A 115,343-nucleotide genomic window follows, 5' to 3' on the forward strand; every position below is an offset into this window, starting at 1 on the left:
GCCAACGGCCTGGTGCCCATGAACGTCGTCGACCTGACCGCCGCCACCATCCCCTACTGGGAACTGCGCGCCCAGTCCTCGCTGGCCACCGGCGTCGAGGACCCGTTCCTGACGGCCTACAAGGAAGGCAGCTTCCACTACCTCCTCATCGCCGCCGACCGCATCTGATGCTCCAGCCGTAGCCCGGCGATCTCCTGCGCGCCCGGCGTGCCGCCGTCCGTCAGCAGCAGGGCGGTGACGGCGTCCGCCGGGCCCTCGGCGAAGTGCACGTGGGCGCCGGGCAGCGGGACCACCGGTGCCGTGGCATCGCCGCCGGCGCGAAGGCCGGTGAGCCGGGCGAGCCAGGCCGCGGCGGCGGCCGGGTCCGGGGTCTCGATCACGAACCCGGCCAGGTCGTGCGGGCCGCGCCTGGTCGTGGCGGCCCGGTAGGTGCGGAAGAGCGTCTCGCGGTCCGGTGTGTAGGTGATGAAGAACGGCGCCCACGGCGGGGTGTCCGGGCCCGTGAGCACGGCCTCGGCGAAGGAGACGGGGGCGCCTTGCGAGGTGAAGGTGTGCAGGTCCACGGCGTACCCCTGGCGCCGCAGGCGCTCCGTCGTCGCCGTCACGTCCGCCACGTGGACCGCGAAGTTCAGCGCCCCGCCGCCCGCGGCGAGCAGGGCGTCGATGCGGGGCATCCAGGGGACCATCGCCTCGCCGTAGGGCGAGGCCTCGAACGCGGCGCGGTCCTCGACGGTGAGGATCTCCACGTACCGCGCGTCCGGGCGCCAGGCGCCGTTGCGGAAGCCGCGGTGGGGCGGGTTGGCGTGGGCGGGCAGGCCGGCGCGGGTGTAGGCGGCCACCGCGCCCTCCACGTCGGGGACACAGTGCAGAAGGTGGTCGAACTGCGGTAACTCAAGAGCGTGTTCCATGCTCCCGAGTATCACCCGCCTCGTCTCCCCCGACCCGTGTCAGCCGCGGCCCTTGGGCTTGGCCCGGACGTGCATGCGCTCGCCCTGGCGGCCGAAGAGGCTCAGCACCTCGACGGGGCCCTCGCCCGTGCTGCCGAACCAGTGGGGCAGCCGGGTGTCGAACTCGGCGGCCTCGCCGGGGCCCAGGGTCAGGTCGTGGTCGGCCATGATCAGCCGCAGCCGGCCGGAGAGGACGTAGAGCCACTCGTAGCCCTCGTGGGTGCACATCTCCGGGGTCTTGTGGGTGGCCGGGATGACCATCTTGTATGTCTGCAGGGGGCCCGGCTGGCGGGTCAGGGGCAGCACGGTGTTGCCGTTGACGCGCTTGGGCGTCAGACGGATGCGGGGGTCGCCGACCTCGGGGGCGCCGACGAGCTCGTCCAGGGGCACCTGGTGGGCCTGGGAGATCGGCAGCAGCAGCTCCAGGCTGGGCCGGCGCTGCCCGGACTCCAGGCGCGAGAGGGTGCTCTTGGAGATGCCGGTGGCCTCCGAGAGCGCGGCCAGCGTCACCCCGCGCTGGACGCGCAGGCGCTTGAGGCGGGGGCCGACCTCGGCGAGGGCTTCGTTGATCGCTTCTGAGGGGTGCACGGGGGCATTGCACCGCACCCGTTCCTAAAACGGCAACAAATGTTGCCGCAACCGGATGGCGGTCGCACGCTGTGCGCGGAGGTGATCGCCGTGAGCGATATGAACAACCAGGCAGCCGACGGCTCCGTGTACGACGTCGTGGTGGTCGGAGGCGGCGCGGCCGGGCTGAACGCCGCCCTGCTGCTGGGCCGGTCCCGCCGCAGGGTGGCGGTGGTGGACTCCGGCAGTCCGCGCAATGCCCCGGCCTCCCACATGATGGGCTTCCTCTCCCGTGACGGGATGCCGCCCGAGGCACTGCTGGGCGTGGGCCGCACCGAGGTGGAGAGCTACGGCGTGGAGCTGATCGACGCCCAGGTCGACCACATCGCCCCCGGCTTCTACGTCCACCTGGCCGGCGGCCCGGTGCTCAAGGCGCGCCGCATCGTCGTGGCGACCGGGCTGCGCGACGAGCTGCCCGACATCCCCGGGGTGCGCGAGCGCTGGGGCCGGGACCTGCTGCACTGCCCGTACTGCCACGGCTACGAGGTGCGCGACCAGCCCATCGGCGTGCTCGGCACCCACCCGAACGCGGTGAACCACGCCCTGCTGCTGCGCCAGTGGTCGGACGACGTCGTCTTCTTCCCGCACACGATGGAGCTGACGGAGGAGGACCGCGAGCGGCTGGCCGCCCGCGACATCCGCCTGGCCGAGGGCACCGTGAAGTGGCTGGTGGTGGACGACGACAAGCTGCGCGGCGTGGAGCTGGCCGAGGGCAGCGTGGTGCCCCGCAGCGCGGTGTTCGTCTTCCCGCGCATGATGCCCCGGGACGGCCTGCTGACCGACCTGGGCTGCGAGAAGGACGCGGGCGGCTGGGTGGTCACCGACGCCACCGGCCGGACCAGCGTCTTCGGTGTCTGGGCGGTGGGCAACGTCGCCGACCCACGGGCCCAGGTGGTGACGGCGGCCGGTCAGGGTTCCGCGGCCGGCTTCGCCCTGAACCACGACCTGCTCGACGAGGACGTGGCCCGTGCCGTCGAGGAGCGCCGCGCCATGGCGGCCGCCGAGCCGTCCTTCCGGCTCTGACCGGACCCCTTGCTCACCCGAAACGCGTTCTTGTTCCCTTCCCTCGCCTAGGAGATCGCCCTCATGCGCCCGTCCCCCGTCGACGCCCTCACGGAGGAGATGTTCCCCTCCCGTGTGCTGCAGTCCGACAAGCCCGTCCTCATCCAGTTCTGGGCCCCCTGGTGCGGCCCGTGCCGCATGGTGAGCCCGATCGTGGAGCAGATCGCGGCCGAGAACGCCGACAAGCTCGACGTGGTCAAGGTCAACGTGGACGACGAGACCGCCCTGGCCATCGAGCACGGCGTCTCCTCCATCCCGGCCTTCATCGTCTACGAGGACGGCAAGCGCAAGGAGCAGTGGGTGGGCGCCGCCCCCAAGGCCGTCCTGGAGCGGACGCTCGCCCCTTACCTCGGCTGAGGGCGGCGCGCCGCCCCGGCACGTCCCCCGCACTCCGCCCTCTCCCGGAAGCAGGTAAGCCCCATGAATCCACATCAGGCCGGGGACATCGACCGGGATGCCCTGGCTGACGCACTGGAGCGCGAAGCCCGACTGCACCTGCCCTACCTCGAAGAGGCGGTGGGCTGGCTGCGGGGGCTGCTGTGCGGCGGGGACGAGGTGGCCGCCGCCGCGGCGGTGGGCCGCGTCCTCGACGTGGGCAGCGGGCCGGGGGTGGTGGCCTGCCTGCTCGCCCGGTACTTCCCGTGCGCGCAGATCGTCGCGGTCGACCGGGACCCCGGCCTGCTGGAGCGGGCCCGCTCGCGGGCGGAGGGGGCCGATCTGACCGGCCGCGTCATCACCCAGCACGCCGATCTGCCGGGCGACTTCGGGGAGCTGGGCGACGCGGACGTGATCTGGGCCAGCAAGGCCGTCCACCACCTCGGCGACCAGCAGGCCGCGCTGGACGCCCTCGCCGCGTCCCTGCGCCCGGGCGGCGTGCTGGCCGTGGCCGAGCGCGGGCTGCCTCCCCGGTTCCTGCCCCGCGACATCGGCATCGGCCGGCCGGGCCTGCAGGCCCGCCTGGACGCCGTTCTGGAGGACGAGTTCAGCAGCCTGCGGGCCCGGCTGCCCGGCCACGAGCGCACGGTGGAGGACTGGCCGGCGATGCTGGCCCGCGCCGGGCTGGTGCCCACCGGGAGCCGTACGTTCCTGGTCGACCACCCGGCGCCGCTGGACCTGCCGGCCCGCGAGCACCTCTACCGGCTGCTGGAGCACTGGCAGGAGCGGATCGGCGACCGGCTCGACGCGGAGGACCGCCGCACCCTGGAGTGCCTGGTGGACGGCGACGCCTGCACCGGCATCCTCTGGCGGCCCGACGCCTTCTACCTCACGGCTGTCACCGTGCACACCGCCCGGGCCTGCACCAGGCGCTGATCCGCCCGGGTTCCCGAACGAAGGTGCCCGGCCCGCCGCGAGGACGGCGGGCCGGGCACCTTCACGGCGTTGCTCAGGGCATGCCGGGCGGGGCCTCGCCCCAGCCCCAGATCGGCACGGTCTCCCGGCGCGAGGGCGGCGCGTCCGGCTGGGAGTTGGCCATCGCCCGGCGCGAGCCCCACTCGATGTAGGACATGAACGCCGAGCGGAACTCCGGGTCCGAGGGCAGCCCCACGATGTCGGCGGCCTCGGTCATCAGCTGCACCCAGCGCGTGCGCTGCTCGGGCCGGATGGACCGGCCGCGATGGCTGCGGATCATGCGCTTGAACCCGCCGAGCTGCTCGGTGTACACGGCCGGGCCGCCGAAGACCTCGGCCAGCCAGGCCGCGACGTGCTGGGGGTGGTCGTCGGTCATGTACTGGAAGAGCGGGGCGAGCAGCTCGTCCTTGCGTACGTGCTTGTAGAACTCCTCGGTGAGCCGTTCCAGCGCCTCTATGCCGCCGGCCCATTCGTAGAGGGTGGGGGTCTTCTCTGCCACGGGGGCACCTCCCTTGTCCTGTGGTGGGTTATCCGAGTTCGAGCGTGGTGGTGGCGAAGGCCTGCTCCGCCAGGTTGGCCGGCACCGGCCCGCTGTACATGCGCACGGTGTGGAACTCCGCCGCCAGCCCCCGGTCGATGGCCAGGGCGCCCGCCTCCTTCTGCGGCGCCGGTATGTCGAGGGAGACCTCCTCCGCGGGGCCGAGGTGGGCGGTGAGGGCGTCGAAGAGGGCCTCGGCGTCGTCGCGGGTCCCGGCGAAGAGGGGGCCGATGCGGTGGGCGCCGCTGGCCGGGCGGATCACGCCGTAGCCGGTGAGCCGCCCGTCGGTCAGCCGCGCGTACGCCACGTGCCCGGGGGCGGTGAGCCAGCGGCGGACGAAATCGCTCCGGTCGGCGGGGAAGTACTGCCGGTCGTAGGCGAGCACGGCGGCCAGGTGCTCGCCGGTGACGGGCACGGCGCCGGGCCCCGGCGCGCCCGCCCGCTGCGGGCGCCCGGTGTGGCGCACGGTGTCGTAGTAGGACACGAAGCCGGACTTGGCGTAGTCGTCCTGCCGGGCCGGTGTCGCGTCCAGGCCGAGCGAGCGGCCGCGTGCGTGGGGCACGGCGGCCTGCCAGGTGGCCAGGCCCAGGCCGCGCCCGCGGAAGGCGGGGTCGACGAGGTAGTGGCCGAGGAAGGCATAGCGGGCGGAGTAGTTGACGACCGACATGGCCGAGACCGGCCGGCCCTCCATGCGGCCGACGAAGAAGCCGCCCGGGTCGGTGGGCAGGAACAGGTCCGCGTCGCCGCGGCCGACGTTCCAGCGTTCACCGTCGGCCCAGGCGACCACATGGTTCCAGTCCTCCTCCGTGGCGACCGAGACGGTCAGTCCGTCCGGCGTGGCCGGCAGACCGGGCTCCGGGCCGCGGCGGGGGGTTGTGCCCTTCCCCGCCGCGCCGGTGGGGGGATTCACCTCGTCGAGAGGATCCATCTGGTTGTCCGTCCTTTCCTGCCGTGCGCGGGCACGGCGCGCTGCTCACAGGCCGAGCGAGCGACCGATGAGTTCCTTCATGATTTCCGTGGTCCCCCCGTAGATGGTCTGCACCCTGCTGTTGGCCCATTCGCGGGAAATGGGGCTCTCCTTGAGGTACCCGTAGCCGCCGTACAACTGCAGGCACTTGTTGGCCACTTCCACCTGCAGTTCGGTGGTCCACCACTTGGCCTTGGCCGCGTCGGCGACGGTGAGCCGGCCGGCGCCCAGCTCGGCGATGCAGTGGTTCAGGAAGACGCGGGCGATGGTGATCTCGGTGTCCAGCGTGGCGAGCAGGAAGCGGTTGTGCTGGAAGCTGCCGATGGGCTGGCCGAACGCCTTGCGGCTGCGGGCGTACTCCAGCGCGTCGGCCAGGATCCGTTCGGCCGCGGCGACCGCCACCACGGCGATGCTCAGGCGTTCGCGGGGCAGCCCGGCCATCAGGTAGGCCATGCCCGCGTTCTCCTTGCCGACCAGGTTGGCCACCGGCACCCGGCAGTCGGAGAAGAAGAGCTCGCAGGTGTCGGAGGCCTGCCAGCCGAGCTTGGCCATCCGCCGGCCGCGGCTGAAGCCGGGGGTGTCCCGTTCGACGACCAGCAGGCTGATGCCCTGGCCGCCGCGGTCGGGGGCGGTCTTGACCGCCACGAGCACCACGTCGGCGTTCTCGCCGTTGGTGATGAACGTCTTCTGCCCGTTGAGGACGTAGTGGTCGCCGTCGCGCACGGCGGTGGTGCGGATGTCGGCGACGTTGGAGCCCGCGTCCGGCTCGCTCATGGCGATCGCCGCGATCAGCTCGCCCGAGCACAGGCCCGGCAGCCAGCGCCCCCGCTGCTCCTTGGTGGTGCGGGTGGCCAGGTAGGAGGCGACGACGTCGTTGTGGGCGACGAACCCGGGGGCGGTGACCCGGGCCCGGATGAGCTCCTCGGAGAACACGGCGGGGTAGCGGAAGTCCTCCTCCCCTCCCCCGCCGTACTCGACGGGGACGCCGATGCCCAGCAGCCCGGCCTTGCCCGCCTTGCGCCACACCGCACGGTCGACGATGCCCTCCTGCTCCCACCGCTCGTGGTGCGGTACGGCCTCGCGGGCGAGGAACTCGCGGCACAGCGCGCGGAACTCCTCGTGCTGCGCCTCGTACAGGTGGTGCTTCATCCCTGCTCCTCCCCCGCACCGAGGAGGTCCTCGGTGACGATGGCGACGATCTCCTTCGGGTCCTGGACGGCCGCGAAGTGACCGCCGGGGATCTCCACCCGGCGGCAGGCGGCGGTGGTGTGCTCGGCCCACTGCCACATCTGCGCGGGCGTGACGTAGGCGTCGTCGCGGGCGGCGACCAGCGTGAGCGGGAAGTCGACGCGCAGCGCGGCGTGGCGGGGGAACTGGCGCCGGATCACGTAGTCCTCGCGCATGAGGCGCACCAGATAGGCCCTCATGGCGCTGTTGGACAGCAGTCCGGCGGGGGTGCCGCCGTCCGCGGCGATCTTCTCCAGGAGCTCGTCGTCGGTGAGGTCGTCGGTGGTGTCGGGCTGCTGCAGCCGCGGCGGCAGGGCCGCGGAGAGGACGGCCCGCAGCGGTGGCCGCCCCGCCAGGCGGGCGGCGGCGTCCGCCACGGCCAGGCTGGTCATGGCGCCGAAGCTGTGGCCGAAGGTGGCCCAGCGCAGGCCGGGGTCCTCGTCGAGGGCGCGGGCCAGGTCGTCGGCCAGGTGCTCGGCCATGGCATTGACCAGGGCGGGGAAGTCCGCCGGGCGCTCCTCGCGGCTGCGGGTGCCGCGCCCGGGCGCATCCACGCCCACGATCTGCAGGTGGGGGGCGGCGAGCGGGCCCCACGGCCGGTGGACGGAGGAGGTGGCGCCGGCGTGGGGGAAGCAGTAGAGCCGTACGGGGCCCGGGGCGGGCCGCGCGGGGCTCATTCCTTCACCCCGGCGGCGATCTTCTCGGCCAGCATGAGGGTGGTGAGGTTGGTCGGCGCGCTGGGGATGGTGGGGAAGACGGAGGCGTCGACGACGCGGAGGTTCTCGGTGCCGTGGACGCGGCCGTCCTGGTCGACGACGGCCGCCGGGTCGTCGGCCGGGCCCATGCGGGCCGAACCGGTGGCGTGCCAGCCGGGGTTCATGATGTTGCGGACGCCGCTGTGCAGCACCCGGTCGTTCGCGACCATGGCGTCGGTCCAGAACTGGGTGCGGGCGAGCCGTCCGGCAAGTCCCGGCGAGCGCAGGATGCCCCAGGCCCGGCGCACGCCGCATTTCAGCCGCTCGACGTCCTCGGGGTCCGAGCCCATGCCGAGCTCGATCACGGGCCGGCCGAGGGGGCCGGCGTCCTCCAGGAAGACCCGGCCGCGGGAGGCGGGGCGCATCAGCATCACCGAGATGCCCACGACCATGGGCCAGCCGAGGCGGTCGACGAAGCCGGGGATGGTGGAGCTCTCGACGTTGTTCAGCAGCCCCACCTGGATGTCGGTGTCGTCGTCGAAGCCGCTGGACATCCGGGCGGCGACCTGGCGCCAGGGCAGGCCCGGGGTGCACACGCCCTCCTCGGGCTGCGACCAGACGACCACCGAGGGGTGGTCGCTGAGGTTCTCGCCGACGCCCGGCAGGTCGGCGACGCAGGTCAGGCCGAGGGCGCGGACGACGTCGGCGCGCCCGACGCCCGAGCGCAGCAGGATCACGGGGGTGCCGATCGCGCCTGCGCTCAGGACGACGTTGGCGGCCCGTACGGTGACGGGCCGGTCGCCCTCCAGCAGTTCGACCCCGACGGCGCGGGTGCCCTCGAACAGGACGCGGGTGACGTGGCGGCCGGTGCGTATGCGGAGGTTGGGCAGGTCGCGGGCCCGGGCGAGGTAGGCGGTCGCGGCGTCGATGCGCACGCCGTCGATCGCGTTGGACGGTACGGGGCCCACGCCGCGCTCCTGCCCGGCGTTGAGGTCGGGCAGGTCGGGCAGGCCCTGGTGGCTGCACTCGTCCCAGAAGGCCGCGTCGAGCTCGTGCAGGTGCGCGCGCTGCGGGCGGCGGATGGGCAGCGGGCCGTCGTCGCCGTGCAGGGGGCCGGGGAAGCCGGGGTCGTCCTCGATCTCCTTGTAGTAGGGCAGGACGTGCTCCCAGGACCACTCGGGGTTGCCGGCGGCGACCCAGGCGTCGAAGTCCCGGGGCAGGGCGCGCAGGGCGATGGCGCCGTTGACGGCGGAGGAGCCGCCGACGACCTTGCCGAGCTGGTAGGGGAAGCGCGACCACAGGGCCCGGGTGCGCCGGCCCTCCGCGTCGGCCGGGGCCGTGCGGGGGGCGCCGGTGCGCAGCAGGTCGTCGAGGCGGTCGCTGCCGCGCAGGTTGGCCCGGTAGTCCCAGTTGAAGCCGTCGAGGACGAGCTTGCTGGCGTCGCGCAGCGGGTTGTCGGCGCCGGGGGCCGGCTGGTCGCCGCCGGCCTCCAGCAGCAGCACCCGGGCGCCGCTGCGGGCGAGGTGGGTGGCGGTGACGATGCCGGCGGAGCCGGCGCCGACCACCACGTGGTCCCACGCGTCGGTGTCCTGGGCGTCGGTGTCGTGTGCGTCGAGGGGGTGGGTCATGCTCCGGCCTCCTTGATCGACCGGATGATGTCGGCGAAGGCCGAGACGGTCGCGTTCATGAACAGGCCCTCGATCACTTCCTGTTCGGCGTCGGGGCCGATGCCGAACTCGGCGCGCAGCTGGCCGATGATGCCGACCGCGTGCAGCGAGTCGCCGCCGACGTCGAAGAAGCCGTCCTCGGTGCCGAAGTCTTCGTGGCCGAGCTGTTCGGACCACAGGGCGAGCAGCCGTTCCTCGATCGCGTCGCGCGGCGCGGTGCGGCTGTCGGCCTCGCCGTCGCTCCAGGGGGCGGGCAGCGCCGAGCGGTCGATCTTGCCGTTGGCGGTCAGGGGCAGCGCGTCGATGGTGATGTAGTGGCTGGGCACCATGTAGCCGGGCAGTGCGCCGGTCGCCGCCTCGCGCAGGGCCGCCGCCTCCGGCAGGCTGCCGGGCGCCTCGGGGACGAGGTACGCGGCGAGCTGGCGCTGTCCGGTGCGCGGGTGGGCGGGGGCGGTGACCACGGCGTGCCGGACGCCGGCCTGGCGGTCGAGGACGGCCTCGATCTCGCCGAGTTCGACCCGGTAGCCGTTGATCTTCACCTGGAAGTCCTCGCGGCCGAGGATCTCGATGTCGCCGCCGGGCAGGTAGCGGCCCAGGTCGCCGGTCTTGTACAGGCGCTCGCCGGTTGCCGGGTGGACGATGAAGCGTTCCGCCGTGCGGGTCGCATCGCCCCAGTAGCCCAGGGCCACGCCCGTGCCACCGATGTGGATCTCACCGGTGACCCACGTCGGGCAGGGTTCGAGCCGGTCGTTGAGGACGTGCATGGTCTGGTTGGCGAGCGGCTTGCCGTAGGGGATGGACCTCCAGTGCTGCGGCACCTCGCCGATCGGGTAGTGGATGGACCAGATCGAGCCCTCGGTGGCGCCGCCGAGGCTGATGACCTCCATGGCCGGGAAGTGCTTGCGGATCGCGTCCGGCAGATCGGTGGGGATCCAGTCGCCGCTGAGCAGGGCCAGGCGCAGGCTGTTGCCGCGCGGGGAGCCGGCGTCGCCGAGCGCGTCGGCCCACATCCGCATGGGCGCGGGCACGCTGTTCCACAGGGTGACCGCGTGCCGGTCGACCAGCTCCGACCAGTGGGTGACGTCGTTGGCGCGGCGCGGGTCGGGCACGACCACGGCGCCGCCGGCGCCCAGGACGCCGAAGATGTCGTAGACGGACAGGTCGAAGTTCGTCGGTGCGAGGGCCAGGACGCGGTCCTCCTCGCCCACGCCGAAGCGCCGGTTGATGTCCTGGACGGTGTTGGCGGCGCTGCGGTGCGAGATCATCACGCCCTTGGGCTCACCGGTGGAGCCCGAGGTGAAGATGACGTACGCCAGGTCGTCGTGGCCCTGGACGCTGTCGGGCCGCTCGGCGCTGCGGCTGCGGGTCTCCTCGTCGTCGAGGGTGACGACGGTCAGCTGCTCGGGCCATGCCACACCCTCGCGCAGGGCGGGCTCGGTGACCAGCACCTCGGCCCCGCTCTGGCGCAACAGCTTCAGCCGCCGCTGCTCGGGCAGTTCGGGATCGATGGCGACGTAGGCCGCGCCGGAGTGCAGCACGCCGAGGATCGCGGAGATCTGGGCGGCGCCCGGCCGCATCGAGACGGCGACGATCCGGTTCGGCTCGGCGCCACAGGACTCGCGCAGCCGCCGGCCCAGCCGGTGGGCGTCCTCGGTCAGGTGCCGGTAGGTGACCTCCTCGCCGTCGGCGAGGACGGCCACCGCGTCGGGGCGGCGGGCCGCGGCCTCGCCGACGAGCTCGTGCAGCAGGCGCGGCGGGATGTCGGCGGCGGTGTCGTTGGCGCGCCGGCGCTCCTCGGCCTGGGCGGCGGGCAGGGGGACGAGGCCGCCGGTGCGCTCCCACACCGCGTCGTCGCCGGCCAGCCGGCCGAGCAGGTCCCGGTAGGCGTCGAACATCGCCTCCAGGACGCCGGGCGGGAAGAGGCCCTCGACGGCGTTCCAGGTGACGACGAGGTTGCCGGCCTCCTCGGAGATCTGGTTCTCCAGCCACAGCTGGGGGGTCTGGCTGGCACTGTGCACCAGCTCGCCGAAGGCCGTCAGGCCCTCGCCGTCGGCAACCGGGTGGGCGTCCAGGGTGTTGGAGAAGACGACGGGCAGCGAGGCGCTGCGCCCGTCGGCCTGCAGCTTGGTCAGCTCGCGCAGTACCCGGATGCCGCCGAACGCCGTGTGGGCCAGGTCCTCGCGCAGCCGCTGCTGCAGCGCGGTGGCGCGCTCGGCGAACGTCTGCCCGGCGCCGCCGGTGACGGCCAGCAGGCTGGGTGCGAGGAAGTCGCCGATGATGCGGTCGGTCTGCGGGTGCAGCGGCGGGCGGTGCAGCAGGGTGGTGGTGAGGGTGAAGTCCTGCCGCTTGGACCAGCCGCGCAGCACCTCGGTGTACGCGGTGAGCAGCAGGGCCGACAGGGTCAGGCCGCGGCTGCGGGCGGCGTCCTGCAAGCGGGCCCGCAGCGCGCGGTCGAGGACGGCGCGGTGGCGGACGAAGGAGGGCCGGCCGATCTCCTCGGGGGTCGCGGCCAGGGGCAGGTCGGGTGCCGGGGGCAGCTCGGGCAGGCGCTTGCGCCAGTACGCGGCGGCCTTCTCGCCGGCCGGTCCCTCCTGCAGCGCCCGCTCGGCGAGGGTGTGGTCGCGGAAGGTGAGCTCCAGCGGCTCGGGCGCGTAGGCGGGGTCGTCGTAGTGGCGCCGCCATTCGGTGAGCATGAGCGAGAGGCTGCGCACGTCGGTGAAGAGCAGGTCCGCGCTGAGGTGCAGCAGGGTGCGGCCGCCGTCGAGCAGGGTGACGCGGATGTCGAACAGCGGCCACCGGTCGGTGGGCAGGACCTGCTCGGCCAGTTCCGCGCGGATCCGCTCCAGGGCGGCGGACCGCTCCCCGGGGGAGGCGCCGCGCAGGTCGGTGGTGGCGATCTCGTACGGCGGCACGTGCTCCAGCACGCGTTGGCGGCCCTCGGAGTCGGTGACGGCGCGCAGCATGTCGTGCCGGCCTATGACCTTGCGCAGGGCCTCGGTCAGCCGGGGCACGTCCAGCCCGGGGGCGTCGAACTCGTAATAGAAGTGGCTGGAGACGCCGCCGAGTTCGAGGCCGCGGTGGCGTCCGATCACATAGGCCTGCTGAATGTCCGTCAGCGGGAAGGGCTCGTGGCGCTCGGCCGGCCGGGGCTCGGTGCGGGGCAGCACACCGGTCTCCATTGCGGCGAAAATGTCTTCCATAAAAATCTCCGTGCCTCTCGTGCGTGCTTATTTCGACGACTTACGACGACAACGTCACGTGCCGCACAACGCAATTCACAGGCGAAAGGGCATGAGCATGGATTACCGAGGCGACTGCCGCGGCCCGGGCATGCGCACCGGGCGCCGACCGGCCGCACCGCGATCCGGCTAGATCACCTCATCGGCACACATCGTATGCACACGATCAGAGCAAAGACAAGATCGTCCAACACGGTTTGTTTTCCAGGCCGGTTGACCTCGCAGGAAGCGACCTTCCACTTCCTTGAACAGATCATTTTCCACGACTTATGCAAAGCGCTTATGAGGGCCGAAGAACCGCTAATAGCAGACCGCGCATGCCCCTTACATCCATGACTTCCCGCCGCTCTTGTCGCGCCATTGACGGCCCCGACCAGCACGGTTTGCCGCGGGCCCGGGAGCGGACCGGGCGCCGCACCCGTACGGCCGTGAAGCGCCCTTGTCCGACCCGGAGTTGGCATGCATCATCGGCCCTATGACTGAACACAGGACACCTGGGTCACAGGGGCCGCGCATACTCGTCGGCGCCACCGGTTCGATCGCCGTGACGATGCTGCCGCAGTACCTGAGCACCCTCCGCAGCGAGCTCGGCGGCACCTACACCGTATTGATGACGCACACGGCGACCCAATTCCTGCCGGCGCACACCGTGCAGCTTTCCGCCGAGCGCGTCATCAGCGGGGAATCCCCGGCGGACTGGCCGACCGACAAACCCTCCCGACTGGTCGGCGACCACGACATCCTCGTCGTTCTCCCGGCCACCGCGAACATTCTCTCCAATGCGGCCACCGGTGCCGCCACGAACCGCCTTTCGACGGTCATTCTGGGCGCCAATTTCCCGGTCGTGTTCTTCCCGCACATGGGCACCGAGATGTGGAACAAGCCATCGGTCAAACGCAACATCGCCCAGATCCGCGAGGACGGCCAGCACGTGGCCGAGCCCGACTGGCAGGACAGCTACGACGTGGTCTCGGGGACCTTCAACAACCACCCCACCCTGCCCCCGCCCGCGAAGGTGGCCCGGATCGTCGGCGAGCTGCTGGCCGGGCGGCAGCCGTCCTGAAAGCGCGGCGCCACCTCTTGGGCTTCCCTTCCCGCGGCGGCAACCTGAGCGCCACCGGGTGCTAACGGCAACTGGTGGGATGTGCCGGGCCGTTGCCACGACGGCCCGCGCACCCTCCACCGCCCACCCCCTCAGGGAGCAGCCGTGCCGCTCGCCCGCACCGTCCGATCCGCCGCCCTGGTCGCCGCCGCGACCGCCCTGACCGCCGCGCTCACCACCGGCCAGGCCCACGCCACCGGCGCCGGCACCACGGCCGGCGCCACGGCCGGTATCCCGCAGCTGAAGGTGCTCACCTACAACACCTTCCTGATGAGCACCCGTCTCTACCCCAACTGGGGCCAGCAGCACCGGGCACAGGAGATAGCCGCGGCAGACTTCTTCCAGGGCAACGACGTGGTGGTGCTGCAGGAGGCGTTCGACAACGCCGCCTCCGACGAGCTGAAGTCCCGCGCCGCCGACCGCTACCCGTACCAGACGCCGGTGGTCGGGCGGAGCAAGGACGGCTGGGACGCCACCGGCGGCAACTACTCCGCCACCACCCCGGAGGACGGCGGCGTCACCGTGCTCAGCAGATGGCCGGTCCTGCGCAAGGAGCAGGTGATCTACAAGGACGCGTGCGGCGCCGACTGGTGGTCCAACAAGGGCTTCGCCTACGTCGTGCTGGACGTGAACGGCAGCAGGGTCCACGTCGTGGGCACGCACCTGCAGTCCACCGACAGCGGGTGCGCCGCGGGCGAGGCGGCCGCCGACCGCTCGCGGCAGCTGAAGCAGATCGACGCGTTCCTGGACGCCAAGAACATCCCGGCCGGGGAGCAGGTCCTGCTCGCCGGCGACCTGAACGTGGACTTCCGCAGCGCCGAGTACCGCTCGATGCTGGCCGACGGCGACCTCGCCCCGGCCGACGAGCGCGCCGGGCACCCCTACTCCTTCGACACCAAGGAGAACTCGATCGCCGCCTACCGCTACCCCACCGACCCGCGCGAGGACCTCGACTACGTGCTGCACCGCAACGGCCACGCCCGCCCGGCCGGCTGGCGCAACACGGTGATCAAGGAGCAGTCGGCGCCCTGGACGGTCTCCAGCTGGGGCAAGCCGTACACCTACACCAACCTCTCCGACCACTACCCCGTGATCGCCGGGACCACCGATCGCTAGCGGTCGCAACGATCTTCGTCAAGATCCGGCCGGAGTTGCACAGATCGCCTCCGGCCGGACTGCTCGCGCGCGACGGACCGTGCTTCAATAGGGGCATGGCCAGCTACCGGAACAGCGCGACGGGTCGCAGCGACCTCGAGCCCTTCTGGCCTTCCCGCCAGCACCACGACTTCGACCGAGTGTGTTGTCGCGCATCCTTCGCGCAGGCCCACTCCTCCCGCTGACCCCTTCCGTCGAAGTCAGCCGCCGGCCCCGGGTGCCGGCCAAGCGGCCCGCGCATGCACGTCCTCTCGACGGCCTCCGCGCGAAAGAGCCCGCCTCATGACTCACGTCCGCACCCTGGCCCCCTCCGCCCCGCAGGGCACCCACGTCCCCCGCACCGCCGGCCGTCACCGGCTGCGCGCCGTGGCCCCCGACGAGCTGCCACCCGTCGCCGACCTGCTGCACGCCGGGGCCACCTGGCTGCCGGCACCCCAGCACGCCCTGCCGGTGCTGCCGGGCCGCCCGCCGATGGTCGGCTACCTCGTGCTGGTGCCCGCCGACGAGCCCCTGCTGCGGGCCGCCGGCCCGCAGGAGCCCGCACCGGACGCCGCACCGGCCGTCCACGGCGACCACCTGGTCGCCATCGACCCCGAGCAGCGGACGGCGAGCGTGGCCGGCCGGCGGCTGGACCTGACCTACCTGGAGTTCGAGCTGCTGGCCCACCTGGTCGCCCACCCGCACCGGGTGCACACCCGCGACCAGCTGGTGACGACCGTGTGGGGCTACGGGCACGTGGGCGACGGCCGGACCGTCGACGTCCACGTGGCCCGGCTGCGCCGCAAGATGGGCCCCCAGTACCGCTCGTCGATCGTCACCGTGCGCCGGGTCGGCTACAAGTACGCTCCCCCGGCCGACTTCTAGAGGACGGTTTCCAGAGGACGGTCTCCGGAGGACGGCCCTGTGGAGGACGGCCCTGTGGAGGACGATCTCCGGTAAAGACCATGGCGTACCCGGGCGCCCGCGGTGGAGCATGGGCCGGTGCACACCACCACCCCGGGCGCCCGGGCACCCCGTCTCGCCCCCGCCTACGTCGGGGGCGTCCAGCTCGGCGCGTACGCCGTGCGGCACCTGCTCACGCCCGACGCGCGCCGGCACCTGCTGCTGCGCTGCTCCACCAACGTCGACAACCTCGCCGCCGGCCGCTGGGACACCCTCGTCACCAGCGCCCTGCTGGTCGAGGCGCCCATGGACCTGTCGTACGCGCTGCTGCTCCTGGCCGTGCTCGGCTACGCCGAGTACGCCTACGGCGCGTGGTGGGCGGCGGCCGCCTTCCTCTGGGGCCACGCGGGCGCGTCCCTGATCGTGTACGGCGCCCTGCGCGCCCGGCACGCCGGGCCGGCCACCCGCTCCGCCACGGACGTGGGCGTGAGCTACGGCCTGAACGCCGTCGCGGGCGCCCTCGCCACCACCGTGCCGCACCGCCCGGCGCGCACCGCCGCCTGCACCGCCCTGCTCGCCCTGGGCGTGCGGCCCCTGCTGCGCGGGCGCGGCCGCGTCACCTTCACCGACGCCGGGCACCTCCTCGCCCTGCTCCTGGGCGCGGCCCTGGGACCGGCGCTCGCCCGGGGGCGGCGTCGCGGACTCGGCCGCCGTTCTTCACAATAAAAGGCGGAAAATGCGATAGATCACGGCAGCCCCAGGGAGACCGGCCCATGCCGCAGCAGCTCGACGCCTCGACGATCACCAACCTCCGCGACCTCGGCGGCATCGCCCTCGCCGGCAACTCCGCCGTCCGCCCGGGTCTGCTGCTGCGCTCCGGCCAGCTCGACCGCCTGGACATCGCGACCGACCCGGTCGTGGCCCAACTGGGCATCAAGACCGTGATCGACCTGCGCACCGAGCACGAGCGCCTCGCCCACCCCGACCGGCTGCCCGACGGCTCCCGGCTGATCGTCGCCGACGTCCTGGCGGGCGTGCACCGCACCCGCGGCGAGGGCGCCGTACCCGCCGCCCGGTTGGAGGACGTCCTCGGCAGCCCCACCCTGGCCGAGGCGCACCTGGGCGGCGGCAGGGCCGAGAAGCTGATGTGCGACCTGTACCGCTCCTTCGTGACCTCCGAGTCCGCCTGCCAGGCCTACCGGCTGCTGCTGACCACCCTCGCCGAGCCGGACTGCGGCCCCCTGCTCTTCCACTGCACGGCGGGCAAGGACCGCACCGGCTGGGCGGCGAGCGTGCTGCTGATGCTGCTCGGCGCGGACGCGGCGGCGGTGGAGGCCGAGTACCTGGGGGTCGCGCCGGCGGTGCGGGAGGCGTTCGCGGGGGCGATCGCCCGCTTCACGGGCGCCGGCGGGGACCCGGACATCGTGGAGGCGCTGCTCGGGGTGCGGACGGCGTACCTGGCGGCTGCGCTGGAGGCCATGCACCAGACGTACGGCACGGTGGCCGCGTACGTCCGCGAGGGCCTCGGCGTCCCCGACGCCCTGGTGGACCGCATCCGCGCCCGCTACGTCGCCTAGAGGCTGTCCGGCGGATCTTCGCCCCGTCGGGGCGCGGCCTGTCCGGCGGGTCCTCCGCGCAGCCGGGCCCGCAGGGCGTCACGGGCGGCGGGCCACTCGGAGTCGATCAGCGAGTAGACGACCGTGTCGCGGTACGTCCCGTCGGGCATGATCCGGTGCCGGCGCAGCACTCCGTCCCGCCGCGCGCCCAGCCGTTCGATGGCCCGCAGCGTCTGCTGGTTCTCCGGGTGGGCCGTCCAGCTCACCCGGATCGCCCCGAGGACGTCGAACGCGCGCTCCAGCAGCATCAGCTTGGCCTCGGTGTTGATGCCCGTGCGCTGCCAGCGTGCCCCGAGCCAGGTGTGTCCGATGTGCAGCCCGCGGTCCCCGGGCGCCAGGTCGCGGAAGGCGGTGACGCCGGCGACCCGGCCCGTACGGACGTCGATCTGCGCCCACGGCACGGCCAGGCCGTCGCGGTGGCGGCCCAGCAGCTCCGCCACGTACGCGCGCATCGCCACGGGGTCGCCGGGGCGGCGTACCGGCAGCCACCGCCACACCTGCGGGTCGTCGCCCGCCTCCAGCAGGCCTTCGGCGTGCACCGGCGACAGTGGTTCGAGGCGGACGCGGAGGCCGGCGAGGACGGGCCGGTCGAACCATCCGGCGCACCGGCTCCCGACGGGCGCCGCCTCGGCCGTCATGGTGGGGTTCATGCTGCTCCAGGCGAAATTTCACGGCCGGCCGGGAAGGGAGGTGCCGACGGCTGCACGGTCACAGCCGCCGGCGGCGGGGAGGTGGCCGTGAGGTGGCCGTGGGATGACTGCGATGCGACCGGCGGAGTGCGGGCGCACCGTGGGTCGCGCGGCGTCCTCCCACCCCCACACGAGTGACCTCCGCACCACTCACTCGTTCTACGAATGTGGAGCAGCAAGCAACACTGGCCCCTGTCCCCGTCGACGTCGAGCACGCCGAAGCGGCCCTGCTCGAGCACTATCCGCGCCTGGTCCGGCTCGCCTACCTCGTACTGCCGCCCGCGCTGGGCCGCAGCCGCCGGGTGCTGGCCGCGCACGCGCTCGTGCAGCGGGCGCTGCCGCGCGGCCGGGCCGGCGGCGGGGGCACGGCGCCCGCCGTGCCGCCGCCCCGCGGCGGCAGGGCGGCGCCCGGCGACGACCCCGGCTACGCCTACCTGCGTCAGCGCGTGCTCACCGCCGCCCTCGCCCCCCGCCCGCGCCGGCTGCAGCAGCTGCCGCCGCTGCTTCCCCAGGTGTGGGGCCTGCGCTTGTTCCCCCGCTCGGGCGGGGCCGACGAGCTGGCGCTCGACCAGGCGCTCGCGTCCCTGTCCGCGCCCGGCCGCGCCGCCTACGTGCTGCGCGCCCTGGAGGTGCCCGCCGACCGCGACGTCCGCCGGCTGCTGTCGGCGGCCGGCGTGCCCGACCCGGCGGCGGCGCTGATGGAGGCGGACGGCGTGCGCGTCCCGCCCGGCAGCCGGGACGCGCCGCTGCTGGAGTCCGTGGAGTTCGACCCGTGCACCCTGCAGGCCCGGCCGACGGACCTGATGCGCCGCCGCCAGCATGTGCGCGCGGCGCTGGGGGCCGCGGCGGCGCTGGTCGTGTGCGGCACGCTGGTGGCGCTGCCCGACGGCGGCTGGAGCCGGGACGGGGCGGCCGCACCGCCGTACGCGCAGAACGCGGCGGCCGAGCAGGCCCTGGACCCCGCCCGGCTGACCACGGCCGCCCCCACCGCCTGGCAGAGCGCCGACCACCGCGGCTTCGCCGTCTGGCCCGCCCGCGGCAACCGCACCGGCGACCGCGAGCTGCTGCGCCGGGCACTTGCGGTATGGGCCCGGCCCGGCGGCACGGTGCAGGTCACCGCCACGCCGGGCACGCCCACGGGCCCGGCCGCCGGCCCGCCGCAGCTGCTGTACGCCGGCGAGGTGGACGCGGCGGTCGTCGTGCTCTTCTTCGACGGCCTGCGCGTCGTGCGCTACGCCGAGGCCCGCAGCGGCGACACCACCTCCGCGGCCCTGGACTTCGGCCGTGCGGACGCCGCCGATACCGGCACCGCGACCGCCCTGGTCGTCGGCCGCACCGACGGCAACGTCCGCTATCTGACGGCCCCGTGGGTGACGACGGCGGCCGTGCGTGATCTGCTCGATCCGAAGGCCGCCCCGCAGCCGCTGCACCGCGACGCCACCGGTGTCGTCGACGCCGTGCCCAGCCCCGCCGGCAGCAGCGCCCCCAACGGCAACTCCGGCAACGACTGCCACAGCTGGACCGCGCTGCAGCTCGGCGACCATTTGGTCACCGACCTCGGGGAGCTGCTCCCGGCCCGGCTGACCTCCGGCGCCCCCGCAGCGCCGCACGACGTGGCCGACGGCAAGGAGCGCGCCCAGTGGGCGCACACCGCCTGCCACCTGTCCAACGTGCGCGGCCAGGGCGTGCGCTCGGTCAACGCCTGGGAGTACGCCACCCAGGTCCTGCCCGGCGGGGCCGGCACCGCGCAGTGGTCCTGCACCCGGGCCGAGACCTGGCGGGGCACCGGCAGCCGGGTCCTCGTCCAGTTCCAGGCGCCGCAGACCCGCCCGGGCGCGCCGGGCGCGCTCGTCGCCCGTACCGAGGACTCCCCCGCGTGCGGAGCCCGGCAGCCGCACGTCCTGGCGGGTGCGCTGTGGAAGGCGCCGGGCGGCACCTGGTACGCCCTCGCCGCCGGAGGCGGCGGCGTCGCCTCGGTCTCCGCGACGGGCGCGGTGCGCGGCAGCGCCCAGGGGCCGCTGCTGGCCGTGCCCGCCCGGGAGGGCGCCGAGGTCGAGGTGAGCGGCCGCCTCGCGGACGGCACACGGATCGCACCGCTGCGCTAGGGCGTGTCCGGCGGATCTTCGTCACGCGCCACCACGGCGCCCCGCCGGGGGCGCGGGGTGGTGCCGATCTGCGGCGGCCGCCGCGTGGCGCGATCGGCCACCGGCGGCCCGCAGTCGAGGCACCGCCCCGAGGCCCGGTCGCTCAGCCCCGGCGGAAGACCGCGACCGTACGCCCCGGCACGGCGAACGTGCCGGACGCGGCCTCGTAGGAGGCGCCCTTGACCACCGGATCGGCGCCGTGCGCCTGCACCGGGTGCAGGGCGTACGGCGTGCCGGCGAGGGCGGCGACCTGCTGACGCTGCGGCTGCGGGGCCGCGTTGAGGACGACGACGAGATCGCCCAGGCGCATGGTGATCACGCCCGGCGTCTCGTTGCCGCCGGACAGCGGGAAGGACAGCGCCTCCTGCACGGCCGCGGCCGTGGGCAGGGCGAAGGCCTTCTCGGTCGTCCGGATCCGCAGCAGGTCCCGGTAGGCGGCGGAGGCGGAGGTGACCGGGCCGCAGCCGGGACGCAGGGCCGCGTCGGCCAGCAGGGGCCGGGCGTAGGGCCACTTGGCGGCGTTGTCGGCGGCGGGCGGCAGGCCGCGCCCGAAGCCGTTGCCGGCCGCGCAGTCCCAGTGGATCGCGTTGAACCAGTCGCCGCTGTCGTAGGAGTTGCGGTCCAGGGACTTCGAGCGCAGCAGGTCCGTGCCGGCCTGGCTCAGGGCCGGGCCCTGGGACAGCGCGGCGGTGGCCATGGCCACGACCTGGGCGCGGGCCCGCTCGGCGGCGGGGGTGGCCTGCGGCAGCTTGTAGGCGAGGGCGTCGAAGAGGCTCTCGTTGTCGTGGGCGTCGGCGTACGCCAGGGCGTCGCCCGGCGCGGCGGCGTAGCCGGCGGGCGAGCCGTTGTAGTCGACGTCCGCGCCGCGCACGTCGCGGCCCGAGGAGTCGGTGAAGCGGTAGCCGGCGAGGTTGCCGGTCAGCCCGACCTTGATCAGGTCCTGGTCGTGCAGCAGCCGGGCCCGCTGTTCGTCCGGGGTTCCGTTGCCGGGCGCGCCGTTGGGCGCGGTGAACAGCCCGGAGGCGAAGCCCTGCAGGCGCGGGTCGGCGTCGAAGGGGCCGCCGCCGCGGATCGCGTCGCGCGAGCGGTCGGAGAAGGTGGCGATGCCGGTGCCGGCCATGTTCTTCTGCGTGGCCTGGACGAAGCGGGCGTCGTTCGCGACCTCGCCGAAGTTCCAGCCCTCGCCGTACAGCACGATCGCCTTGCCGTCGACGCCGTCCTTCGCCACGGTCAGGGCGTCGAGGGCGCGGCGCACGGCCAGGATGTTGGCCTTGGGGTGGTGCCCCATGAGGTCGAAGCGGAAGCCGTCGACCTTGTACTGCCGGGCCCAGGTGACGACCGAGTCGACGACGAGCTTGCCCATCATCGTGTGCTCGGGCGCGGTGTTGGCGCAGCACGTGGAGTTCGCCACCGAGCCGTCGTCGAGCAGCCGGTGGTAGTAGCCGGGCACGATCCGGTCGAGCACGGACTTCGGGTCCTGGCCGGAGGCGGCCGTGTGGTTGTAGACGACGTCCATCACGGTGCGCAGGCCGGCCTGCGACAGGCCCTGCACCATCTGCCGGAACTCCAGCGTCCGGCGGGGGCCGTCGGGGTCGGAGGCGTACCCGCCCTCGGGCACGGTGTAGTGCAGCGGGTCGTAGCCCCAGTTGTAGGCGTCCCGGGCGGCGGTCCTCGCGACGCACTCCTGCTGCCGCTCGGAGTCGGCCGGCAGCGCGCCGAGATCGCACCCGGGCACCTGCCGGTCGGCCGACCGCTCCGGCACGGTGGCGAAGTCGAAGACGGGCAACAGGTGGACGTACGACGTCCCGGCGTCGGCCAGCTCCTTCAGATGCCGCATGCCGGCAGAAGCGCGATCGGTGAACGCGAGGTACTGGCCCGGGTGGGCGGAGGTGCGGTCCGCGACGGAGAAGTCGCGCACGTGCAGCTCCTGGATCTGCGCCGCCCGCCACGGCACGGCTGCCGGCTTGCGCAGCTGCTGCCAACCGGGCGGCGCGAGGGCCGGATCGGCCAGATCGGCGACCACACTGCGGGCCGAATCGGCCGTCAGGGCGGTGGAGTACGGGTCCGTGACCAGGTTGGTGACGACCTCGCGGGCGGCGGGGGCGTGGACGGTGACCGCGTAGCGGTAGCGCTTGCCCTTCCAGGAGGCGGGACCGCTCACGCTCCACACGCCGGTGGCGGCGTCACGGTGCATGGGGATGCGCCGCGTGCCGTCCCCCAGCTCCAGTTCCAGCGCCACGCGGCGGGCGGTGGGCGCCCACACGGCCAGCGACGGCCGGCCCTTGCGGAAGGCGGGCCCCAGCTGCGCCTTCGCGGCGGCGGCGCCGTAGAGGTCGTCGAGGACGCCGGGTATCTGGACGCCGGTGACGACGCCGCCACCGGCCTCGGCACGCAGCGCGCCGGTGAGCGCGGAGCGCTCGGCGGCGACGGGTGCGTCGAGGCGGTACGCGTCGTAGCCGGGACGGTCGAGAACCCTCTTTGTGTCGCGGGTGAGGGGGAACGACCCGCGGTCGTGGACGAGCCGATGCGGGCTCGCGGGATCACCGAGGCCCTTGGGCCAGGCGACGGTGTGCCGGTCGAGCCACAGCACGCGGGCGTCGGCGGGGGCCGCGTCGGCCTGCGCCCGGCCGGGCCCGGCGAGGGTCAGAGCGACGCCCAGGGCTGCCGCGACGGCAGCAAGTCTTCTCACGAACGGTCTCCTTCGGCTGAGCTCGGAACGGGGAAAACTCAACCGCGCGCCCCCACGTGCAGCGCCAGTGCCGTGTTCGGCGCCACCGTCGCCGTGAACGTGCCGTCCGCCCCCACCGTCACCCGGCGTCCGCTCTGCACGTCGACGTACGTGCCCGCGGCCAGCGACGTCCGGAACGTCCGGGTCACCGCGAACCCCTCGTGGTTGATCACCACGTATCCCTTGTCCCCCCGCCCGAAGGCGATCGCCTGGTAGCCGTTGTCCCACCAGTCCCGCACCGTCTCGCCGCGCACCGTGTTGCGGAAGGCGACCATGCTGCGGATCTCGGGCCAGGCGTGCTGGCACTTCCAGCCGTCCTGCCAGCACGCGGCGACCGCGCCGCCCCGCGGCGGTCCCGCGTCCCGGTCGGTGAACTCGTAGCCGGAGTGGACGTCGGGCGCGCCGTACGGCCAGGCGAGCATGAACACCGACGCGAGCGTGTAGTTCGCACCGTCCTTGTAGCTGAGCGTGTCGCCGCCCCGCTCGGTGTCGTGGTTGTCGACGAAGACGGACGCCTGGGCGCCGGGCAGGTAGCCCCACCCCTCGCCGTAGGTACGCACGTACGCGAGCCGCTCGCTCAAGAACACCCGTCGCAGGTCCCGCGCGTAGCGGAATTCCTGGGCGTCGCCCGTGCCGAGGTACTCCTGCGGCTGTACGGCCTCCCCGGCGCCGTAGATGGTCTCCTGTTTCCAGTAGACGTCCGGCCGGCTCAACCGCCCTTTGATCGCGGCGAGGTCGGCGGCCGGGATGTGCTTGGCGGCGTCGATGCGGAAGCCGTCGACGCCCAGCCGGAGGAGGTCGTCGAGGTAGCCGGCGATGCGGGTGCGGACGCGTTCCTCGCCGGTGTCGAGGTCGGCGAGGCCGACGAGTTCGCAGTCCTGGACGTTGTGCCGGTCGCGGTAGTCGCTGACGACGGTGCGGCAGTCGTCCATGTCCTGGCCCTCGTACAGGCCGGGGTAGGCGTACTTCGTATACGGGGTGCCGCCCGTGCCCGTGCCCGCGCCGGCCGCCATGTGGTTGACGACGGCATCGACGACGACCTTCACGCCGGCGGCGTGACAGGTGTTGATCATGTCTGCGAAGGCGGTGCGGTCGCCGAGCCGGCCGGCGATGCGGTAGCTGACGGGCTGGTAGGAGGTCCACCACTGGGGGCCCTGGGCGTGCTCCTGGGGCGGGGAGACCTGGACGGCGCCGTAGCCGGCGGGGCCGAGGGTGTTCCTGCACTCGCGGGCGACGGAGGGGAAGTCCCATTCGAAGAGGACGGCGGTGACGTCCTTGCCGCCGGGAGCGGCGGCGGCCGCCGGCTGTGGTGGCACCGCGGCGACGGCCGTGCCGGCCACCAGCGCCAGCACCGATGAAACGATTCTTCGGGGCACGAGGCCTCCAGGTGGGGGGTGGCTCACTTGCAGGTTCTTTCAGCAAGGCGTGCCCGCACGATGCAACCGCTTGCCGCCGCAGACCGTACGAGCCCCTCCCGCCCCGGTCAACCCTCCGGACACGGAACGGTTACAGCCCCGAAATCTCGCGATTCCCTCCTTGCAAACTCTTTCGCAAGAGATTTCAGCCTGTTAACTTCCTCCTCAGCTCTGGCCGCCCACCCTCAGGCGGCCATCTGAAAGAGGAGCATCCATATGCGAAGAGGCATATCGGTCGCCGCCCTTGTCGGCGCCCTGGCCCTGACCGCGACCGCGTGCGGCGGTGGCGGCGGCGACAAGAGCGACGGGGCCCAGGCGGCGAGCGACCCGGGCAGCGTGAGCGGCACCATCACCTGGTGGGACACCTCGGACGCCACCAACGAGGCGCCCGCGTTCAAGAAGCTGGTCGCCGACTTCGAGGCCAAGTACCCGAAGATCAAGGTCGAGTACGTCAACGTGCCCTTCGACCAGGCCCAGCAGAAGTTCAAGACCGCCGCCGCGACCGGCAAGGGCGCCCCCGACGTGCTGCGCTCCGACGTGGGCTGGACCCCCGGCTTCGCCCAGCTCGGCTACCTCAAGGACCTCACCGGCACCCCCGCCCTGGACAACTCCGGCGACTTCCTCGAAGGCCCGCTGAAGAACGCCGCGTACCAGGGCAAGACGTACGGCGTCCCGCAGGTCACCGACACCCTGGGTCTCCTCTACAACAAGGAGCTCTTCCAGAAGGCGGGCGTCGAGAAGGCCCCGACCACCTGGCAGGAGGTGAAGGAGGCCGCGGCGAAGATCAAGGACAGGGCCGGCGCCGAGGGCATCGGCCTGAGCCCGGACAGCTACTACTCGCTGCCCTTCCTCTACGGCGAGAAGTCCGACATGGTCGACGCCGCCGCCAAGAAGATCACTATCTCCTCCGCGGCGTCCCTCAAGGGCATCGAGACCGCCGTCGACCTCGTGAAGTCCGGGGCCGCGCCCAAGCCGGCCGGCACCGACGGGTACAACGCGCTCAAGACGGACTTCAAAAACGGCAAGCTGGCCATGCTCGTCGACGGTCCCTGGGCGACCAAGGAGATCTTCGGCGGCGACGCCTACAAGTCCCGCGAGAACCTGGGCATCGCCCCCGTCCCGGCCGGTTCCACCGGCACCGCCGGCGCCCCGGTGGGCGGGCACAACCTCGTGGTCTACGCGGGCTCGAAGAACTTCGACGCCTCCTACCTCTTCACCAAGTTCATGACCGAGGCCGCGCAGGAGGAGAGCGTCTCCAACGCCATCGGCGTGCTGCCGACCCGCAAGTCGGCCTACAGCAAGACGGTTCTGGCCGACCCGGTCCGCAGCGCCTACTACCAGGCCCTGGCCAAGGCCCACCCGCGGCCGCCGATCCCGCAGGGCGGCGACCTGTTCACCGAGTGGCTGCAGCACTACACCAAGATCCTGACCTTGAAGGAGGAGCCCAAGGCCGGGCTCGCCGCCACGGCGAAGGCCTGGCAGTCCACGCTCCTCAAGGACTACGGCATCCAGGAGTAGTCCTCTCATGGCCACACTCGTCACCCGGGTCAGGCGTTCCTTCTCCACCCACTGGTACGCGTGGGCGATGGTGCTGCCGGTCGTCGTCGTGCTCGGCGTCCTCGTCGGGTATCCGCTGGGCAGGGGCATCTACCTGTCCTTCACGGATGCCAACGAGGCGAACGTCGCCCGCACCATCGGCGTCAACGACATCCCCGCCACGTACCAGTTCGTCGGGCTCGACAACTACTGGAAGGTGCTCTCCGGCCAGGAGGGGCACTTCTACTCCCGCCTGACCTGGACCGTCGTGTGGACCGCGTCCTGCGTCCTGCTGCACTACGCCATCGGCCTCGGGCTGGCCCTGCTGCTCAACCGCAAGGTGCGCTTCAGGACCCTGTACCGGGTGCTGCTGATGCTGCCGTGGGCGGTGCCGGCGTTCGTCGCCACCTTCGCCTGGCGGCTGATGTTCAACGAGAAGTACGGCGTGCTGAACAGCTTCCTGTCCGCCATGGGGTTCGGCCCCGTGGACTGGCTGGGCGACAGCACGCTGCAGAAGGTCTCGGCGGTCGCCGTCAACGTGTGGCTGGGCGTGCCCTTCATGATGATGGCCGTCCTCGGCGGCCTGCAGTCCATCCCGAGCGAGCTGCACGAGGCCGCCGAGATGGACGGCGCGAGCCCCTGGCAGCGCTTCCGCCACGTGACCCTGCCGGGGCTGCGGACGGTGAGCGGCACGGTGATCCTGCTGGGCGTCATCTGGACGTTCAACATGTTCCAGGTCATCTACCTGCTGATCGGGCAGGGGGCGAGCTCGGACAGCGAGATCCTCGTGACGTACGCCTACCGGATGGCCTTCCAGGGCGTGCGCGACTACGCCGGCTCGGCGACGTACGGGATCCTCATCCTCTCGCTGCTGCTGGTCTTCGCCGTCTTCTACCGCCGGATGCTCGCCAGGCAGGAGGCCGCGACGCGATGAGCACCACGATCCCCACCCGCCGGCGGCAGCGCGGGCAGCGCTCGCGCGGCGCCTCGGCGGCGCTGCACGCCGCGCTGATCACGGCCTCGGCGATCGCCGTCTTCCCCGTCCTGTTCGTCGTCTACGTCTCGCTGCGCGGGCGCGACGGCTGGCAGGAGCCGACCCGGGCGAGCGGCTTCGACCTGTCGAACTACACGCATGTGCTGGGCGAGACGAAGTTCCTGACCTGGTTCGGCAACTCGCTGATCGTGGCCCTGGGCGCCACCGTCCTGGGCGTGCTGGTGGCGGCGAGCGCGGGGTACGCGGTCTCGCGGATGCGCTTCCCCGGCCACCGGCCGCTGATGTGGACGTTCCTGGTGGTGCAGATGTTCCCGATGGCGGTGCTGATCGTGCCGCTGTACACGCTCCTGGGACAGCTGGGACTGCTGGACTCCTACTTCGGCCTGATCCTCACGTACTGCACGGTCTCGGTGCCGTTCTGCGCGTGGATGCTCAAGGGCTACTTCGACTCCATACCGGCCGAGATCGACGAGGCCGGCCGGGTCGACGGACTCACCCCGTTCGGCACGTTCTGGCGGCTGATCCTGCCGCTGGCCCGGCCGGGGCTGGCGGTCACCGGCTTCTACTCCTTCATCACCGCCTGGGGCGAGGTGGCCTTCGCCAGCCAGTTCATGAGCAGCGAGGAGCACTACACGCTCGCCGTCGGCCTGCAGACCTTCGTCGGCCAGCAGAAGGCCGAGTGGGGGCTGATGACGGCGGCCGCCGTGCTCATCGCGCTGCCCGCCGGGCTGGTCTTCTTCTTCGCCCAGCGGCATCTGGTCGCCGGGCTCACCGCGGGCGGGACGAAGGGCTGACCCGCGGGCCCCGCCCGTCGTTGAGCCGTGCGCACCGCCCGCTCCGCCATACGACACCACGAACCGATAGGACGTACATGACCCCGGACCTCGCGCCCTCCGTCCGCCCGTTCGCCGACGACTCCGCCGCCGCCTCCACCGAGCAGGCCGGCTGGTGGCGCAGCGCCGTCATCTACCAGGTGTACGTGCGCTCGTTCGCCGACAGCGACGGGGACGGCGTCGGCGACCTGCGCGGGATCCGCGAGCGGCTGCCGTACCTGGCCGGCCTCGGGGTGGACGCCCTGTGGCTGACCCCGTTCTACGCCTCGCCGCAGGCGGACGGGGGCTACGACGTGGCCGACTACCGGGCCGTCGACCCGCTGTTCGGGCAGCTGTCGGACGCGGACGACCTGGTACGCGAGGCCCACCGGCTGGGCCTGCGGATCATTGTGGACATCGTGCCCAACCACACCTCCGACCGGCACGTCTGGTTCCAGGAGGCGCTCGCGGACCGTCCGGGGGGGACGGCCCGCGCGCGCTACCACTTCCGGCCGGGCCGGGGCGAGGGCGGCGAACTGCCGCCGAACGACTGGGAGTCGGTCTTCGGCGGCCCGGCCTGGACGCGGACGACGGACGCGGACGGCCGTCCCGGCGAGTGGTACCTGCACCTGTTCGCACCCGAGCAGCCGGACCTGAACTGGGACTGCCCCGAGGTGCGCGAGGAGTTCGACTCCGTCCTGCGGTTCTGGCTGGACCTGGGCGTCGACGGCTTCCGCATCGACGTCGCGCACGGCATGGTCAAGGCGCCGGGCCTGCCCGACATCGGCCGCACCGAGCAGGCCAAGCTGATCGGGGCGCAGGTGCTGCCGTTCTTCGACCAGGACGGGGTGCACGAGATCCACCGCGCCTGGCGGCGGCTGCTGGAGTCCTACCCGGGCGAGCGGGTGGGCGTGGCGGAGGCGTGGGCGCCGACCTCGGAGCGCCTGGCGCTGTACGTGCGTCCGGACGAACTGCACCAGGCGTTCAACTTCCAGTTCCTGACCTGCGACTGGGACGCCGACGCCATGCGGGAGGTGATCGACCGGTCGCTGGCGGCGACCGCCTCGGTGGGCGCGCCCACGACGTGGGTGCTCTCCAACCACGACGTGGTGCGCCACGTGACCCGCTACGGCGCCGGCGACGGGGAGCTGGGGCTGGCCCGGGCCCGGGCGGCGGCGCTGCTGATGCTGGCGCTTCCCGGCTCGGCGTACGTCTACCAGGGCGAGGAGCTGGGCCTGCCGGAGGTCGTGGACCTGCCCGACGAGGTGCGCCAGGACCCGGCGTTCTTCCGCGGCGACGGCCAGGACGGCCTGCGCGACGGCTGCCGGGTGCCGCTGCCGTGGTCGGGCGAGGCGGCCCCGTACGGCTTCGGGCCGGGCGGCAGCTGGCTGCCGCAGCCCGAGCAGTGGGCGGGGCTGTCGGTCGAGGCGCAGTCCGGCGATCCGCGCTCGATGCTGGAGCTGTACCGCTCGGCGCTCGCGCTGCGCCGGCAGCTGCCGGGTCTGGGCGACGGCGACATGGGCTGGCTGGAGGCGCCCGAGGGTGTGCTGGCGTTCACCCGCCCCGGTTTCGTGTGCACCCTGAACACTCTCGGTGCCGAGGTGACGCTTCCGGTGCCGGGCCGTCCGGTGCTGGCGAGCGTTGACGAGGCAGACCTGGAATTCGCGGGCGGTACGGTAAGGATTCCTTCGAATTCTTGTGTGTGGTGGGCAGTCTGAGATGCGACCGGTATCGTCACCTCCTGTGACCGCACGGCTGGCCGACATCGCCGCCCAGGCGGGTGTCAGCGAAGCGACCGTCAGCCGTGTCCTCAACGGGAAGCCGGGGGTGGCCGCCTCCACCCGTCAGTCGGTGCTGGCCGCGCTCGACGTGCTGGGCTACGAGCGGCCCGTACGGCTGCGACAGCGCAGCGCCGGGCTGGTCGGGCTGATCACCCCGGAGCTGGACAACCCCATCTTTCCGGCGTTCGCCCAGGTGATCGGCCAGGCGCTCACCCGGCAGGGATACACACCGGTGCTGGCCACGCAGACGCCGGGCGGCTCCACCGAGGACGAGCTGACGGAGATGCTCGTCGAGCGCGGCGTCGCCGGCATCCTCTTCGTCTCCGGGCTGCACGCGGACACCTCGGCGGACATGCAGCGCTATGAGCGGCTGCGGGCGCAGGGGGTGCCGTTCGTGCTGATCAACGGCTTTTCGCCGCAGGTACGCGCGCCTTTCGTCTCCCCCGACGACCGGGCGGCGATGCGGCTGGCCGTCACCCATTTGGCGGCATTGGGGCACCGGCGCATAGGGCTCGCGGTGGGGCCGCGGCGGTATGTGCCGGTGCAGCGCAAGATCGAGGGCTTCGTGGCGAGCATGCGTGAGCAGCTCGGCCTGCCCGAGCCGGAGGCGGAGGCACTGATACAGCATTCGCTGTTCACCCTTGAGGGTGGTCAGGCGGCGGCCGCCGCACTGATCGACCGGGGGTGCACGGCGGTGGTGTGCGCGAGCGACATGATGGCGCTCGGGGTCGTCCGGGCGGCCCGCCAGCGGGGCCTCGAAGTGCCGCGCGACGTCTCGGTGGTGGGCTTCGACGACTCGCCGCTGATCGCCTTCACCGATCCGCCCCTGACGACCATTCGCCAACCGGTGCAGTCGATGGGACAGGCCGCGGTGCGGGCGTTGCTGGAGGAGGTCGGGGGGACACCGGCGCCGCACAGCGAGTTCGTCTTCCTGCCCGAACTGGTCGTGCGGGGCTCGACGGCCTCGGCGCCCGGCGGGCGTTCCTGACGACGCGCGCGGGCCCTCACGGGGGCCGTCGGACGGGGGTGGCGGGCGGCCGGTAACGATCGCTCGGGCGATCTGGCGCGGGGCGCTTTCTGGCAGACTGTTGGCCTATGGGTGAAGCGACAGTGAGGACTGTGCAAGGCCGGACGGCCGCTCCGCCACCCACCGACGAGCGCGCGGAGGGGCCGTCGGCGGGCCGCCTCCGGGCGCACGTCCTGCGCAGAGCGCGCACGCCGCGGCGCCCACGCCTGTGGTTCGAGGTGCTGCTGATCGCGGTGAGTTACTGGATGTATTCGCTCATCCGCAACGCCGTGCCGGAGCAGCGCGCCGCGGCACTGCGCAACGCCGACTGGATCTGGCAGACCGAACAGGGCCTGCACATCGCCGTCGAGCACACGATCAACAAGGCCGTGAATTCGGTGACGTGGCTGGTCGTGGGCATGAACTACTACTACGCGACGTTGCATTTCGTGCTGACGATCGCGGTGCTGGTCTGGCTCTACCGCCGGCACCCCGGGCGGTACTCGGCAGGCCGCCTGGCGTTGTTCGCCACCACCGGTGTGGCACTGCTCGGCTACTACCTGTATCCGCTCGCGCCGCCCCGGCTCATGCAGGGCCCGGGCTTCGTCGACACCGTCGTGGTGCACCACACCTGGGGCTCGATGGCCTCGGGCAACCTCGCGGACATGTCCAACCAGTACGCGGCCATGCCCTCCATGCACATCGGCTGGTCGGCCTGGTGCGGCGTCATGGTCGCCACCCTCGCCCGGGCCGTGTGGGTCCGCGTCCTGGCCACGGCCTACCCGCTGGCGACGCTGGTGGTCATCGTCTCCACCGCCAACCACTTCTGGCTGGACGCGGTGGGCGGGCTGCTGTGCCTGGGGGTCGGTTTCGGCCTGTCCTACGCGTGGTTCGGGGCGTTCCCGCTGCGCCTGGCCCGCCGGGTGGCGAGCGGGCGCGCCTAGCGGGATCCTTGGTTCACCGGCCGCCCCGCGCGCCGTTGTGCGGGCCGCCCCGGGAACCGTTCGCCGATCCGTAGAACAACTCCTCGACCACGGCGCGGGCCCGGCGCGTGGTGCGCCGGTAGTCGTCCAGCATCTCCCCCACGTGGCCCGGCTCGTAGCCCAGGTAGCGGCCGACGGCGGCCAGCTCCCGGGCGTCGCCCGGGAAGGTGTCGCCGGGCCGGCCGCGCACCAGCATCACCGCGTTGCGCACGCTGGTGGCCAGCACCCAGGCCTCGTCCAGGACGCGGGCCTGCTCGGCCGGGACGAGCCCCGCCGCGCAGGCCGCCGCGAGCGCCTCGCGGGTCCGGGTGGTGCGCAGCGCCGGCACGGACCAGCCGTGCCGCATCTGCAGCAGCTGCACCGTCCACTCCACGTCCGACAGGCCGCCGCGGCCCAGTTTGGTGTGGGTGGTGGGGTCGGCGCCGCGCGGCAGCCGCTCGGACTCCATGCGGGCCTTCAGCCGGCGGATCTCGCGCACGGCCTCCTCGCCCAGGCCCTCGGCGGGGTAGCGCAGCGGGTCGATCAGTTCGACGAAGCGCCGCCCGAGGTCGGCGTCGCCCGCCACCGGTTCGGCGCGCAGCAGGGCCTGGCTCTCCCACACCAGCGACCAGCGCCGGTAGTAGGCGGCGTACGAGGCGAGGCTGCGCACGATCGGGCCGGAGCGGCCCTCGGGGCGCAGGTCGGCGTCGACGATCAGCGGCGGATCGGTGGTGGGCAGCTGCAGGAGCCGGCGCATCTCGCCGGCCACGGCCTGGGCCGCCTTGGCGGCCTCCTCCTCGGGGACGCCCTCGCGGGGCTCGTGGACGAACAGCACGTCGGCGTCGGAGCCGTAGCCCTGCTCGTGGCCGCCGAAGCGGCCCATGCCGATGACGGCGAACCGGGTGGGCAGGGTCTCGCCCCACTCGGCCCGGACGGCGGCGCGCAGGGCGCCGGCGAGGGTGGCGGCGTTGATGTCGGTCACGGCGTCGCCGACGATGCCGGCGCGGGCGGCGTGGTCGGCGCCGGCGGTCTCGGCCGCCCCGCGGGAGCCGGTGCCGTGCGCGCCGGAGGCGTGTGCCTCGGAGGGCGTTCCGGCCCGACCGTAGGCGCCGATGATGTCGGCCGCGGCGGTGCGGAAGAGCTCACGCCGGCGCACGCCGCGCACCGCGACGATGGCGGCCTCGGCGTCCTCGGCCCGGCCGACGGCGGCCAGCACCTCCTGCTCCAGCGCCTCGCGGGTGCGGGGCCGCAGGCCGCCGGGGTCGCCGAGCAGGGCGACGGCCTCGGGGGCGCGCAGCAGCAGGTCGGGGGCGAGGCGGCCGGCGGAGAGCACCCGGGCGAGGTTCTCGGCGGCGGCGCCCTCGTCGCGCAGCAGCCGCAGGTACCAGGGGGTACGGCCGAGGGCGTCGGAGACCTTGTGGAAGTTCAGCAGGCCCGCGTCGGGGTCGGCGGAGTCGGCGAACCAGCCCAGCAGCACCGGCAGCAGCGTGCGCTGGATGGCCGCCTTGCGGGTCACCCCGGAGGCGAGCGCCTCCAGGTGGCGCAGGGCGCCGACGGGATCGGCGTACCCCAGGGCCTCCAGGCGCTGGCCGGCGGCCTTGGGGCTGAGCCGGATCTCGCCGGGTTCGAGCTGGGCGACGGCGTCCAGCAGCGGCCGGTAGAACAGCTTCTCGTGCAGCCGGCGCACCTCGCGGGTGTGCTGGCGCCACTGCGCGCCGAGCTCGGCGACCGGCTCGGTGCCCTGGGGCCAGCCGTGGGTGCGGGCCAGCGAGCGGCCCAGGCGCCGCAGGTCGGCCTCGGCCTCGGGCACGAGGTGGGTGCGGCGCAGCCGGTAGAGCTGGATGTGGTGCTCCATGGACCGCAGGAACCGGTAGGCGGCGTCCAGTGCCTTCGCGTCCGCGCGGCCGACGTAGCCGCCGGCGGCGAGGGCGGCCAGCGCGTCCAGGGTGCCGGGCACGCGCAGGGTGGCGTCGCTGCGCCCGTGCACCAACTGCAGCAGCTGCACGGCGAATTCGACGTCGCGCAGGCCCCCGGGACCCAGCTTCAGCTCGCGCTCCAGCTGGCCGGCGGGGATGGAGGCGACCACGCGCCGGCGCATCTGCTGCACGTCGGCGACGAAGTTCTCCCGCTCGGCGGCCTGCCACACCAGCTGCGAGACGGCCTCGGCGTACGCGCCTCCCAGCGCCGTGTCGCCCGCCACCGGACGGGCCTTGAGCAGGGCCTGGAACTCCCAGGTCTTGGCCCACCGCTGATAGTAGGCGAGGTGGCTGCTCAGGGTGCGCACGAGGGGCCCGTTGCGGCCCTCGGGGCGCAGGTTGGCGTCCACGGGCCAGATGGTGCCCTCGGGGGTGACGTCGGAGCACACCCGCATCATGCGCGAGGCGATCCGGGTGGCGGCCTGCAGGGCGCGGTCCTCCGGTGTCTGCCCCCGCGGCTCGGCCACGAAGATGACGTCGACGTCGGAGACGTAGTTCAGCTCCCTGCCGCCGCACTTGCCCATGCCGATGACGGCCAGCCGGCAGGCGGCGGCGTCGGCCGGCTGCTCCTCCTCGGCCACGGCCAGCGCGGCGCGCAGGGTGGCGGTGGCCAGGTCGGCGAGCTCGGCGGCGGTCGTGGACAGGTCGGTGCTGCCGCTGACGTCGCGGGCGGCGATGCCCAGCAGGGCCCGCCGGTAGGCGGCGCGCAGCGCGTCCGGTGCCGCGAGGCCGCGCTCGCGGCCGCCGCGCATGCCCTCGGCCAGGGACCGCTCGAACTGCGCCACGTCCGGGCGCAGATCGGCCGGTTCGAAGTCGTGCAGGACGTGCCAGTCACCGGGGTGGCGGGCCAGGTGGTCGCCGAGCGCCTCGGAGGCGCCGAGCACCCCCAGCAGCCGGTCGCGCAGCGGCTTGGCGGCCACCAGCGTCTCCAGCAGCGCCCGGCGCTCGCCGGCGTCCCGCTCGGCCTCCTCCAGCCGCACCAGCCCGCGCAGCGCCAGGTCGGGGTCGGCGGCCGCGCCGAGCGCGTCGAGCAGCACCGGGTCGGCGCCCACGGAGGCCAGCCCCGGCCCTTCGAGCAGCCGTTCGGCGGCCGCGGGATCCGTGAAGCCATACCTCAGCAACCGGGTGTACGTACTGCTCCGCCGCCCCTGCGGCACGGTCATCGTCTGCCTCCCGCTCCGGTGCCCGCCGATCAGACCACGCACGAGCCTAGTCGCCCCGGCGGCCGGGGGCACCGTCGTGATCGGTCGGCGCCGAGCGCAGAAGTGCCGCCGCGGACTCGGGCGTCCAGTGCTCGTCGGCTCCCGGGCAGCCGGCCAGGTAGGCGGCCGCGCGCTCGGCGCCCCAGCCGTGCGCCTCGGCCAGGCCGGCGGCGATGTGCCGCAGGTACGCCGCCGAGGGCGGGTTGCCGGGCACCTCGCGGTGGCCCCAGGGAGCGGTGAAGGTCAGCACCGGGTGCCCGTCGAGCGTGCCGGGGCACACCAGCGTCTCGTAGCGCCCCGGCCCCAGGACGACGCGGGAGCCGGCCCGGACGCCGGTGAGGTCCAGGTCCCGGCCCGGCTCGCGGTACATCTCCTGCGCGGCGACGTCGGAGAACTGCGCGGCGGTGAGCAGGTAGCCGCGGGCGGCCGTCGTGCCCGCGCCGTCGGGGTCGTAGAACGCCCGTCCGCCGCTCCACACGGGCGAGACGGTGGCGAAGTACAGCACTCCGGGCAGCATCAGCGGCACCGACCGCTCCGGCGGACGCGGATCCCGGCAGCTGGGGTACGTCCGCCGCGCCCCGGCAGGCCTGCCCCCGGTGAGGTAGCAGCGCAGGCGCCGGGCGTGCATGTTCGACCCGAAGGCCGCGTACCAGACGCGGCCGGGGCCGCTCACAGCACCGGCAGCATCTTGCGCAGCTCGAAGGCGGTGACTTCGGAGCGGTACTCCTCCCACTCCTGCTTCTTGTTGCGCAGGAAGAAGTCGAAGACGTGCTCGCCGAGGGTCTCGGCGACGAGCTCGCTGCGCTCCATGAGCTCGATGGCCTCGCCGAGGTTCTGCGGCAGCGGCTCGATGCCCATCGCGCTGCGCTCGGCGTCCGACAGCGCCCACACGTCGTCGTCCGCGCCGGGCGGCAGTTCGTACCCCTCCTCGATGCCCTTCAGGCCCGCGGCCAGCAGGACCGCGTAGGTCAGGTAGGGGTTGGCGCCGGAGTCGATGGAGCGCACCTCGACGCGCGTGGAGCCGGTCTTTCCCGGCTTGTACATGGGCACCCGGATCAGGGCCGAGCGGTTGTTGTGGCCCCAGCAGATGTACGACGGCGCCTCGCCGCCGGCACCGGCGGTGCGCTTGGAGCCGCCCCAGATGCGCTTGTAGGAGTTGACCCACTGGTTGGTGACGGCCGAGGTCTCCCCCGCGTGCCGCAGCAGACCGGCGATGAACGAGCGGCCCACCTTCGACAACTGGTACTCGGCGCCCGACTCGTAGAAGGCGTTGCGGTCGCCCTCGAAGAGGGACAGGTGGGTGTGCATGCCCGACCCCGGGTACTCCGAGAAGGGCTTCGGCATGAACGTGGCGTGCACGCCCTGCTCCAGTGCCACCTGCTTCATCACCAGGCGGAAGGTCATGATGTTGTCGGCCGTCGACAGTGCATCGGCGTACCGCAGGTCGATCTCCTGCTGCCCCGGCGCGCCCTCGTGGTGGCTGAACTCCACCGAGATGCCCATCGATTCGAGCATGGTGATGGCCTGGCGGCGGAAGTCCATGCCGACGTTCTGCGGGGTGTGGTCGAAGTAGCCGGAGTTGTCGGCGGGCACCGGCCGGCTGCCGTCGACCGGCTTGTCCTTCAGCAGGAAGAACTCGATCTCGGGGTGGGTGTAGAAGGTGAACCCGAGGTCGGAGGTCTTGGCCAGGATGCGCTTGAGCACGTAGCGCGGGTCGGCGTAGGACGGCGAGCCGTCCGGCATCAGGATGTCGCAGAACATCCGCGCCGTGCCGGGGGCCTCCGCGCGCCAGGGCAGGATCTGGAAGGTGCCCGGATCCGGCTTGGCGATCATGTCGGACTCGTAGACGCGGGCGAAGCCCTCGATCGCGGACCCGTCGAAGCCGATGCCCTCGTCGAACGCCTGCTCAAGCTCGGCCGGCGCCACCGCCACGGACTTCAGGTACCCCAGGACGTCGGTGAACCACAGCCGGACGAACCGGATGTCGCGCTCTTCGAGCGTGCGGAGCACGAACTCCTGCTGCTTATCCATAGCTACCTATCCTTGCAGGTCAGACGGCTCGTTTCACCCGGCGTCGAGCTGGCGGCCGGCACGGGCCGGACCTTGAGTATCACGCCCCCGGGTTACCGGCGGGTTTCCATGCGGATCCGGCCTTGCGGCCTCTGGGTGCATCGTACTGACGCGCGGACGAAATCCACTGCCCAGCGCCTGCCCCCCGCATGCGGTCGGCGGCCCGCTCAGCCCCGCAGGCGGTGGACGTACGGCGTCGCCAGGACCGCCGCCGCGACGGACTGGGGGCGGTCGTGCATCAGCAGGTGGCCGGCCGGGGCCACGGCCTCGAAGCGGGCGTCGAGGCGGGCGGCCAGGGCGCGCTGGCGGTGCAGCCAGCGGCGTTCGGGGGCGGAGTCGCTGCCGGTGGAGGCGGCCAGGAAGGTGATGGGGACGGGCGGCAGGCCGTGGTGGGCGCGCAGGTCCTCCAGTTCGGCGGCGACGTCGCGGTAGCGGGCGTTCTCCATGACGACGGCGCGGGCGACGCGGCTGCTGCCGTAGACGCGGCGCACCAGGTCGGCGGGGACGGGGTCGCGGCGGCGCACGGAGGCGGAGCGGGCGGTCAGCCGGCGCAGGGCCGGGCCGAGGGCGTGCGGCAGGCCGGCGGCGGCGATGGCAAGGCCCCGCAGGCGGGCGGCGGCGGTGCGCAGTTCGCGGGCGGCGAGGGGGCGGGCGTCCTCCTCGACGCTGGAGTCGACGAGGACGAGGCCGGCCGTGCGCTCGGGGTACAGCCGGGCGAACGCCTCGGCGTGCAGGCCCGCCAGCGAGTGGCCGACAACGGTGGCGGGGGTGGCCAGGCCCAGGGCGTCGAGGACGCCGGCGATGCGGGCGGCCTCGCCGGCGGCGGTGGGCGGTTCGGCGGCGGGGGCGCTGAAGCCCAGGCCGGGGCGGTCGAAGCGGACGACCGTGCGGTAGGGGGCGAGGAGGGGTACGACGGGGTCCCAGTCGAACCAGGCCATGCCGAGCCCCGGGCTGAGCACGCAGACCGGGCCCGAGCCCTCGCACAGCACGTGCAGGGGGATCCCGCCGACGCGCAGCATCCGCCCCGGTGGCCGTGCCGTACCGCTCATGGGACCCCCCTCGGTCCGTGCGTCGCCGTGTGCGTGCCCCGTGGCGCGGACGGGGCACGCACAAGCTACTCGACGGCGCCGTCGCGCCGGTGCTCGGCCGCCACCCAGTGCGGCTTGCGCAGGGCGAGGAAGGCCAGCGGGGCGAGGAAGCCGAGGGTGAGCAGGCCACCGCCGACGATGAGCAGGTAGCGCCACAGCGGCTGGCCGCCGAACTGCTCCGGCGGGACGAAGCCGATGCACATCGCGGCGGCGGAGGCGGCGAAGCCGACGCCGGCGACCAGGTGCAGGGCCGGGACGCGGAAGCCGCGGGGCGCGTCGGGGCGGGTGCGGCGCAGCCGGATGGCGGCGGCGAACATCAGCAGGTAGACGACGAGGTAGATCTGCGTGGTGACGACCGAGAAGATCCAGTAGGCGCTGGAGACGTCGGGGATGAAGGCGTACAGCAGCGCGATGACGGTGGTCAGGGCGCCCTGGGCGACCATGATGGTGGTCGGCACGCCGTGCCGGTTGAGCTTCTGCAGGGCCGGCGGCAGGTAGCCCTCCTGCCGGGAGACCATCAGCAGGCCCTTGGCGGGCCCGGCGAGCCAGGTGAGCATGCCGCCGAGCGCCGCGGCCACGAGCAGCACGCCGACGACCTTGGTCAGCCAGCCCACGCCGAAGTGGTCGAAGAAGCCCTGGAAGGCCTGCATGACGCCGGCCGTCAGGCTCAGGTCCTTGCCCGGCATGACCCAGCTGATGGCCAGGGCGGGCAGGATGAAGATCAGCAGGACGAGGCCGGTGGCGGCGAACATCGCGCGCGGGTAGTCCTTGCCGGGCTCGCGCAGGGCCGCGACGTGCACGCCGTTCATCTCCATGCCCGCGTAGGACAGGAAGTTGTTGACGATCAGCACGAGGCTGGCCAGGCCGGCCCACGGCGGCAGCACGTGCGAGGAGTCCATGGGCGCGGCTGAGGGGTTGCCCTGGGCGAGGAAGACCATGCCGAGCACGACGAGGACGACGCCGGGGATCAGCGTTCCGACGACCAGCCCGGCGCTGGAGAGGCCGGCCACGGCCTTGGTGCCGCGCGAGGAGATCAGCACGCCGGCCCAGTAGATGACGACGATGACGATGGCGATGTACAGGCCGTTGTCCGCCAGCGACGGGTCGACGATGTAGGCGAAGGTGCTCGCGACGTAGGCCAGCAGGCTGGGGTAGTACGCGATGGTCATCGCGAACTGGCACCACACGGCGAGGAAGCCGAGCGGCTTGGACAGCCCCTCGCTCACCCACCGGTAGACGCCGCCGGGCCAGCCGGAGGCCAGTTCGGCCGAGACCAGGGCGGTCGGCAGCAGGAAGACGACGGCGGGCAGCAGGTAGAGGAAGACGGCGGCCAGGCCGAAGAGGGCCATCGAGGGCGAAGGGCGCAGGTTGGCCACGGAGGCGGTGGTCATCATCGCGAGCGTGGCCCACGAGATGAACTGCGTCTGCGGGGCTCCCGGCGCGGGAGCGGCGACGGGCGCAGCGGTGGGGGGACGTTCGTCCCGAACCTGGTCCGTGAGGGTCATGGGGGAAGAGCGTCCTTCGGGCCGTGCGTCAAAACTTTTCGCCCAATGATCGGGCCTTCGCACCACTGCGCGCACATCCGTCCCGGGCGCACGCCTGGCGTCCGATACCCCGCGGGGGTAAGGTGCCCGGCAAGATCCAGGGGCTCGGGAGGCAGGCGGTGCAAGGACGGCGCGGGATCGCCGCCCGGTGCGGGCGGCCGCTGCTGCTCGCCGCGCTCCTGCTCGGAATCGTGACCATGCACACACTCGGGCACCCCGGCGGTCACGCCGAGGGGTCCCGCGCGGGGGCGGTCACGGCGGCAGCGGGGGAACACGCGCCCGACCGCGCCGGCGCGCACGGCGGGGAGCGGCACCACGAGGGCGGCGGGACCCCCGCCATGGACCCGTCGTCCGTGTGCCTGGCCGTCCTCGCCGTCGGCTGGACCCTTCTCGCCCTGCTCGCCCTGGCCGGCCTGTGCCGCCCCGGCGCCCGGCCGGCGCCCGCGGCCCGGCCCTGGTTCTCCCGTGCCCTGTGGCCCCACCCACCCCCGCCCCGGCACAAGTCCCTCGCCCGGTTGTCGGTGCTGCGCGTATAGGCGGCGGCGCGCGCTCGCTGCTGCCCGTACACACCACCGATCACCGACGAGGTATCCCTCATGACTCCCCTGTCCGCCTCTCGCCGCGCCGTGCTCGGCGCGGGACTCGGCCTGGCCGGAACCGGCCTGCTCGCCGCCTGCTCGACCGGCTCCGCCACGCCCGACCGCGACCCCGCCTACGTCTCCCCCGGCGACAAGGAGGTCGCCGCCGCGGAGGCGCGGCGCCCCTCCGGAACGTTGCGCTCCTTCTCCCTCACCGCGACCCCCGCACGCCTGGAGCTGGGCGCCGGCCGCACGGTCGCGTCGTGGGCCTACGGCGACGCACTGCCCGGCAAGGAGATCCGCCTGACCGCGGGCGAGACGCTCGCGCTGTCCCTGGCCAACCACCTGCCCGTCCCCACCTCCGTGCACTGGCACGGCCTCGCCCTGCGCAACGACATGGACGGCGTCCCGGGCCTGACCCAGCGCCCCGTCCAAGCGGGCGCCTCCTTCGACTACCGCTTCGCGGTGCCGCGCCCGGGCACGTACTGGCTGCACCCGCACACCGGCGTGCAGCAGGACCGCGGGCTGTACGCGCCGCTGATCGTGGCGGATCCCAAGGAGCCGCTGGCGTACGACAAGGAGTGGGTCGTCGTCCTCGACGACTGGGTCGACGGGGTCGACGGCAGCACGCCGGACGCGGTGCTCGCGGAGCTCCGCAAGGGCATGGGCGGCATGGACCACGGCTCCACGAGCAACGGCTCCACGAACAACGGCTCGATGAACCACGGCGGCATGAGCCACGGCGGGATGGATCACGGCGGCATGGATCACGGGTCCGCCTCACCCGCGCCCGGTGGCCCGCCGCGCATGCTGATGGGCGCCACCAGCGCGTACCTCGGCGGGGACGCCGGCGACGTGGCGTACCCGTCCTACCTGGTCAACGGCCGCGTCCCGGAGGATCCGCAGACGTTCGCCGCCCGGCCGGGCGACCGGATCAGGATCCGCCTCATCAATGCCGGCGGGGACACCGCCTTCCGCGTGGCCCTGGGCGACCACCGGATGACCGTCACCCACACGGACGGCTTCCCCGTCGAGCACGTACAGACGGACGCGCTGCTGCTGGGCATGGGCGAGCGGTACGACGTCCTGGTCGAGGCCAAGGACGGCGTCTTCCCGCTGACGGCCCTGGCCGAGGGCAAGGACCGCACGGCGCTGGCCGTGCTGCGCACGGGCGGCGGCGCGGCGCCGGGCGCGGACGTACGTCCCCGGGAGCTGTCCGGCGCGCCGCTGACCGCCTCCCGCCTGCGGGCGGCCGCGGGCGCGGCACTGCCGGAGCGCCGGCCGGACCGGATGCTGACGCTGCGGCTGACGGGGTCGATGGCGAGGTACGACTGGGCGATCAACGGGAAGCCGTACGACCCGGAGCGGCGCCTTCCGGTGCGGGTGGGCGAACGCGTACGGCTCGTATTCGTCAACGACACCACGATGTGGCACCCGATGCACCTGCACGGTCACACGTTCGCGCTGCCGGGCGGCGGGCCGCGCAAGGACACCGCGATCGTGCTGCCGGGCAGGCGGCTGGAGGCCGACTTCGACGCGGACAACCCGGGGCTGTGGATGATCCACTGTCACAACGTCTACCACGCGGAGTCGGGGATGATGACGGTCCTCGGCTACCGGAAGTAGCCCCCCTGCGTCGAACGCCGCCGCACGACCCGTGCGGCGGCGTCCACCCCCCATTGCGTCAGTCAGACGATTACACTGGCGGCGTGGCTCACCTTCGTCTCGCCCTGAACCAGATCGACTCCACCGTCGGGGACATCGCCGGCAACGCGGAGGCGATCGTCCGCTGGACCCGCCACGCGGCCGAGCACGGCGCCCACCTGGCCGCGTTCCCCGAAATGGCCCTGACGGGCTACCCCGTCGAGGACCTGGCGCTGCGCCGCTCCTTCGTCACCGCCAGCCGCCGGGCACTGCACGACCTCGCAGCCCGCCTGCAGCAGGAGGGCCTCGGCGAACTGCCGGTCGTCGTCGGCTACCTCGACCACAGCGAGGAGGGCCGCCCCAGGCTGGGCCGCCCCGCCGGCGCCCCGCGCAACGCCGCCGCCGTCCTGCACCGCGGCGCGGCCGTGCTCACCTTCGCCAAGCACCACCTGCCCAACTACGGCGTCTTCGACGAGTTCCGCTACTTCGTGCCCGGCGAGACCCTGCCGGTGGTGCGGGTGCACGGCGTGGACGTGGCCCTGGCCATCTGCGAGGACCTCTGGCAGGAGGGCGGCCGCGTACCGGCCGCGCGCACCGCCGGCGCCGGGCTGCTGCTGTCCATCAACGCCTCCCCCTACGAGCGGGAGAAGGACGACACCCGCCTGGAGCTGGTGCGCAAGCGCGCCCAGGAGGCCGGCTGCACGCTCGCCTACGTCGCCACCACCGGCGGCCAGGACGAGCTGGTCTTCGACGGCGACTCCATCGTCGTCGGCCCCGACGGCGAGGTCGTCGCCCGCGCCCCGCAGTTCGAGGAGACCTGCCTCCTCCTCGACCTCGACCTGCCCGCGGCCCCGGCCAAGGCCCCCTCGGGCGTCGTCGACGACGGGCTGCGCATCGAGCACGTCACGCTCTCCACCGACGTCCTGCCCGCCCGCGAGGTGGAGTTCACCGGCGGCCGGGCCCGGCACCTCGGCGACGACGAGGAGGTCTACACCGCCCTGGTGACGGGCCTGCGCGCGTACGTCCGCAAGAACGGCTTCCGCAGCGTCCTGATCGGCCTGTCCGGCGGTATCGATTCCGCCCTCGTCGCCGCCATCGCCTGCGACGCGCTCGGCGCGGCGGACGTGTACGGCGTGGCCATGCCCTCGCGCTACTCCTCCGAGCACTCCCTGGCCGACGCCGAGGAACTCGCCCGGCGCACCGGCCTGAACTTCCGCACCGTCCCCATCGCCCCCATGTTCGACGCGTACATGGGCGCGCTCGGCCTGACCGGCCTGGCCGAGGAGAACCTCCAGTCGCGGCTGCGCGGCACGATGCTGATGGCCGTCTCCAACCAGGAGGGCCACATCGTCCTCGCCCCCGGCAACAAGTCCGAGCTCGCGTGCGGCTACTCCACGCTCTACGGCGACTCGGTCGGCGCGTACGGCCCCATCAAGGACGTCTACAAGACCGCCATCTTCCGCCTGGCCCGCTGGCGCAACCAGGCCGCCGCCGAACGCGGCGAGACCCCGCCGATCCCGGAGAACTCCATCACCAAGCCCCCGAGCGCCGAACTGCGCCCCGGCCAGGTCGACACGGACTCCCTGCCGGACTACGAGGTCCTCGACCGCATCCTGGAGCTCTACGTCGACCGCGACCGCGGCCGGGCCGAGATCGTGGCGGAGGGACACGACCCGGAGCTGGTGGCGAAGGTGCTGCGCCTGGTGGACACGGCGGAGTACAAGCGCCGCCAGTACCCCCCGGGCACGAAGATCTCTCCCAAGGGCTTCGGCAAGGACCGCCGCCTGCCGATCACGAACGCGTGGCGCGAGACGGTGTGAGGACCAGCGGGATCACTTCGCCCCGCGTACCACCAGCCCCGCCAGGAGGCGCTGCGTCGCCTCCGTCACCGCCTCCACCGCCTCGTCGAAGACCGCTTGGTTGTGCGCGGCCGGGGTGTGGAAGCCGGAGACCTTGCGGACGTACTGCAGGGCGGCGGCCCTGACGTCCTCCGTGCTGACCTCAGGCGTGACCGGCGGTCTCAGCGTCTTGATGCTGCGGCACATGCTCCAAGTGTGCACCCGCGACCACGCGCGACCCACTGTCGCGGTCCAGCGCGCCCGCCGTCACCGCGATGGCCAGGCCGACGACCGCCAGGGCCGCGCCCACCAGCGTGGGGGACGTCCATCCCCATCCCGCCGCGATGGCCGCGCCGCCGAGCCAGGCGCCGCCCGCGTTGGCGAGGTTGAACGCCGAGTGGTTGGAGGCCGCGGCCAGGGTCGGCGCGTGCCGTGCCTTGTGCATGACGAGCATCTGCAGCGGTGTGGTGGTCATGAAGCCGACCGCGCCGAGCAGCACCACCGTCACGAGCGCCGCCCACTTCACATGGACCGCGAAGTCGAAGAGCACGAGCACGACCGCCAGCGCGCCCAGCGACCCGTACAGCGTGGCGCGGGGGGCGCGGTCGGTGAGGCGGCCGGCGGCGAGGGCGCCGAGGGTCATGCCGGTGCCGAAGAGGGCGAGCACGAGCGTGACGGACGTCTCGGAGAAGCCGGTGACCTCGGTGCTCATGGAGGCGAGGTAGCTGTAGACGGCGAAGACGCCGGCGAAGCCGAAGACGGCGGTGAGCAGGGCGAGCAGCACCTGCGGGGCGCCCAGGGCGCGTACCTCGTGGGCGAGGCCTGCGCCCTCCTCGCGCGCAATGGGTGGGACGAGCAGGGCGAGCGCGCCGACGGCGAGGACGCCGATCCCGGCGACGACCAGGAACGTGGCGCGCCAGCCCAGGTGCTGGCCGAGCAGCGTGGCGGTGGGGACGCCGACGACGTTGGCGACGGTCAGGCCGAGGAACATCGTGGCGACGGCCCGTGCCTGGCGCCCGCGGGCCGCCAGCTGTGCGGCGACGACGGAGCCGACGCCGAAGAACGCGCCGTGCGGCAGCCCGGCCAGGACGCGGGCGGCGACGAGCAGCCCGAAGGTGGGGGCGAGCGCGGAGGCGAGGTTGCCGATGGTGAAGAGCACCATGAGCAGGACGAGCATGAGCTTGCGCGGGAGGCGGGCGCCGAGTGCGGCCAGCAGCGGGGCGCCGACGACCACGCCGAGGGCGTAGGCGGAGACGAGGTACCCGGCGGTGGGCACGGAGGTGTGGAGGTCGCCGGCGACGTTGGGCAGCAGGCCCATCATCACGAACTCGGTGGTTCCGATGCCGAAGGCCGAGACTGCGAGGGCGAGCAGCGCCAAGGGCATGGGGGTGCTGCCTTTCGGGTGGGGCGTGGTGAGGCGTGGTGGGACGTGCGGAGCACGCGGGGCACGCGGGGCAAGCCCTCCACCCTAGAGGAGCACGGCTCAGATCTTCATCCGGGCGGCGATGGGCAGGTGGTCGCTGGGGGTGGCGGGCAGCGTCCAGGCGGAGACGGGGTCCATGCCGCGGACCATGATCTGGTCGATGCGCGCCATGGGGAAGCCGGCCGGCCAGCTGAAGCCGAAGCCGTTGCCGGCGGCGCCCTGGGCGGAGCGCAGCTGGGAGGTGATGGGGGCCAGGGAGCGGTCGTTCATGGTGCCGTTGAGGTCGCCGAGGAGGACGACCTTCCGGACGGGCTCCCGGGCGATCTCCCGGCCGAGTGCCTCGGCGCTGTTGTCGCGCTGGCCGGCGGTGAAGCCGGCGTTGAACTTCACGCGCACCGAGGGCAGGTGGGCGACGTAGACGGCGACGGGTCCCTGGGGGGATTCGACGGTGGCGCGCAGGGCGCGGGTCCAGCCCATCTTGATGTCGACGGGGCGGGCGTCGCGCAGCGGGTACTTGCTCCAGATGCCGACGGTGCCCTGCACGGAGTGGTACTTGTACGTGCCCGCGAGCGCCTTCTCGTAGCGGGAGGCGTCGCTGAACTCCTCCAGGGCGACGACGTCCGCGCCGGAGGCGGCGACGGCGCGGGCGGTGCCGGCCGGGTCGGGGTTGCCGGCGTTGACGTTGTGGGTGGCGACGGTGAAGTCGCCGCCCTTGCCGGACTTGTCGGTCAGCAGTCCGCCGAAGAGGTTGACCCAGGCGACGGCCGGCAGCAGGAGGGCGATGAGCGCGGAGACCGAGCGGCGCAGGACGGCGGCCACCAGGAGCACCGGGATCAGCAGGCCCAGCCAGGGCAGAAAGGTTTCGGTGAGGCTGCCGAGGTTGCCGACCCGGTTGGGGATCTCGGCGTGCAGGACCATCAGCAGGACCAGGACGACGGCGAGCGCGGCCAGGACGAGGCCGCGCCGCCATATGCCCGGTCCCCGCCAGCCGTCGGGGCCCGTCAGGCGCTCGCGCCACCGCTCCAGGAGGCCCCGGGCTCCGGCACCGGTCCGCGGACCCGTCTCCTGAAGGCCCGTCTGCTCCATGTACGCCTGCGGCATCGGTCGTCCTCACTGCTTGCGTCTGCTGCTCCCGGCCCACGACGATAGGTGATCTTCGTGCCCGGTCCTGCCGTGCGGCCCCTGGGCGGGGCGTCGGGGAGGAGGACGACCGTCCGCCGCACCCGGGTTCCTGCCGGCCGGCCGCAGCGGGCCCCTGTGACAGAACGGGCACATTCGGACCACGCGGCCGTCATACGCGTCGCACGGGCCGGGGCCGTACACCCTCCAGGACGGTGTCGACGATCGTCTCGGCCAGGCCCTCGGGCAGCTCCTGCCAGTCGTGCAGGACCGCCCGGGCGAGCATGGGCCCGGTGAACAGGTCGGTCAGCAGGCCCACGTCCACCCCCGGGCGGACCTCGCCGGTGGCCACCCCGCGCCGCAGCACCTCGGCGAAGGCCCGGCGCCGGGCGGCGACGACCGTCTCGTGGTACTCCCGCCACAGCCCGGGGTGCGCCCGCACCTGGGCGATCACCGTGCGCAGGACGACGGAGGAGCGCCCCGCCAGACCGCGCCGGCGCAGGTGCTCCAGCAGGGCGACGAGGTCGTCGCGCACGCAGTCGCCCTGCAGCACGGGGGCGGTGTCGTCGTCGAGGGAGCGCAGGACGTCCAGCAGGAGCTCCTCCTTGCCCGCCCAGCGCCGGTAGACAGCGGCCTTGCCCACCCCCGCCTCGCGGGCCGTGCGCTCGATCGACAGCTCGCCGATGCCCACACCCTCCTCCAGCTGCCGCAGCACGGCCTCGACGACGGCGCGGTCGACGGCGGCGCTGCGCGGCCGGCCGGGCCGCGCCGCCGCTGCCTCGGTCACTGTCCGGCCCCCGCCTGCTCCCCTGCCCCCGCCTGCTCCTTCTCCGCGCCCGGCCGGGCCGTGCGGGCCCCGGCGCGGGCCGCGTCGCGGGCCGGCAGGAACAGGAAGGCGACGGCCGCGCCCGCCAGCGCGACCGCGGCGCCGCACAGCACGGTGACGTGCATGGCGTGGACGAACGCCTCGTGGGCGGCGCCGACGAGGTGCCGGCCCTGCGGGCCGAGGCGGTCGGCGGCATTGAGGGTGGCCTCGATGGACTCGCCGGCGGTGCGCCGGGCCTCGTCCGTCAGGCCGGGTACGGCGTCGAGGTCGCCGGCGATGCCGCGGCGGTAGGTGGTGGAGAGCAGGGAGCCCAGGACGGCCACCCCCAGCGCCCCGCCGACCTGCCGGAAGGTGTTGTTCACGGCGGAGCCGGAGCCGGCCTTCTCGCGCGGCAGCGACTGCATGATCGAGACGGTGGCGGGCGGGGTGATGTGGGCCATGGCGGTGCCCTGGAAGAGGAAGAGCACCTCCAGGCCCCAGATGGGCGTGTCGGTGTTCATCAGGGAGTAGCCGGCCATGGTCGCGGCCATCACGACCATGCCGGTGGTGCACACCGCGCGGGCGCCGAAGCGTTCGACGGCCAGCCGGGCGCGGGGGGCGAAGATCATCTGGGCGGCGGCCAGCGGCAGCATCAGCAGGCCGCTCTGCAGCGGGGTGAAGCCGCGGGCGCTCTGGGTGTAGAAGACCATGAAGAAGGTCACGCCCATCAGCCCGAAGAAGACCAGTCCCAGCGAGGTGACGGCGGCGGAGAAGGCGGGGTTGCGGAAGTAGCGCACGTCGAGTGCGGGGTGGGTGCTGCGCCGCTCGTGCAGGACGAAGGCGGTGAGCACCAGCAGGCCGCCGCCGACGGTGCCGTAGACCTCGGGGACGGTGAAGTCGGCGAGCTGACCGCCCTTGATGATGCCGTAGACCAGCAGGACCAGTCCGACGACGGACAGCAGCACGCCGACGGGGTCGAGCCGGCCCGGGCGGGGGTCCTTGGAGTCGGGCACGAGCACGGTCATGGCGATCAGGGCGGCGGCGACGATCGGCAGGTTGATCAGGAACACCGAGCCCCACCAGAACCGGCTGAGCAGCAGCCCGCCGGTCACCGGCCCTATGGCGATGGCGAGCCCGACCGCCCCGGCCCAGATGCCGATCGCCTTGGGCTGCTCCTCGCGCTCGAAGACGTTCATGATGATCGCGAGGGTGGCGGGCATCACGAAGGCCCCGCCGAAGCCCATCAGGGCGCGGTAGGCGATCAGCTCCTCGGGCGAGCCGGCCATGGAGGCGAGCGCGGAGCCGACGGCGAAGACCGTCATGCCGCACAGCAGCACCTTCTTGCGGCCCAGCCGGTCGCCCAGCAGGCCGGCGGTGAACAGCATCCCGGCGAAGACGAGCGTGTAGGCGTTGATCGCCCACTCCAGCTGGCTCTGGGTGGCTCCCAGCCCGGTGGGCGCGGGCGCGGAGATCTTCTTCATCGCCACGTTGAGGACGGAGTTGCCGAGGACGACGACGAGCAGGCTGCACAGCAGGACGGCCAGGATCGCCCAGCGTCTGCGGTGGACGGTGTCGTGGGGTGCCATGGACACACCCTAGGTGCGTTTCGATACGAACCCGTTCCGTATCGCAGGGGTGTGCCCCGGATGGCCCGGTGCGTGCACCCGGCTTCCCCGGCCGCGGAGGGCGTGTCAGCATGGAGGGGATCCGGGGACGCCGTGAGGGCGCCTCGAGACGACAACACAGGAGACCAAGGTCATGACGACGCATGCCCTGAAGACCCCCGACAGCAGCCGGCGCGATGCCAAGGCGCTGTACGGCGGGACGTCCACCCGGCGCATCACCGTCCGCGACATCGCCGCCGCCAAGGACCGCGGCGAGAAGTGGCCCATGCTCACCGCCTACGATGCGATGACCGCCTCCGTCTTCGACGAGGCCGGCATCCCCGTCCTGCTCGTGGGCGACTCCATGGGCAACTGTCACCTCGGCTACGACTCCACGGTGCCGGTCACCATGGAGCAGATGACCCTGCTGTCGGCCGCCGTCGTACGGGGCACCAAGCGCGCCCTGATCGTCGGCGACCTGCCCTTCGGCTCGTACCAGGAAGGCGCCACCCAGGCGCTGCGCAGCGCCACCCGGCTGGTGAAGGAGGCCGGCGTCGGCGCGGTCAAGCTGGAGGGCGGGGAGCGCTCGGCCGAGCAGATCGACCTCCTGGTGCGCTCCGGCATCCCGGTCATGGCCCACGTGGGCCTGACCCCCCAGTCCGTCAACGCCTACGGCGGCTATCCGGTGCAGGGCCGCGGCGAGGAGGCGGCCGCCCAGCTGCTGCGCGACGCCAAGGCCGTGCAGGACGCGGGCGCCTTCGCGGTCGTGCTGGAGCTGGTGCCGGCCGAGCTGTCCGCCGAGGTCACCCGCACCCTGCACATCCCCACCATCGGCATCGGCGCCGGGCCCGACTGCGACGCGCAGGTCCTGGTGTGGACGGACATGGCCGGCATGACCTCCGGTCGCCTGCCGCGCTTCGTCAAGCAGTACGCCGCGCTGCGCGAGAGCCTCGGAGGCGCCGCCCGGGCGTTCGCCGAGGACGTCACGGCCGGCGCCTACCCGGCGGAGGAGCACTCCTTCCACTAGGCACCGCCCACCGGCACGCCGCCCCGTCGGGGGCGTGCCGGTGATCTGTCGGTGATCTGTCGGTGATCCGTCGGCGGGCCCTGCCGGCCGCCGGCGGACTGTCGGCCCGATGTCGGTGGGCACTGGCAGGGTTGTCGGCATGAAGCGAACCGACATCCCCAACGGCACCGAGAACGCCGTCGAAGTCCGGGGCCTGGTCAAGCACTTCGGCGAGACCAAGGCCCTGGACGGGGTGGACCTCGACGTCCGCCGGGGCACCGTCCTCGGTGTCCTCGGCCCCAACGGCGCCGGCAAGACGACGCTCGTGCGCTGCCTGTCCACCCTGCTGCGCCCCGACGCGGGCACCGCCCGCGTCGCCGGGTACGACGTGCTCACCCAGCCCCGCCAGCTGCGCCGCGTCATCGGCCTGACCGGGCAGTACGCCTCGGTCGACGAAAAGCTCTCCGGCCGCGAGAACCTCTACATGATCGGCCGGCTGCTGGACCTCTCCCGCAAGGACGCCCGCCGGCGCGCGGACGAGATGCTGGAGCGGTTCTCGCTGACCGAGGCGGCCAAGCGGCCCGCCGGCCAGTACTCGGGCGGCATGCGCCGCCGGCTGGACCTGGCCGCCTCCATGATCGGCCACCCGGCCGTGCTCTACCTGGACGAGCCCACCACCGGCCTGGACCCGCGCACCCGCAACGAGGTGTGGGCCGAGGTGCAGCGCATGGTCACCGAGGGCAGCACCGTCCTGCTGACCACGCAGTACATGGAGGAGGCCGAGCAGCTCGCCCACGAGCTGACCGTCGTCGACCGCGGCCGGGTGATCGCCGAGGGGCGCGTCGACGAGCTGAAGGCCAAGGTCGGCGGGCGCACCCTGCAGATCCGCCCGGCCGAGGCGGCCGACCTGGTCCGCGTGGTCGACGCCATCGGCCGGGCCGGGCTCGACGGCATCGTCGGCGCGACCGCCGACCCGGCGGAGGGCGTGGTCAACGTCCCGATCGTCAGCGACGAGCAACTGACCGCCGTCGTCGCCCTGCTGTCCTCGCGCGGAATCACCCTCGCGGGGATCAGCACCCACCTTCCCAGCCTCGACGAGGTCTTCCTCGCCGTCACCGGCCAGAAGACCTCCGCCGCCCCGGCGGCGCAGGCGACCACCGACGCACTCCAGGAGGTAGCGGCATGAGCGCCGCCACGCTCGACGCGCATGTGACGGCGCCCACCGGCGAGGGCCGGATCGGCCTGCGCGCCAACCTGCGGCACATCGGCGCACTCGCGCGGCGCAACCTGCTGCAGATCAAGCAGGACCCGGAGTCGATGTTCGACGCCGTGCTGATGCCGATCATCTTCATCCTGCTGTTCGTGTACGTCTTCGGCGGCTCGATCGCCGGCAAGGGCAACGAGCAGGTCTACGTCAACTACCTCGTGCCCGGCCTGATGGCGATGATGGGCATGAACATCGCCATGGCCGTCGGCTCGGGCGTCAACGAGGACTTCAAGAAGGGGGTGATGGACCGCTTCCGCACGATGCCGATAGCCCGGTCCTCCGTCCTCCTCGCGAAGATCGTCGTGGAGTTGGGCCGGATGCTCATCGCCACCGGCATCCTGCTGGCCATGGGCTTCGCCCTCGGCCTGACCGTCAAGACCTCCGTGCTGCACCTGCTGGCCGCGGTCGGGCTCTCCATGGTCTTCGGCGCCTCGCTCATGTGGATCTTCATCCTGCTCGGACTGACCATGAAGACCCCCCAGGCGATCCAGGGAGTGGCCATGCTCGTGCTGATGCCACTGCAGTTCGGCAGCTCCATCTTCGCGCCGACCCAGAAGATGCCCGGCTGGCTGGAGGCCTTCACCGACTACAACCCGCTGTCCAACCTCGCGGACGCCGCCCGCAACCTGGTCAACGGCGGCGCGGTCGCCCACTCGGTGTGGATGACGCTGGCCTGGTCGGCGGGGATCACGCTGGTGACGGCACCGCTGGCGGTCTCCCGGTTCCGCAGCAAGACCTGAAGCCGGTCACACGAGGGCGGCCGCCTCCGCGGGGGAGAGACGGGCGCCCTCGGCGTACGCCTGTGCGTACACCGCCGCGCCGAGCACATCCGTCGCCCGCCCGGCGGTCTGCTCGCGCATCTCCCGCTCGTGCGCGACGACGAAGTGCCCGTACGGCCGCAGGGCCACGGAGGCGCCCAGCAGCCGGGCCGCCCGCAGGGCGTGCCCGGGCCCGCCGATCGCGGCGTGGGCCTGCGCCGCCACCATCAGGTGCACCGACGGCAGGTGGGCGGCGACCAGCTCCACCAGAGGATCGCCGTCGACCTTCACGAGCGCCTCGCGCACCTTGGGCAGCGCCTGCCGCGGCTTGTCCTCCAGCACGTCCAGCCAGGCCGTCAGGCCCAGGATCATGCCCTCGAACAGCACCAGGGCCCGCTGCCCGAACTCACCGACCATGTGGTCGAAGTGCTGCCGGGCCTCGGCGGTGCGGCCCATGCGGGCCAGCAGGATGCCCAGCTGGACGTGGATGAAGGCCGCCGCGTCGGGATGGTCCTTCTCCAGCGCCTCCAGGGCCTCGCGGAACCGTCTCTCGCCCTCCTCCAGCGAGATCTCCCCGCCCTCCAGGAGCACATCGGCCAGCCGGGAGCTCAAATGCGGCACCTGGCCCTCGGAGCCCAGGGCACGCACGCACTCGATCGCCGCCCGGTAGTCGTCGGCCGCCTGGGCGAAGCGGCCCTCCCGCTGGTACGCCTCCGCGCGGCTGGAGAGCGCCTCGGCGACGCCCCAGGAGTCGCCGAGCCGGGTGAAGATCTCCAGGCTCTCGTCGGCGTCCCGCGAGCCCAGCAGCGCCCGCTCGGGCTGCTCGTTGAGCAGCTTGGCCCGCAGTTGCAGGGCGTTGGCCAGCTCCCAGGTGTACCCCAGCTCGCGGCAGCGCTCCACGAGCCCGTCCATGACCGTGCACAGGTCCTCGATCCCACCGGTCAGCAGCAGCGCGAAGAACCACATCATCCCCGGCACCCGGCAGTTCTGCGGCTGCCCCTCGCCGTACGCGGCGACGATGCCGCGCAACTGCGCCTGCGTCTGCGGTGTTCCCAAGGCATGCATATCCGACTCCGCGTTGGCCAGAGCCAGCAGCCGCACCCCGCGCCGGGCCTCCACCAGCAGCTCGTGCGGCATCGGCGGCGGCTCGGCGATGCTCGACATCAGCAGCGGCGGGGCCGGCTCGACGGGCTCCGCGAACGGATCCGGGCCCAGCGCGGCCGCCGCCTGCGCCCAGTGCCGGGCGTCCGCCCGGTGGTCGCGCAGCTGCCAGAACCAGCCCAGCGACAGCACCAGGCACAGCGCCTCCTGCTCGTCCCCCGTGGCGACGGCACGGCGCAGCGCGGTGCGCAGGTTGTCGTGCTCCAGCTCCAGGCGCTCCAGCCACGCGTACTGCTGCGGCCCGCGCAGCAAGGGGTCCGCGTTGCGGGCCAGTTCGCGGTAGGCCACCAGGTGGCGGCGCTCGGTCGGCTCCCGCTCCCCCGCCTCCGCCAGGCGCTCCGCGGCGTACTCCCCCACGGTCTCCAGCAGGCGGTAGCGCATCTCGCCGTCCGCCGCGGGGGCGGCGACCACCAGCGACTTGTCCACCAGCGACCCGAGCAGCACGGCCACCTCCGGGACGGTGACCTCCCGGCCGTCCGCGCACACCTCCTCCGCCAGCGCCAGGCCGCACCCGCCGGAGAACACCGACAACCGGCGCAGCACCGCCCGCTCCGGCGCGTCCAGCAGGTCCCACGACCAGTCGACGACCGCGCGCAGGGTCTGCTGCCGCGGCAGCACGGTACGGCTGCCGGAGGTCAGCAAGCGGAACCGGTCGTCCAGACGGTCGGCGAGCATCCGCGGGGTGAGCATCCGCAGCCGCGCGGCAGCGAGCTCGATCGCCAGCGGCAGACCGTCCAGGCGCCGGCAGATCTCGGCACACGCCTCCGGATCCTGCTCCGGCCGGAAACCCGGCCGCGCCGCAGCCCCCCGCTCGGCGAGCAGCCGCAGCGCCACCGGATCGGGCAGCGGCTCGACGGGACGTACGGCCTCGCCGGGCACGGCGAGCGGTTCCCGGCTGGTGGCCAGCACGGTGACGCCGGGGCAGTGCGCGAGCAGCGTCTCGGCGAGGCGGGCCGCGGCGTCGATCACGTGCTCGCAGTTGTCGAGCAGGAGCAGCATGCGGCGCCGCTCGCAGTGCTCGGTGAGCCGCACGAGCGGATCGAGCGCGGAGGCCTCGGTGGCCGCCCGCAACCCCTCCGCTGTACTGCCCCGCACCACGGTCTCCCGCGCCCCGAGCGCGGTGAGCACGGCTTCCGGCACGGTGGCGGGATCATCGACGGGAGCAAGCTCGGCGAACCACACCCCGTCGGGCCATGCACTGCCCTGCACGGCGACGGCGGCCTCGGCGGCCTCCTGCGACAACCGCGTCTTCCCGGCTCCACCGGGCCCGAGCAACGTGACGAGCCGATGCCGGCTCAAATCCTCCCGGATCCGCAAAAGGTCGCCCCTGCGCCCGACGAAGGAGGTGAGCCGAGGCCGCAAGTTGCCCTTGGGCCGCCCGGCACCGGGCGCGGCGGCGCCCACGCCCTCGGACCCGAGGCCGCCACCTCCGGGCACGCCGGTGCCCACGGCCGGCGACCCGCCGTCGCCAGGGGCGGGGGCGAAGCCACCCGCCCCGGGTGCGGCGCCCGGGTCCGGGGCTGCTGCCCCGGGGGGCCGGGGGCTTGTCCCCGGGGGACGGGGGACGTGGGGGCCCCTCCCAGCGGTAGCTGGGGGAGGGACCGGGGCACCCTCCCCCGCCCCCGTACCCACCGGCGCCAGCAGCTCCGCATGCAGCCCCCGCAGCTCCGCCCCCGGATCCGCCCCCAGCCGCTCGGCGAGTTCACGCCGTACCGTCTCGTACTCCGCCAGTGCCTCCGCCACGCGCCCCGCGTCCCGCAGGGCCCGCAGGCGCAGGGCGCGCAGGGGCTCGTCCAGGGGGTGTGCGGCGCACAGTTCGGCGAGTTCGGGCAGGACTTCGGCCGCCCGCCCGAGGGCGAGCGCGGCGGCGGGCCGGGCCCGCCGGGCGGCGAGGTGGCGCGCCTCGGCACGTACGGCGGGCGCGCCCGGGTCGGGCAGGTCGGCCAGGGCCGGCCCGCGCCACAGGGCGAGCGCGTCGTCGAGGAGGACGAGCGCCTTGGCGGGGTCCCCGTCGGCGAGGGCGCGTTCCCCTTCGCCGGCGAGTCGTTCGAAGCGGTGCAGGTCGACGTCGTCGGGTTCGGCGCACAGCCGGTAGCCGCCGGCGGCGGAGGCCACGGCCTGCCGTCCGAGGGCGCGCCGCAGCCGGCCGACGAGGGCCTGCAGGGCGCCGGCCGCGTCGGCGGGCGGGGCGTCGTCCCAGATCTCGTCGACGAGGGTGTCGGTGTCGACGGTCCGGCCGGGCCGCAGGGCGAGTGCGGTGAGCAGGGCGCGCAGCCGCGCCCCGCCGAGGGCCAGGGGCCGGCCGTCGTCGGAGTGGGCCTGGGTGGTGCCGAGGATGCCGTAACGCACCGGCCCATTGTCCCGTGTCCGTCGGGCGGCCGAGGAGTCGGCCACTACGCGTTCGGAGGGTGCACCGAGTACGGTCGCCCGGTACGTTCGTCCGCCCGGGAGGTTTCCGGCGGCCCGAGGATCTCAGGAGCACACCGGATGGCAACGCAAGCGGCCCGTGGCGAAGGGCGTGTGAGCCCTGTCTTTCTCGCCCTCGTCGCCATTATGGCGGTCTCCATATGGGCGGTGTGGACGGATTTCTCGGCGTCGCCGGGGTTCGCGGTGTTCCTCTTCGTGGTGTCGGCGTGGATCGTCTCGCTGTGCCTGCACGAGTACGCGCACGCCCGCACGGCGCTGCACGGTGGTGACATCACGATCGGGGCGAAGGGTTATCTGACCCTGAACCCGCTGAAGTACACGCATGCCCTGCTGAGCATCGTGCTGCCGGTGATCTTCGTGATCATGGGCGGGATCGGTCTGCCGGGCGGTGCGGTGTTCATCGAGCGCCACCGCATCCGCGGCCGCTGGAAGCACAGTCTGGTCTCGGCCGCGGGCCCGCTGACGAACCTGATCTTCGCGGCGGTGGTCTGTGCCCCGTTCTGGCTGGGCGCGCTCGACGGCGTACCGGACAACTTCCGCTACGCGCTCGCCTTCCTGGCCCTGCTGGAGGTCTCCGCGACGCTTCTGAACCTGCTGCCGGTGCCGGGGCTGGACGGCTACGGGGTGATCGAGCCGTGGCTGTCGGCGAAGGTACGCCACCAGCTGGAGCCGTTCGCGCCGTTCGGGCTGCTCGCGGTGTTCGGCTTCCTGTGGATCCCGGAGGTCAACCACGTCTTCTTCGACGCGGTGGACGCGATCCTGCGGTCTCTGGGGGTCACGGAGTGGGACACGTACTGGGGCCAGCAGCTGTTCCGCTTCTGGCAGGGGACGCCGGACGTGCCGCCGCTGGACTCCCTCGGCCTGGGCTGATTCGGCCGAACCAGTCGAATCGGCCGGATCGGCCGGATCAGCCGTTCCCGGCCGCGGCCGCGTCGTTCTTGGCCTTGCGCACGTAGTACCAGGCGATGTTCGAGGCGACGCCGAGCAGGAGCACCCACACGATGCCCAGCCAGCTGCCCTGGGCGAAGGAGACCACGGCCGCGGCCAGCGCGAGGACGCAGACGGCGAGGGCGTAGAGGGCGAGGCGGGGCATGGGGGCGGCTCCTGTCCGGTGCGGCGGGGCGCATGTGCGTACGATCCCCGCCATTGTCCCCCATGCCCCGGGTGCGCTCGGGGAGGGCGGCCTCACACGTCGGTCAGGCGCAGTCCGGCGTGGGCCTTGTAGCGGCGGTTGGCGGAGATCAGGTTCGCCACCAGCGATTCGACCTGGTGGGCGCCCCGCAGCCGCCCGGCGTAGACGCCGCGCATGCCGGGGATGCGGGCGGCCAGGGCCTGGACGACGTCGGTGTCGGCGCGCTTGTCGCCGAGCACCATCACGTCCGTGTCGATCTCGGCGATCTCCGGGTCGGAGAGCAGCACGGCGGACAAGTGGTGGAAGGCGGCCGTCACCCGGGAGTCGGGCAGCAGGGCGGCGGCCTGCTCCGCGGCGCTGCCCTCGGCCGGCTTGAGCGCGTAGGCGCCCTGCTTGTCGAAGCCGAGGGGGTTGACGCAGTCGACGACCAGCTTGCCGGCGAGTTCGGTGCGCAGGGCTTCGAGGGTCTTGGCGTGGCCCTCCCACGGCACGGCGACGATCACGATGTCGCTGCGCCGGGCGCACTCGGCGTTGTCGAGCCCCTCGATGCCCAGGCCCAGCTCCTCGGCCGCGGTGCGCGCCCGCTCCGCCGCCCGGGAGCCGATGATCACCCGCTGGCCGGCCTTGGCCAGCCGGTAGGCCAGGCCGCGGCCCTGGTCGCCGGTGCCGCCGAGCACGCCGACCACCAGGCCGGACACGTCGGGAAGGTCCCAAGGGTCCTTCGCCGGGGCCTTCTTCACCGCTTCGGAAGTAGTCATGACAGCGATACTGTCACGAACGGGTGAGGGCGCCGGCAACTGCACGTATGCAGGAGGACGTTGCGCCAGGCTGGGCCGCATGGACGCCGTACGGGTCGCGCTGCTGCGAGAAGCCCTGGCCGGGACCGAGTGGCTGCGGGAGACGCACCGCTTCGCGGGCGCACTGCGCACCTCGGTGGCGGCCCGCGGCGGCGACCTGCTGCTGGTGGGCACGCCGGAGTACGAGCCGTGGCACCTGGCGGCGCACCTGGACGACGAGGCCGCCCGCTCGGGCCTGGCGGAGCTGTCCCCCACGCTGGTGCGGCACGCCGTGCCGCCCGGCGCCCCGGCGCACCTGGCGGTGGGCCTGGGCCGGCTGGAGGCCGCCGGGCGCGGCCAGACGCTGCTGGTGGTGGCGCAGGGGCGGCCGGGCGAGGGTCTGCTGGAGCGGGTGCACGACGCCCGCCGGGGCGGGGCGACGGTCCTGGCCCTGGAGGCGGAGAGGGCGCAGAGGGCGGAGGTGGCGGCGCTGGCCCACGAGGCGCTGACCATGCCGGAGGAGGCCGCCGGCCTGGACCTCGAGACCCTTCAGCACCTGGTGAGCGCCGCCGCCGGCGAGGGCGGGGGGTACGCGGCGCCCGGCCGCCGGCTGCGGGACCGGCTCGCCCGGCTCGCCGACCGCCTGACGGCACCGCAGGTGCCCCGCTGGTGAGGCCCGGTCACGGGCGCCCCGGGAAAACGGTTTGCCCCGGGGTGGTCCGTGCACGGACCATGGTGCCCCGTGACCGAGCACCATCCCGATTCCGCCGAAACCGCCCCCTCCGGGTTGCGCGCCCTGCTCCCCGACCTCGCGCCCCTGCGCACCTCCGCCGACTTCCGGCGCATGTGGATCGCGGGCCTGATCACCTCCTTCGGCGGCTTCCTGACCTTCGTGGCCGTACCGCTGCAGCTCAAGGAGCTGACCGGCTCGGCGCTCGCCGTCGGCGCGACCGGCGCGGTGGAGCTCGTCCCCCTGATCGTCTTCGGCCTCTACGGCGGCGCGCTCGCCGACGCCATGGACCGGCGCAAACTGATCCTGTGGACCGAGGCCGGCCTCGGCGTCCTCAGCGCGCTCCTGCTGCTCAACAGCGTCCTGCCGCACCCGCTGATCTGGCCGATGTACGTCGTGGTCGCCCTGGTCAGTGCCCTGACGGGACTCCAGCGGCCGGCCCTGCAGGCCATCGTGCCCAGGGTCGTCGCCCACGAGCAGCTGCCCGCCGCCATCGCACTGAACTCCATGCGCTGGCAGGCCGGCGCCATCGCCGGTCCCTCGGTCGCCGGCCTGATCGTCGCCTTCGGCGGCCTGGAGCTCGCCTACCTGCTGGACGTCCTGTCCTTCCTGGCCTCCCTGGCCCTGTGCCTGCGCCTGGCCCCCTCCCCCGCCTCCCACGACGCCGAGAAGCCCTCGCTCGCCGGCATCGTCGAGGGCGCCCGCTACGCCTGGAGCCGCAAGGAACTCCTGGGCACCTACGCGGTGGACATGGCGGCGATGTTCTTCGCCTACCCGGCGGCGATCTTCCCCTTCCTCGCCGACGACCTCCACGCCCCCTGGGCCCTGGGCCTGATGTACTCGGCCGGCGCGGTCGGCTCCCTGGCGGTGACCCTCACCAGCGGCTGGGTCTCCCGCATCCACCGGCACGGCCGCATGGTGGTCCTCGCCGCGGCGGGCTGGGGCGCGGCCATGGCGGTGGCGGGCCTGCTGCACAACGTCTGGCTGGTCCTGCTGTTCCTGGCCGTCGCCGGCGGCTGCGACACGGTCAGCGGCCTGTTCCGCTCGGCGATCTGGGACCAGACCATCCCCGACGGCCTGCGCGGCCGCCTCGCGGGCATAGAACTGCTGTCGTACTCGGTGGGCCCCCAGCTCGGCCAGGTCCGCGCCGGCGGCATGGCCTCCCTGACCAACGCCCGTATGTCGGTCTGGTCGGGCGGCCTGGCCTGCCTGGCCTCGGTGGGCCTGCTCGCCGCGTGCCTGCCGAAGCTGCTGTCCTACGACCAGCGCACGGACGAACACGCCGTCCGCATGCGGACCGCGCGCAGCGCGGACCGCGTGGCGGAGGCGGCGTAACCGCCCCGCCACGGGGGCTGCGCCCCGCAGGGGCGCGGGGAACTGCGCGATCGGCCACAGACGGCCTGCAGCCGAGGTGTCGCCCTCCAGCTGCGGGCACGTCGTGGCTTGTCGCGCAGTTCCCCGCGCCCCTGCGGGCGCAGCCCCCGTGGCGGGGTTCCCAAGGGGCGGCAGCCCCTTGGGGAAACGGTGAAAGGGCGGGACCGGGGCACAGCCCGCCGCAGGCGCACCCGCCTACGCGTCGCCCCGTCCCGCCCCGCCGGCGTCGTCGTTCCACCGCGGGTCCTCGCGCCACGCCTCCTCGCGCTCATGCGCCGTCCGCATCGCGTGCCCGGCTTCCTCGCGCGTCCCGTACGGCCCCATCCGGTCCGCGGCCCGGCACTCCGGGCCTTCCTCGACGGTGCCGTGCTTGAGGCAGTAGTACCACTCGCCCGCCCGCCCGGCGGGGCGCCGCTTGAACAGTGCCATGGCTCTCCTCACGTTCCTGCATGTCGCGTGTGCTCTCGCCCACATGCTCCCCGATGGCCCCTGGCTACACTCGCAGACATGTCTGGCCAGTCGCTTCTTGTCCCGGGGACGCTCTCCCCCACCCGCCCCGTTCCTGCTTCGATTCCGCGGCCCGAGTACGTGGGCAGGCCGGCTCCGGCCCCGTACGGCGGTCCGGAGGTGCAGGACGCCGAGACGATCGAGAAGATGCGGATCGCGGGGCGCATTGCGGCGCGGGCGATGGAGGAGGCGGCGCGGCACATTGCGCCGGGTGTGACGACCGACGAGCTGGACCGGGTGGCGCACGAGTACATGTGCGACCACGGCGCCTACCCCTCGACGCTCGGTTACCGCGGTTTCCCCAAGTCGTTGTGCGCGTCGATCAACGAGGTCATCTGCCACGGCATCCCGGACTCCACGGTGCTGCGCGACGGCGACATCGTGAACCTGGACGTGACGGCGTTCATCGGCGGGGTGCACGGCGACAACAACGCCACCTACCTGGTCGGCGAGGTGGACGAGGAGTCGCGGCTGCTGGTCGAGCGCACGCGTGAGGCGCTGGCCCGTGCCATCAAGGCCGTCAAGCCGGGGCGCCGGATCAATGTGATCGGCCGGGTGATCGAGTCGTACGCCAAGCGCTTCGGCTACGGCGTCGTGCGCGACTTCACCGGTCACGGCATCAATTCGTCGTTCCACTCGGGTCTGATCGTGCCGCACTACGACAGCCCGCACCACGACACGCTGATCCAGCCGGGCATGACGTTCACGATCGAGCCGATGCTGACGCTGGGCACGTACGAGTACGACATGTGGGAGGACGGCTGGACGGTCGTCACCAAGGACCGCAAGCGCACCGCGCAGTTCGAGCACACGCTCGTGGTGACGGACACGGGAGCGGAGATCCTCACCCTGCCCTAGGGTTTTACCGACAGGACGTCGGGAAGCATCCTGCTTAGGTAAGCCTGAGGGGGATGCTCCCTCTGCGCCCCCTCGGTCACCGGAGGCCGCCTTGGACCCGTCCACCGCCCCGACCCCCTTCTCCGTGCTCATCCGCACCGCCTCGCACGAGCAGCACACGGAAGCCGAGAGCTCGTCGTTCATGAGCGACATGCTGGGCGGCCGGCTGGGCCTCGCCGCGTACCGCCGGTACACGGAGCAGCTGTGGTTCGTCTACCGGGCCCTGGAGTCCACGTCCGCCTCGGGTGCCCTGTCCGCCGATCCGGTGGCCGGCCCGTTCATACGGCCCGAACTGGCCCGCACCGCGGGCCTGGAGCGCGACCTCGCCCATCTGGCCGGCCCGGACTGGCGCGAGGGCCTGGTGCCGCTGCCGGCGACCGCGGCGTACGCGGCCCGCATCGAGGAGTGCGCCCGCACCTGGCCCGCGGGGTACGTCGCCCACCACTACACCCGCTATCTCGGGGACCTCTCGGGCGGGCAGGTCATCCGCGGCACCGCCGAGCGCACGTGGGGCTTCGCCCGCAAGGGCGACGGTGTGCGCTTCTATGTCTTCGAGGGCATCGCCAACCCGGCGGCGTTCAAGCGGGAGTACCGCGGGCTGCTCGACGCGCTGCCTGTCGACGACCTGGAGAAGCAGCGGGTGGTCGAGGAGTGCCGGCGGGCCTTCTCGATGAACACGGCCGTCTTCCACGCCCTGGGCCGGGAGTTTTCGCTGAGCGCCTGAAATTCGCCAGCGGCGAAAGTAATGGATCTTGGTGCTCGCCCGAGAGGCCTGAGAGGTGTGGTGTTTTCGGGACGAGGGAGACGAAATTTTGCTCTGCCGGCCCGCCATGAGAGCAGAATCACGCGCCGTTCCGGGAACAGGATAGGCAAGCCTCAGATAAGTTAGGGCGGCCTAAATCAGCAATGATTTCCGGCCACGTCCCGAACCGCCTCTCGAGCATGCCTGGGAGCCCCCATGCGAGCCCTCCGCTCCTCCGCAGTCGCCGCCGTCGCGGCGGCGGCGGTCCTGACCGCCGTGTCCGGTTGTTCCGGGAAGGCCGACAAGAACGCCGCCGACGCCATCGGCATCAAGGCGAGCGACGACAAGTGCGAGGTCGCCAAGACCTCGTTCCCCGCGGGCGACGTGACGTTCAAGATCGAGAACAAGGGCTCGAAGGTCACCGAGGTGTACGTCTACGCCGAGGGCGACCGCATCGTGACCGAGCGGGAGAACATAGGCCCGGGCACCAAGGCCGAGATCACCGCGACGATCAAGAAGGCCGGCTCCTACGAAATCGCCTGCAAGCCGGGAATGAAGGGCGACGGCATCCGGCAGAAGATCACCGTCACCGGTGGTTCGGAGAAGGCGGAGAAGAAGAACCCCGAGCTGGACAAGGCGGTCGCCGCGTACCGCACGTACGTCCAGCAGCAGGCCGACGAGACCCTCCCGGCCGCGCAGAAGTTCGCCGACGCGGTCAAGAACGGCGACCTGGACGAGGCCCGGAAGCTCTACGCGCCCTCCCGCACCGGCTGGGAGCGCACCGAGCCGGTCGCCGAGTCCTTCGGCGACATCGACCCGAAGGTCGACGTCCGCGAGGACGGCCTGGAGAAGGGCCAGACCTGGACCGGCTGGCACAAGCTGGAGAAGTCCCTGTGGGACGCCAAGCAGATCACCGACGAGGACAAGAAGCTGGCCGACCAGCTGATCACCGACCTCAAGGACTGGCAGAAGCGCGTCGGCACCGCCGAGATCACCCCGACCTCCATGGCCAACGGCGCCAAGGAGCTGCTCGACGAGGTGGCCACCGGCAAGGTGACCGGTGAGGAGGAGCGCTACAGCCACACCGACCTCGCCGACTTCGAGGCCAACGTCGAGGGCGCCGAGAAGGCGTACGACCTGCTGAAGCCGGTCGCCGCCAAGAACGACGCCGCGCTGGCCGCCGAGCTCGACAAGCAGTTCGCCGCCGTGAAGAAGGCGCTCTCCGACTACCGCGAGGGCGACGGCTACAAGTCGTACGACACCGTGGGCAAGGACGACCGCAAGAAGCTCTCGGACGCCGTCAACGCGCTCGCCGAGCCCCTGTCCAAGCTCGCCGGCGCCGTCGCGAAGTGAGGGACGAGCCGATGAGCGAGACGACGACCGACGAGACCACCCCCTCCGGCCCCTCCGACCAGGACACCGCCCCCAAGGCCGGCCCCTCCCGCCGCGCCCTGCTGGGCTGGGGCGGCGCCGGCCTGGCGCTGGGCGCCGCGGCCGCCGGCGGCACCGCCGCCGCGCTGCGCACCGGCAACGACGCGAGCCCGGCCGCCTCCCTCGGGGACGCCGTGCCCTTCCACGGCGCGCACCAGGCGGGCATCGCCACGGCCGTGCAGGACCGCCTGCACTTCGCCGCCTTCGACGTGACCACCACCGACCGGGCGGCGCTGATCAAGCTGCTGCAGGAGTGGACGGCCGCGGCCGCGCGGATGACGGCGGGCCACGAGGTGGGCACCGGCGCGATCGGCGACAACGCCGAGCTGCCCCCGGACGACACCGGCGAGGCCCTGGGCCTGAAGCCCTCGCGGCTGACGCTGACCTTCGGCGTGGGCCCGGGCCTGTTCGAGAAGGACGGCAAGGACCGCTTCGGGCTCAAGGCCCGGCGTCCGCAGGCCCTGATCGACCTGCCCGCCTTCCCCAAGGACAACCTCGACGCCGCCCGCAGCGGCGGCGACCTGTGCGTGCAGGCCTGCGCCGACGACCCGCAGGTCGCGGTGCACGCCATCCGCAACCTGGCGCGCATCGCCATGGGCCGCGCCGCCATCCGCTGGTCGCAGCTGGGCTTCGGCAAGACCTCCTCGACGACGCCCGACGCGCAGACCCCGCGCAACATGATGGGCTTCAAGGACGGCACCCGGAACATCGACGGGTCCGACGCCGCCGCCCTCGATAAGCACGTCTGGGTGGGCGAGAAGGACGGCCCGGCCTGGATGGTGGGCGGCTCGTACCTGGTGGCGCGCCGCATCCGCATGCACATCGAGACGTGGGACCGCACCTCGCTGACCGAGCAGGAGGACGTCTTCGGCCGCGACAAGGCCGAGGGCGCGCCGGTCGGCCGGCGCAAGGAGCGCGACGAGCCGAACCTGAAGGCGATGAAGCCGGACGCCCATGTGCGCCTGGCCCACCCGGACAGCAACAACGGCATCCGCATCCTGCGCCGCGGCTACTCCTTCACGGACGGCACGGACGGCCTCGGTCGCCTGGACGCGGGGCTGTTCTTCATCGCGTACCAGCGCGACGTGCGCGACGGCTTCGTGCCGCTGCAGACGAAGCTGGCGCGCGAGGACGCGCTCAACGAGTACATCCAGCACGTGGGTTCGGCGATCTTCGCCGTGCCGCCGGGCGTCCGGGACTCGGGCGACTGGTGGGGCAAGTCCCTCTTCGCGTGACGACCGTACTCAACAGAAAGGCGGAAGCCGCATGTTCGGCAACTACCTGATCGGCCTGCGGGAGGGCCTGGAGGCCAGCCTGGTCGTCTGCATCCTGGTCGCCTACCTGGTCAAGACCGGGCGCCGGGACGCCCTGCGCCCGGTGTGGACGGGCATCGCCGTCGCGGTGCTGCTGAGCATGGGCTTCGGCGCCCTGCTGCAGTTCGGCTCGCAGAGCATGTCGTTCGAGGACCAGGAGATGCTCGGCGGCTCGCTGTCGGTCATCGCCGTCGGCCTGGTGACGTGGATGGTCTTCTGGATGCGGCGCACCGCGCGGCACCTGAAGAAGGAGCTGCACGGCAAGCTGGACGCCGCGCTCGCGATGGGCACGACGGCGCTGGTCGTCACGGCCTTCCTGGCCGTGGGCCGCGAGGGCCTGGAGACGGCGCTGTTCATCTGGACGGCCGTGCAGGCCACCGACGACGGCGTGCGCCCGCTGGTGGGCGCCGTGCTGGGCCTGCTGACGGCCGTGGTGCTGGGCTGGCTGTTCTACCGGGGCGCCCTGAAGATCAACCTCGCGAAGTTCTTCACGTGGACCGGCGGCATGCTCGTCGTGGTCGCCGCGGGCGTGCTCGCGTACGGCTTCCACGACCTGCAGGAGGCCGGCGTGCTGCCGGGCCTGGGCAGCAAGGCGTTCGACATCAGCGACCAGGTGCCGGCGGACAGCTGGTACGGCACGCTGCTCAAGGGCGTCTTCAACTTCCAGCCGGACCCGACCTGGCTGCAGGTGGCGGTGTGGGCGCTGTACCTGGTGCCGACCCTGCTGGTGTTCTTCGCGCCGGGGCGTACGGGTAGGGTTGCGCCGTCCCGAGCAGTCCCCGAGGAGTCCAAGCGCGATGAGACGCCTGCCGATACGCCTCTCGCCGCGTCGAGCGGTGCGCATGCCGGCGATGCTGCTGGCCCTGCCGCTGCTGGTGCTGGCGACGGGGTGCGTGACGGTGCACGGCGAACGGGCGGTCATCCCGTCGGTGAAGGACAGGGCTGAGGCCCGCACGGTCCTCAAGCACTTCACGGACGGCTACAACGAGGCGTACCGCAAGCTCGACCCGGCCCTGGTGGACCGGGTCGAGTCCGGCGCGCTCGCCGAGATCGGCCGGGCGGACATGGCCGCCCAGCGTGCGATCACGCCCGGCGGCAACCCCGGCTACCCCGGGCTCGTCCTGGACGACGCCCGCTTCACCATCCCGAAGATGGCCGGGTGGCCCAAGTTCTTCCTCGCCGACACCCGCAGCAACCGCGACCGCAACCGCTGGCTGGTGCTCTTCGTGCGCGAGAACGCGGACGCGCGGTGGCGGGCGGCGTACCTGTCGCTGCTGGCACCGGGCAGCGTGCCGCAGTTCGCCACCGACAAGGACGGCTGGGCCCAGCCGGCGGACGCGGGCCTCGCCGTCGAGCCACGGGCGCTGAGCCGCGCGTACACGGACTTCCTGCGCACCGGCGACGGCGGGCGCTTCGCCCCCGGCCCGGCGACCACGCAGCTGCGCGCCGAGCGGGCGAAGCTGACCCGCACGCCCACGTTCTGGACCGAGTACATCGACACCCCCGAGGGCGCCCCCGGCTTCCCGCCGCTGGCGCTGCGCACCCGGGACGGCGGCGCGCTGGCGTTCTTCACCGCGCGCCACCGCGAGCGGCGCGCCATGGTGCAGGGCGTGCGCCCGGAGGTGACCGACTCCCGCACGAAGGCGCTGCTCAAGGGCAGCCTCAAGCAGGCGGTGACGTACACCCGCGTCTCGGAGTCGGCGGTGCAGGTGCCGGCGAAGGGCACGGCCCAGGTGGTCTTCCTGAACCGCATCGAGTCCCTGACCGCCGCCAGGGGCGAGTGACGGGCCGGCTCTACAGCCCGATCGGCCAGGGGTGGGCGGGCTCGTGGTCCTGCTGCGCCCCCGCGTACTGGGCGCAGGCGTCGGTCAGCGCCTCCAGCAGGGTCAGCGGGTCCGGCAGCGCCCGCTCGGGACCGTGCAGCCAGGTCACCTTCTGCTCACCGGGCAGCACGGAGGGCGGCAGCAGCACGTAGCTGCCGCGGCAGTGCCAGCGCAGGCCGGGATGCTCGTCCATCGTCTCCGGATGGCAGTCCAGTTCGCAGGGCCACCACTCGTCCTCGTCGTCGGGGGTGCCGCGGGTGGCGGTGAAGAAGAGCATCCGGTCGGGGGCGACGGTGGCGACCGGGCCGACCTCGACGCCGGCGGCCATGAGCCGGTCGAGGGCCGCCCGGCCCGCCTCGGCGGGCACGTCGAGGACGTCGTGGGCGATGCCGGTGGCGGTGACGAAGTTGGCCTGCGGCTGGGCGCGCAGCCAGGTGGCGACCTTCTCGGCCTCGGCGGAGGCCAGGGTCTGCCAGGCGAAGGAGACCGGGTGGCGGCCCGGGGTGGGACAGCCGATGCGCTCGCAGGAACAGCCGTACCCGTCGGGGTGCGCGGCCGGGGCCAGGGGGAACCCCGCTGCGGCCGCGGCCAGGAGCAGTTCCTCACGGGCGGCGGAGGCCGCCCCCGTGCCCGTATCGCCGCCCGCTCCGCTCCTGGGGCGGCGCAGCCATTGGGAGAATCTGCCCTTGCGTTCCATCTATCCCCTCACTTCGACCGCGGTCCTCGGTCAATGCTGCCACCATCCTGCTCCCGGCGTGGCCGCCGGGCGCATCCGGGGGGTGTGAGACCGGCCGCGCGGAAGCGCTTCAGCGAGACGAACCGTATCGTCAGGGCGGGTGGGAGCACTGCGTCCGGGTCACTCCTAAACCACCCGTACGGTTCATGCGCGACGGCCGCCCACCGTGGACGATTTGGGCACGCACGAGTCACCGTGCCCACCCAATACCCCTGTGAGGAGGGCGACTTGCCCACCGCTCCGCGTGCATCCACCCCCCGGCGCTACCTGATGTGCCCGCCGACGTACTACCGGGTCACATACTCGATCAACCCCTGGATGGACCCGGGCAAGCCCGTGGACCTCCGGCTCGCCCTCACCCAGTGGGAGGAGCTGCGGGACCGCTACCGCTCCCTCGGGCACACCGTCGAGGAACTCGTGCCCCGCCCCGACCTGCCCGACATGGTCTTCGCCGCCAACGGCGCCACGGTCGTCGACGGGCGCGTGCTCGGCGCCCGCTTCGCCCACCCCGAGCGCTGGGCCGAGGCCGACGCGCACGTCGCGTGGTTCCGCTCCCACGGGTACGCGGACGTGCGCGAGCCCACCCACATCAACGAGGGCGAGGGCGACTTCGCCGTCACCGCCTCCTGGATCCTGGCCGGCCGCGGCTTCCGCAGCAGCCCGCTGTCGCACCCCGAGGCCCAGGAGTTCTTCGGCCGCCCCGTGATCGGCCTGGACCTGGTCGACCCGCGCTACTACCACCTCGACACCGCCCTGTGCGTCCTGGACGACACCACCGACGAGGTCATGTACTACCCCGGCGCCTTCTCCCCCGGCAGCCGGGCGGTCCTGGAGCGCCTCTTCCCCGACGCCCTGATCGCCACCGCGGACGACGCGGCGGCCCTGGGCCTGAACGCCGTGAGCGACGGCCGCCACGTCCTGCTGCCCCAGGCCGCGGTCGGGCTCTTCGACCCGCTGCGCGAACGCGGCTTCGAACCGATCGGCATGGACCTGGGCGAGCTCCTCAAGGGCGGGGGCAGCGTGAAGTGCTGCACGCAGGAGCTGAGATAGGGCCTTACGGGGCGTACGTACGGAACTCCGAGGTGTCGACCGTCCACTCACCGACGGTGATCTTGTCACCGAAGACGTAGTCGTGCCGAGTGCGGTAGCAGGGCCGCCCATCGGGGCCGGGGCCGGGGTCGGACAGCACCGCCCCCGTCCCCTTGCGGGGGTCGACGAGGAGGTACAGCGGGATGCCCATCGCCGGGTACTCGTCCATCTTCGACGTGTAGTCGTTGCTGTGGTTGCCCGGCGAGACGACCTCGGCGACCAGGGACAGATCGCGCGGGTTGAACGGCTCGTTCTCCTCCCCAAACACCTCGTCCGCGACGACGATCAGATCCGGGCGCCGGAGCTTGCCCAGCGACGGGTCCTCGATGTCGCCGCCCGGGAAGGGCACGAGCCCTTCGGGCAGCTGCCGGTCCAGCTGCCGGCCGAGGCGCATCACGTTGAAGTCGTGGAACCTGGACGGCGACATCATCATGTAGATCCCGTCGCCGGTGATCTCGAAGCCCTTGATGGGCTCGGGGGCGTGCTTCATCAGCTCCTCGGCGATGGCGCGCATCCGGGCGTAGTCCATGACATGGCTCCTGCTGGGGGCGGGCTGCTGGCTGCGTACGCCTTCATCGTCCCACGCACCTATGACAACGGCGGGGCGCCGGCCGGAGTGCCGGCCGGCGCCCCCTACCGGGTCACCGCTGCTGACGGTCCTGCGCCGTGAGCCTGAAGCGGACCACGCCCTCGTCGGCGGTCCACCGCCGGAAGCCGGCCTTCTCCAGGACGCGGACGGAGGCCGGGTTGGACAGCTCCACGGTGGCCGTCACCGTGTGGACGCCCGGCGCGGTCAGGGCGTACGCGGCGAGCGCCCGGGCGGCCTCGGAGGCGTAGCCGCGGCCGCGGCGGGAGGGCACGATGCCGTACCCGATCTCGACGGTTCCCTCGGTCGGCGGCCAGAACAGGCCGATCGAGCCCACCACCAGGCCGCCGGCGCGCTCGACGATCAGCCGGTGGCCGTGTGCGCCGAGCCAGCCGGGGTTGTCACCGAAGAGACCCGCTATGACGCGGTCACCTTCGGCGGGGAAGTCGTCCGCCCAGTCCACCGACCTGGCGGTGCCGATGACGGCGGCGACCTCGGAGAGGTCCCAGGGCCGAAGAACGAGACGGTCGGTGGTCAGCTCATTGCGGGTGGAATCGGAAGTCACGTGGTGCTCCTGGTCGTCGGAACAACCGGCGCGCACCCGCCTCTAGGGCGCGGGCCGGAAAAGGGCATGCTGAAGACGGCCGTCGACGGCCATATTCATCAACCTCCCTTGTCCGGTGCGACCGCGCGCTTCCCGCGCGGCGCGACCGTAACAGCCCGCCGCGCGCCGGAACAACACGTTTACGCAGGCGAGCGAGAGCCGTGCCGGGCCCCGCCCGGGGCGCGGCTCCGGCGGATCTTCGTCGCGGGGCACCACGGGCGCCCCGTCAGGCAGGGTGCCGTGCTGCGCCCGGGCCTCGGGCCGGCGCGTCGACTGCGGGCCGTCGGTGGCCGATCGCGCCCACGCGGCGGCAGCCGCAGATCGGCACTGCCCCGCGCCCCTGGGGGGGCGCCGTGGGCTGGTGCAGTGCCCCGTCAGGGGCGCGGGGAACTGCGCGACAAGCCACGACGCGCCCGCAGACGGGGCGCCGTGTCGCGCCCACGCGGCGGCAGCCGCAGACCGACACCACCCCGCGACGAAGATCCGCCGGACGGCGCTACTCGTCCTCGCCCGCGCCCGGCGGGGGCCACTCGTCGCCCCAGTCCGCGTCGCGCGCGGCCCGGTAGAGGGGGCCGTGGCGCTTGGTGACCGTCTCGCGGGTCAGGCCGTCCTCGGGCGTGCACAGCTCCAGCAGGACCTGGCCCTTGCGGATCTGCGGCCGGCGCACGATGCGCGCGGGGGCCTCGGGGACGGCCGCCTCCCGCACGGCGGCCACGTACGAGAACTTCTCGTCCTCGTACGCCAGCGAACCGCCCTTGACCTGCCGGTGCAGCGACGAGCGGCTCACCCGGGCCGAGAAGTGGCACCAGTCCGTGCCCCGCTCGATGGGGCAGGCGGCGCTGTGCGGGCAGGGGGCGACGACACGGAAGCCGGCGGCGATCAGCCGGTCGCGGGCGGCGATGATCCGCAGGTAGCCGTCGGGCGTGCCGGGTTCGATCAGCACCACGGCCTGCGCCGCGGCGGCCGCGGCGTCGGTGACGGCGCCCCGGTCGGCCTCGGTCAGCTCGCCGAGCACGTAGGAGACGGTGACCAGGTCGGTGCCGGCGGGCAGGGCCAGGCCCGCGCCGATCGCCTGCCGCTGCCAGCGCGCGGCGCGCAGCGCCGGCTCCGACGCGGCGCCGCGGGCCAGCTCGGCGCCGAGGGCGAGGGCGGGTTCGGCCCAGTCCAGGACGGTGGTCTCGCGCTGCCCCTGCGGCCAGGCCGCCGCGACGGCCCAGGTCGCCGCGCCCGTACCGCCGCCGATGTCCACGTGGGAGGCCGGCTCCCACTGCGGCATCCGGTCGCGGAACGCCTCCAACGCGGACCGTACGGCCTCGAAGGTGGCCGGCATGCGGTACGCGGCGTACGCGACCACGTCGGAGCGGTCGCGCAGGACCGGCGTGTGGGTGGGGGTGCGCCCCCTGTAGTTGGCGATCAGCCGCTCGACGGCCGCGGTGGCCTGCCGGGGCGGCAGCCCGTCCAGGAGGCCGGCGAGGGCGGTGCGCAGGGTCTCGCCGGTCGGCGGGTGTGCGGGGGCGTGCATTTGGCGAATTCTATGCGCGTTTTCTATGCGCGTTCGGTTGCGGAAGGCTCCGGGGCGACGGTCCGCTCGGCGGGGGCCGTCCCGGCAGCGCCCGTCCCCTGCCACGGCCGGCACAGCCCCGCGAAGCACGCCAGGGCGGCGAGGGCGCAGCCGAGCTGGACGGCGGCCATCGGCACGGCCGTGTGCTCGCCGGCGATGCCGACGAGCGGGGAGGCGACGGCGCCGAGGAGGAAGGTGGAGGTGCCCAGCAGCGCCGAGGCGGAGCCGGCGGCGTCGCGGGAGCGCATGAGGGCCTGGGCGTTGGTGTTGGGCATGGCCAGGCCCATGGCCGACATCAGCACGAACAGGCCGGCCGCGACCGGGACGAGCCCGGCGTCGCCGAGCAGGCCCGAGGTCATGACGAGCAGGGCCGCGGCCGCCACCGTGATGATCACCAGGCCGGTGGCCAGGACCTTGTCCATGGAGACCCGGCCGACGAGCACCTTGCCGTTGAGCTGGCCGACGGCGACCAGGCCGATGGAGTTCACGCCGAAGAGCAGGCTGAAGGTCTGCGGGGAGGCACCGTAGATGTCCTGGACGACGAAGGGCGAGGCGGAGATGTACGCGAAGAGCGCGGCGAACGCGAAGCCGCCGGCGAGCATGTAGCCGGTGAAGACGCGGTCGGCGAGCAGGCCGCCCATGGCGCGGAGAGCGGGCTTCAGGCCGCCCGGCTGACGGCGTTCGGCGGGCAGGGTCTCGCCCAGCCGCCGCCACACGAGCAGGGTCAGGACGACCCCGATGGCGGCGAGGACGACGAAGACGCCGCGCCAGTCGGTCACCCGCAGGATCTGGCCGCCGATGAGCGGGGCGACCACCGGGGCCACGCCGGAGATCAGCATGAGGGTGGAGAAGAAGCGGGCCATGGCCACGCCGTCGTACAGGTCGCGGACGATCGCCCGGGCGATGACGATGCCCGCGGCTCCGGCGAGCCCCTGCAGGAGCCTGAAGGCGACGAGCATGCCGGCGTTCGGGGCGACGGCGCACACGGCGGTGGCCAGGACGTACACCACCATTCCGGCGAGCAGCGGCCGGCGGCGTCCCCACTTGTCGCTCATCGGCCCGACGGCCAGCTGGCCGAGGGCCATGCCCATGAGGCAGGCGGTCAGGGTCAGCTGGACGGTGGCCGCGGGGCTGTGCAGGGCATCGGTGACCTGGGGCAGCGCCGGGAGGTACATGTCCATCGACAGCGGGGGGACGGCGGTCAGGCCGCCAAGGATGAGCGTGACGAGGAGTCCGGTACGGCGGGTGGCGGCTGGGGCTGGTGCGGTACCGGAGCTTGTCATGTCCCCCATGGTGTCATGAGCGCGATGGGCCGGTGCCCCTTACGGGGAAAGTGTGAGCGAGACGGCATGCGACGGGAGGGAATAGCGTGACGCGAGAGGCGGGTTGAGCATGATCATGACGAACACCGAGATCGCGAACGTGCTCCGCTACACGGCCTTCTCCTCCGACCCGAACGGCGGCAACCCCGCGGGCGTGGTCCTGGACGCCTCCGCCCTGGACGACACGGCGCGGCTGGCGATCGCGGCCGACCTCGGCTACAGCGAGACGGCCTTCCTGACGGCACCGCCGGAGGGCCTGGGCGAGCCGGACCGCGCGTTCACGCTGCGCTTCTTCAGCCCGCTGGCCGAGGTCTCCTTCTGCGGCCACGCGACCGTGGCGACGGCCGTGGCCCTGGCGGAGCACCGGGGCCCGGGCGCGTACGTGTTCGCGACGCCGGCGGGAACGGTGCCGGTGGAGGTGGGCCGGGACGGGGACGGCCGGCTGCGCGCCACGCTGACGAGCGTGGAACCGCACGTCGAGGAGGTGGCGCAGGAGGTCGTGACCGAGGCGCTGGCGGCCCTGGACTGGCCGGCGACGGACCTGGACCCGGCGTACGCACCGCGCATCGCGTACGCGGGCGCCCGCCACCTCGTCCTGGCGGCGGCCTCGCGGGAGCGACTGGCGGACCTCTCCTACGACTTCGACCGCCTGGCGGCGCTGATGCGCGCCCACGACCTGACGACGGTCCAGCTGTTCTGGCGCGAGAGCGAGTCCGTCTTCCACGTCCGCGACCCCTTCCCGGTGGGCGGCGTGGTCGAGGACCCGGCCACGGGCGCCGCGGCGGCCGCCCTGGGCGCGTACCTGCGGGAGCTGTCTTTTGTCGGCCCGTCCGCCCGCCTCACCCTGCACCAGGGAGCGGACATGGGCCGCCCGGGCCTGCTGGAGGTCGAACTGCGCGAGGGCGACCCGCGGGTGCGCGTGACGGGCACGGCGGCACGGATCGCGTAAGGGAGCGGGCGGGGGCGCGTCCTGTCGTACGCGCCCCCAACTGCCGCCGGCGACAGCCAGAATGGTTGATTCCGGGTCTAGCATCCTCCCAAGTACGGGGCAGCACACCGGGGGGACAGCACGATGCCGCAGGACGGAGACCCGCACCCACCGCACCCGCCCATGCCACCGCACCCACCGGACAACCGCTTCTGGTCGAGGGTGTGGACGTACTGGGTGACGGCAGGCCTGGCGATCGTCCTGGCGGCGGCGATCCCGGCCATCATGCAGGCCGGCCCCTTCGCCCCGAACCACCCCCCGCCCCCGAGCCCGAGCCCCACCCCGGTCCTGAGTACGACGACGACCATCCCCCCGACGCCACCCTCGCCCACCCCCACCCCGGTGCGCGTCTCGGCGCGGATCACCAGCATCGTCCCGATGGGCGCGGTGACCCCGACGGTGACGAAGGTGCAGCTCATCATGACCTGGACGGGCCTGAAGGGCCGCTCGGGCTACGTGAAGTGGTACACGTACAACGACGCCACGAAGATCCGCACGAGCGACGACAGCACGATCAGCACCCCGGCCCTGAACTGGGACAGCACGGACTGGAAGCCCACCTTCATCGTCCCGACACCGCCGGTCCACTGGCAGTTGCAGGTAACGGCCTACGCTCCCGACGGCACCCAACTGACGACGGCGCACTCGACGTTCACGTTCGCCGGGTCGTAGTCCGTGGTCCGTAGCCCGTAGTCCGTAGTCCGTCCGTAAATCTGTCCGAACCTGCACTCAACCCTGCCCTCTGGAAGCACGTGTTCCCCAGTGAAGCCCCCTCGGCTACAGGGAGGAGCACGCCATGAACCGCACCTGCCGCCTCGCCCTCACGGGCACCCTGACCGCCGCCCTCCTGGCCGGCACCGCCGTCACGGCGACGGCCGCCACCACCCCCGCGCCCGCGCCCACGCTCACCGCGCAGGCCAGTGCGACCACGGTCGCGGCCTGGCAGGAGTTCCGCATCACCGGCAAGGCCACCGGCCTCAAGCCGGGCACCGCCGTCACCCTGCAGCAGAAGCAGGGCGAGAAGTGGGTGTCCCTGCCGGCGACCGTGCCGTTGAACAAGGCCGCGGCGTACTCGCTGCGGGCGAAGCTCGGTATCAAGGGCAAGAACGCCCTGCGCATGACGGGTGGCGGGGTGATGTCGCCCGAATTCGCCGTCACGGTGCGGTGATACCTCGCCCCGAATCAGCGACAGGGGGCGCCGGCGCGTGGACGCCGGCGCCCCCTGTCGTCGTTCCTTGTCGTCGTTCCTTGTCGAAGTCGAAGTTCGAAGGAGACAGTACGCATGGCACGTCCGCTCTCCCGCTGGAGACCCGGGGCCACGGCCCTGACGCTCGTCCTCGCCGCCTTCTCTCCGGCACTGACCACTGTTCCCGCCGATGCCGCCGCCCCCGCCTGGACCAGGACGTGGGGTACGGCCATGACCATCGCCGCCCCCGCCGAGTGGCCGGCGCCGCCCGGCAAGCAGAAGTCCGACCGGCGGGGCTCCCAGGTGCGGGGGCAGCAGACGCTGCGGATGGTGGTGCACACCAGTACCGCCGGCTCCGCCACCCGCATCCACCTCGTCAACACCTTCAGCACGACGCCCGTGACCATCGGGCACGCCACCGTCGCCAACAGGGACGAGGGCGGTTCCGCCACAGGCTCGCCCGTCACCCTCACCTTCGGCGGCAAGCAGAGCACCGTGCTCCCGCCCGGCGGCAGTATCGACAGTGACCCGGCCGCCTTTTCCGTCAAGGCGGACGAGGATCTCCTGGTCAGCCTCCACCTCCCCGACCCGGTGGCGATGGCGCCCTTCCACCCGTACACGCTGACCAGCTCGTACACGACTGCGCCCGGCGACGCGGCGGACCACAGCGCCGAGGCCGGGAACGAGAATTTCGGGACGGCCTTCCCCTATTGGGCCTTTCTCAGCGGCGTCGACGTCATGTCGGTCAACAGTGGCGGCACCACCGTTCTCCTCGGCGATTCACAGACCGACGGCGGGCACACCACGGACAACGCCAACCGCCGCTGGGGCGATGACTACGCGCGCGCCCTGCAGGCGCGGGAGCGGCCCATGGGCGTCGTCAATGCCGGCATATCCGGCGGCTTCCTGCTCACCGACCACCCCGACTACGGGCAGAGCGCCATCGGCCGCTTCGACCGGGACGTGCTGGAGCAGCCCAACGTCAAGTCCGTGATCCTCTACCAGGGCATCAACGACATCGTCTACGGCAATGCCTCAGCCCCCGACATCGTCGGCGGCATCCGCCGGCTCGCCTCCCGTGCGCGCAGTGCGGGCATCACCTTCACTGCGGCCACCATTCCGCCCTTCCGAGGGTACGGGCGGTACGACGCCCGTATGGAACAGGTCCGCCAGGACGTCAACGAGTACATCCGCCGTACCGGCGAGATCGACGCGTACGTCGATTTCGACCGGGCCTCCCGGGATCCGCTCGACCCGAGCAGGCTCTTCGCGGCCTACTACAACCGCGGCGACGACCGGCTCCACTTCGGTGACAACGGCAGCCAGGCGCTGTCCGATTCCGTCGCCCCGCCGCCCGTACCCCGGCATGCCACCGCCCGCTACGACCAGACGACCGTCGCGGACTTCACCGGCGACGGTATTCCCGATGCCATAGCCCGTGGGAAGAACGAGGGGAACGCGCCCCTGTACTTCTGGTCCGGCAATTCCGACGTCGACGACAGGAGCAAGGGCGACGGTACCTTCGGCCAGGTCAGGAAACAGACCGACGGCTGGAACTTCACCCAGACCGCTGCCGCCGACTTCACCGGGGACGGAAAGGCGGACATCATCGCCAAGGGCGATGACAACGTCCTCTACCTGTGGGCGGGCGGCGGCAACGGCGACTTCAGCCGCAAGAGGAAGCTGCTGGGCGACTTCGCGTACACCGAAGTCGTGGCCGCCGACTTCACCGGGGACGGCCACGCCGACCTCGTCGCGCGCGACGCCGGCGGCGATCTGCACCTGTGGACGGGTGACGGAAAGGGCGGTTTCAGTCGGGAAGTCCGACTCACCGGTGGCTGGAACTTCACGCAGACCACGGCCGGAGATTTCACCGGGGACGGCAAATCTGATCTCATCGCCAAGGATCAGGCGAATGATCTGTATCTGTGGACCGGTGGGGGCAACGGTGACTTCAGCCGCAAACGGAAGCTGCTGAGCGACTGGAACTACTCTCAGACCTCAGCCGTCCCCTTCCGTACGGGCGGCATCGCCCACCTCATGGCGCGCAGCGACGCGACCGGTGTGCTCCACGAGTGGCTCGACCTTGGTGGGGCCTCCTTCAGCAGTCCGCTCCGCCTCGCGGACAGCTGGTAACAGGGTGCCCGGATGACGGGGGTTTCTGCGGATGGGTGATCATTCTGTGAGGCATTGAGATCAGCCACCTGGCAGCACCGGTCATCCGGACACCTTCAGCCACGAGGAGACACAGCACCGATGGCACGCCACGGCAGCGCGCGCCGCAGATCCCGCCGGCGACGGCCGCGCCGGGGATTCCCCCTGGCCGTCGTCGCCTGCGTCGTGGCGCTCGCTGCGCTGGTGTGGCCGGTCATGACCCTGCTCGGCGGCACCGAGTCGGAAGCCGTCGGGCGGGCCTGGACGGTCATGCCCACGTGGACGCGGACGTGGGGCACGGCCATGGCCACGGCCGGCCCCGCCGCACAGTCCAAGGTCACCGGCCGGCAGACGCTGCGCATGGTCGTCCACACCAGCATCGCCGGCGCCTCCGCCCGCATCCACCTCGTCAACACCTTCGGCACCGAACCGGTGACCATCGGGCGCGCCACCATCGCCCGCCAGTCCATCGGGGCCACTGCGGACGCGCCACCGCTCCCCCTCACGTTCGGCGGCGCGCCGGGCACCGTCCTGGCGCCCGGCGGGAGCGTCTACAGCGACCCGGCCGCGTTCCCGGTCAAGGCGGACGAGAACCTCCTGGTCAGCCTCCACCTGCCCGACCGCGTCAACAGCGCCCCGTTCCACGACTACACGCGGGCGACGTCCTTCGCCTCCGCGCCGGGCGACGCAGCCGACCGTACGGCGGAATCCGCGGGCAACCGCTTCCCCACGTCCTTCACGCACTGGGCCTTCCTCAGTGGCGTCGACGTCATGGCGCGCAGCGGCGGTACGGTCGTCCTCCTAGGCGACTCGCAGACCGACGGCGGACACACGACGACCGACGCCAACCGCCGCTGGCCCAACGCGTACGGGCGGGTGCTGCAGGCCCGGGAAAAGCCGATGGGCGTCGTGAACGCCGGCATATCCGGCAACCGGATACTCGGCGACGGCGACCCGGCCGAGTGGGGGGAAAGCGCGCTGAAGCGCTTCGACCGCGACGTGCTGGCGCAGACCAACGTCAAGTCGGTCATTTTCTACGAGGGCATCAACGACATCGTCTTCGGCAAGGCGACGGCCTCGGACCTCGCAGCCGCCATCGGACAACTCGCCGCGCGGGCGCACGCCGCGAAACTCACCTTCACCGTGGCGACCATCCCGCCGTTCAAGGGATTCAAGGAATACACCCCGGCAATGGACCGCGAACGGCAGGCCCTGAACGACCGCATCCGCACCATGCGCGACATCGACGGCTACGTCGACTTCGACGCCGCCATGCGGGACCCCCTGAACCCCGCACGAATCTTCGCCGCCTACTACAACCGCGGCGACGACCGCCTGCACTTCGCCGACAACGGCAACCAGGCCCTTGCGGACGCGGTGGCCCCCGCCCGCTCCCCCGTACCGACGGGACCGGCCCCCACCGCAAGCCCGAGCCCGACGGCGGCCCCGACGGCCACTGCGCCCCCTCCCCCTGGCCCCCAAGGCACGACGGAAATCGTGGCCGCCGACTTCACCGGCGACGGCATCCCCGACCTCGTCACCCGCGAGGCGAACGGCGAACTCCGGCTGCGCGCCGGCAACAAGGACGTCGACGACAGCACGCGCGGTGACGGCACCTTCGGCAGCCCGAAGCGAATCATGCAGAACTGGGACTTCACGGAGGCGGTGGCCGCCGATTTCACGGGCGACGGCAAGGCCGACCTCCTCGCCAAGGACGCCGCCGGAAACCTTCAGATGTGGGCCGGCAAGGGCAACGGCACCTTCGCCACGCCCCGGAAGGTGGCGGGCGGCTGGACGTCCACGCAGACCGTGGCGGCGGACTTCACGGGCGACGGCGTCCCGGACCTGGTCGCGCGCGAGGGCAACGGCGACTTGAAGCTGTGGCCTGGCAGCAAGAACCTCGCCTTCGGCAGCCCCCGCCTCGTCCAAAAAACATGGAACTTCACGGAGACGGTCGCGGCCGACTTCACAGGTGACGGCAAGGCCGACCTCCTCGCCAAGGACGCCGGCGGCAAGCTCCACCTCTGGACGGGCAGGGGCGACGGCACCTTCGCCGCACCCCGGAACCTCACCGGAGGCTGGACGTACGCGGACGTCACCGCCTTCCCCCTCCGCAAGGGCGGCATCGCCCACCTCCTCGGCCGGAACCCCGCAACCGGCGCCCTCCACGAGTGGCTCAACACGGGCAACGCCACCTTCAGCCGCCCCCTGCGCCTCGCGGACGGCTGGTGAGGCTGGCACGAGCAGCCGCGGTGCTGCTCCTCACGTGCGGAACGCTGACGGTTCAGCCGATGGCGGTGGCGGCACAGCCCGCGCCGGAGCCGACCTGGACGAGGTCCTGGGGCACGGCGCTGACCACCGCGGCCCCTCCCGAGGAATCCGGGGTGACCGGACGTCAGACGCTGCGCATGGTCGTCCACACGACCATCGGCGGCAGCACCGCACGCATACAGCTGAGCAACACCTTCAGCCAGGACCCGGTGACCATCGGCCACGCCACTCTGGCCCACCGCTCCGGTGGCGCGTCCACCGCCGGCCGGCCCGTGGCCCTGACGTTCGGGGGCAGCCGGCAGCTCGTGCTGCAGCCCGGGCAGAGCGCCTACAGCGACCCGGTGGCCTTCCCGGTGAAGGCCGACGAGGACCTCCTGGTGAGCGTCCACCTGCCGGATCCGGTGCGGACGGCGCCGTACCACCCGGACGCCTGGACGACGTCGTACAGGTCGGACGCAGCGGACCGCACGGACGACGTGGGCAGCGCGAACTACCCCGACACGTGGAACCACTGGGCCTTCCTGAGCGGCCTGGACGTGACGGCGGACGGCAACCCGGGCACGGTCGTCGCCATCGGCGACTCGCAGACCGACGTCGCGGCCACGACACCGAACACCAACCGCCGCTGGACCGACGCCTACGCGCGCGCCCTGCGCGCCCAGGGCCGACCGATGGGCATCTCGAACGCCGGCATCTCCGCCAACCGCATCCTCGGCCCGGGCGCCCGCGCCGCATACGGAGTGAGTGCGCTCGACCGCTTCGACCGCGACGTGCTGGCCCAGCCGAACGTGAAGTCCGTCGTCCTCTACGAGGGCATCAACGACATCGTCAACGACGCAAAGGCCACCGATCTGATCGCCGGCATCCGGCAACTGGCGGAACGCGCGCACGCCGCACGGCTGCCCATCACGGTCGCCACGATCCCCGCGTTCAAGGGCTTCCACCGCTACAGCCCGGAGCGGGAGGCGGTGCGCCAAGAGGTCAACACCTACATCCGCACGACGCGGGACGTGGACTCGGTCGTGGACTTCGACAGGGCGACGCAGGATCCACTGGACCCGACCCGGCTCTTCACGGCCTACCGCACCGACGCGGACAAACTCCACTTCACCGACAACGGCACCCAGGCCCTGGCGGACACCCTCTCCGGCCCGGTACCGCCGACCCCGTTCAGCGCGAACTACTCCCAGACAACGGCAGCCGACTTCACGGGTGACGGAATTGCCGACTTCGTCGCCCGAGACACCAACGCCGACCTCTACCTGTGGAAGGGCGACGGCGACGGCACCTTCACCCGCCCCGGCAAGGACAAGCCCCTCACGGGCGGCTGGAACTTCACGGAAACGGAAGCGGGCGACTTCACGGGCGACGGCAAACCGGACCTGATCGCCAAGGGCCCCGACGGCCACCTCTACCTCTGGCCCGGCCGAGGAAACGGCACCTTCGAGGCCCGCCGCGTCATCCACACCGACTGGACCTGCACGGAAACGACCGCCGGCGACTTCAACGGCGACGGCGTTGCCGACATCCTGGCCCGCGACGCAAAGGGCAACCTCTACCGCTGGACGGGCCGACGAGGCGGCACCCTCAGCGATGCGACGTTCATGTCGGGCGACTGGAACTACACCCAGACGACGGCGGGCGACGTCACGGGAGACGGCCGCCCGGACCTGCTGGCCAAGGACGCCGCCGACCACCTCTACCTCTGGAAGGGCGACGGCGACGGCACCTTCACCCGCCCCGACAAGGACAAACCCCTCACGGGCGGCTGGCACTACTCCGAAACCACGGCCGGCACCTTCTACGGCGGCGGCACGGCCCACCTCCTGGCCCGCGACGACGAGTCCGGCGTGCTGCGGGAGTGGGTGAACAGGGGCGGTGCTGATTTCAGCCGGCCGATGCGGCTGACTGACGGGTGGTAGCGGAGAACGAGGCGCGCCCCCGACCCTTGGGCCGGGGGCGCGCATACGGGCATGCAGATTCAGCTGCGCCGCTGAGGTGAAGCAATGGACGTCATGTAGACGGTTTGCTTGTCTCCCGTGGGATCGACCACGACCTTGAACCGTGCACCATTCGGCGTTTCGAAGAACGAGTAGCTGTCGTACGTCCGACCGGGGTCGAACCGCCACCCCATGTCCTTCGCAACGTCACCGGAAAAAGGAGGTCGAGTGGGCGAAAGCTCCACCCCGTCCATCGTGCCTTTTCCGTAGGGCCAATGGGAGGGCTTCGTCGGATCTTCCCCGTGGGAACGAAGATACCCGTCAACGCAATCCCTGGGAGCCCGAAAGCTGAGGCTGAGCTGCTCTTCAGAACGAACCGCGGAACCCGAGTACTTGGTACCGTCGACCTCGCACTGCGGCAACTGCAGCTGGAAGGCCTTCAGCACGTCCTCGAGGCTGTCGTCGCGCACCAGCGCACAGCTGGTCAACGCAAGGGCAGCAAGGGCTGACACGGCAGCGACGTACCGGTTCCGCCGGGCAAACCCCGGCCTCTTATGCCCTGACATGAGACAGGTCGACACGATCCGCCCTCCTTGACGTACGAATGGTTCTGGTCGAGCACTCTCTGCCTTTAGCGAACCTCCTGATCTATCTGCACGCGCTTGCCACCGTAGATGTCGTAGTTACGGGCAAGCTTGAACCGCGGGGCCTGAGCAAAGCCGTACAGCGGAAGGAAACCCGCCGCAAACTCGTTGCCATCGAAGTTGTAACGCTTGCTGACTTCGAGGCCGTATTCACCGGATACCTTTGCCTTGCCGTCCTTACCGACGGTCAATTGCAGGTTCCCGGAGGCCCGCCAGTTCAGGTGTCGGTAGGCGAGATAGTAATCCCTGTCAGCCCAGCTCGCGCCCCAACTGTGTCCCTGCCACAGGGTATCCAGCTTCACAGTACAAGTCGTTCCGGGTGCGCATTTCCCCAGCGCTTCCCTCTTGACGATTTCGTTGACGGCACCATCGACGTTGTCCCTGAACGACCCGTCCCTCACCAAGCGATCCATGTCGCCGGATCCGAGGCTGTACTCGCCACCGGCCTTCGACAGCCAGACACCATACAGACGGCAGGCCAGGGGTGTTGAGCCACTGCATGCGATGGCCGAACCACCGGCCACGCTGTCGATCATTGCACCGAACTTGCCGTTGACGAAGTCCCACAGGCTGGCCGAACCGTATTTGGGTTCCCCCTCTGAGTTGAGAGGCCGGTCCTTGCTCCCCCGACCATTGGCCGCGATGGCGTTCGCATCACCCTTGCTGCCGAGCGAGTCCCAAATGTCCGCGAGCACCTTCTCGACCGCGATCGTGCGTGCCTCGACGGCGGCAGTGTTTGCCGCCTCGGCATCCCGTCCGGCAGCGAGCGCCGAGGCCTGCGCCCGGCTCGCCGACGCGTACGCGTCGCTGGCGTACGCCGCCGCCTGGCCGGCCGAGTAGTTGGCCCACTGTGCGGACTGCTCGGCGGCCGCCGCGTCGGACTTGGCCGACTCCGCGGCGCTGCGTGCCTGCTTCGCGGAGTTCGCTGCGCTCTCCGCGGATGCGGTGGCCTGGTTGGCCGACTCCCGCGCCTGGTTGGCGTAGTCCGCGGCCTGCTTGGCGTAGGTGCTGGCCTTGTCGGCCCACTGCTTGGCCTCAGTAGCTGCGCCCGCCGCGTTGACCGCGTACTCCGTCGCCTTGGCGGCGTTCTGGCGGGCCGTGGCGGCGGAGCGGGCCGCGTCCGCGACGATCCTTCGCATGTCGGCCACGTGGACTGCCGTGTCGTAGTCCCACTTGGCGGCCTTGTACTGGCCGAAGGCCACGAATTCACGGGCCAGCTGCGGCGGGCCGGCGAGGGCGACGTCGGCCGCCGCCTTCATGTTGTCGCCGCCCTTTTCCCTGAGCTTCAGCGCCTCGGCGCGGTCGTCCTCCCACCGCGCCTTGAACTGGCCGGTCCGAAGGAATTCGTTGTAGGCCTGCGGGGTCTTGGCGTCGAGGGCCTTGCTGCCGGCGTCCTTCACGGAGCGACCGCCCGCGTCCATGATCTTCAGGATCTGGGCGCGCATGTCGTCGCTCTGCGGCGCGAACTGGCCGCTTCGGAGGAAGTTCTCGGCGTCCTTGCCGGAACCCTTGAGCGCGGTCGTCGCCGCCTGGCTCAGCGCGGGCTTGCCCGACTTGGCCAGGTAGGCCACGCGAGCGCGGTCGTCCTGCTCGACGGCGACCTGACGACCGGAGCGCACCCATTCGAGGACGTTCGCGTCCGTACCCGTGAGGGCAGCCGTCGCGGCCTCCTGGGTCCACGGGCCGCCGGCGTCCACCATGCGCAGCGCCGCCTTGCGGCCGATCGCAACGGCGTCGGAGGTGCTCGTGCCGGGCTTGACCGCGTCGGCGAGCAGCTTCTGCGTGTCCGCGTCCACGCGGGCGGCCTCGGCCTGCCCGTCGGTCGCCGCGGCCTGCTGGGCGTCGTACGCCTTGCGCATCTCCTCGGCCATCTGGACGGCCTTGACGCGCCTGGCCTCGAGCACCGTGGCCTCGGACTTGCGCGCCGTCTCCTCGACGGCGTTCGCCTTGCCGGCCGCGTCGGCGGCGTTGTCGGCCGCCCTCGTCGCCGCCTCGGCGTGGTTCTTCGCCTTCTGCGCGTCCTTGGCAGCCTTTCCGGCCTGAGCCGCCGCCTCGTCCGCGGCAGCTGCCGCGGCACGCGCGTGGTTGGCCGCGTCACGTGCGGCTCGGCGGGCTTCACTCGCCGCGGCTGCCGCTTGGGAGGCCAGGGACTCGGCGGCGCTCGCCGCACGGTCGGCCGCGTTCGCCGCCGCGCGGGCCCGGGAGGCGGCGGCGTTCGCGCGCTCCGCCTCGGCTGCTGCTTCCTCCGAGAGGCCACCGGCCTCCGCAGCGGCCTCCGCAGCGGCAGCGGCGTTGGCACCGGCGCTGGCCGCCGCTCGGGCAGCCGTGGTGGCTTCGTTCACTGCCGACAGGGCGTAGTCGAGTGCGTCGACGGCCTTCTCGGCGTTCGCGGCCGCACCGCGGGCTTCCTCGGCCGCCTGGCGGGCTGCCGCAGCCTGTCCGGCGTCACCGGCCGCGGCGTTCGCGGAGTTGTAGGCGCGCGCGGCGGCCTCTCCCGCCGCAGCCGCCAGGTAGGCGGCGTTCGACGCCGCATTCGCCGCGACACGGGCTGCCGAGTGGGCGGCACTCGCCGCGTCGATGGCGGTCTGTGCGGCGTCGGCGGCCGCGCTGGCGGCCTCGGCAGCATTGCTCGCCGCTGCGGCTGCCCGGTCTGCGGAGTGCTTGGCCGCCTTCATCTCTTCGGCGGCCTTCAGAGCGGCCTTCTTGGCCTCTGCTGCAGCGGCCACCGCACGGTCCGCCGCTTCCTTGGCGGCCTGCGTCTCCTGCTTGGCCTGCTTGCTCGCCGCTGCCGCGGCGTCGGCGAGCTGGCTGAGCGTCATCTTCTCTCGGTCACGCGCCTGAGCGAGGAAGACACCGTCGGTCAGGAATTCCCTGAGGTCCTGGGCGGATCCGTCGAGGGCGTCGTTGCCCGCCTTCTGCACCGCCGGACCGCCCGAGGAAATGATCTTCAGGGCGGCGGCCCGGTCGTCGTTGAACTGTGCCTTGCCCTGACCCTCGAACAGGAAGGTGCGCAACGCGTCGAGCGAGCCGTCGTCGAGGGCCTTCTGCCCCGCGCTCTTCATGCTCTTGCCGCCGGCGTCCATCAGCCTGAGGACGGTGAGCTTCAGGTCGTCCTTGTACGGCGCTTCCCATCCGGACTCCAGGAACTTCCTGAGCTCCTCGGGAGAACCGTCCAGGGCCTTCTGCGCCCCGTCGCGGACGCCCTTGCCGCTCGTTCCCAGCAGCCGGAGGGCCGTGAAGCGGTCATCCTCCAGCTGGACCGTCTTGCGCTTGTTGCCCAGGAAGTCCTTCACCTGTTCGTCCGTGCCGAGCAGGGCCTTCTCGGCTGCTGCGCGGGTGGCCCGGCCGCCCGTCTGCCAGAGCTCGAGGACCTGTGCCCGCTCGCTCGCGGCCTGAACGGCCGGATCGGCCAGCGCGGGTGCCGCCCCCAGGACAGATGCGCCCAGCACACCTGTCGCGAGCGCGAGGGCGGTGGTCATCACGCCCACAGAACGCGCTCGGGCCGCCCGAAGCGGCCATCTTCTCTTGTTGGTCATATCCCCTCAAAATTCTGCAGGTCCCTACGGACCTGTGCGTCCCGGCAGGTGCCGCAACGCGCAGCAGATCGTATAGCTGAACGGGACAAGCCGGAACTTCCCGAGGAGACTCGCTTCAGCGGGCACAGCAACCCTGACGGGCGTTCAACCCGCGTTCGGGGCAGACCGCCACAGGTGATATCAATAGTCCGCCGGTCCGACGGCGCGGAGGGGAGAACACGCGCCAGGCCGGGCCATGGAACCGGGGGAACCGACCACCCATCCCCGTGCCCTTTGCCGGACAGGCATGCGCGCGCCCATCGGCGTGCGCATCTTTCCCATCCCGTTATGACCAAGGGCAAGGAACCATGAAGCTGATTTCCCGGATGCTGGCCGCCGGCGTCGTCGCGAGCGCCGTCGCGGGGACCGCCGTACTGACCGGTGCTCCTGCGGCGAGCGCTGCGGGCACGGACACCACGCTGCCGTCCACCGTGGAGACCTTCGAGTACCCGCAGGCCGACAAGATCGAGAAGGAGCTCGGCATCAGGCTTCTGCGCGGCGACGGGCACATCGTGCTCGCCAAGTGCGGCAGCCGACCCGGTCTCATCGAGGTGAACGCGCGCGACAAGGACACCTTCTGCTTCCGGGTCACCGGCAAGAGCGGCTACCTCAGCCTCAACGTGCCCGCGGTGAACGGCATCAAGGGCAACGACTACCAGGTCCACGTCAACATGTCGACGAACGACGAGTCCAAGGGCTACGACATCGACAAGAACCGCTGGACCGGCGTCGGCGAGGCGAAGGACCCCCAGGGCCGCGACTTCAGCCTCCTCGAAATCTTCGCCACCAAGTAGTCCTTCTCCTCGACCAACAAGGAATCACATGTCTGGCAAGGGTCCGCGCACCGCGTGGATAGCAGGTGTTCTCGCGACCTCCGTCGCCGCCGGTGTCGCCATCGCCACCCCGGCCTTCGCCGTCGTCGGTGACGAGGCCAAGGAGGGGCAGTACGCCTTCACCGCGAAGATCGACATCGGTGGCGACGACAGGACCGGGCCGCTGCGCAGCTGCACCGGCGCCCTGGTGGAGAGCCAGTGGGTGCTCACCGCCGCCAGTTGCTTCGCCGACAGCCCCGCGCAGGGCTTCCGCATCCCCGGTGGCGCCCCGAAGGTGGCGACCAAGGTGACCGTCGGCCGCACCGATCTGACGCACGACAACGGCACCGTCGTCGAGGCCACCGAGCTCGTTCCCCGTGGCGACCGCGACCTGGTCATGGTCAAGCTCAAGGCCCCCGTGGCCGGCGTCAAGCCGGTCGAGCTCGCGAAGTACGAGCCGAAGCAGGGCGACGAGCTGCGCATCGCCGGTTACGGCCGTACCAAGGACGAGTGGGCGCCCGTCGCGCTGCACTCCGCCGCCTTCGGTGTCAGTGGCATCGACGGTGCCTCGCTCTCGCTGACCGGCAAGGCCGCCGACGCGACCACGTGCAAGGGCGACTCCGGCAGCCCCGCCTTCCGGGAGAAGGACGGCACCTTCGAGCTGGCCGCCGTCAACAACGCCTCCGGGCAGGGCGGCTGCTTCGGCATCGACGAGACCGAGACCCGCAAGGGTGTCGGCAGCACGCGCGTCGACGACGTGGCCGACTGGGTCCAGCAGACCTACTCCCGTACGCTGCTGTCCCGCTCCAGCTGGAAGAACGCCCGTCTGCTCGCCTCCGGTCACTTCACCGACGGTGGTGCGACGAACAGCAAGCGCCGCATGGACCTGTTCGTGGTGTGGGCCGACGGCTCGGCCTCCATCTTCCAGGGTGCCGACCACAGCGACCCGAAGACTCCCTTCTCCGCCGAGTACAAGGTCGCGAAAGCCGACAGCTACTGGAAGGGCGCCGAGACCATCACCGGCACCCGCGTGGCCGAGGACGGCAGCGACGGCATCACCGTCCGCTGGGCCAGCGGCAAGCTGTCGACGTACACCCACGTCGACCTCAAGGGCTTCCACGACGAGAAGACCCTCGCCGAGAACGGTTCCTGGTGGACGCACGCCAAGGCGATCACGGCCGGCCGTTTCACGGGTAACGCCCTGCGCGACGACCTGCTCGTCCTGTGGGAGAACGGCTCCACCTCGATGTACTCCGACACCGGCGTCAACGGCGTGGGCAAGGAGACGCAGCTCACCAAGGCCGACGCCGGCTGGAACAACGCGCAGCAGATCGCCGCGGGCGAGTTCGCCGGCAAGAAGACCGGTGACCTGATGGTCCAGTGGAACGACGGCCAGAACCAGGTCTTCCCCGGTGTCGACACCGCCGGCTACCACGGTCGCACCGAGGTCCGTCCCGTGAAGTCCGCCTGGAGCGGCATCGCTCAGATGACGGTGGGCAACTTCACCTCCGCCACCGGCGGCCCGAGCGACCTGCTCGTCCGCTGGAAGGACGGCAACCTCAGCTACTACCCGGGTGTGACCGGCACCGGTACCCCGAACGGTGAGGTCCAGCTCGTCGGCTGATCCACCTGCCGTACGCAGGGCCGCCCCTCCGCCAAGGGGCGGCCCGCCCCTTTTCCGCAGACTTCTGCAGAACCACAGGAGCTTTCCCTTCATGTTTGACAAGCGTTCGCGCGTCGCCTGGGTGGCCACCGCCGCCGGCCTCGTCGCCACCACGGTCGGGGCCGCCACCCCCGCCTTCGCCGTCGTCGGCGACGAGGCGAAGGACGGGCAGTACGCGTTCAGTGCGCGGATCGATCTCGGTGAGGGCAAGCGCAGTTGCAGTGGTGCGCTCGTCGACGAGCAGTGGGTGCTCACCGCCGCCAGCTGCTTCGCCGACGATCCCTCGCAGGGCTTTCGCATCACCGGTGGTGCCCCCAAGCTGAAGACCGTCGTCACCGTCGGTCGTACCGACCTCGGCCGCGACGGCGGCGCCACGGTCGAGGGGGTCGAGCTCGTCCCGCGCGGTGACCGCGATGTGGTCATGGTGCGTCTGGCCAAGGCCGTCACGGGCATCGCCCCGGCCGGCATCGCCGCCTACGAGCCCAAGGCGGGCGACGAGCTGCGCGTCACGGGCTACGGGCGCACCAAGGACGAGTGGGTCCCGGACCTGCTGCACACCGCCGTCTTCGGCGTCAGCGGCATCTCCGGCACCACCGTCGACCTCGCCGGCAAGTCGACGGGCGCCAGTGTGTGCAAGGGCGACACCGGCGGTCCCGCCTTCCGCGAGAAGGACGGGCGCGTCGAGATCGCCGCCGTCAACAGCGGTGCCTGGCAGGGCGGTTGCTTCGGCGTCGACGAGACCCGTACCGGCGCCGTCTCCGCCCGCGTGGACGACGTGAACGGCTGGATCCAGCAGCTGCGGCTGACCGGGAAGTCCGACCAGGTCACCAACGTCGTCACCACCGCCGACTTCAACGGCGACGGCCGCAGCGACGTCGCGGCCGTCATGAAGGACGGTTCGCTCCAGGCCTTCTACGCCGGCCCCGACGGCACGCTCGGCTACGGCCGTGCGCTGTGGAACGACAACACGTGGGACGGCAAGAAGAAGATCATCGGCGGTGACTTCAACGGCGACGGCAAGGCCGACATCCTGGCCGTCGACCCGGACGGCACCCTGCAGCTGTACGTCGGCACCGACAGCGGCAAGCTCGCGCCCCGGAAGAAGGCCTGGTCCGACACCTCCTGGGGCAGGATTCCGCTCGTCGCCCGCTACAAGGCGGACGGCTGGCAGCGCGACGGTCTCATCGCGCAGTGGGACGACGGCTCCCTGATGGCGTACTCCACCGCCGCCGACGGCACGCTCAGCGGCCAGCGGCGCGAGATGTGGCGCGACAAGACCTGGACCAAGAAGCAGATCGCCACCGGTGACTTCAACGGCGACGGCCGTGACGACATCGCCGCGGTGTCGACGTCGGGCGGCCTCGCCCTGTACGCCGGCAACGACAAGGGCACGTTCGACAACGGCCGTGACATGTGGCGCGACGCGACGTGGGACACCATGCAGGTCGTCCTCGGCGGTGACTTCAACGGCGACCGCAACGGCGACCTCTTCGCCCGCTGGGGCCGTGGCAGCCTGCGCTGGTACGCCGGTGACGGCAAGGGTGCCCTCGCCGACGCCCGCGTGTTCTGGCCCGGTTCCTGACCGGCCCGCAGAAGCAGAAATCCGGCCCCTCACCTCGCATCGAGGTGAGGGGCCGGACCCGTTCGCATCAACAGCGCAGCGCGCCCTACTTCACGCCCGCCGCGTGCAGTTTGCCGTCCGTGCCGAGCCAGGCCACCGTGTGCTTCTTGCCCTTGGCCGTGCCCAGGGCGGCCGTGCCGACGACCAGGCCGGGCTGGGTGGTCCAGCGGGGGGTCTTGCCGGTGCGCCACAGGGCGAGGCTGGTGGAGCCGTTGTCGTTGCGGGCGGCGATGAGGGTGTGCTCGCCCGCGGGCAGGAGGGTGGCGGGGCCGAAGCCGCGGGCGGCCAGGCCCAGTTGGAGGCGTTCCCACTCGGTGGCGCCGGCGGGGAGCCGGTAGGCGAGCAGGGTTGCGGTCTTCGGTTCGCGGATGACCAGCAGGAGGGAGCCGTCGGGGCGGGCCAGTGCGGCCGGCGGGTCGGCGGGCAGGGGGAGCTTGGTGGGCAGGTGCTCGAAGGTGCCGCCCGGCTGCCGCTGGACCCAGTGGTGGACGGTCTCGTGGCCGGAGCCGAAGACGTGGATGCGGCCCTTGGTGTCGGTGACGGCGGCCAGGCCCTCCTGGACCTCGGCGCCGCCGTCGAGCTGGGTCCAGGGGGTCCAGGTGCCGTCGGGCTGCTGGTGGCGGGTGGCGACGCCCTTGGCCCAGTTGCGGGCGAAGAGCTGGGCCGAGCCGTCGGCGTTGCGGGCGACGACGGGGCCGCCGACGCGGCGGCCGCGCGCGGCCCGGTCCTCGGGGTTGCCGAGGGAGGTCCAGGGGCCGAAGTCGCCGTTCTTGCGGTCCTGTTCGGCGACGACGAGCTCGCGGCTGTTGTCGTCGGGGCCGGAGCCGAGGCCGGAGATGCGCTCGGCGAAGACCTGCCAGCGCCCGTCACGGGTGAGGGTCGCCGTCAGGCCGGGCAGCAGGGGGCCGCCGCCGAGGAGCTTGGGGCCCTGCCACTTGCCGCTGCCGGCGGAGCTCTCGTGCCACAGAGCGGCCTGCTGGTCGAGGACGCCGAAGGCGGTGAGGCGGCCGTCGGCGTCGGGCAGCACCCAGGTGGCGTTGCCCGGGTAGCGGTAGCTGGTGCGCTGGGCCCAGCCGGTGCCGTACGCGCGGTTCTGGCCGACGTCGTAGTCGCCGCAGCCGGCGGGGAAGTCGCAGGAGCCGGGGGCGCCGCCGTAGGCGTTGAGCACGGCGATCTTGCGGCGGACGGCGGCGTCGGGCAGATTCTGCGGCCACCGCTCGTTGTAGTAGCCGCGGTAGGCGGTGACGGTGTAGTGCGCGCCCTTGCCCGGTCCGCGGTAGCGCTGGAGGGCGGCGTACGTGAAGAGGGCGGCCGCGGTGTGGTCGGGGTGGTCGGAGTAGCCGGCCTGGTCGTGGTGCAGGCGGTTGCGGCCGTCGTGGACCTGCATGTCCGGGTCCAGGTCCATGGTGCGCACCAGGGTGGGCCGGAAGTGGTCGAGGACGGCGGCGAGGACGTCGATGACGCCGGCGCGGTCGATCGGGTGGGACTCCTGGACGGTGGAGCCGGCGGCGACGCGGGTCTTGCTGACGGCCTTGGGGTCGGCCCACAGGGCCGGCAGGCGTACGTCCTTGCCGCCGCCGGGCTTGTCGTCCGCGGTGTGCTGGGCGATGCCGAGGAAGACCAGGACGACGCCGGGGTGGCTGACGAGGGTGTCGGTCTCGGCCTGCAGGCCCCCGGGCAGGGGCAGCACGCCGCGCTTCCACTCGGCGTGCGGGTCGCCGGCGGCCATGAGGGCGTACGCCTGCCGCAGGCCCTGCTGGCGGGCGCCGGCGTAGCCGGCGAAGTCCGGCTTGAGCCGTTCCTTGCGGCCGGGCACCTTGTTGCGGCCGTCGGCCTCACCGCTGGTGACGTAGACGCTGACGACCTTGTCGTTGGCGTCGATGGACTGCCGTACGTCGGGGTTCATGAAGTACAGGTCGTCGTCCGGGTGGGCGACGATCTGCATGCTGGTGGCACCCGAGGCGCCGTCGTCGCCGACGGGCACCTGGGCCCGGGGCGTGACGGTGACGGGCTTGGGCTGCTCCTGCGTCTTCGAGGTGCAGCCCGCTGCGGCGAGGGCGAGCATCGCGGCGAGCACCGTCCGTCTGCGGGGGGCGAAACGGGAGGCGAGGCGGGTGGCGGACCCGCGGCTGGGATCTGTCATGCCGGTCACTCGCCCCCGTGGACGAGGCGGCGGTTGCGCTCGGAGCCCTTCTCGAACTGGGAGGCGACGGGGAAGTAGCCCTCGAGGAAGACCGCGAGGGCATCCGCCTGCTCGTCCTCCGGCACGTCCCCGTCGTGGTAGTCGTTGATGCAGAACACGTCGTTCGCGCGCGTCGCGAGGATGCGGTGCAGGCGGACGTGGTGCTCGCGCAGGCCGACGTTGACGAAGGCCGAGCTGATGCTGCCCGGCAGCGCGCGCCCGGTGAACAGCGCGTACCAGTGGTGCAGCGAGGAGGCGATCGCCAGGTCGCTGCGGCTGCGGAACTGGGCGGAGGCCGTGGTGCCGATCTCCTCCGGGAACCGCTCCTCCAGCTCCTCCAGCACGCTGCGGCGCAGCGGGTGCGGGGTGTGCAGGAAGGTGTTGGTGACGGTCTTGCCGAACTCCCGCTCGATGAAGGCCCTGTTGTTCTTCGCCGCGGCGAAGACAAGGTCGCTGTCGAGCGAGGGGTCGCCGGCCGGCACGGCGGTGGGCGACATGAAGCACTTGGCCGCGCCCGAGCCGTGGAAGAAGGACTCCGGCTGCATCGGACGGCCGAGGAAGACGTCGTCGTTGAAGTACAGGATGTGCTCGGCGATGCCCTCGATGCGGTGGATGCGGCTCTCGATGGCGTGCGAGTTGAACGACGGCAGGCGGCCGGTGTCGCCGAAGACCTCGCGGTGACTGACGACCTTCACGCGCGGGTGGTCGGTGTCCAGCCAGTCGGGGGTCTGGTCGTCGGTCAGCAGGTAGATGGTGCGCACCCAGGGGGCGTGCATGTCGAGCGAGCGCAGCGAGTAGCGCAGCTCGTCGCGGCTGCGGAAGCGGGCGGAGGCGCCGGCGGAGGCGGCGGCCAGGATGCCGTGCTCGGCCTGCGTCTTCTCCTTGCGGGCCAGCCACGCGGGGTCGGTGCCGTCGACCCAGGTGTAGACGACGTCGACGGGGAAGTCGACCTCGTCGACGAAGGTCTTGGCGAACGCCTCCAGCGTGCTGTACTCGCGCTCGCCGACACGGGTGGTGGCGGGCTTGGTCAGCTCGGTGCGCGGCAGGGTGGCGCCGTAGCGGGTGCCGGAGGGGAAGGTGACGGTGGTCTCGTCGTCCTCGGTGTCCTGCCAGAAGGCGACGGTGCAGCCGTAGACGCCGCTGACGCGCAGCTGGCCGCCGCCGGTGATGACGGGGCGGAAGACGCGCATGCCCACGCAGGTCGCCGGGACGACGGAGGGCGTCAGGTAGCCGGCGAGGACGGTACGCAGCACGGAGCCGCGGGCGTTGAGCAGGGCGACGTAGACCGGCTCGTCCTTGTAGCGGCGGGCGAGCTCGTCGACGAAGGCGTCGCGGGAGGCGCCGTCGACGGCGATGGTGTGCCGCAGCTGGGTGGTGGGCGTGACGGCGTAGGCAATGCCCTGGGCGTCGAGGGCGTCCACGGCCAGGTCGAGGTTGTCCTGCATGACCTCGAAGGGCGTGGTGTTCTCGCGCACGAGGCAGATCTGGCCGCCGGCGCGCTTGACGTCGGGGCGGGCCGCCTCGATGCGCACCTCGTGGGCCTTGTGGGCGACGTCGGAGAAGGAGCGGTCGATGCCGCGCGGCACGGCGGCGCCGGCGATGCCGCCGGCGGTGTCGGCCGCGGCCTGCAGCATGCGGCGGCGGGCCCGCTCGGCGTCGCGCCGGCCGCCGGAGCGGTGCGCGGCGAGCTCGTCGAGCAGGTCGTTCCACTCCTTGGCGACCTGGTCGTGGCTGAAGCGGCCGGCGTTCTCCAGGGCGGCGGCGCCCATGGCGCGGCGCAGCTCGTCGTCGTCCATCAGGCGGGCGAGGGCGTCGGCCAGCTCGCCCTCCTCGCCCAGCGGGGCGAGCAGGCCGTTCTCGCCGTCGGTGAGGATCTCGCCGGGGCCGTTGGGGCAGTCGTAGGCGACGACGGGCACGCCGGCGGCCTGGGCCTCGACGAGCACGAGGCCGAAGGCCTCGACGCGGGAGGTGAGCATGGCGATGGACGCCTTGGCCCACTCCTCGGCCATGTTGCCGGTGCTGCCGACCAGCTGCACCTGGTCGGCGACGCCGAGGTGGTTGGCGAGGTTCTTCAGGGCGCGCATGCGCGGGCCGTCGCCCAGGACGCGCAGCGTCCAGCGGGGGCGGTCGGCGGCCACGGCGGCGAAGGACCGTATGGCGTGCTCGACCTGCTTCTCGGCGGCCAGGCGGGCGCCGAGGACGACGGTGCGGGTCTCCAGGGTGGAGCGCGGGCGGAAGCCGTCGGGCAGGGCGTTGCCGATCGCGGCCAGGCGCGGGGCGCAGGCGCCGAGGGTCTCGGCGAACCAGTCGCGGGTGCGGCCGGTGAGCGAGACGAGGGCGTCGATGTGGGAGGTGTACATCCGCAGCGGCTCGCCGGTGACGCCGCGCAGCTCGGAGACCCGGTGGTCCATGTGCACGGTGAGCACGTGGCGGGGGGCGAGCTGGGCCATGTAGGCGAGCAGGGCGGGCGTGGAGGAGATCAGCACGTCCGCGTCGATGTCCTGCAGCGCCTCGGCGAGCTCGAGGTCGGCCAGGCGGTTGAAGGCGGCCTCCCACTCGGGGCGGACCAGCTCGCTGGGGGCGCTCGCCAGGCGCCGGTGGGCGGCGGCCAGCTCCGGGCCGCCGTCCGCCTCGGACCGCACCGGGCGCTGCTGCCCGCCGCGGGTGTCGATCAGGTTGCGCACGCGCACGGCGCCGCTGTCGAAGAACGCCTCGTCCTGGGTGCGGAAGACGCTGAGGATCTCCACCTGGTGCTGCTCGGCGAGCAGCTCGGCGAGGGTCATCGTGGCGCGTTCGGTACCGCCCATGGTGTCGGCGGAGGTCAGCAGAAAGGTGATTTTCACGTGCGGCCTTCGTGTGTGCGGCGGTCCGGTGGCGGTGTCCTCAGCGGGTGCTGGGGGTGCGCGGTGTGCAGACGAGCCGAAGCGCGCCGCGGCGGGTGTACTGGGGCTTGACCTGGACGAACGTGCCGTCCGCGGCCCGTACGGTGAACTTGGGCGGGGTGAGCACCTGGCGCGGGGCACGCAGGTCGTGGCCGCGCCGGCCCAGCTCCAGCGGCCGGGCCCCGCGCGCGGCGCGGGGCAGGCGCAGGCTCCAGGTCTGGGCGCGGGAGGTGTCGAGCACCCGGGCCAGCGGCACGGTCAGCCGCCAGGCGCTGTCGTCGCCGGGCAGCGGCTCGGCCGTGTAGCGGACCACGCCGCGCCGGTCCTGCTCGGCCAGCTCGACGACGGGACGGGTGCCGCCGGCGTCGGCGCCGTACAGGGCGAAGAGCACGTCCACGCCGCTGAAGGAACGCTCGATGCGCAGCACCTCGGCGCGCGGCTCGGCGGCCGCGACGGTCAGCCGCAGCTGGCCGGCCGGGGTGATGCCCAGGCGGTGCCGGCGGCCGGTGACCGGGCAGACCGCCAGCGGCCGGGTGGGGCCGCCGTACGCCGGGGCGCCGTCGCCGAGCAGGCGCAGCCGTACGGTCGCGCCGGGACGCTCCACCTCCAGGGCCAGGTGCCAGCGGCCGACGGTGACCGGCAGGCCGCCGGCCTCGGCGCCCAGCAGGACGGTGGCGGTCGCCGTGAGCTCGCCGGCCGTGGTGCGCTCCAGGCGGGCCTCGGTGCGCACCGCCGTGGCGCCGTTGACCAGCACCAGATGGGCCGGTGCGGCCTCGGGGGTGCCGGCGGGGAGCACGGCCTGCAGGTTCAGGGTGTGACCGTCGAGCACGGCCGCGTACTGGACGCGGGCCGCCGAACCGTGCGCGGCCGGCATCAGCACGGAGTCGACGTAGGTGTCGCGGCCGTTCGCGATCCCGGTGCCCACACGGCGGCGCACCTGCTGCCCGACCTTCCAGGCCGGGCTGCGGCGCAGCGCGATGCGGGCGGACTTCTTGATCACGCGCAGGGCGTGGCGGGGGGCGGTCACGGGAGCTCCCCGTGGCCGCCCGCCGGTGCGTGAGCCGCGGGGGTCATGATCTGAACGAGCACTCATTCAGGGTAAGGGGCGGGCCGCGGTGGCCCGCCCGGTCGGCAGCGGCTTTCGCCCTGCCACCCCACGCTTGCGGGGGCGTTGCCACCAGGTGAAATTCCCCACACGGCCGGTGCGGAACCGTACGGCCCGAAAAGCGGTGGATCCCTTGAAGGGAGCGCGTTGCACGCCCGCCCGCGCCCCGGCACACGGCCGGGGGACGGCCCGGCGGCGGATTGCCTCCGCGCAAAACGCTCTGGTAGTTACTTGTTTCTCTGTGTTTCCGGGGCCGCGAGGTGGCCGCCGCCGCGAGGCGGGCCGCAAGGCCCCCAGGCGGGCCGCGCGACCGGGCTGTGCGACCGAGGGGTTGAAGGATCTTGGCACTCGACCAGTCGGCGAAGCCGGTGACCGGCGAGGACGCCGCCGGCCCCGCCCCCGCCCCGGCGGCCGTGCCGTCCGTGCCCCGCCAGGCCAACCCCGAGAAGTCCGGCCTCGTCAAGGCCTACCGCCGGCTGCTGCCGGAGAGCGCACGGCGGGCGATAGCCCAGCGGGTCTCCGTCGAGACCCGCGGCGCCCTCATGCAGCACATGGCCGACTCCCTCGACCTCCAGCAGCGTCACCAGCGCATACGCGGCCGCCGGCTGCAGCGCCGCTACGCCGGGCACCTGGAGTCGCACCTGCCGCGCGCGGTACTCGTGGACGGCAAGGCCCACATAGCCCTGGTCGACCCCGCACCTACGCCGCACGGCGCCCGCGCCGAGGCCCTGTCGCTGGTGACCAGTGCGCTGGAGGACGCCGGCATCGACCACTTCTGCGTCCGCTGGGCGAGCCAGGGCACCGCCCCGGCCGTCGCCGTGGCCGCCGCCGACCGCCGGCGCACCCTGCAGCAGCTGGCCCGCCTGTGCGCCCGCACCCCCGGCTACGTCGCGGCAGTGGACCGTACGGGCGCTCCCGGCCAGGCCCTGCCCGGCTTCGTGGCGGGCACCTGGCGGCAGCTGGAGAAGAACGCCGTCCTGCGGCTGACGTGGCTGCGCACCACCGCCGACGGCTCGCTCGTCCTCGGCCCGGAGCACGGCTGCGACATCCAGTTCTGGACGCGCGAGGACGGCCCGTACGGCCGTCCCGTGCTCACCGCCCCGCGCCGCAACGGCGTCGTGGAGGAGATCGACGCCGACGGCGGGACCGTCGAGGCGCCCCTGGAGCTGTTCACCGGCCCGCTGGGCCACGCCGCCGAGGGACCGGCCACCGCCCGGCGCGGACGCCGCGTGCGCACCCGCCCCGAGCTCACCCTCCGGCTCCCCCAGGACATCACCTTCCCCATCGACGTCGTCTACACCTGGGTGGACGGCAACGACCCCGAGTGGGCCGCCCGACGCGCCCGCGCCCAGCGCGAGGCCGACGGCACGGGCGAGGAGCGCCACGAGGAGGCCGCGAACGACGCGCGCTACATCAGCCGCGACGAGCTCAAGTACTCCCTGCGCTCCATCCACCAGTACGCGCCCTGGGTGCGCACGATCTACCTGGTCACCGACGACCAGACGCCGCAGTGGCTGAACACCGACCACCCCGGCATCCGGGTGGTCAGCCACCGGGAGATCTTCTCGGACCCGGCCGTGCTGCCGACGTTCAACTCGCACGCCATCGAGACCCAGCTGCACCACATCGAGGGACTCTCCGAGCACTTCCTGTACTTCAACGACGACGTCTTCCTCGGCAGCCCCCTCACCCCGCAGGACTTCTTCCTCTCCAACGGGCTGACCAAGTTCTTCCCCTCGCCCGCCCTCGTGCCCCTCGGCGCCCACAACCCGGCCGACCCGCCGGTCGCCGCGGCGGCCAAGAACAACCGGGCCCTGATAGAAGACGGCTTCGGCGCCACCTTCACCCAAAAGATGCGCCACGTGCCGCACGCGCTCAGCCGCACCGTCCTCGACGAGATCGAGGAACGCTACGCCGACGCCCACGCCGCCACCGCCGCAGCCCGCTTCCGCAGCCCGGCCGACCTCTCGGTCGCCTCCTCCCTGCACCACTACTACGCCTACCACCGGGCCAAGGCCATACCGTCCGACCTGCGCTACGTCTACATGGACCTGGCCCACCCGAACACGTCCCGCAGGCTCAACCGCCTGCTGGCGCACCGGGACATGGACGCGTTCTGCATCAACGACACGGTCTCCACGGAGAAGGACATGGCGCGCACGAACGCCCTGATAGCCCCCTTCCTGGAGGGCTACTTCCCGGTGCCGAGCCCGTTCGAGAAGTAGTCGACTCCCCCACGCGAATCCCTTACTCGAAGGGCACGTTGACACAGGCGAGCCGGGGCCCCGCGGTCCCGGCCTGCCCCGGCGCGTCCGCGGTGCCGTGCGCGTGGACCACGACGGACATCGCCTGACCGGCGCGGAAGCGCCACGCCACGTGCGCGACGGAGGACCCGTCGCCCTGCCCGTCGGTGGTGAAGTCCAGCCACACCTCGTTGCGCGCATTGGCGTACGCGGGATCGGTGGAGGGCTGCCGGGGATCCTTGACGTCCTGGTAGTGCGGCCCGGAGGCCTCGGGGACGGTACCGCACGTCTTCTGGTGCACGTGCGCCCCGAACGTCCGGTGCGCCTGCAGCCCGTGCACCGTCAGCTCGACAGTGGTCCCGTCCGGCCCTGTCCGCTCCACGACCCCGACCCGCGCCCCCGCGGGCACATCCCTCTGGTCGAAGGTGACCGCCTGCTTCCCGGCCCCCGGTCCGGCGAACACCGCCTCGATGCTCACCCCGCCCCCGCCGGCACCGAGCGGCGCCACGAAGGCCATGGACGCGGCAAGCACTGACACGAGGAAGGACACCGTCGCCTCCCTTCAGCGCGTTTTCTTCGCCTCGTTTCCACGCTAGTCAGTGGCGGCACTCCTCGCGCGTCGTGCGCGGTCGTCGACACTCCCCACGTAACTACCCACAGCGCGAAAAAGCCCCTCAGCCCTGCGTTTCCGCAAGGCCAGAGGGGCGGATGGCGGACGAGTCGGCCTGTACGCCGGGTTCTGTGACCCGATTCGGGGCAGCGCAGGTGCTGGGGCGGGGTGGGTGAGTGCGGCTAGGCCTTCCTCAGTACGGCCTGGGGTGGATCGCCCTGGGTGTCCACCACGTACGAGAGGCCGTTGTCCACGAAGATGGTCCCGGTCCCCGAGATTTTTTGACTGGTGCCGTCCTTGAGGACCAGGGAGATCTCGACCTTGTAGTCCGTCTCTCCGGGGTCGCCCGAGAACGTGATGGCGTCATTCGTCGACGGGTTGTCGGTGTTGACGGAAAGGGTCTTGTGCCCGCCGTCGACGGTGATCTCGTCCGTCTGTTGCACCACGTCTCCGCCCTCGGGCAGGACAGTGGACAGGTTCAGCGTCATCTCCCCTGCCGGCGCGGACTGGGACTGGTTCGGCGCAGGGGGAGGGTTGCTGTCGCCGGAGGGTCTGCTCGCCAGCAGGGAGAACCACACCACGGACACCACGAAGAAGATGACTGCCGCGGTGACCAGCACCCCTCTTTGAACGGGTCCCACCTTGCCCGAGACGGTGACCTTGAAGTCGCGTGCCGCCAGGTCGTTCACGCTGAGGACGCCGAAGATGAACAGCACTGCGGCGATGATGAGTCCGGCAGTAGGAGCGGCGTATTCCATCGGACCTCCTACCCGGTGAGGCGTCCCCCGCGCTCGCTCTCACGGTGCGCCGGGGAGGGACCCGGCGCCCTGTCCAGCTGGGCCGGACGGGTGACGGCGGCACGTGCTTCTCGGGCCCGCCGGGAGGGGAAGGTCCTGCTCAGCCCTATGCCTGCGCGCCCGGGGCGCGGCGGTGTTTGCCGTGGGGCATCGCCGGGGCCTGGGCGGCGGCGTCCTCCGCCGCCACCGGGCCACGGTGGCGGCCCGTGCCGGTGAGGGCGGTCGCCCGGGGGGCGTGTGCTTCCGTCTCGTGCGTCGTCCCGGTGCGGGCCGCGGCGGCGTCGGACATGGCGGTACGTCACTCCGTCGGGTCGGGAAAGGGTCTCGATCCGGCGGCCATTGCACGGTTGTTGCGTCCGGCCACCCGGCCGGCAAGTCTAACGGGACCTTGATCACCAAGCCACCCGGTGCCCGCCCGGTCCCACTAGCCGGACGCCCGTGCGCACGGTGCCTGCTGCAGCGGTACGGGGCGCGGGGCGGGCACGGGGGCAAGGGCGGCGGGGCCCGTGGACGGCTCGTCGTCGTCCTCGTCGTCCGGTTCGAGGCACAGGGGTTCGGCCAGGTCGCCGCCGGGTTCGTCCGGCGGGGGCAGCCGCAGCCGGGCGAGGCCGCAGGGCACGGCGGGGGTGACGAAGGGCAGTTTGAGTTCGCCGCCGGTCGTCCACAGGCCGGCGCCCGTGAGCCAGCCGACCGGCCCGGGGAACTGCCGCAGCCGCTTGGTGGCCGCGCTCCACACGCCCACCCAGCTGCCGGAGCCCTCACGGTCCACGCGGAAGGCGACCGAGCACTGTTCGGGGGCGAGGGCCTGTCCGGGCTGGGCGGCGAAGGGGGTGAGCGCGGTGCCCGTGGGCAGCAGGCACTCGGGGAAGCGGACGGGGCGGGAGGAGCCGAGCACGCCCCAGCCGAGCCGGTCGGTGCCGGGCGCGTCGGAGCGTACGAGGAGCAGGCCGCTGTCGGGCTCGGCGAGCAGCAGCCGGTCGTTGCTGGTGTCGGTGATCTGCAGCAGGGGGCTGGTCTCGCCGCCCCGGCCGAGGTCGACGACGACGGTCTTGGTGATGCCCTCCAGCTCACGGTCGAGGGCCAGCAGCCGCCCGGCGCGGTCGAGCCAGGCGCCGCCCTCGCACCGGCCGGGGATGGTGGCGAGCAGTTCGGGCCCGTTGCCGCCGCCGTGCACGCGCCACAGCGTGGTGTGCCGTTCGGCGAGGACGAGCGCGTAGGCGCGGGCGCCGTCGGGCGCGGGGGGCAGCAGGCAGAGGTGACGGCATTCGATGGCCCCGAGGGGGACCTCGCCGGTGCCGTGGCCGGTGGGGTAGAGCAGGGACAGCGCGTACCGCTCGGCGACCCGGCGCCGGATGAGCACCCGGCCGTCGGTCAGCGGCAGCACCTGGCTGTCGGCCTCCTCGGGCTGGCTGCCGGGCAGCGACACGGCGTACGGCTCGGGCCCGTCCAGCGTCCAGCGCTCGGGGAACCAGCCGTCCGTACCGCGACCGAGGGCCAGCCACGCCGCGTACGAGCCGTCCGCCGTGACGGTGAATGCGGGGCGTCTCATGTCCACCGGCGGCGCACTCCGCGCGGGGCCGGGCGGGGCCGAGGGGCCCGGAGGACTCTGCGGGCCAGAGGGGGCCGGGGTGCCAAGGGGAGCACAGACCGTCATGAGAAACGTCACCTCCGGCACAGAACGTAGTTATCGGGCGTCCCTCCGAACCCTGCGACCCCCGCGGCTTCACGCGTACGGGTGGTGAGTTTTCCGTTTTCCCGAGACACAGGGGGTGGGTGTGCTTGCCGGACGGCCACCGAGGAGGCCGCCCGGGGCACGCGGCCAGGTAGCCTTTCCCCGTGCCCGTACTGTCTGAAGTGATCGCCGCCCTCGAAGCCCTCTGGCCGCCGGAGCGGGCCGAGCAGTGGGACGCCGTCGGCACGGTCTGCGGCGACCCCGACGCACCGGTCACCCGGGTCCTGTTCGCCGTCGACCCCGTGCAGGAGATCGTCGACGAGGCCGTGGAGCTCGGCGCCGACCTGATCGTGGCCCACCACCCGCTGTACCTGCGGGGGACGACGACGGTCTCGGCCGGCACCTTCAAGGGCCGCGTCGTGCACACCCTGATCAAGAACGACATCGCGCTGCACGTCGCGCACACCAACGCCGACAGCGCCGATCCCGGCGTCTCCGACGCCCTGGCCGGCGCCCTCGATCTGCGCGTGACCGGCCCCCTCGTGCCCGACGCGAGCGATCCGGCCGGCCGCCGGGGCCTGGGCCGGATCTGCGAGCTCGACCCGCCGGTGCGGCTGGCGGAGTTCGCCGAGCGCGTCGCCAAGCGACTGCCCGCCACCGCGCAGGGCGTCCGCGCCGCCGGCGACCCGGACCGCCTCATCCGTACGGTCGCCGTGTGCGGAGGCTCCGGCGACTCCCTCTTCGCGGAGGTCCGCGCCGCGGGCGTCGACGCCTTCGTCACCGCCGACCTGCGCCACCACCCGGCCTCCGAGGCCCAGCAGCACAGCCCGCTGGCGTTGGTCGACGCCGCGCACTGGGCCACCGAGTGGCCCTGGACCGAGCAGGCCGCGGCCCAGCTCGACGAGATCTCCGACCGGTACGGCTGGGGCCTGCGCACCCACGTCAGCCGCACGGTCACCGACCCCTGGACCGCCCACGCGGCGTCGTCCGCCCATCACCAGTAACCCTCAGGAGCCCCCAACTGAACGCCGCGCCCGCCGACCAGATCCGCCTCCTCGACCTCCAGGCCCTGGACGTCCGCCTCACCCAGCTCGCCCACAAGCGCAGGAGCCTGCCCGAGCACGCCGAGATCCAGACCCTCGAGGGCGACCTGACCCAGCACCGCGACCTGCTCGTCGCCGCGCAGACCGAGGAGAGCGACTGCGCCCGCGAGCAGACCAAGGCCGAGCAGGACGTCGACCAGGTCCGCCAGCGCGCCGCCCGCGACCAGCAGCGCCTGGACTCCGGCGCCGGCCTGTCCCCGAAGGACCTGGAGAACCTCCAGCACGAGGTGGCCTCCCTCGCCAAGCGCCAGGGCGACCTGGAGGACGTCGTCCTCGAGGTCATGGAGCGCCGCGAGGCCGCCCAGGAGCGGGTCCGCGAGCTGACCGGCCGCGTGGAGTCCGTCCAGGCCAAGGTCAACGACGCCACCGCCCGCCGGGACGCCGCCACCGCGCAGATCGACGCCGAGATCGCCACCGTCACCAAGGAGCGCGAGGTCGTCGCCGGCTCCATCCCGGCGGACCTGATCAAGCTGTACGACAAGCTGCGCACGCAGTCCGGCGGCGTCGGTGCCGCCCGCCTGTACCAGCGCCGCTGCGAGGGCTGCCGCCTGGAGCTCAACATCACCGAGCTCAACGAGGTCCGCACCGCCGCCCCCGACGCCGTCGTGCGCTGCGAGAACTGCCGCCGCATCCTCGTCCGTACGCCCGAGTCGGGGCTGTAGGCCCGGGCAGAGCCGTAGCGAAGGCTGGAGCGAAAGCGAACACGATGCCCCACCGCTTCATCGTCGAGGCCGACGGCGGCTCCCGCGGCAACCCCGGCCCCGCCGGCTACGGCGCGGTCGTCCGCGACGCGGACACCGGGCAGACGCTGGCGGAGGCCGCCGAGTACATCGGGCGGGCCACCAACAACGTCGCCGAGTACAAGGGCCTGATCGCCGGGCTGGAGGCCGCCCGGGCCCTCGACGCGCAGGCGAGCGTCCAGGTCCGGATGGACTCCAAGCTCGTCGTCGAGCAGATGTCGGGCCGCTGGAAGATCAAGCACCCGGACATGAAGCCGCTCGCCGCCCGGGCCCAGCGCATCCTGCCGCCCGGCAGCGTCTCCTACCAGTGGATCCCCCGCGAGGAGAACAAGCACGCCGACCGGCTCGCCAACGAGGCCATGGACGCCGGCAAGGCCGGCCGGCAGTGGGAGCCGGGCCGCTCGTCGGCCGGGCTCGCGGTCGCGGCCTCCGCCGCGGCCGGCACCACGGCCACCCACGCCGTCGAGGTGCCCGTCGCCGAGCCCCTGGCCGAGCCCCTGGCCGAGCCCCAGGCCGCACCCGTCGGCTGGGCGGCACCGGCCGACCTCGGCGCGCCCACCACCTTCGTGCTGCTGCGGCACGGCGAGACGGCCCTGACGCCCGAGAAACGCTTCTCCGGCTCCGGCGGCAGCGACCCCGCCCTCTCGCCCGCCGGCCGCCGTCAGGCCGAGGCGGCCGCGGCCGCGCTCGCCGCACGCGGCACCATCCAGGCGATCGTCACCTCCCCGCTGCGGCGCTGCCGCGAGACGGCCGAGGCCGTCGCCGGCCGGCTGGGCCTGGACGTACGCGTCGAGGACGGTCTGCGCGAGGCCGACTTCGGCGCCTGGGAGGGCCTGACGTTCGGCGAGGTCCGCGAACGCTTCCCCGAGGACCTCGACGCTTGGCTCGCCTCGGCCAAGGCCGCCCCCACCGGCGGCGGCGAGAGCTTCGCGGCGGTCGCCCGCCGGGTGGCCGTCACCCGGGACCGGCTCATCGCCCGGTACGCGGGGCGCACGGTGCTGCTGGTGACACACGTGACCCCGGTCAAGACGCTCGTACGGCTGGCCCTGGGCGCCCCGCCGGAATCGGCCTTCCGTATGGAACTGTCGGCGGCCTCCCTGTCGGCGGTGGCCTACTACGCCGACGGCAACGCGTCGCTGCGCCTGCTCAACGACACCTCGCACCTGCGGGTGTGAGCGGACGGCGGCTCACCGTTTCCTACGGAACCGTCGACGCCACCCGCTCGCAGCCCGGGCACTCCCACCGGTCGGGCGCGCCCACGCGCGGCGGCGTCATGTCGAGGTCGCACTGCGGGCACCGCAGGGTGATCGGCTCCACGTGCCCGCACGTTCCGCACACCCACATGGGCCCCTCGCAGTCGTGCTGCCGCCAGGCCGTGCGCCGGCAGCGGGCGCACCCGGTGGTGACGATGCCCGCGCCCCTGCTTATCACCGGCGGCTCGGGCGTGCTGTCGGCGTACTCGATGATCTGCGCCCTGATCCGGTCGTCGTCGGTGTTGGCCATCCTGAGCAGGTGTGCGACTCGCGAGCGTGCTTCATCAACGAAATCGTTCATGGCAGGCAGCAGGTTAGCGGGACGGCGGTCACCGTCGTTCACCTTCTGTCAGCCGGTCACCCGCCCGCCACCCCCAGGAGTGGTGGGATGCGGACTACAGCTCGGTCACCACGACGTCCAGCGCGCCGGGCTTCGCGCCCTGCTCGACCACGTACCCCAGCTCCCGCAGCGCCTCGGCGAGTTCGGCCGGGGAGGCGGGAGCCGAACCGGAGGTGAGCAGGTCACGGACGATGCGGCCCTTGGTCGCCTTGTTGAAGTGGCTGACCACCGACCGCTTCTCGACGCCTGCGACGACCTTGGCGTGCAGGACGCGCACCGTGGCCGTACGGCCCGCGAGCTCGCCCTTGGGCTTCCAGGCGGTGGCGTACGCCGCCGAGCGCAGGTCGAGGACCAGGCCCGAGCCCGCCGCCTGCGGCAGCACCTCGGCCATCGGCCCGCGCCAGAAGGCGCCCAGGGCGCCGAGGCCGGGCAGCTTCACGCCCATCGAGCAGCGGTAGGAAGGGATGGCGTCGCCGATGCGCACCGCGCCCCACAGGCCCGAGAACACCAGCAGGGAGCGCTCGGCCGCGCGCCGGGCGGCGGCCGGCAGCGTGGCCAGGTCCAGCGCGTCGTACAGGACACCCGTGTAGACCTCGGCCGCCGGGCGGGTGGGGGCGGTGCGCAGGGCCGCGTTCTTGGCGATCTCCCCGCGCAGGCCCTGGCTGAGGCCCAGCACCTCCGCCGCCTTGTCCTCGTCGCCGGAGCACAGCTCCACCAGCTCGCCGAGCACCCTCTCGCGGGCCTCGCGCAGACCCGGCAGGGACAGCCCCCCGATCTCCAGCGCGGCACCGGTACCCCCGGTGGCCTTCCCCTCGGACGGCGGCAACAGCACGAGCACGGTCGTATCTCTCCTCGAAGATTTCGGCGTCGGTCAGCCGTGTGCACCCTAACGCCGTCGCACCCCCACACCAGCACGCCCCTGACGCCGTACGCCGCACTCGCCGTGCCGGCTGCCCGCCGCGTGCCTAGGCTCGGTGCCATGCCCCGCCGCCCGCTGGCCGTGACGGACAGGGAGCACGGCCCGCTGCTGTCCGCCCTGCACGAGCTGCGGGCCCGCACGGCCGTCCCCGAGGCCTTCCCGCCCGCCGTGCTGCAGGAGGCCGTGCAGGCGGCCCGGCGGCCGGCGAGGCCCGTGCACGACGCGAGGGACGTACCGCTCTTCACGATCGACCCGCCCGGCTCGAAGGATCTCGACCAGGCGATGTTCCTGGCCCGCCGGCCCGGTGGCGGCTACCGCGTCCACTACGCCGTCGCCGACGTGGCCGCCTTCGTCCGGCCCGGCGGCGCGCTGGACGCCGAGGCCCATGCGCGCGTCCTGACGCTGTACTACCCGGACGTGCGCATTCCGCTGCACCCCGAGGTCCTGGGCGAGGACGCCGCCAGCCTGCTGCCCGACCACGACCGCCCCGCCGTGCTGTGGCGGCTGGACCTCGACGCCGACGGCCGCCCGACCGCAACGGACGTACGCCGCGCCACCGTGCGCAGCCGGGCCCGCCTGGACTACGCGGGCGTCCAGCGCCGGCTCGCCTCCGGCACGGCCGAGGAGCCGCTGCGGCTGCTCCGGGAGATCGGCGAACTGCGCGAGCAGCTCGAACGCGAACGCGGCGGCATATCCCTGCACGTGCCCGAACAAGTGGTCGTGCGGCGCGGGGACGGACGGTACGCGCTGGAGTACCGCGCCCCGCTGCCCGTGGAGGGCTGGAACGCCCAGCTGTCCCTCATGACCGGCATGGCCGCCGCCCGCCTGATGCTCGACGCGGGCACCGGCATCCTGCGCACCCTGCCGGCCGCCCCGCCCGACGCCGTCGACCGGCTGCGCCGCGTGGCCCGCTCGCTCGGGGTGCCGTGGCCGCAGGAGATGCCGTACGCCGTCCTCGTACGGGCCCTCGACCCCGCCGACAGCCAGCACGCGGCCTTCCTGCAGGAGTGCACCGCGCTGCTGCGCGGCGCCGGGTACGCGGTCTTCGACCGCGACCGCCCGGCGGCGCTGCCGCGCCCCGCCGACCCGGTCCACGCCGCGGTCGCCGCCCCGTACACCCACTGCACCGCACCCCTGCGCCGCCTCGCCGACCGCTACGCCAACGAACTGGTCCTCGCCGCCGCGGCCGGCAGCGCACCCCCCGAGTGGGTGCGCGCCGCGCTGGAGGCGCTGCCCGCGGAAATGGAGCACGGCGCCCGGCGGGCGGCGGAGGCGGAGCGCGAATGCGTGGACCTGGTGGAGGCCGCACTGCTGCGCGACCGCATCGGGGAGATCTTCGACGCGTACGTCGTCGACGTCGTCCCCTCCCGCCCCACGGCCGGCACCGTCCACCTCTACGACCCGGCCGTCGTCGGCCGCGTCGAGGGCCCCGCCGACGGCCCCCCACTGGCCCTCGGCCGCCGGCTGCGCGTCCGCGTGACCGCCGCCGACCCGGGCAGGGCCAAGGCCGGGTTCGCCCCGGTGTGAGCGGCCGGTACCATGGTCGGCACGGCGGACGAGCCGGCCGGGCGGTCGCGGGGGATCGAAGGATCCTCCGAGGAACGTCCGGGCTCCACACGGCAGGGTGGTGGGTAACACCCACCCGGGGTGACCCGCGGGACAGTGCCACAGAAAACAGACCGCCGGGGGCCTCGTGCCCTCGGTAAGGGTGAAACGGTGGTGTAAGAGACCACCAGCGTCCGGGGTGACCCGGACGGCTCGGTAAACCCCACCCGGAGCAAGGTCAAGAGGGGCCGCCACGGCGGCCCTGCGCGGACGTTCGAGGGCTGCCCGCCCGAGTCCGCGGGTAGACCGCACGAGCCTGTCGGCAACGGCAGGCCTAGATGGATGACCGCCTCCCCGGCGGCCGCAAGGCCCCCGGGAGACAGAACCCGGCGTACAGGCCGACTCGTCCGCCCCATCATCCGAGGGAAGGCCCTCCGGTCTGCGCATGCGCAGACCGGAGGGCCTTCCCTCTTCGCTCCTTCAGTGCTCACGCGGCCGGAATGGGGCCCGCGTGGCACGCCGGCGCTGCCACCACAGGCCCCGGCACCCGGGCAGCGAGAGCCCGGAGTACTCGCCGCATTGTGCGCACCAGGGCAACCCGTTCTCAGGGTCGGTTGGACACGCGGCCTCGCAACGCGGGCACTTCTCCACGGGGCCTGCTTTCAGGGGCTCAGGTCGCACTCTCCGGCCTTCACGGCGGCCGCCAGGTCGGTCCACTGCGCGGACGTCATCGTGACGACGACCTCCGGCCGCTCACTGTCACGCACCGCGACCACCCCCGGCACGTTGGTGGCGATCTGCGGGCAGTTGTTGACCTTGCTGTCCCGGCAGGCGGCCGTGCTGACGAACGCGAAGTCGGGCTGTGCCATGGTGGGAGTCCCTTCGTGAGGCCGTGACGCGCGGTACGTGAGGGGCGTGCTCATCGGAGGGGGCAGCAGCACGGCTTCCTCCCCTTCGGGACGACATCGCTCCTGACCGTCTTCACGTGCAGACCTCCCGTGCTTCCTGGTACTTCTGTTCGGCCTGGATCGCGTGAACCGCCATCTCGTCGTAGGTGAACCGCAGGGGAATGCACTCGATCCTGCCGTCCAGGTGGTGCACCTTGATGGGCAGGACGAACCGCTCGTTGAGGCTGTCGTGCTGCAGGTCGTACTGCTCCTGCGGCGAAGCGTGGGTAATCACTCGCATCACCTTTCGGGGTGACTTCTGGTTCCAGGGAACCCTGGACCGAGGCTGGACAACACCAAGGGAACCGCTGCCGAGCCGTCTCCTCCACAGCATCGGTGCGGCACTCTTGATGCACTGCCGTGCAGACAGCGGGAAAGGGGCGGCTGTGGGCCTGGCCGAGCGACGGAAGGCGTTGGGTTACAGCCAGGAGAGCCTTGCGCACCTCTTGGGCGTCGACCGGACCACGATCGGCCGCTGGGAAAGCGGTAAACACGAGATGCAGCCCGCCTTGCGGCGGCGGTACGCCGAATCCCTCCGCATCGGCCTTGCCGAGCTCGACGTCCTGCTCGAAGAAGCTGCGGAGCCCTCGAAGCCGTCGGTTCCCGCAGGGCACTGCCCAGGGCCGTCGTTACACGGTCCCTCCGGCTCGGGGGAGATTGATGACATGATCCGACGCGAATTCCTCCGCGTGATAGCCGTCACCGGCGCCTTGGCCGCCTTTCCCCTGCATGAGGCGGAAGAGGCAATTGGCCTGGAGGGGCAACCGCCCGTCATCGACTTCGAGCACATGAACGCATGCCTCTGGCAGGTCTACCAGCTGGCCCGGAGCAAGGAGTCGATCCACCCCGTCGTCCGTGACCAACTAGCCGCACTGAACGAGGCACTGTCGGGGACGTCCGGACAGGACGTCCGCTCATTGTGCAAAGCCGCTGGCAACCTCTTCCAGTTGGCTGGCGAGCTTGCCTTCGACGCCAACCGCTACACCGACGCGGCGGCCTCCTACACCTTGGCTGCTTCCGCGAGCAAGGACGCCGCCTCGTTCGACTTGTGGGCCTGCGCTCTTACCCGGCAGGCGTACATCGACCTCCACGAGGGGCGTCACAAGGAAGCTGCAGAGACCCTCAAGGCGGCCGAGCGTGTCGCTCGAAGGGGGGACACTCGCCTCTCGACACGCCACTGGGTGGCCGCTGTTCAGGCCGAGGCCTACGCCGGGCTGGGCGACTTCGACAGGTGTGAGCATGCTCTCGACGAAGCCGAGAAGGTACGCGATCTCGACGAGGACAGCCATAACGGTGGGTGGTTGCGGTTCGACGGGTCACGTCTTGCCGAAGAACGGGGCGCTCGGTACGTACAGCTGGGCCGACTCGATCTGGCCGAGGAGACGCTCAACCGGGCCCTGCGGCAGGAAGGGCTGGCGGCAGGCCGCTCCTTCCGTCGTCGTGGAGCGGTCCTGGTCGACCTTGCGGCCGTCGGAGTAAAGCGCCGGGATCCTGAGCAGGTCATCCACTTCGGACAGCAGGCGCTTCGCCTGGCTCGTGAGTCCTCATCCGGTTACGTCGCCCGTAGACTGCGAGCTCTCCGAGAGGGCTTCGGTTCACTCAGTCGCGATCACCGGGTCGCCGGGCTCGAAGCGGAGATCGTCGCACTGCTGAAGGCGTAACGAGAGGGGTTGGCGTGACGAACGTCGACGGCGCACGTCTGTTCCGCGAAGCATGGATCAGCGGCGTCCACGAGCACTTCCCTGGTGAGCCGAAGTCCAGTTACGTCACCCCATGGGACGACACGCCGCAATGGGAACGCGAAGCAGCTGAGGCCGTCTACCAGCAGGTACGACAGCTCGTCGAGGTCAGCAGCGGACATGCCGCGCGTCTGACCGCCGAACAGAAGGGCCGTTTCGTGGCCACTTGCTGGACGGCCCAGATGTACAAGCACTTCGAGGACCCCAAAGCGGCCTACGTGGCCGACTGGCCGGACCTGCCGGAATGGCAGCAGAAAACGGACATCGGCATCTTCGAAGCGATCGAGAAGTCTCTGGGGTGACGGACTGCCCAGCCGTCACGCCGGTGGCTGGGCCGTCCTCATGGAAGTGCGACCGCCGCCGCACTCACCCACCCCGCCGCAACCCCAGCACCTCCGGTGCCGCGAAGCCCTCGCCCGGGTCGCGCCCCGCGTAGTAGGGGGACAGCAAGCCGTCGAGTTCCTCGACCGTGAAGGCGTCCGCCTTCGTCTCGAAGGTTGCTGCCACCCGAGGGCGTTCCATCACCGCCACCATGCCGCCGTGCACCACGAACACCTGGCCCGTCACCGTCGCCGCCGCCGGTGAGGACAGGTAGGCGACCAGGGGGGCCACGTGCTCGGGGGCCAGGGGGTCGAGGCCCCCGCCGGGGGCGGCTGCGCCGAAGAGGTCCTCCGTCATGCGGGTGCGGGCCCGGGGGCAGATCGCGTTCGCCGTCACGCCGTACTTCCGCAGGGCCGCCGCCGTCGAGGTCGTCAGGCCGATGATGCCGCCCTTGGCCGCCACGTAGTTCGGCTGACCCGCCGAGCCCGCCAGGAACGCCTCCGACGACGTGTTGACGATCCGCCCGTATACGGGGCCGCCCGCGGCCTTGGAGCGCTCCCTCCAGTACGCCGCCGCGAAGCGCACCGTGGTGAAGTGGCCCTTGAGGTGGACGCGCAGGACGGAGTCCCATTCCTCCTCGGTCATGGAGAAGACCATGCGGTCGCGCAGGATGCCGGCGTTGTTGACGAGGACGTCCAGGCAGCCGTACGTCCCGACGGCCAGTTCCACCAACTCGCGCGCCGTGTCGTAGTCGCAGACGTCGCCCGTGTGGGCCACGGCCTGCCCGCCGGCCGCGCGGATCTCCTCGACGACGGCGTGGGCCGGGCCGGGCGAGGGTGCGCCGGTGCCGTCGCGGCCGGGGCTGCCGAGGTCGTTGACGACGACGTTCGCGCCGTGGCGGGCGAGTTCGAGGGCCTCGGCCCGGCCGAGGCCGCGGCCGGCGCCGGTGACGATCGCGGTCCTTCCTTCGAGAGCGGCGCTCACAGCATCACCCACGTGCGCAGGGCCTCGCCGCTGCGCATCTGGTCGAGGGCGTCGTTGACGCGGGCGAGGGGGACGCGGTGGGTGATGAGGCCTTCGAGGTCGACGCGGCCGGCGCGCCACAGGGCGATGGCGCGTTCGTAGGAGCGCAGGACGTCCCCGCCGCCGTACAGGGAGGGCAGGATCTTCTTCTCGTCGAAGAACAGCTCGAACATGTTGAGGGAGAAGTGGTCGTCCATGGCGCCGGCCCCCACCACGCACAGCGTGCCGCCGCGCCGGGTGGCGTCGTAGGCGGTGCGGGCGGTGGCGGCCTTGCCGACGACCTCGAAGACGTAGTCGAAGCCCTCGCCGCCGGTGATGCGGGCGGCGGCGTCGCGCAGGCCCTCGGGGGCGACGGCCTCGGTGGCGCCCAGGCGCAGGGCCGCGTCGCGGCGCGACTCGACGGGATCGACGGCGACGATCTGGGCGGCACCGGCGACGCGGGCGCCCTGGACGGCGCTGATGCCGACGCCGCCGCAGCCGATGACGGCGACCGAGGAGCCGGCCGTGACCTGTGCGGTGTTGAGGGCGGCGCCCAGACCGGTGGTGACGCCGCAGCCGATGAGGGCAGCGATCTCGTAGGGCACGTCGTCGGGCACGGGTACGGCGCAGCGGGCGCCGACGACGAGTTCCTCGGCGAAGGTTCCGGTGCCGGCGAAGCCGTACAGGTCGGTGGTGCCGTGGCGGAAGTTGGGGGCGGCACCCTCGGCGAGGCCCTTCAGGCACAGCTGGCTCTGGCCGCGCCGGCAGGCGGGGCAGGTGCCGCAGGCGGGCAGCCAGCAGATGAGCACCCGGTCGCCGGGCTGCACATGGGTGACGCCGTCGCCGACCGCGAGGACGTCGCCGGCGCCCTCGTGGCCGGGGACGAACGGGGCGTGCTGCGGCAGGACGCCGGACATGGCGGACAGGTCGGAGTGGCACAGTCCGGCGGCGCGGACGCGGATCCTGACCTTGCCGGGGCCGAAGCCGGTGGCCTCGACGTCGTCGAGGACTTCCAGGCGGTCCTGCCCGGTCTTGTGCTGTACGGCGGCGCGCATGGGAGAGCTCCCTTCACGGGACGAGGAGACAGACCTCAGGAGTGCTCGACGACCGTGTCCGTCAGCACGGGCGCGTCGTCGCGCTCGACGGCGGTGGCGGTGACCTGGATACGTCCGGGGCCGGGTGCATCGCGCCACATGCGCACGCGCAGGGTCTCGCCGGGCAGGACGACGCCGGCGAAGCGGGTGGCGTAGGAGCGCACGCGGCCGACGTCGCCGTCGAGCGCGGTGTCGACGACGGCCTTGAGGACGATGCCGTAGGAGCACAGCCCGTGCAGGATCGGCCTGTCGTAGCCGGCCAGCTTGGCGAACTCGGGGTCGGCGTGCAGCGGGTTCCAGTCGCCGGACAGGCGGTAGAGCAGGGCCTGGTCCTCGCGGGTGGGCCGCTCGGCGGTCAGGTCGGGGGCGGTGGCCGGGGTCTGCAGGCGGGCGGTGGTGCCGCGTTCGCCGCCGAAGCCGCCCTCGCCCTTGACGAAGATCTCGCTGGTGCTGGTCCACAGCGGGCCGGTCTCGTCGGCGACGTCGGAGGACAGCACGATGACGGCGGCCTTGCCCTTGTCGTGGACGGCGCGCACGCGCGCGGTCTGCGTCGCCCGCTGCGCCCGTACGGGCAGGGGCCGGTGGACGGTGACGGTCTGCCCGCCGTGCAGCACCGCGGCGAGGTCGACGTCGACGCCCGGCCAGTCGAGCCCGCCGGCAACCGCGCGACCGCCGCCGGCGACGGTCGCGAAGGAGGGCAGCACATGGAGCCGGCTCTCCAGGGTGTAGCGCAGTTCCCGGGGGTCGGTGGCCGGGGTGCCGGCGCCGATGCCCAGGTGGTAGAGCAGGACGTCCTTGTGGTCCCAGGCCAGGGTGGCGGTGCGGGGGGCGGCGGCGAGGGCCTGGGCGGGGTCGATGGGCATGGAGGCGGTACTCCTATCGCCGTCTCGAACGCAACGAAGCAGAGCCGGTGGACTAGAACGCGTTCTATTCAACGGCCCTCATGTATAGCCCAAAGTCGGTGGCGTGGGAAGACAAATGTCACGGGTGGCGCACGACATTCGCTCCTGCCGGGCCGCTGGGCCGCCTGCCTACGATGCGGCCATGAGAAAGAGGCTGAGGGTGACCGCCCACGGCGGCATCGACGACATCGCCCGGCACAAACCGCCGGGCAAGTTCGCCTTCCTGCCGTGGCTGTTCATGATCTCCGGCGACGTCCAGGACCTCGTGCGCGGCGAGTTGCCCCTGCCCTGGCTCGGCGGCGCCGGAGTCGTGCTGTTCACCGGCTTCTACATCGGCGCCGTCGTCCACGGCCTCGACCGCAAGCGCCTGGGCACGCCGCTGCCCCGACTGCTGCTGCTCGGGCTGGTCCTGACCACGTACGCCCTGACGATCGGCTACGGCGGCGACTGGCTGCTGTGCTTCCCGGTCCTCTCCCTGGCCTCCGGCATCGTGCTGCGCGGCGAGCGGATGCTCGGCTTCGCGGTCCTCGGCTTCGCCGGGTCGGCCGGGGTCATCGCCGGCTTCCACGGCAGCGTGGAGAACTCCGTCGCCGCCGGCTACGGAACCGTCCTCTCCGGCCTGGTCACGGCGGCCGTGCTGCGGCTCTTCGAGACCGTCGCCGAACTGCGCGCCACCCGCGAGGAGCTCGCCCGCGCCGCGGTCGAACGCGAACGCCTGCGCTTCTCCCGCGACCTGCACGACCTGCTCGGCCACACCATGTCCGTCATCGTCGTCAAGGCCGAGGCCGTACGCCGTCTCGGCCCCCGCGACCTCGACGCCGCCATGGGCCAGGCCGCCGACATCGAAGCCGTCGGCCGCCAGGCGCTCACCGAGATCCGCGAGGCCGTCACCGGCTACCGCGAAGGCAGCCTCACCACCGAGCTCGACCGCGCCCGCTCCCTCCTCGACGCCTCCGGCATCACCACCGCCATCAACCAGTCCGGCCCGCCCCTGCCGCCCCAGACCGCGGCCCTGCTCGGCTGGGTGGTGCGCGAAGGCGTCACCAACGTCGTCCGGCACAGCGGCGCCGGCCACTGCACCATCGAAGTACGCGGCGAAACCGACCGCGTCCATCTGGAGATCGGCGACGACGGGTGCGGCGTAGGCTCGGGCTCCGGCACACCCGGCACCGGTCTGAAGGGCCTGACCGAACGACTCGCCGCAGCAGGCGGCTTCCTGAACGCCGGCCCCGACGGACGACGCGGATTCCGGCTCGTGGCCGAACTGCCGGTGGACGACAACGAGGAGGAACGCGCCGCGTGAGCACCGAGCACAACCGGCGGACGAAGATCCTGCTGGCCGAGGACCAGGGCATGATGCGCGGTGCGCTGGCACTGCTGCTCGGCCTGGAGGACGACATGGAGATCGTCGCCCAGGTCGGCAACGGCGACGACATCCTGCCCCAGGCCCTCGCCGAACAACCCGACGTCGCCCTCCTGGACATCGAACTCCCCGGCCGCAGCGGCCTCGACGCCGCCGCCGACCTGCGCGCACGGCTGCCGCAGTGCCGCGTTTTGATACTCACCACCTTCGGACGGCCCGGCTACCTGCGCCGGGCCATGGAAGCCGGCGCCTGCGGCTTCCTCGTCAAGGACGGACCCGTCGAGGACCTCGCCGCGGCCATCCGCCGCGCCCTCGCCGGCGAACGCGTCATCGACCCCGCACTGGCCGCCGCGGCGCTCAGCGCCGGGCCCAACCCGCTCACGCAGCGGGAGCGCGACGTGCTCAGCGCGGCCGTCGACGGGGCGACCGTCGCCGACATCGCGGCGCGGGTGCACTTGTCGCCGGCGACGGTGCGCAATTACTTGTCGGCGGCGATCGGGAAGACGCAGACGCGCAACCGGATGGAAGCGGTGCGGGCCGCGCGCCAGAACGGATGGCTGTAGGGGGCCCTGCGGGCAGCAGCCACCCCGCGGCAGCCCGCCGCGCGGGCGTGCGGCAGCATGGGCCGCGACAAGGCACCGCACAGTGAGGACACCCCATGGCACCGCAGCCCACCGTCGTCGCCGCGTTCGAGGCGGCCAAGGGGTTCATGCCGCTCGACGAGGGGCTCGCCCTGTACGCCGCCGCGGAGGACGCCGGAGCGCTCGGGCTGCCGTTGCTGGAGGTCGGGACGTACTGCGGGCGTTCGACGATCCTGCTGGCCGACGCCGCCCGTGCGGCGGGGCTCGTCGCGGTGACCGTCGACCATCACCGCGGCAGCGAGGAGCAGCAGCCGGGCTGGGAGTACCACGACGCCTCGCTCGTGGACGGCGAGGTGGGCCGGATGGACACCCTGCCGGTCTTCCGCCGGACCCTGCACCGGGCCGGGCTGGAGGAGCACGTGGTGGCGATGGTGGGCCGGTCGCCGCAGGTGGCGGCGTTGTGGGGGGCTCCGCTGGGGCTGGTGTTCATCGACGGCGGGCACACGGACGAGCATGCGAACGCGGACTACGAGGGCTGGGCCCCGCACGTCGCGCCGGGTGGCCTGCTGGTGATCCACGACGTCTTCCCGGATCCGGCGGACGGCGGCCAGGCCCCGTACCGCGTGTACCGCAGGGCGCTCGAGTCCGGGGCGTTCACGGAGGTCTCGGTGACGCGCTCGCTGCGCGTACTGCGGCGTACAGGTCTCGGGATCTGAGCGGCGGCGCTAGCATCGCCCGCGTGTCCATAGGCAGCGTTCCCTCGGTGACCCGGCGTCTCGTCGCGGGGCTGGCAGTGGTGTTCCTGGCCGGCGGGGCGGCGGGCTGCGGCGGTGGCGGCGGTGCCGGCGCCGATGCGCGGCCCCCGGGGGCCGCGTCGGCGCCCGCGCGTCCGGCGCCCGCGACCTCGGCGGCGTCCACCACTGCCCCGGCCCCGGCCCCGCCGACGCCCTCGCCGTCCGTCCAGCCGTCGTCCGCCGCGCCACAGGCGGCGAAGGACGGTCCGCTGCGGGGGAAGGTCGTGGTGGTCGACCCCGGTCACAACATCCACAACGCGGAGCACTCCGCCGAGATCAACCGTCAGGTCGACGTGGGCAACGGCCGCAAGGAGTGCGACACGACCGGCACGGAGACCAACGCCGGTTACGCGGAGGCCACCTTCAGCCTGGACGTGGCGCACCGGTTGCGGGACATCCTGCTCTCGCGGGGCGCATCGGTGACGCTGACGCACGACGGCGACAGGCCGTACGGGCCGTGCGTGACGGAGCGGGCGGAGATCGGCAACAAGGCGCACGGTGATGCGGCCGTGTCGATCCATGCCGACGGGGCGGGGCCGGGCGACCGGGGTTTCCATGTGATCCTGCCCGCACTGGTGCAGGCCGGACGCGCCGACACGTCGCGGATCGTGGGGCCCTCGAAGGAGCTGGGGGCGCGGATCGCGGGGAACTTCGTGCGGACGACGGGCAGTGCGCCGTCCAACTACATCGGCAAGGGCACGGGCCTGGACACGCGCAGTGACCTCGGGGGCCTCAACCTCTCGGTGATTCCGAAGGTCTTCATCGAATGCGGCAACATGCGCGACGCCCAGGACGCGGCCCTGCTGACCGATGCCGACTGGCGCCAGAAGGCGGCGCAGGGCATCGCGGACGGCATTACGGACTTCCTGCACGGGTAGGGACCGGCAGGCACGAGCGGTGAGGCCATGCGCGTGTCACGAGGGTGATACGAAGCGGACGCCCGGACGGCCCGGCGGTGGCGCTCCCCGTACGATGGGTGGCCGCCACCCCCGCGCCCGCGCGCGCTTTGGCATCCCGCGTACCGGCGACAGCGACGATTACTGACAGCACTGACATAAGGATCCCAGGTGAACATCCGCTC

General features: G+C 72.6%; 97 protein-coding genes, 1 other RNA gene and 2 pseudogenes (1 of these 100 running past the window's edge). 54 read left to right on the forward strand and 46 right to left on the reverse strand.

The features are described 5' to 3' along the window. Positions 1–168 (forward strand): annotated as a pseudogene (locus AB0K17_RS15740) (SAM-dependent methyltransferase); the annotation flags it as partial. On the opposite strand, the gene AB0K17_RS15745 reads toward AB0K17_RS15740, so the two are convergent. Continuing rightward, positions 138–908 (reverse strand): VOC family protein, encoded by a 771-nt coding sequence (locus AB0K17_RS15745; RefSeq protein WP_365983252.1) that lies wholly within the window; start codon positions 906–908, stop codon positions 138–140. The pseudogene AB0K17_RS15740 and the gene AB0K17_RS15745 sit on opposite strands and share 31 nt — an antisense overlap. A 39-nt stretch (positions 909–947) precedes the next feature. Then, positions 948–1,535, reverse strand: coding sequence for an XRE family transcriptional regulator (locus AB0K17_RS15750; RefSeq protein ID WP_365965554.1), 588 nt, complete (start codon positions 1,533–1,535; stop codon positions 948–950). Between the two features lie 99 nt (positions 1,536–1,634). Here AB0K17_RS15750 and AB0K17_RS15755 point away from each other — a divergent pair, with 99 nt between their 5' ends. From AB0K17_RS15755 to AB0K17_RS15765, 3 genes are all read left to right on the forward strand, one after another. Beyond that, complete coding sequence (locus tag AB0K17_RS15755; RefSeq protein WP_365965566.1) at positions 1,635–2,597, forward strand: NAD(P)/FAD-dependent oxidoreductase; 963 nt, start codon at positions 1,635–1,637, stop codon at positions 2,595–2,597. A gap of 63 nt (positions 2,598–2,660) precedes the next feature. Next, positions 2,661–2,993 carry a thioredoxin gene (gene trxA / locus AB0K17_RS15760; protein WP_365965553.1) on the forward strand — a complete coding sequence of 111 codons (333 nt, stop codon included), beginning with the start codon at positions 2,661–2,663 and terminating at the stop codon, positions 2,991–2,993. A 63-nt stretch (positions 2,994–3,056) separates the two neighbouring features. Beyond that, a complete protein-coding gene (locus AB0K17_RS15765; protein WP_365965552.1) occupies positions 3,057–3,947 on the forward strand; it encodes a class I SAM-dependent methyltransferase in 891 nt (296 codons plus the stop codon). A gap of 73 nt (positions 3,948–4,020) precedes the next feature. Here AB0K17_RS15765 and AB0K17_RS15770 read toward each other — a convergent pair whose 3' ends face one another. From AB0K17_RS15770 to AB0K17_RS15795, 6 genes are read right to left on the reverse strand one after another with little or no spacing between them, the layout of a single operon-like run. Continuing rightward, positions 4,021–4,485 (reverse strand): group II truncated hemoglobin, encoded by a 465-nt coding sequence (locus AB0K17_RS15770; RefSeq protein WP_365983253.1) that lies wholly within the window; start codon positions 4,483–4,485, stop codon positions 4,021–4,023. 28 nt (positions 4,486–4,513) lie between these two features. Next, positions 4,514–5,452: a GNAT family N-acetyltransferase gene (locus AB0K17_RS15775; RefSeq protein WP_365983254.1), complete on the reverse strand. Its 939-nt coding sequence runs from the start codon at positions 5,450–5,452 to the stop codon at positions 4,514–4,516. A gap of 45 nt (positions 5,453–5,497) precedes the next feature. Beyond that, positions 5,498–6,640, reverse strand: coding sequence for an acyl-CoA dehydrogenase family protein (locus AB0K17_RS15780; RefSeq protein WP_365983255.1), 1,143 nt, complete (start codon positions 6,638–6,640; stop codon positions 5,498–5,500). Further along, complete coding sequence (locus AB0K17_RS15785; protein WP_365983256.1) at positions 6,637–7,395, reverse strand: alpha/beta fold hydrolase; 759 nt, start codon at positions 7,393–7,395, stop codon at positions 6,637–6,639. Before AB0K17_RS15785 ends, AB0K17_RS15780 begins: the two co-directional genes overlap by 4 nt. Next, positions 7,392–9,041 (reverse strand): GMC family oxidoreductase, encoded by a 1,650-nt coding sequence (locus AB0K17_RS15790; protein ID WP_365983257.1) that lies wholly within the window; start codon positions 9,039–9,041, stop codon positions 7,392–7,394. The genes AB0K17_RS15785 and AB0K17_RS15790 overlap by 4 nt, the downstream gene beginning before the upstream one ends. Then, the gene (locus tag AB0K17_RS15795; protein ID WP_365983258.1) at positions 9,038–12,280 is read right to left on the reverse strand and encodes an amino acid adenylation domain-containing protein; all 3,243 of its coding nucleotides are present in this window, start codon (positions 12,278–12,280) and stop codon (positions 9,038–9,040) included. The genes AB0K17_RS15790 and AB0K17_RS15795 overlap by 4 nt, the downstream gene beginning before the upstream one ends. A gap of 514 nt (positions 12,281–12,794) precedes the next feature. Between AB0K17_RS15795 and AB0K17_RS15800 the strand changes: the two genes are divergently transcribed. From AB0K17_RS15800 to AB0K17_RS15820, 5 genes are all read left to right on the forward strand, one after another. Continuing rightward, positions 12,795–13,382 (forward strand): flavoprotein, encoded by a 588-nt coding sequence (locus AB0K17_RS15800; protein ID WP_365983259.1) that lies wholly within the window; start codon positions 12,795–12,797, stop codon positions 13,380–13,382. Between the two features lie 144 nt (positions 13,383–13,526). After that, complete coding sequence (gene sph / locus AB0K17_RS15805; protein WP_365983260.1) at positions 13,527–14,537, forward strand: sphingomyelin phosphodiesterase; 1,011 nt, start codon at positions 13,527–13,529, stop codon at positions 14,535–14,537. Positions 14,538–14,858: 321 nt separating this feature from the next. After that, on the forward strand, positions 14,859–15,440 hold the full coding sequence (locus AB0K17_RS15810) for a winged helix-turn-helix domain-containing protein (protein ID WP_365983261.1): 582 nt from the start codon (positions 14,859–14,861) through the stop codon (positions 15,438–15,440). Between the two features lie 117 nt (positions 15,441–15,557). After that, entirely contained in the window at positions 15,558–16,184 is a 627-nt protein-coding gene (locus AB0K17_RS15815; protein WP_365983262.1) for a rhomboid-like protein, read from the forward strand. Between the two features lie 47 nt (positions 16,185–16,231). Next, positions 16,232–17,035 (forward strand): tyrosine-protein phosphatase, encoded by an 804-nt coding sequence (locus AB0K17_RS15820; RefSeq protein WP_365983263.1) that lies wholly within the window; start codon positions 16,232–16,234, stop codon positions 17,033–17,035. On the opposite strand, the gene AB0K17_RS15825 is transcribed toward AB0K17_RS15820, so the two are convergent. Next, a complete protein-coding gene (locus tag AB0K17_RS15825; RefSeq protein WP_365983264.1) occupies positions 17,032–17,724 on the reverse strand; it encodes a GNAT family protein in 693 nt (230 codons plus the stop codon). The two genes, AB0K17_RS15820 and AB0K17_RS15825, sit on opposite strands and share 4 nt — an antisense overlap. Before the next feature lie 206 nt (positions 17,725–17,930). Between AB0K17_RS15825 and AB0K17_RS15830 the strand changes: the two genes are divergently transcribed. Next, on the forward strand, positions 17,931–19,868 hold the full coding sequence (locus AB0K17_RS15830; protein ID WP_365983265.1) for a hypothetical protein: 1,938 nt from the start codon (positions 17,931–17,933) through the stop codon (positions 19,866–19,868). 142 nt (positions 19,869–20,010) lie between these two features. On the opposite strand, the gene pulA is transcribed toward AB0K17_RS15830, so the two are convergent. Beyond that, a complete protein-coding gene (gene pulA / locus AB0K17_RS15835) occupies positions 20,011–22,596 on the reverse strand; it encodes a pullulanase-type alpha-1,6-glucosidase (RefSeq protein ID WP_365983266.1) in 2,586 nt (861 codons plus the stop codon). A 44-nt stretch (positions 22,597–22,640) separates the two neighbouring features. Next, positions 22,641–24,011 (reverse strand): annotated as a pseudogene (locus AB0K17_RS15840) (alpha-amylase family protein); the annotation flags it as partial. A gap of 255 nt (positions 24,012–24,266) precedes the next feature. On the opposite strand from AB0K17_RS15840, the gene AB0K17_RS15845 reads away from it, so the two are divergent. The 6 genes from AB0K17_RS15845 (at position 24,267) to AB0K17_RS15870 (ending at position 31,123) form a co-directional block, all read left to right on the forward strand. After that, on the forward strand, positions 24,267–25,568 hold the full coding sequence (locus AB0K17_RS15845) for an extracellular solute-binding protein (RefSeq protein ID WP_365965537.1): 1,302 nt from the start codon (positions 24,267–24,269) through the stop codon (positions 25,566–25,568). A 7-nt stretch (positions 25,569–25,575) separates the two neighbouring features. After that, entirely contained in the window at positions 25,576–26,520 is a 945-nt protein-coding gene (locus tag AB0K17_RS15850; protein WP_365965536.1) for a sugar ABC transporter permease, read from the forward strand. Further along, positions 26,517–27,374: a carbohydrate ABC transporter permease gene (locus AB0K17_RS15855; protein WP_365965535.1), complete on the forward strand. Its 858-nt coding sequence runs from the start codon at positions 26,517–26,519 to the stop codon at positions 27,372–27,374. The genes AB0K17_RS15850 and AB0K17_RS15855 overlap by 4 nt, the downstream gene beginning before the upstream one ends. Positions 27,375–27,451: 77 nt before the next feature. Beyond that, positions 27,452–29,110, forward strand: coding sequence for a glycoside hydrolase family 13 protein (locus AB0K17_RS15860; protein WP_365965534.1), 1,659 nt, complete (start codon positions 27,452–27,454; stop codon positions 29,108–29,110). A 25-nt stretch (positions 29,111–29,135) separates the two neighbouring features. Further along, positions 29,136–30,161, forward strand: a complete 1,026-nt coding sequence (locus tag AB0K17_RS15865; RefSeq protein ID WP_365965533.1) for a LacI family DNA-binding transcriptional regulator — start codon at positions 29,136–29,138, stop codon at positions 30,159–30,161. Between the two features lie 107 nt (positions 30,162–30,268). Beyond that, positions 30,269–31,123: a phosphatase PAP2 family protein gene (locus AB0K17_RS15870; RefSeq protein ID WP_365965532.1), complete on the forward strand. Its 855-nt coding sequence runs from the start codon at positions 30,269–30,271 to the stop codon at positions 31,121–31,123. A gap of 13 nt (positions 31,124–31,136) precedes the next feature. Here AB0K17_RS15870 and AB0K17_RS15875 read toward each other — a convergent pair whose 3' ends face one another. From AB0K17_RS15875 to AB0K17_RS15895, 5 genes are all read right to left on the reverse strand, one after another. Further along, positions 31,137–34,280: a bifunctional [glutamine synthetase] adenylyltransferase/[glutamine synthetase]-adenylyl-L-tyrosine phosphorylase gene (locus AB0K17_RS15875; protein ID WP_365983267.1), complete on the reverse strand. Its 3,144-nt coding sequence runs from the start codon at positions 34,278–34,280 to the stop codon at positions 31,137–31,139. A gap of 46 nt (positions 34,281–34,326) precedes the next feature. Next, entirely contained in the window at positions 34,327–34,947 is a 621-nt protein-coding gene (locus AB0K17_RS15880) for a histone deacetylase (RefSeq protein WP_365983307.1), read from the reverse strand. A 41-nt stretch (positions 34,948–34,988) separates the two neighbouring features. Next, positions 34,989–36,350 (reverse strand): type I glutamate--ammonia ligase, encoded by a 1,362-nt coding sequence (gene glnA / locus AB0K17_RS15885; protein ID WP_365965530.1) that lies wholly within the window; start codon positions 36,348–36,350, stop codon positions 34,989–34,991. Between the two features lie 206 nt (positions 36,351–36,556). Beyond that, positions 36,557–37,438, reverse strand: coding sequence for an alpha/beta hydrolase (locus AB0K17_RS15890; protein ID WP_365983268.1), 882 nt, complete (start codon positions 37,436–37,438; stop codon positions 36,557–36,559). A gap of 65 nt (positions 37,439–37,503) precedes the next feature. Next, positions 37,504–38,982 carry an APC family permease gene (locus AB0K17_RS15895; protein WP_365983269.1) on the reverse strand — a complete coding sequence of 493 codons (1,479 nt, stop codon included), beginning with the start codon at positions 38,980–38,982 and terminating at the stop codon, positions 37,504–37,506. 158 nt (positions 38,983–39,140) lie between these two features. On the opposite strand from AB0K17_RS15895, the gene AB0K17_RS15900 reads away from it, so the two are divergent. The 3 genes from AB0K17_RS15900 to AB0K17_RS15910 all read left to right on the forward strand — a co-directional run bounded on the left by AB0K17_RS15900 (position 39,141) and on the right by AB0K17_RS15910 (position 43,063). Further along, complete coding sequence (locus AB0K17_RS15900; protein ID WP_365983270.1) at positions 39,141–39,557, forward strand: DUF6153 family protein; 417 nt, start codon at positions 39,141–39,143, stop codon at positions 39,555–39,557. A 60-nt stretch (positions 39,558–39,617) separates the two neighbouring features. After that, positions 39,618–41,225, forward strand: coding sequence for a multicopper oxidase family protein (locus tag AB0K17_RS15905; RefSeq protein WP_365983271.1), 1,608 nt, complete (start codon positions 39,618–39,620; stop codon positions 41,223–41,225). Between the two features lie 83 nt (positions 41,226–41,308). Further along, positions 41,309–43,063, forward strand: a complete 1,755-nt coding sequence (locus tag AB0K17_RS15910) for an NAD+ synthase (RefSeq protein ID WP_365983272.1) — start codon at positions 41,309–41,311, stop codon at positions 43,061–43,063. 12 nt (positions 43,064–43,075) lie between these two features. On the opposite strand, the gene AB0K17_RS15915 is transcribed toward AB0K17_RS15910, so the two are convergent. The 5 genes from AB0K17_RS15915 to AB0K17_RS15935 all read right to left on the reverse strand — a co-directional run bounded on the left by AB0K17_RS15915 (position 43,076) and on the right by AB0K17_RS15935 (position 48,014). Next, positions 43,076–43,288, reverse strand: coding sequence for a DUF2277 domain-containing protein (locus AB0K17_RS15915; protein ID WP_365983273.1), 213 nt, complete (start codon positions 43,286–43,288; stop codon positions 43,076–43,078). Beyond that, on the reverse strand, positions 43,245–44,465 hold the full coding sequence (locus tag AB0K17_RS15920) for an MFS transporter (protein ID WP_365983274.1): 1,221 nt from the start codon (positions 44,463–44,465) through the stop codon (positions 43,245–43,247). The genes AB0K17_RS15915 and AB0K17_RS15920 overlap by 44 nt, the downstream gene beginning before the upstream one ends. Before the next feature lie 99 nt (positions 44,466–44,564). Further along, the gene (locus tag AB0K17_RS15925) at positions 44,565–45,605 is read right to left on the reverse strand and encodes an endonuclease/exonuclease/phosphatase family protein (protein ID WP_365965517.1); all 1,041 of its coding nucleotides are present in this window, start codon (positions 45,603–45,605) and stop codon (positions 44,565–44,567) included. 190 nt (positions 45,606–45,795) lie between these two features. Beyond that, complete coding sequence (locus tag AB0K17_RS15930) at positions 45,796–46,410, reverse strand: TetR/AcrR family transcriptional regulator (RefSeq protein ID WP_365965516.1); 615 nt, start codon at positions 46,408–46,410, stop codon at positions 45,796–45,798. Beyond that, entirely contained in the window at positions 46,407–48,014 is a 1,608-nt protein-coding gene (locus AB0K17_RS15935) for an MFS transporter (RefSeq protein ID WP_365965515.1), read from the reverse strand. The genes AB0K17_RS15930 and AB0K17_RS15935 overlap by 4 nt, the downstream gene beginning before the upstream one ends. 172 nt (positions 48,015–48,186) lie before the next feature. Here AB0K17_RS15935 and panB point away from each other — a divergent pair, with 172 nt between their 5' ends. The 3 genes from panB (at position 48,187) to AB0K17_RS15950 (ending at position 51,045) form a co-directional block, all read left to right on the forward strand. Beyond that, positions 48,187–49,059 carry a 3-methyl-2-oxobutanoate hydroxymethyltransferase gene (gene panB / locus AB0K17_RS15940; RefSeq protein ID WP_365983275.1) on the forward strand — a complete coding sequence of 291 codons (873 nt, stop codon included), beginning with the start codon at positions 48,187–48,189 and terminating at the stop codon, positions 49,057–49,059. Between the two features lie 139 nt (positions 49,060–49,198). Beyond that, a complete protein-coding gene (locus tag AB0K17_RS15945; RefSeq protein WP_365965513.1) occupies positions 49,199–50,224 on the forward strand; it encodes an ATP-binding cassette domain-containing protein in 1,026 nt (341 codons plus the stop codon). Further along, a complete protein-coding gene (locus AB0K17_RS15950; protein ID WP_365983276.1) occupies positions 50,221–51,045 on the forward strand; it encodes an ABC transporter permease in 825 nt (274 codons plus the stop codon). Before AB0K17_RS15945 ends, AB0K17_RS15950 begins: the two co-directional genes overlap by 4 nt. A 6-nt stretch (positions 51,046–51,051) precedes the next feature. Here the strand turns inward: AB0K17_RS15950 and AB0K17_RS15955 are convergent, their stop codons facing one another. Next, positions 51,052–54,573, reverse strand: coding sequence for a BTAD domain-containing putative transcriptional regulator (locus tag AB0K17_RS15955; protein WP_365983277.1), 3,522 nt, complete (start codon positions 54,571–54,573; stop codon positions 51,052–51,054). A gap of 138 nt (positions 54,574–54,711) precedes the next feature. Between AB0K17_RS15955 and AB0K17_RS15960 the strand changes: the two genes are divergently transcribed. Next, a complete protein-coding gene (locus AB0K17_RS15960) occupies positions 54,712–55,521 on the forward strand; it encodes a site-2 protease family protein (protein ID WP_365965510.1) in 810 nt (269 codons plus the stop codon). Between the two features lie 37 nt (positions 55,522–55,558). On the opposite strand, the gene AB0K17_RS15965 is transcribed toward AB0K17_RS15960, so the two are convergent. Both AB0K17_RS15965 and npdG read right to left on the reverse strand, forming a co-directional pair. Continuing rightward, entirely contained in the window at positions 55,559–55,744 is a 186-nt protein-coding gene (locus AB0K17_RS15965; RefSeq protein ID WP_365965509.1) for a hypothetical protein, read from the reverse strand. Between the two features lie 92 nt (positions 55,745–55,836). Then, positions 55,837–56,541, reverse strand: a complete 705-nt coding sequence (gene npdG, locus AB0K17_RS15970; protein ID WP_365965508.1) for an NADPH-dependent F420 reductase — start codon at positions 56,539–56,541, stop codon at positions 55,837–55,839. Positions 56,542–56,620: 79 nt separating this feature from the next. On the opposite strand from npdG, the gene AB0K17_RS15975 reads away from it, so the two are divergent. After that, positions 56,621–57,232, forward strand: a complete 612-nt coding sequence (locus AB0K17_RS15975) for a hypothetical protein (protein ID WP_365965507.1) — start codon at positions 56,621–56,623, stop codon at positions 57,230–57,232. A gap of 69 nt (positions 57,233–57,301) precedes the next feature. Beyond that, positions 57,302–58,624, forward strand: a complete 1,323-nt coding sequence (locus AB0K17_RS15980) for an MFS transporter (RefSeq protein WP_365965506.1) — start codon at positions 57,302–57,304, stop codon at positions 58,622–58,624. A 234-nt stretch (positions 58,625–58,858) separates the two neighbouring features. Here the strand turns inward: AB0K17_RS15980 and AB0K17_RS15985 are convergent, their stop codons facing one another. After that, positions 58,859–59,092: a hypothetical protein gene (locus tag AB0K17_RS15985; protein WP_365965505.1), complete on the reverse strand. Its 234-nt coding sequence runs from the start codon at positions 59,090–59,092 to the stop codon at positions 58,859–58,861. A 78-nt stretch (positions 59,093–59,170) separates the two neighbouring features. On the opposite strand from AB0K17_RS15985, the gene map reads away from it, so the two are divergent. From map to AB0K17_RS16015, 6 genes are all read left to right on the forward strand, one after another. Then, on the forward strand, positions 59,171–60,028 hold the full coding sequence (gene map / locus AB0K17_RS15990; RefSeq protein ID WP_344434698.1) for a type I methionyl aminopeptidase: 858 nt from the start codon (positions 59,171–59,173) through the stop codon (positions 60,026–60,028). Positions 60,029–60,119: 91 nt separating this feature from the next. Beyond that, positions 60,120–60,791 (forward strand): biliverdin-producing heme oxygenase, encoded by a 672-nt coding sequence (locus AB0K17_RS15995; RefSeq protein WP_365965504.1) that lies wholly within the window; start codon positions 60,120–60,122, stop codon positions 60,789–60,791. A 234-nt stretch (positions 60,792–61,025) separates the two neighbouring features. Then, positions 61,026–62,162: an iron uptake system protein EfeO gene (gene efeO, locus AB0K17_RS16000; protein WP_365965503.1), complete on the forward strand. Its 1,137-nt coding sequence runs from the start codon at positions 61,026–61,028 to the stop codon at positions 62,160–62,162. A gap of 11 nt (positions 62,163–62,173) precedes the next feature. Further along, positions 62,174–63,475 (forward strand): iron uptake transporter deferrochelatase/peroxidase subunit, encoded by a 1,302-nt coding sequence (gene efeB / locus AB0K17_RS16005; RefSeq protein ID WP_365965502.1) that lies wholly within the window; start codon positions 62,174–62,176, stop codon positions 63,473–63,475. Positions 63,476–63,506: 31 nt separating this feature from the next. Then, on the forward strand, positions 63,507–64,499 hold the full coding sequence (gene efeU, locus AB0K17_RS16010; RefSeq protein WP_365965501.1) for an iron uptake transporter permease EfeU: 993 nt from the start codon (positions 63,507–63,509) through the stop codon (positions 64,497–64,499). After that, positions 64,483–65,337, forward strand: a complete 855-nt coding sequence (locus tag AB0K17_RS16015; RefSeq protein ID WP_365983278.1) for a hypothetical protein — start codon at positions 64,483–64,485, stop codon at positions 65,335–65,337. The genes efeU and AB0K17_RS16015 overlap by 17 nt, the downstream gene beginning before the upstream one ends. Positions 65,338–65,347: 10 nt before the next feature. Here AB0K17_RS16015 and AB0K17_RS16020 read toward each other — a convergent pair whose 3' ends face one another. After that, positions 65,348–66,073, reverse strand: a complete 726-nt coding sequence (locus tag AB0K17_RS16020; RefSeq protein WP_365965499.1) for a bifunctional DNA primase/polymerase — start codon at positions 66,071–66,073, stop codon at positions 65,348–65,350. 267 nt (positions 66,074–66,340) lie between these two features. Between AB0K17_RS16020 and ddaH the strand changes: the two genes are divergently transcribed. After that, the gene (gene ddaH / locus AB0K17_RS16025) at positions 66,341–67,162 is read left to right on the forward strand and encodes a dimethylargininase (RefSeq protein ID WP_365965498.1); all 822 of its coding nucleotides are present in this window, start codon (positions 66,341–66,343) and stop codon (positions 67,160–67,162) included. A 4-nt stretch (positions 67,163–67,166) separates the two neighbouring features. Here the strand turns inward: ddaH and AB0K17_RS16030 are convergent, their stop codons facing one another. From AB0K17_RS16030 to AB0K17_RS16045, 4 genes are all read right to left on the reverse strand, one after another. After that, positions 67,167–67,730, reverse strand: coding sequence for a Uma2 family endonuclease (locus AB0K17_RS16030; protein ID WP_365965497.1), 564 nt, complete (start codon positions 67,728–67,730; stop codon positions 67,167–67,169). Between the two features lie 112 nt (positions 67,731–67,842). Further along, on the reverse strand, positions 67,843–68,352 hold the full coding sequence (locus AB0K17_RS16035) for a GNAT family N-acetyltransferase (protein ID WP_365965496.1): 510 nt from the start codon (positions 68,350–68,352) through the stop codon (positions 67,843–67,845). Between the two features lie 535 nt (positions 68,353–68,887). Beyond that, positions 68,888–69,913 (reverse strand): small ribosomal subunit Rsm22 family protein, encoded by a 1,026-nt coding sequence (locus AB0K17_RS16040; protein WP_365983279.1) that lies wholly within the window; start codon positions 69,911–69,913, stop codon positions 68,888–68,890. A 23-nt stretch (positions 69,914–69,936) separates the two neighbouring features. After that, positions 69,937–71,235 (reverse strand): multidrug effflux MFS transporter, encoded by a 1,299-nt coding sequence (locus AB0K17_RS16045; RefSeq protein WP_365965494.1) that lies wholly within the window; start codon positions 71,233–71,235, stop codon positions 69,937–69,939. 115 nt (positions 71,236–71,350) lie between these two features. Here AB0K17_RS16045 and AB0K17_RS16050 point away from each other — a divergent pair, with 115 nt between their 5' ends. The 6 genes from AB0K17_RS16050 (at position 71,351) to AB0K17_RS16075 (ending at position 79,795) form a co-directional block, all read left to right on the forward strand. Beyond that, positions 71,351–72,223: a PhzF family phenazine biosynthesis isomerase gene (locus tag AB0K17_RS16050; protein WP_365965564.1), complete on the forward strand. Its 873-nt coding sequence runs from the start codon at positions 71,351–71,353 to the stop codon at positions 72,221–72,223. A gap of 162 nt (positions 72,224–72,385) precedes the next feature. Next, positions 72,386–72,934, forward strand: a complete 549-nt coding sequence (locus tag AB0K17_RS16055; RefSeq protein ID WP_365983280.1) for a hypothetical protein — start codon at positions 72,386–72,388, stop codon at positions 72,932–72,934. Between the two features lie 124 nt (positions 72,935–73,058). Next, complete coding sequence (locus AB0K17_RS16060; RefSeq protein WP_365965492.1) at positions 73,059–73,430, forward strand: hypothetical protein; 372 nt, start codon at positions 73,059–73,061, stop codon at positions 73,428–73,430. A 114-nt stretch (positions 73,431–73,544) separates the two neighbouring features. Beyond that, entirely contained in the window at positions 73,545–75,584 is a 2,040-nt protein-coding gene (locus AB0K17_RS16065) for an FG-GAP-like repeat-containing protein (protein ID WP_365965491.1), read from the forward strand. Positions 75,585–75,704: 120 nt separating this feature from the next. Then, on the forward strand, positions 75,705–77,834 hold the full coding sequence (locus AB0K17_RS16070; RefSeq protein WP_365965490.1) for an FG-GAP-like repeat-containing protein: 2,130 nt from the start codon (positions 75,705–75,707) through the stop codon (positions 77,832–77,834). A 152-nt stretch (positions 77,835–77,986) separates the two neighbouring features. Further along, positions 77,987–79,795: an FG-GAP-like repeat-containing protein gene (locus tag AB0K17_RS16075; RefSeq protein ID WP_365965489.1), complete on the forward strand. Its 1,809-nt coding sequence runs from the start codon at positions 77,987–77,989 to the stop codon at positions 79,793–79,795. Between the two features lie 59 nt (positions 79,796–79,854). Here AB0K17_RS16075 and AB0K17_RS16080 read toward each other — a convergent pair whose 3' ends face one another. Beyond that, a complete protein-coding gene (locus tag AB0K17_RS16080) occupies positions 79,855–80,325 on the reverse strand; it encodes a hypothetical protein (protein WP_365965488.1) in 471 nt (156 codons plus the stop codon). 119 nt (positions 80,326–80,444) lie between these two features. Then, positions 80,445–83,936, reverse strand: a complete 3,492-nt coding sequence (locus AB0K17_RS16085) for an ALF repeat-containing protein (protein ID WP_365983281.1) — start codon at positions 83,934–83,936, stop codon at positions 80,445–80,447. Positions 83,937–84,340: 404 nt separating this feature from the next. Between AB0K17_RS16085 and AB0K17_RS16090 the strand changes: the two genes are divergently transcribed. The 3 genes from AB0K17_RS16090 to AB0K17_RS16100 all read left to right on the forward strand — a co-directional run bounded on the left by AB0K17_RS16090 (position 84,341) and on the right by AB0K17_RS16100 (position 88,089). Then, on the forward strand, positions 84,341–84,826 hold the full coding sequence (locus AB0K17_RS16090; protein ID WP_365965486.1) for a hypothetical protein: 486 nt from the start codon (positions 84,341–84,343) through the stop codon (positions 84,824–84,826). 28 nt (positions 84,827–84,854) lie between these two features. Further along, entirely contained in the window at positions 84,855–86,468 is a 1,614-nt protein-coding gene (locus AB0K17_RS16095; protein WP_365965485.1) for a trypsin-like serine protease, read from the forward strand. Positions 86,469–86,559: 91 nt separating this feature from the next. After that, entirely contained in the window at positions 86,560–88,089 is a 1,530-nt protein-coding gene (locus tag AB0K17_RS16100) for a trypsin-like serine protease (protein WP_365965484.1), read from the forward strand. Positions 88,090–88,174: 85 nt separating this feature from the next. Here the strand turns inward: AB0K17_RS16100 and AB0K17_RS16105 are convergent, their stop codons facing one another. From AB0K17_RS16105 to AB0K17_RS16115, 3 genes are read right to left on the reverse strand one after another with little or no spacing between them, the layout of a single operon-like run. Continuing rightward, on the reverse strand, positions 88,175–90,271 hold the full coding sequence (locus AB0K17_RS16105; RefSeq protein WP_365965483.1) for a PIG-L family deacetylase: 2,097 nt from the start codon (positions 90,269–90,271) through the stop codon (positions 88,175–88,177). A 5-nt stretch (positions 90,272–90,276) separates the two neighbouring features. Then, on the reverse strand, positions 90,277–93,153 hold the full coding sequence (locus AB0K17_RS16110; protein ID WP_365983282.1) for a stealth conserved region 3 domain-containing protein: 2,877 nt from the start codon (positions 93,151–93,153) through the stop codon (positions 90,277–90,279). 40 nt (positions 93,154–93,193) lie between these two features. Next, positions 93,194–94,219, reverse strand: a complete 1,026-nt coding sequence (locus tag AB0K17_RS16115) for a hypothetical protein (RefSeq protein WP_365965481.1) — start codon at positions 94,217–94,219, stop codon at positions 93,194–93,196. Positions 94,220–94,719: 500 nt separating this feature from the next. Here AB0K17_RS16115 and AB0K17_RS16120 point away from each other — a divergent pair, with 500 nt between their 5' ends. Further along, entirely contained in the window at positions 94,720–96,522 is a 1,803-nt protein-coding gene (locus tag AB0K17_RS16120) for a stealth family protein (protein WP_365983308.1), read from the forward strand. A gap of 22 nt (positions 96,523–96,544) precedes the next feature. Here the strand turns inward: AB0K17_RS16120 and AB0K17_RS16125 are convergent, their stop codons facing one another. From AB0K17_RS16125 to AB0K17_RS16140, 4 genes are all read right to left on the reverse strand, one after another. Beyond that, complete coding sequence (locus tag AB0K17_RS16125; protein WP_365965479.1) at positions 96,545–97,078, reverse strand: superoxide dismutase family protein; 534 nt, start codon at positions 97,076–97,078, stop codon at positions 96,545–96,547. Positions 97,079–97,332: 254 nt separating this feature from the next. Further along, positions 97,333–97,908: a hypothetical protein gene (locus AB0K17_RS16130; protein WP_365983283.1), complete on the reverse strand. Its 576-nt coding sequence runs from the start codon at positions 97,906–97,908 to the stop codon at positions 97,333–97,335. Positions 97,909–98,053: 145 nt separating this feature from the next. Beyond that, a complete protein-coding gene (locus AB0K17_RS16135; protein ID WP_365983284.1) occupies positions 98,054–98,236 on the reverse strand; it encodes a hypothetical protein in 183 nt (60 codons plus the stop codon). Positions 98,237–98,371: 135 nt separating this feature from the next. Further along, positions 98,372–99,496: a hypothetical protein gene (locus tag AB0K17_RS16140; RefSeq protein WP_365983285.1), complete on the reverse strand. Its 1,125-nt coding sequence runs from the start codon at positions 99,494–99,496 to the stop codon at positions 98,372–98,374. Between the two features lie 287 nt (positions 99,497–99,783). On the opposite strand from AB0K17_RS16140, the gene AB0K17_RS16145 reads away from it, so the two are divergent. The 3 genes from AB0K17_RS16145 to AB0K17_RS16155 are packed head-to-tail and all read left to right on the forward strand — an operon-like array spanning position 99,784 to position 102,637. Continuing rightward, positions 99,784–100,623 carry a Nif3-like dinuclear metal center hexameric protein gene (locus tag AB0K17_RS16145; protein ID WP_365965475.1) on the forward strand — a complete coding sequence of 280 codons (840 nt, stop codon included), beginning with the start codon at positions 99,784–99,786 and terminating at the stop codon, positions 100,621–100,623. A 17-nt stretch (positions 100,624–100,640) separates the two neighbouring features. Beyond that, positions 100,641–101,384, forward strand: a complete 744-nt coding sequence (locus tag AB0K17_RS16150) for a C4-type zinc ribbon domain-containing protein (RefSeq protein WP_365983309.1) — start codon at positions 100,641–100,643, stop codon at positions 101,382–101,384. A 44-nt stretch (positions 101,385–101,428) separates the two neighbouring features. Then, positions 101,429–102,637, forward strand: a complete 1,209-nt coding sequence (locus AB0K17_RS16155) for a bifunctional RNase H/acid phosphatase (protein WP_365983286.1) — start codon at positions 101,429–101,431, stop codon at positions 102,635–102,637. 22 nt (positions 102,638–102,659) lie between these two features. Here the strand turns inward: AB0K17_RS16155 and AB0K17_RS16160 are convergent, their stop codons facing one another. Both AB0K17_RS16160 and yaaA read right to left on the reverse strand, forming a co-directional pair. After that, on the reverse strand, positions 102,660–102,965 hold the full coding sequence (locus tag AB0K17_RS16160) for a hypothetical protein (RefSeq protein ID WP_365965473.1): 306 nt from the start codon (positions 102,963–102,965) through the stop codon (positions 102,660–102,662). Between the two features lie 145 nt (positions 102,966–103,110). Beyond that, a complete protein-coding gene (gene yaaA, locus AB0K17_RS16165; RefSeq protein WP_365965472.1) occupies positions 103,111–103,893 on the reverse strand; it encodes a peroxide stress protein YaaA in 783 nt (260 codons plus the stop codon). A 141-nt stretch (positions 103,894–104,034) separates the two neighbouring features. Between yaaA and AB0K17_RS16170 the strand changes: the two genes are divergently transcribed. Both AB0K17_RS16170 and rnpB read left to right on the forward strand, forming a co-directional pair. Next, positions 104,035–105,501: an RNB domain-containing ribonuclease gene (locus AB0K17_RS16170; RefSeq protein ID WP_365983287.1), complete on the forward strand. Its 1,467-nt coding sequence runs from the start codon at positions 104,035–104,037 to the stop codon at positions 105,499–105,501. A 29-nt stretch (positions 105,502–105,530) separates the two neighbouring features. Beyond that, positions 105,531–105,929, forward strand: an RNA gene (gene rnpB, locus AB0K17_RS16175) — RNase P RNA component class A. Positions 105,930–106,181: 252 nt separating this feature from the next. Here the strand turns inward: rnpB and AB0K17_RS16180 are convergent. Continuing rightward, positions 106,182–106,388 (reverse strand): DUF397 domain-containing protein, encoded by a 207-nt coding sequence (locus AB0K17_RS16180; RefSeq protein WP_365983288.1) that lies wholly within the window; start codon positions 106,386–106,388, stop codon positions 106,182–106,184. 112 nt (positions 106,389–106,500) lie between these two features. Then, positions 106,501–106,701, reverse strand: coding sequence for a hypothetical protein (locus tag AB0K17_RS16185; protein ID WP_365965422.1), 201 nt, complete (start codon positions 106,699–106,701; stop codon positions 106,501–106,503). Positions 106,702–106,852: 151 nt separating this feature from the next. Between AB0K17_RS16185 and AB0K17_RS16190 the strand changes: the two genes are divergently transcribed. Beyond that, positions 106,853–108,127, forward strand: coding sequence for a helix-turn-helix domain-containing protein (locus AB0K17_RS16190; RefSeq protein WP_365965421.1), 1,275 nt, complete (start codon positions 106,853–106,855; stop codon positions 108,125–108,127). Positions 108,128–108,141: 14 nt separating this feature from the next. Then, positions 108,142–108,507, forward strand: a complete 366-nt coding sequence (locus tag AB0K17_RS16195) for a hypothetical protein (RefSeq protein WP_365965420.1) — start codon at positions 108,142–108,144, stop codon at positions 108,505–108,507. Positions 108,508–108,571: 64 nt separating this feature from the next. On the opposite strand, the gene AB0K17_RS16200 is transcribed toward AB0K17_RS16195, so the two are convergent. Genes AB0K17_RS16200 through AB0K17_RS16210 form a run of 3 tightly spaced genes read right to left on the reverse strand, consistent with a single transcriptional unit; the run spans position 108,572 to position 111,485 of the window. Further along, positions 108,572–109,510, reverse strand: a complete 939-nt coding sequence (locus AB0K17_RS16200; protein WP_365983289.1) for a 3-oxoacyl-ACP reductase — start codon at positions 109,508–109,510, stop codon at positions 108,572–108,574. Then, positions 109,507–110,583, reverse strand: coding sequence for a Zn-dependent alcohol dehydrogenase (locus AB0K17_RS16205; RefSeq protein WP_365983290.1), 1,077 nt, complete (start codon positions 110,581–110,583; stop codon positions 109,507–109,509). The genes AB0K17_RS16200 and AB0K17_RS16205 overlap by 4 nt, the downstream gene beginning before the upstream one ends. Positions 110,584–110,618: 35 nt before the next feature. Then, entirely contained in the window at positions 110,619–111,485 is an 867-nt protein-coding gene (locus AB0K17_RS16210) for a MaoC/PaaZ C-terminal domain-containing protein (protein WP_365983291.1), read from the reverse strand. Between the two features lie 181 nt (positions 111,486–111,666). On the opposite strand from AB0K17_RS16210, the gene AB0K17_RS16215 reads away from it, so the two are divergent. The 5 genes from AB0K17_RS16215 to AB0K17_RS16235 form a co-directional block, all read left to right on the forward strand. Then, on the forward strand, positions 111,667–112,827 hold the full coding sequence (locus AB0K17_RS16215) for a histidine kinase (RefSeq protein WP_365983292.1): 1,161 nt from the start codon (positions 111,667–111,669) through the stop codon (positions 112,825–112,827). Beyond that, the gene (locus AB0K17_RS16220) at positions 112,824–113,450 is read left to right on the forward strand and encodes a response regulator transcription factor (protein WP_365965415.1); all 627 of its coding nucleotides are present in this window, start codon (positions 112,824–112,826) and stop codon (positions 113,448–113,450) included. Before AB0K17_RS16215 ends, AB0K17_RS16220 begins: the two co-directional genes overlap by 4 nt. Positions 113,451–113,545: 95 nt before the next feature. Further along, entirely contained in the window at positions 113,546–114,184 is a 639-nt protein-coding gene (locus AB0K17_RS16225; RefSeq protein WP_365965414.1) for a class I SAM-dependent methyltransferase, read from the forward strand. Positions 114,185–114,231: 47 nt separating this feature from the next. Next, entirely contained in the window at positions 114,232–115,140 is a 909-nt protein-coding gene (locus AB0K17_RS16230; RefSeq protein ID WP_365983310.1) for an N-acetylmuramoyl-L-alanine amidase, read from the forward strand. 189 nt (positions 115,141–115,329) lie between these two features. Continuing rightward, a protein-coding gene (locus tag AB0K17_RS16235) for a hypothetical protein (RefSeq protein WP_365983293.1) crosses the window boundary here: on the forward strand, positions 115,330–115,343 show its beginning. It continues 886 nt past the right edge of the window; 14 of the gene's 900 nt are visible here — the first part of the coding sequence; it begins with the start codon at positions 115,330–115,332; its stop codon lies beyond the right edge, outside the window.

This window comes from Streptomyces sp. NPDC049585 (assembly GCF_040675615.1).
Lineage (GTDB): Bacteria > Actinomycetota > Actinomycetes > Streptomycetales > Streptomycetaceae > Streptomyces > Streptomyces luteosporeus.

Coding starts and splice junctions, on each gene's coding strand:
- AB0K17_RS15905 (WP_365983271.1), top strand. CDS start 39,618: ATGACTCCCCTGTCCGCCTCTCGCCGCGCCGTGCTCGGCGCGGGACTC.
- AB0K17_RS15820 (WP_365983263.1), top strand. CDS start 16,232: ATGCCGCAGCAGCTCGACGCCTCGACGATCACCAACCTCCGCGACCTC.
- AB0K17_RS16085 (WP_365983281.1), bottom strand. CDS start 83,936: ATGACCACCGCCCTCGCGCTCGCGACAGGTGTGCTGGGCGCATCTGTC.
- AB0K17_RS15895 (WP_365983269.1), bottom strand. CDS start 38,982: ATGACCCTCACGGACCAGGTTCGGGACGAACGTCCCCCCACCGCTGCG.
- AB0K17_RS15800 (WP_365983259.1), top strand. CDS start 12,795: ATGACTGAACACAGGACACCTGGGTCACAGGGGCCGCGCATACTCGTC.
- efeO (WP_365965503.1), top strand. CDS start 61,026: ATGCGAGCCCTCCGCTCCTCCGCAGTCGCCGCCGTCGCGGCGGCGGCG.
- AB0K17_RS15950 (WP_365983276.1), top strand. CDS start 50,221: ATGAGCGCCGCCACGCTCGACGCGCATGTGACGGCGCCCACCGGCGAG.
- AB0K17_RS16205 (WP_365983290.1), bottom strand. CDS start 110,583: ATGCGCGCCGCCGTACAGCACAAGACCGGGCAGGACCGCCTGGAAGTC.
- panB (WP_365983275.1), top strand. CDS start 48,187: ATGACGACGCATGCCCTGAAGACCCCCGACAGCAGCCGGCGCGATGCC.
- AB0K17_RS15780 (WP_365983255.1), bottom strand. CDS start 6,640: ATGAAGCACCACCTGTACGAGGCGCAGCACGAGGAGTTCCGCGCGCTG.
- AB0K17_RS16020 (WP_365965499.1), bottom strand. CDS start 66,073: ATGGAACGCAAGGGCAGATTCTCCCAATGGCTGCGCCGCCCCAGGAGC.
- AB0K17_RS15870 (WP_365965532.1), top strand. CDS start 30,269: ATGGGTGAAGCGACAGTGAGGACTGTGCAAGGCCGGACGGCCGCTCCG.
- AB0K17_RS15810 (WP_365983261.1), top strand. CDS start 14,859: ATGACTCACGTCCGCACCCTGGCCCCCTCCGCCCCGCAGGGCACCCAC.
- AB0K17_RS15915 (WP_365983273.1), bottom strand. CDS start 43,288: ATGTGCCGCAGCATCAAGACGCTGAGACCGCCGGTCACGCCTGAGGTC.
- AB0K17_RS16215 (WP_365983292.1), top strand. CDS start 111,667: ATGAGAAAGAGGCTGAGGGTGACCGCCCACGGCGGCATCGACGACATC.
- AB0K17_RS16100 (WP_365965484.1), top strand. CDS start 86,560: ATGTTTGACAAGCGTTCGCGCGTCGCCTGGGTGGCCACCGCCGCCGGC.
- AB0K17_RS15795 (WP_365983258.1), bottom strand. CDS start 12,280: ATGGAAGACATTTTCGCCGCAATGGAGACCGGTGTGCTGCCCCGCACC.
- AB0K17_RS15935 (WP_365965515.1), bottom strand. CDS start 48,014: ATGGCACCCCACGACACCGTCCACCGCAGACGCTGGGCGATCCTGGCC.
- AB0K17_RS16045 (WP_365965494.1), bottom strand. CDS start 71,235: ATGACAAGCTCCGGTACCGCACCAGCCCCAGCCGCCACCCGCCGTACC.
- AB0K17_RS16225 (WP_365965414.1), top strand. CDS start 113,546: ATGGCACCGCAGCCCACCGTCGTCGCCGCGTTCGAGGCGGCCAAGGGG.
- AB0K17_RS15975 (WP_365965507.1), top strand. CDS start 56,621: ATGGACGCCGTACGGGTCGCGCTGCTGCGAGAAGCCCTGGCCGGGACC.
- npdG (WP_365965508.1), bottom strand. CDS start 56,541: ATGACTACTTCCGAAGCGGTGAAGAAGGCCCCGGCGAAGGACCCTTGG.
- AB0K17_RS16140 (WP_365983285.1), bottom strand. CDS start 99,496: ATGAGACGCCCCGCATTCACCGTCACGGCGGACGGCTCGTACGCGGCG.
- AB0K17_RS15755 (WP_365965566.1), top strand. CDS start 1,635: ATGAACAACCAGGCAGCCGACGGCTCCGTGTACGACGTCGTGGTGGTC.
- AB0K17_RS16130 (WP_365983283.1), bottom strand. CDS start 97,908: ATGGAATACGCCGCTCCTACTGCCGGACTCATCATCGCCGCAGTGCTG.
- AB0K17_RS15765 (WP_365965552.1), top strand. CDS start 3,057: ATGAATCCACATCAGGCCGGGGACATCGACCGGGATGCCCTGGCTGAC.
- efeU (WP_365965501.1), top strand. CDS start 63,507: ATGTTCGGCAACTACCTGATCGGCCTGCGGGAGGGCCTGGAGGCCAGC.
- AB0K17_RS15825 (WP_365983264.1), bottom strand. CDS start 17,724: ATGAACCCCACCATGACGGCCGAGGCGGCGCCCGTCGGGAGCCGGTGC.
- AB0K17_RS16105 (WP_365965483.1), bottom strand. CDS start 90,271: ATGACAGATCCCAGCCGCGGGTCCGCCACCCGCCTCGCCTCCCGTTTC.
- AB0K17_RS16040 (WP_365983279.1), bottom strand. CDS start 69,913: ATGCACGCCCCCGCACACCCGCCGACCGGCGAGACCCTGCGCACCGCC.
- AB0K17_RS16095 (WP_365965485.1), top strand. CDS start 84,855: ATGTCTGGCAAGGGTCCGCGCACCGCGTGGATAGCAGGTGTTCTCGCG.
- AB0K17_RS15775 (WP_365983254.1), bottom strand. CDS start 5,452: ATGGATCCTCTCGACGAGGTGAATCCCCCCACCGGCGCGGCGGGGAAG.
- AB0K17_RS15860 (WP_365965534.1), top strand. CDS start 27,452: ATGACCCCGGACCTCGCGCCCTCCGTCCGCCCGTTCGCCGACGACTCC.
- AB0K17_RS16180 (WP_365983288.1), bottom strand. CDS start 106,388: ATGGCACAGCCCGACTTCGCGTTCGTCAGCACGGCCGCCTGCCGGGAC.
- AB0K17_RS16050 (WP_365965564.1), top strand. CDS start 71,351: ATGACGAACACCGAGATCGCGAACGTGCTCCGCTACACGGCCTTCTCC.
- AB0K17_RS16065 (WP_365965491.1), top strand. CDS start 73,545: ATGGCACGTCCGCTCTCCCGCTGGAGACCCGGGGCCACGGCCCTGACG.
- AB0K17_RS15965 (WP_365965509.1), bottom strand. CDS start 55,744: ATGCCCCGCCTCGCCCTCTACGCCCTCGCCGTCTGCGTCCTCGCGCTG.
- AB0K17_RS15960 (WP_365965510.1), top strand. CDS start 54,712: ATGGCAACGCAAGCGGCCCGTGGCGAAGGGCGTGTGAGCCCTGTCTTT.
- AB0K17_RS15890 (WP_365983268.1), bottom strand. CDS start 37,438: ATGAGCGGTACGGCACGGCCACCGGGGCGGATGCTGCGCGTCGGCGGG.
- AB0K17_RS15785 (WP_365983256.1), bottom strand. CDS start 7,395: ATGAGCCCCGCGCGGCCCGCCCCGGGCCCCGTACGGCTCTACTGCTTC.
- trxA (WP_365965553.1), top strand. CDS start 2,661: ATGCGCCCGTCCCCCGTCGACGCCCTCACGGAGGAGATGTTCCCCTCC.
- AB0K17_RS16060 (WP_365965492.1), top strand. CDS start 73,059: ATGAACCGCACCTGCCGCCTCGCCCTCACGGGCACCCTGACCGCCGCC.
- AB0K17_RS15855 (WP_365965535.1), top strand. CDS start 26,517: ATGAGCACCACGATCCCCACCCGCCGGCGGCAGCGCGGGCAGCGCTCG.
- AB0K17_RS16030 (WP_365965497.1), bottom strand. CDS start 67,730: ATGGACTACGCCCGGATGCGCGCCATCGCCGAGGAGCTGATGAAGCAC.
- AB0K17_RS15985 (WP_365965505.1), bottom strand. CDS start 59,092: ATGGCACTGTTCAAGCGGCGCCCCGCCGGGCGGGCGGGCGAGTGGTAC.
- AB0K17_RS16210 (WP_365983291.1), bottom strand. CDS start 111,485: ATGCCCATCGACCCCGCCCAGGCCCTCGCCGCCGCCCCCCGCACCGCC.
- map (WP_344434698.1), top strand. CDS start 59,171: ATGTCTGGCCAGTCGCTTCTTGTCCCGGGGACGCTCTCCCCCACCCGC.
- AB0K17_RS15745 (WP_365983252.1), bottom strand. CDS start 908: ATGGAACACGCTCTTGAGTTACCGCAGTTCGACCACCTTCTGCACTGT.
- AB0K17_RS15875 (WP_365983267.1), bottom strand. CDS start 34,280: ATGACCGTGCCGCAGGGGCGGCGGAGCAGTACGTACACCCGGTTGCTG.
- AB0K17_RS16170 (WP_365983287.1), top strand. CDS start 104,035: ATGCCCCGCCGCCCGCTGGCCGTGACGGACAGGGAGCACGGCCCGCTG.
- AB0K17_RS15850 (WP_365965536.1), top strand. CDS start 25,576: ATGGCCACACTCGTCACCCGGGTCAGGCGTTCCTTCTCCACCCACTGG.
- AB0K17_RS16090 (WP_365965486.1), top strand. CDS start 84,341: ATGAAGCTGATTTCCCGGATGCTGGCCGCCGGCGTCGTCGCGAGCGCC.
- AB0K17_RS15880 (WP_365983307.1), bottom strand. CDS start 34,947: ATGCACGCCCGGCGCCTGCGCTGCTACCTCACCGGGGGCAGGCCTGCC.
- AB0K17_RS16160 (WP_365965473.1), bottom strand. CDS start 102,965: ATGGCCAACACCGACGACGACCGGATCAGGGCGCAGATCATCGAGTAC.
- AB0K17_RS16135 (WP_365983284.1), bottom strand. CDS start 98,236: ATGTCCGACGCCGCCGCGGCCCGCACCGGGACGACGCACGAGACGGAA.
- AB0K17_RS15845 (WP_365965537.1), top strand. CDS start 24,267: ATGCGAAGAGGCATATCGGTCGCCGCCCTTGTCGGCGCCCTGGCCCTG.
- AB0K17_RS16155 (WP_365983286.1), top strand. CDS start 101,429: ATGCCCCACCGCTTCATCGTCGAGGCCGACGGCGGCTCCCGCGGCAAC.
- glnA (WP_365965530.1), bottom strand. CDS start 36,350: ATGGATAAGCAGCAGGAGTTCGTGCTCCGCACGCTCGAAGAGCGCGAC.
- AB0K17_RS16055 (WP_365983280.1), top strand. CDS start 72,386: ATGCCACCGCACCCACCGGACAACCGCTTCTGGTCGAGGGTGTGGACG.
- AB0K17_RS15920 (WP_365983274.1), bottom strand. CDS start 44,465: ATGCCCTTGGCGCTGCTCGCCCTCGCAGTCTCGGCCTTCGGCATCGGA.
- AB0K17_RS15945 (WP_365965513.1), top strand. CDS start 49,199: ATGAAGCGAACCGACATCCCCAACGGCACCGAGAACGCCGTCGAAGTC.
- efeB (WP_365965502.1), top strand. CDS start 62,174: ATGAGCGAGACGACGACCGACGAGACCACCCCCTCCGGCCCCTCCGAC.
- AB0K17_RS15925 (WP_365965517.1), bottom strand. CDS start 45,605: ATGCCGCAGGCGTACATGGAGCAGACGGGCCTTCAGGAGACGGGTCCG.
- AB0K17_RS15790 (WP_365983257.1), bottom strand. CDS start 9,041: ATGACCCACCCCCTCGACGCACACGACACCGACGCCCAGGACACCGAC.
- AB0K17_RS16070 (WP_365965490.1), top strand. CDS start 75,705: ATGGCACGCCACGGCAGCGCGCGCCGCAGATCCCGCCGGCGACGGCCG.